The following is a 99,735-nucleotide window of genomic DNA, read 5'->3' on the forward strand; positions in this document are numbered from 1 at the left end:
TGCCGAAGGGCGTCTGGTGCTGGCCGACGGCCTGATTGACGCGTCTGAACAAAATCCGCAGTGGATTGTTGACTGCGCGACCCTGACCGGTGCTGCTAAAACCGCGTTGGGCAATGATTATCACGCGTTGTTCAGTTTTGACGATGCGATGATCGACTCTCTGATGGACAGTGCCCGCCGCGAAGGCGAAGCATTCTGGCGTCTGCCGCTGGAAGAGTTCCATCGCCAGCATTTGCCGTCTAACTTTGCCGAGCTGAACAACGTAGCGGGTGCGGCGCATACCGCGGGTGCCAGTACGGCGGCGGCGTTCCTGTCTCACTTTGTGAAAAACTATCAGCAAGGCTGGCTGCATATTGACTGCTCCGCCACCTACCGCAAGTCGGCGGTAGAACAGTGGTCTGCCGGTGCCACCGGTCTGGGCGTGCGCACACTGGCCGACTTCCTTCTGAATAAAGCGGGTTGAGCCATCTGTTCAGACAGGCAGAGGTGCTAAAACAGGGAACGGACGCTGTTTGTAAGGTTGCAGGCAAACCCTATAAGTGAAAAATGAAGGGTTTTTCTGGCGTCAAAAACTGTGCTGAGGTGAGCGACTTCGCCGGGTGAGCCGCATGGACGCGGCGAAAGCCCGTGCCGCGCTGGGAGCGCGTCACGGGCGGCCCGAACAGCGAAGTCGAACGCCGAAGGCACCGCGTCAGCGGCACAGTTTAGCCACCAGCCAGTGGTCAAGGAGAGGCGGCGTTTGAGCCTCTCCTTGTCGTGCGTGCGATGGAATGGCAAAGAAACTACACCGTTTATCCCGCACGAAACTATTCACTGACCAGACAAAATTCACCGTTCGCAAGACAACACGGCTGTTTGTCTACAGCTTCACTGGGAGCAAATGCTGCCCCAGGTGTGTGCTTACCGCTAACGTTAAGCGTTGAGGAGAGTTATGGAGTTTTCACCCCACAATCGGTTGGAAGAGGTGTTAAAGCTGGCCGCATCGGAACCGGCGCACCGGCCCGAGTTTTTCAGCGAACTGCTGGAGGCCACGGTGTATGTGCTGGGCCACAGCGAAGAAGACCAAACGTTTGGCGAAGGCAGCCTGCAGGCAGGCAGCGGGCTACAGTTGCAGCACTGGGAAAAACCGGACGGCCATTCCGCGATTCCGTTCTTCTCGTCGATGGAGGCGCTGCAATTGGCTGTGACCGACGAGCAGGCATTCCTGGCGCTTCCAGTCAGAACGCTGTTTGATATCACCCGTGGCGCAACACTGTTTCTGAACCCTAAGCTACCGTATGGCAAAGAGTTTCTGCCGCAGGAGATCGAACACCTGTTGTCTGCTGAAGGCAGTGGTCTGGTGCAACAACATATTCTGGATGGTGATACCGAACTAAAAATCGGTATTCCAACTGAGATGCCGACACAGATGATCGATTCTTTGACTCAGCTGTTCAGCAAGCACCGTAACGTCAAACGGGCTTTCTTGGCGCAGATTCAGGAGCCGGACGAAGATCAACCTCATCTGTTGATTGGTCTGGATGCTGATGGCGACGACCTGGACGAGTTGATTCAGGCCGCCGGATCGGTGGCGACCGATACGCAACCGGATGACCGCCCGATTGATATTTGTCTGGTGAATAATGAAGAACCCGGCATCAGTCACTTTTTGATTCGCCATACCACGCCGTTTTACGAGCGGAAGTGGGGCAGTTTCCTGCGCGAGTTCAAGAATGGTGGGCAGGCATAGCTCACGGTTAAAAAAACAAAACGAATCAAAAACGGCACAGGCGATGTTGCGCTGTGCCGTTTTTTTTACTGGAGAATCACCCGGTGACGATGGGGGTGTCGCCCCGTGCTCCCCATTCGCTCCAGGAGCCGTCATAGAGAGAAACCTGTGGTGCATCAAGCACAAACAGCGCCAGCATCACCACCGATGCCGTTACGCCAGAACCGCAACTGGCGACAATGGGGCGTCGGATATCAACACCCGCCTGATGAAAGCGTGCGGCCAGTTCGTCTGCTGGTTTCAGTGCACCGTTTTCAACCAGTACGTTCCACGGAACGTTGAAACTTCCCGGAATATGACCACGGCGCAGCCCCGACCGCGGTTCATCTACCTCGCCGAGAAAACGGGGAGCGGGGCGGGCATCGACAATCTGCTCGTCGCCGGTTTGACACAGAGCCAGCACGTCATCCAGTGAACGAATAGCACCGGCGGCGGGCGTCTGGGCGTGAAACACCTGGGTAGTTGGCGAGACGTCGCCCTGTTCCAGTGGCAGTCCTTGCTGTTTCCAGCCCGCCAGACCGCCACTCAGAATCGAGATGCGGGAAGCGCCTGCCAGCCGCAGCATCCACCAGGCTCGCGGCGCAGAAAACAGATTGCCTTCGTCGTAAATCACCAGGTGCTGCTGCTCGCTTAGCCCGAGCTTGCCTAGGGCGTCGGCAAAGACGGTGATGTCCGGCATCATGTGTGGCAGTGGGCTTTGGTGGTCGGAAAGGAATTCGATATCGAAAAATACAGCACCCGGCAGATGCTCCGCCCGGTATTCGGCGGCGAGATTGCGCGTATCGTTGCCCGGCGGCAACATGCGGGCGTCAATCAGGGCGATATCAGCATCGTGGCGATGGTCGTTCAGCCAGGACGCGCTAACAAACAGTCCGGCGACGGATGTGGACATAAAACCTCCCCGTGTGGGCCGGTTCTTCGGCCCCGAATGAGACAAGATATTGCATTGTCTGGAATTTTTTTGACCCCGGCAAGGCGTCTGACGTTACCGTCGCGTCGGGATCAATCCTGTTATATACGTATGGGTAATCAGGATAAATTTTTTTTACGAAAATGTTATTTTCTCGATAGGAATGTCATGGCGGTGCCTCTATAATCTGCGCCACTTTGCACTGGCTGGTATTATAATTTTATCAAACCGGCTGTTACTGAATGTTGTTGGATGAGGCCAATATGACGGTAGAACGTACCTTCTCTATTATCAAACCGAACGCAGTTGCCAAAAACGCAATCGGCGCGATTTACGCCCGTTTTGAAAGCGCGGGTTTCACCATTATCGCGTCTAAAATGCTGCACTTGAGCCGTGAGCAGGCGGAGGGTTTCTACGCCGAGCATCAGGGCAAACCATTCTTTGACGGTCTGGTGGATTTCATGACCTCCGGTCCGATTATGGTTCAGGTTCTGCAGGCCGAAAACGCGGTACAGCGTAACCGCGATATCATGGGTGCCACCAACCCGGCCAACGCTCTGGCTGGCACGCTGCGTGCGGATTACGCCGACAGCTTCACCGCGAATGCGGTGCACGGGTCTGACTCCATCGAATCCGCTGAGCGTGAAATCGCTTATTTCTTCAGCGCGGACGACGTTTTCCCGCGTACTCGCTAATTCTGGCGAGACACCGCCTTCCCCGGTAAAAAATGCGGCTGAGGTAGCGCAGGTGTTATAAAATTTGTACAATGCTGCGCCCCGGGTGAGCACGCGCTCAGCCGGGGCGTTTCTTTATCCGTTTCCCTTTCGCGCCATAACGTGTAACAACGAGGCCATGAGTCAATTTATGTCTGAGCAAACCGTATCTCCCGTCGTCGCCGTATCTGACGCTATCGCCGTTGCCGCTAACAGCAATGAAAAAATCAACCTGCTGGATTTCAATCGTCAGCAAATGCGCGCTTTTTTCGCCGAATTGGGTGAAAAGCCGTTCCGCGCCGATCAGGTCATGAAATGGATCTATCACTACTGCTGTGATGATTTTAACCAGATGACCGACATTAATAAGGTGCTGCGCGGCAAGCTGCAGACGATTGCGGAAATTCGGGCACCCGAGGTGGTGGACGAACAACGCTCTTCCGATGGCACCATCAAGTGGGCGATTCTGGTTGACGGTCAGCGTGTGGAAACGGTGTACATTCCGGAAGAAGACCGTGCCACGCTGTGCGTCTCCTCGCAGGTCGGTTGTGCGCTGGAGTGCAAATTCTGTTCTACGGCGCAGCAGGGCTTCAACCGTAACCTGCGCGTTTCTGAAATTATCGGGCAGGTATGGCGCGCAGCGAAAATTATCGGTGCGGCTAAAGTGACCGGTCAGCGCCCGATCACCAACGTAGTGATGATGGGGATGGGTGAACCGCTGCTAAACCTGACCAATGTGGTGCCAGCGATGGAGATCATGCTGGATGACTTTGGTTTCGGCCTGTCTAAACGTCGTGTTACGCTGTCGACCTCTGGTGTGGTGCCAGCGCTGGATAAGCTTGGTGATATGATTGATGTGGCGTTGGCGATTTCCCTACATGCGCCGACCGATGAAATTCGTAACGAAATCATGCCAATCAATAAAAAGTATGATATCGAAACCTTCTTGTCTGCCGTGCGTCGCTATCTGGAAAAATCTAATGCCAACCAGGGGCGTGTGACCGTGGAATATGTGATGCTGGATCACATCAACGACGGCACTGAACATGCTCACCAACTGGCTGAATGTCTGAAAGATACACCGTGCAAGATTAACCTGATTCCCTGGAACCCGTTCCCCGGCGCGCCTTACGGTCGCAGTTCCAACAGCCGTGTTGACCGTTTTTCCAAAGTGCTGATGGAATACGGTTTTACCACTATCGTGCGTAAAACTCGTGGTGATGATATTGATGCTGCGTGCGGTCAACTGGCGGGAGAAGTGGTGGATCGCACCAAACGCACGCTTAAGAAAAAGATGCAGCGCGACACGATTGCGGTAAAAACCGTCTGAAAATGATGGCAAATCAACCTGTCTTCTCAGGAAAGCAGGTGATAAATACGTTTTCGGGGCTTATCATACGGTGTGGTCATTGATGACCTGTAACTGCACCGGGTAGGCCGCCATTGGCGACAGGCTGTCACGGATGGCCTATTACGGTAACATGTCACGGATTCGACGAACCAGGATGGTTCGTGAGAGGAGTGTCAGGGATGAAACGGATATTACTGGGTAAAGCCGTGGCATTGGTCGTCGGCATGATGCTGCTGGCCGGATGCGCACAAACGCCATCGCAACAGGTGAGCCCCGCGGCGGCACAGACGCGGTTACAACTGGGGCTGGAGTATCTGGCTCGCAATAATCTGGAGGCCGCGCGCGACAATCTGCAAAAAGCAGAACAACTCGCACCGGACGATTACCGGACCCAGTTGGGAATGGCGTTGTACGAGCAGCGCATCGGTGAGAGTCAAGCCGCCGAGACACGTTATCGTCGCCTGCTACGGCAGGTGCCAGGCAACGGCAGCGTAATGAATAATTACGGTGCGTTTCTCTGTGGTTTAGGGCAGTATGTAGCGGCGCAACAGCAGTTCGCTGCTGCGGCGCAACTCTCTGATTACCATCAGGTTGCTGATGCACTTGAGAATGCGGGTTACTGCTTCCTCAATGCCGGTAAACCGGATGAGGCGAGTCAGTGGCTCAGCCGTGCACTGAGATACGATCCTGCCAGAGGAAACCGGCTTCTGGCGGAAGCGAATAGTCGCTTTACTGCCGGGCGCTATGATCAGGCGCGATTGCTCCTGAATGTATACCAGCCATTGCTTACGGCAAGCGCCGAAAGCCTGTGGCTACAGATTCGTTTCGCCGCGCTGGCGGGTCATCATGACGAGGTAACACGTTATGGCGGATTGCTGGCGCGAAGTTTTCCACAATCCAAACAGTACCAGCAGTTCTTAGCTAATGAATACTGAAGCCACTCAAGATAACACTGCAGCAACGATAATGACCCCTGGCGAACGTTTGCGTGAAGCGCGCGAGCGGTTGGGACTGACGCAACAAGTTGTTGCAGAACGGTTGTGCCTGAAAGTGTCGACCGTTCGGGAAATAGAAGACAACAATACGCCCACAGGCCTTGCCCCCACCTTCCTGCGCGGTTATATCCGCTCTTATGCCCGATTGGTTCACCTCCCTGAAGACGAATTACTGCCGATGCTGGAAAAGCAGGTCGCGCCGAGTCGAGTCTCCAATGTGGCACCGATGCAGAGTCTGGCGTTGGGTAAAAGCCGCAAGAAGCGTGATGGCTGGTTGATGCTGTTTACCTGGTTGATCCTGATTGGTGTACTAGGCCTGACGGTAGCCTGGTGGTGGCAGAACCATCAGGCGCAGCAGCAGGAAATCAATTCGATGGTGGACCACGCCAACGCATCCCAGAATCGCAAAGATGGGCAGACGGTGGAGATGAATAGTGATCCCGAGCCGGTGGATAATGATGACAGTGTTGCTGGTGCCTCTTCTGGTAATGGGCAGCCGATCACACTTAACCCGCCAGCCGATGCACCATCGCAGCCTGCCGTTTCTACGCCAGTGGCTCCGACGGTTAACGCGCCTGCTGCTGCCAGCGTAGCCACTCAGGCTCAGACACAGGTTTCAGAGCAGCCATTGCTGAATCAGTCTGCTACTGCTCCGGCCAGTACTGCTCCTGCAACGGATGCCTCTGGTGAACCGGGTGCAGTCGTAATGCGCTTTACCGCAGATTGCTGGCTGGAAGTGGTAGATGCGACTGGTAAGAAACTGTTTAGCGGCGTGCAGCGTAACGGTAGTGTGTTGAATCTGACTGGCCAGGCACCATACCGATTAAAGATCGGCGCACCGGGTGCGGTACAGGTCGAGTTTCAGGGTAAACCGGTGGATTTAAGCCGGTTTGTCAAAAGCCATCAGGTGGCTCGTATCACGCTGACGGCTCAGTAATCGAGCCGTCGCACTGGCAACTGTGGAGAAGAAGTGATGCATAACCCCACACCCATCAACCGCCGCAAATCAACCCGGATTTACGTCGGCAAAGTGCCTGTTGGTGATGGTGCGCCGATTGCAGTGCAGTCGATGACCAATACCCGCACTACTGATGTTGACGCCACGGTCAGGCAGATCAAATCGCTGGAAAGGGTTGGCGTGGATATCGTGCGCGTTTCAGTGCCGACGATGGACGCCGCCGAAGCATTTCGTCTGATTAAGCAACAGGTGGATGTGCCGCTGGTGGCTGATATCCATTTTGACTACCGTATTGCGCTGAAAGTGGCGGAATACGGGGTCGATTGTCTGCGCATTAACCCCGGTAATATCGGTAGCGAAGAGCGTATCCGTTCGGTGGTGGATTGTGCGCGCGACAAAAATATTCCGATCCGCATTGGCGTGAACGCCGGTTCGCTGGAAAAGGATCTGCAGGAAAAATACGGCGAACCGACGCCGGAAGCGCTGCTGGAATCTGCCATGCGCCACGTGGATATTCTCGACCGCCTCAATTTCCACGCATTTAAGGTTAGCGTCAAAGCGTCGGACGTGTTCCTGGCGGTGCAGTCTTACCGCTTACTGGCGTCCCGTATCGACCAGCCGTTGCATCTGGGTATCACCGAAGCGGGTGGTGCGCGCAGCGGGGCGGTGAAATCCGCTATTGGTCTTGGGTTGCTGCTTTCCGAAGGCATCGGCGATACGCTGCGCGTCTCGCTGGCAGCCGATCCGGTGGAAGAGGTTAAGGTCGGTTTCGATATTCTCAAGTCTCTGCGTATCCGTTCCCGCGGTATCAACTTCATTGCTTGCCCGACCTGCTCTCGTCAGGAGTTCGACGTGATCGGCACGGTGAATGCGCTGGAGCAGCGGCTGGAAGATATCGTCACGCCGATGGATGTGTCGATCATCGGTTGCGTGGTTAACGGTCCGGGCGAAGCACTGGTATCGACACTGGGCGTGACCGGCGGTAACAAGAAGAGTGGTTTTTACGAAGACGGTGTTCGCCAGAAAGAGCGTTTTGACAACGACGATATGATCGATCAACTGGAAGCCAGGATCCGCGCCAAGGCGTCAATGCTGGATGAAAAACAGCGTATCGCCGTCAATCTGGTAGATAAGTGATCCGGTCTGTACGAATGCGATCCGGCACCAATTCCTGAATTGAAGCGCCCGATGGTAGCGGCAACGACATTGAAGATATTGCGTCGTTGCTCCTATAATCGGGTCTATTTTTTAAAAGCGCATTAATTTCTGAAAACGCATAGAGAACTGACGTGGCAAAGAATATTCAAGCCATCCGTGGCATGAACGACTACCTGCCAGCCGAAACGGCATTGTGGCAGTGTATTGAAGACAGCCTGAAACAGGTACTTCGCGGGTACGGTTATAGCGAAATCCGTATGCCGATCGTCGAGCAGACCTCGCTGTTCAAACGTGCGATCGGCGAAGTAACCGATGTGGTTGAAAAGGAAATGTACACTTTTGAGGATCGCAACGGCGACAGCCTGACGTTGCGTCCTGAAGGCACGGCAGGGTGTGTCCGCGCCGGCATCGAACACGGCATTCTGTACAACCAGGAGCAGCGCCTGTGGTATATCGGCCCGATGTTCCGCCACGAGCGCCCGCAGAAAGGGCGTTATCGCCAGTTCCATCAGCTGGGATGTGAAGTGTTTGGTCTGAAAGGACCGGATGTTGATGCGGAATTGATTCTGATGACCGCCCGCTGGTGGCGGGTGTTGGGGATCGATCAGCACGTCAGTCTGGAACTGAACTCGATTGGATCTTTAGATGCTCGCGCTCGCTACCGTGAGGCGCTGATCGCTTTCCTGGAAGCGCACAAAGATCAGTTAGATGAAGACTGCCTACGCCGCATGTACACCAACCCACTGCGTGTACTCGATTCCAAAAATGCTCAGGTACAGGCGTTGCTGGATAACGCGCCGGTGTTGACTGACTATCTGGATGATGATTCTCGCGCGCATTTCGATGAATTGTGTGAACTTTTAACCCAGTCCGGCATCCCATATAAGGTTAATCCGCGGCTGGTTCGTGGGCTGGATTATTACAACCGTACCGTTTTCGAATGGGTGACCAGCAGTCTGGGATCTCAGGGAACGGTGTGTGGCGGTGGCCGTTATGATGGCATGGTCGAGCAGCTTGGTGGCTCCAGTACACCGGCGGTGGGTTTTGCCATGGGGCTGGAGCGTCTGGTGCTGCTGGTGCAGACCGTCAATCCGGCGTTCGCGGCACAGCCTGGCGTAGACGTGTACCTGATTTCATCCGGTGTCGGCACGCAACATGCAGCGATTCAACTGGCGGAAAAAGTGCGTGACGCGCTGCCGCAGTTGAAATTGATGACCAACTACGGCGGCGGTAATTTCAAGAAACAGTTTGCCCGCGCAGACAAGAGCGGGGCGCGGGTTGCGCTGGTGCTGGGTGAAAGCGAAGTGGCTGCCGGGCAGGTCGTGGTGAAAAACCTGACCAGTGGCGAGCAGGAAACCCTGGCTCAGGCGGATGTGGCGGCGCGTCTGGCGGCGTTACTGAATTAAGGAGAAAGGCAGCGTGGAAGTCTATAGCACTGAGAACGAGCAGGTTGAGGCGATTCGCCGCTTCTTTATCGAGAATGGCAAGGCGCTGGCTATCGGTGTCGTGCTGGGTATCGGCGCACTGGTCGGCTGGCGTTTCTGGCAAAACCATCAGGAAAGCAACGCGATGGCGGCTTCTGCTGCCTATCAGCAGGTGACTGAATCTCTGTCCGCCGGTACGCCGGAAGGCATTGCAGGCGCGGAAAAATTTGTTACCAGCGATCATGGTAATTACGGTGCGCTGGCTTCACTGGCGCTGGCACACCAGTTCGTTGAAAAAAATGATATTGCTAAAGCCGAGCAGCAGCTCCGTCAGGCATTGAGCCAGACTAAAGAGGCTGATTTGCAGGCGTTGATTAATCTGCGTCTGGCTCGCGTCCTGTTACAGCAGAAGAAACCTGATGATGCATTGAAAGCACTTGATGCCATCAAGCTGGAAGGCTGGACAGCGATGGTAGCCGATGTTCGCGGCGACGTGCTGGCGAGCAAAGGCGACAATCAAGGGGCGCGTGATGCTTACAACAAAGGCATGGCGGCGAAACCTGCTCAGGGGCTGCAATCCCTGTTACGTCTCAAACTGAACAATCTGCCCAGCTAAGAGGGACTTCATGCAATTGCGTAAAACACTTTTGGTCGGACTGGTTTCCGTTACCCTGCTAAGCGGCTGTTCGCTGTTTGATCGTGAAGAAGACGTGGTAAAAATGTCTCCGCTGCCGCAGGTGACTAACCAGTTTACCCCCACCAAAGTCTGGAGTCGTTCCGTTGGCGACGGTATCGGTGAGTTCTACTCTAACCTGCACCCGACCTGGCAAGACAGCCGTGTCTACGCGGCGGATCGTCACGGTACGGTAAAAGCACTGGATCTGAATAGCGGTGAAGAGAAGTGGCGCGCCGATCTGGCGGAGAAAACTGGCCTGCTGTCCAGCAACCGTCCTGCACTGCTGTCGGGCGGTGTGTCGGTATCGGGTAACCATGTTTATGTTGGTAGTGAACGTGCGCAGCTGTTCGCGCTGAGTGCTGACGATGGGACGGTGCAGTGGCAGACCAAAGTGGCGGGTGAAGTGTTATCCAGCCCGGTGGTCAGCGATGGTGTGGTGATCATTCATACCAGCAATGGCATGTTGCAGGCACTCAGCGAGTCTGACGGTACGATTAAATGGACCGTAAACCTGGATATGCCGTCGCTGTCACTGCGCGGCGAGTCTGCGCCGACGGCGGCGTTTGGCGCGGCGATTGTTGGTGGTGACAACGGGCGCGTCAGCGCGGTGATGATCAATCAGGGGCAGTTGATTTGGCAGCAACGCATCTCCCAGCCGGGTGGCGCGACGGAAATCGCCCGCCTGAACGATGTTGATACCACGCCGGTTGTGGCAGGCAACGTGGTGTATGCATTGGGATATAATGGCAACCTGACCGCACTGGATCTGCGTTCCGGGCAGATTACCTGGAAGCGTGAAATTGGCTCGGTGAACGACTTCATCGTCGATGGCGATCGTATTTATCTGGTCGATCAGGACGATCGCATTACGGCGCTGAACACCAACGGTGGCGTGGTGATCTGGCGGCAGAGCGATCTGCTGCACCGCAACCTGACGGCACCGGCACTGTATAATGGATATCTGGTAGTTGGCGATGCCGAAGGCTATCTGCACTGGGTCAACACGACTGATGGTCGCTTTGTGGTCCAGCAGAAAGTGGATAGCTCTGGTTTGCTGAGCAAACCGGTGGTCGCCAGCGACAAGCTGCTGGTGCAGGCTAAAGGCGGCGAGGTTTACGCCTTTACCCGTTAACCGCTTCGCATGACCGGGACGGGCGGTATATCCGCCATCCCCATAACGGCTCCTGATACTGTCAGGGGCCGTTTCGTCTTTTATCATCAGCAGTCCTTTCTGCTGTAACGAATTGAAATATAAGCAATGAGGTTGTAACAATGATACCTGTCGTCGCGCTGGTCGGGCGCCCGAATGTGGGGAAATCCACGCTGTTTAACCGCTTAACGCGTACTCGTGACGCATTGGTGGCGGATTTCCCTGGGCTGACGCGTGACCGCAAGTATGGTCGTGCTGAGGTGGAGGGAAATGAATTCATTATTATCGATACTGGCGGTATCGATGGTAATGAAGATGGCGTGGAAACGCGCATGGCCGAGCAGTCGCTGCTGGCGATTGAAGAAGCGGACATCGTGCTGTTTCTGGTGGACGCCCGTGATGGACTGATGCCTGCCGATCACGCCATTGCTCAGCATTTGCGTATGCGTGAAAAAGACACGTTTCTGGTTGCCAACAAAGTCGATGGCATCGATATCGATACCGGTATTGCCGATTTCTACTCGCTCGGGCTGGGTGAGGTGTATCCGATTGCGGCATCACACGGGCGTGGCGTAACGTCTCTGCTGGAAAAGGTGCTGCTGCCGTTTGCCGCCGATCCGGCGCAGGAAACGCGTGAACTGACCGAAGAAGAAGCGAACGCGGCCTACTGGGCGGAACAACTTGGCGAAGGCGACAGCGACGGCGAAGAGGCAGACGATGTGCTGGATCTGGAAGGTCTGCCGATTAAACTGGCGATCGTCGGCCGTCCGAACGTCGGCAAGTCAACGTTGACCAACCGTATTCTCGGGGAAGATCGCGTGGTGGTGTACGACATGCCGGGCACCACGCGTGACAGTATTTATATCCCGATGGAGCGTGATGGTCGCGACTACGTGCTGATCGATACCGCTGGGGTACGTAAACGCGGCAAGATTACCGATGCCGTCGAGAAGTTCTCGGTGATCAAGACCTTGCAGGCGATCGAAGACGCTAACGTGGTGCTGCTGGTGATTGACGCCCGCGAAGGGATTTCCGATCAGGATCTGTCGTTGCTGGGCTTTATCCTCAACTCTGGCCGTTCGTTGGTTATTGTGGTGAACAAGTGGGATGGACTGTCGCAGGAGGTCAAGGAGCAGGTGAAAGAAACCCTCGATCTGCGTCTCGGCTTCATCGATTTTGCCCGCATTCACTTTATTTCGGCGCTGCACGGTAGCGGCGTGGGTAACTTGTTTGAATCCGTCAACGAAGCTTACGAGTGCTCCACCCGCCGTGTGGGGACAGCGATGTTGACCCGCATCATGCAGATGGCGGCGGACGACCATCAGCCGCCGTTGGTGCGTGGCCGTCGCGTGAAACTGAAATACGCCCATGCCGGGGGCTATAATCCGCCGATCGTGGTGATCCACGGCAATCAGGTCAAAGATCTGCCGGATTCCTACAAGCGCTACCTGATGAACTACTACCGGCGTTCGCTGGATGTGATGGGAACGCCAATTCGTATTCAGTTCAAGGAAGGGGAAAACCCGTTCGCCGATAAACGCAACACGCTGACGCCGAATCAGCTGCGTAAGCGTAAACGCCTGATGCAGCACATCAAGAAAGGCAAGTAAGCGTAGCGGTGTAAACCCACGGTTATATCGGGGCAGGAGCGATTCTGCCCCGTTTTTCATGTGTGAGCCGGAGAAGGAAGATGGACGCTTATTGTCCCGTGTGTCAGCAACTGATGGTCTGGTGCGGCAATGAACAGTACCGCTGTGAGGCCTGCCAGCGAGATATGTTGCGTTTGGTGTTGTGTCCGCAATGCGAACAGCCGTTGCAGGTATTTCGTGCCTGTGGGGCGGAAAGCTATCTGTGTGCTGGTGGTCACGGGCTAATTTCACGCTCCCGCGTGGTCATTCGTTACCAACCTAAGAACCTATCTCAATAGCTCTATTAGCATAGGCGCTACATCGTTATCGTTATCAGGAGGTTTGATCGTCATCCAGACCGTTGCGCCACAAGACTTCCAGCTCCGATGGTGCATTCTGCTCGGGGATCAATAATACCCAGTCCGTTTGGTGGTTATCCGGCGTATTGCTGTAGTGAATATGGATTCGATAGTAGAACTGATCTCCGCGTCCGGGAGAATTGGGTTGACCGGGTTCCTGTGCTGTCGGCAGAACATGACGCAACATGGCGCAAAGCTTCTCCTTCTTGGCGGCAGGAACCTCGGCCAGCGTGAAGCGGCGCAGGCCAGCCAGCCTGGGGATCCAGGCGAAGCCACCCTCGCGCGCCAGTTCAATGATCACATCGTCTGTCAAATCGGGCAGGTTATTCCTGTTCGTGCTCATTAAGAATTCCCGTATCGACCCCGACCTGATGCCAGGCTCGCAGCACCGCGTCAGCTACCGCTTCATTAAAGCGTTTTTTGGCGTGTTCTACGGTAAATTTGGCAAAGATGGAGAAGTCTGCATTTTGCGGCAATTCTTTGTCGCACAAAGCGTAGTACCAGATTTGACCGGTTTTTTCCCAGGAGTAGCCACCCAGCGCCATCGCCGCCAGATAGAAGGCACGGTTAGGAATTCCGGAATTGAGATGAACGCCGCCATTGTCCTCGCGGGTATTAACGAAGTCTCGCATATGGGCGGGTTGTGGATCAGTGCCGAGCAGCAGGTCATCATAGGCGGTTCCTGGGCGAGACATTGAGCGCAGCCCTTTACCGTCGATGCCGTCGGCCAGCAACCCTTCACCAATAATCCAGTCTGCCTGCTGTACCTTTTGATTGCGATAGTACTGTTTGACCATCGAGCCAAACACATCCGCGAGTGATTCGTTGAGTGCACCGGACTGGCGGAAATACAGCAGGTTGCTTTCACTTTCCACCACGCCATGCGACAGCTCGTGGGCGATCACATCCAGTGCGACAGTGAAACGATTGAAGATTTTGCCGTCGCCATCGCCAAACACCATCTGCTGCCCGTTCCAGAACGCGTTCTGGTAATTCTTGCCGTAGTGAACACTGCCGACAATCGGTAATCCTTTGTTATCCAGCGAGTTACGGCCGAAGATTTTCCAGAAGAAATCATAGGTAATACCCAGATAGGTGTAGGCTTCATCTGCAGCGATATCACCATTTCCCGGTTGACCTTCCGTTCGTACCCGCGTGCCCGGCAACGTCTGCTGGTGCTCTGCGTCGTAAATATTGCGCAGCATTTTACCGGCAGGGTGTTCCTCATGCTCATCGGGATGGATGACCGGAGCCACCATCAGTGACTGCACATGCATCAGGGTTTGCTGCGCGCAACGACGTTCCTCATCCGATCCATTATTGATAATGCGATGCAGAATATAGGGCGGAATGATGTTACGGGCGGATTGCATACTTCATCTCCTTATGCCTTGCAGTATGGTGTGCAACATATTATCAACACTGATCTATCACAGTTATGACACGATAAGTATAGCCTAATCACTAAATATTTTTCGGCTGACGTTTGGCGCGTGGCTTTGTAGATTCTTTTTGTATTTCAGTTATCTGGCTTTCTACCCAGCCATCCTGCAACCGAGTTTTTAATATATCCCCCCTGGTGACCTGAGCGGTACGCTTCATCACCTTGCCATCCGGCGCGGTGGTGACGCTGTAGCCACGGGCCAATGTTGCCAGCGGGCTGACGGCTTCAAGATGGGAACAAGTTTCACCAAATCGTTGTTTTTGCTGATTAAGCTGTTTTCCCAGCGCGTACTGCATACGATAGCGCAACTGTTGCACCTGCTGCTGTGCACGGTGCAGACGGGGCTGTGGCTGGTGCTGTCGTAACCGTTGAGTCATGCGTTCCTGACGGCGTATCTGCTGACGAAGTTGCAACTGAATAGCGTCGTCCAGGCGCTGACGCAGGCGCAGCAATTGCGTCTGCTGGCGAGCCAGACGCAGTTGTGGATGTTGCTGATGCAGCCGATGCTGCAACCGAGCAAATAGCTGCTGGCGCTGTGCCAGATAGTAGTCCATCGCCATTTCCAGCCGCTGACGTTGAGACTGAATTTGCCGCAGCAGCTCCAGTTGGTTACGGCTGACCAGTTCCGCCGCCGCAGACGGCGTCGGTGCACGCAAATCCGCCACGAAATCGGCGATGGTCACGTCGGTTTCGTGACCGACTGCGCTGACAATCGGGATGCGGCTGGCAAAGATAGCCCGTGCTACCCGTTCATCGTTGAAACTCCACAGATCTTCCAGTGAGCCGCCCCCACGGCCGACGATCAGCACATCGCATTCCTGACGCAGGTTGGCTAGCGCAATGGCTCGCACAATTTGGGCTGGCGCATCCACGCCTTGTACCGCAGTTGGGTAGATAACCACCGGCAGCGAAGGGTCGCGACGTTGCAGAATATGCAGGATATCGTGTAAGGCCGCGCCGCTGGCGGAGGTAATGACCCCAACCTGACGCGCTGGTTTGGGCAGCAATTGCTTGTACTGTTGTTCGAATAGCCCTTCCGCCGACAGACGCTGTTTCAACTGTTCGAACTGCTGTTGCAGCAGGCCGTCGCCAGCCGGGTGCATACTTTCCGCCAGCAGTTGGTAGTCGCCGCGTGGTTCGTACAGCGTAATGGTGGCGCGAATCAGCACCTGTTGCCCGTTTTGCGGCCGAAAGGTTACCCGACGGTTGCTGGTGCGAAACATGGCACAACGCACCTGAGCGCGTTCGTCTTTCAGCGTAAAGTACCAGTGGCCGGAGGAAGGCTGGGAGAGGTTGGATATTTCACCGGAGAGCCAGATTTGGCCCATTTCACCTTCCAGCAACTGTTTTACCGTCTGATTCAGTCGGCTGACGGTAAATATGGCGGATGACGGCAATGAGGACATTGTGACCCGGATCAAAGAGTAAAACAGAGAGTTAATCCATCAATACTACCGGTCAGGGGGCGGTTCGCAAGCATTTTTATAAAAAAATACTGGAGGCAATCGATTTCGCCCTGTATAATGCCGCGGCAATATTTTATCTAATTCCCATCCCAATTTCCGGTGAGATATTGCCATGCTACGTATCGCTAAAGAAGCTTTGACCTTCGATGATGTTCTCCTCGTTCCAGCCCATTCTACGGTTCTGCCCAACACGGCCGACCTGAGTACTCAGTTAACTCAACGCATCCGTCTGAACATTCCTATGTTGTCCGCCGCTATGGATACCGTGACTGAGTCTGGGCTGGCTATTGCGCTGGCGCAGGAAGGCGGCATTGGTTTTATTCACAAAAATATGCCGATTGAGCGCCAGGCGGAAGAAGTCAGCCGCGTGAAGCGCCATGAAAGCGGTGTAGTCGTTGACCCACAGACCGTAACCCCGGAAACCACGCTGCGTCAGGTAAAAGAACTCACTGAGCGCAACGGTTTCGCCGGTTACCCTGTTGTCACGAAAGGCAATGAGCTGGTCGGTATCATCACCGGTCGTGACGTGCGTTTCGTTACCGATCTGGACCGCCCGGTCAGCGCGGTTATGACGCCGAAAGAGCGTCTGGTGACGGTAAAAGAGGGTGAAGCCCGCGAGGTGGTGCTGCAGAAAATGCACGAGCGCCGCATCGAAAAAGCGTTAGTCGTGGATGAGCAGTTCCGTCTGGTCGGGATGATCACGGTAAAAGATTTCCAAAAAGCTGAACGTAAGCCGAACGCCTGTAAAGATGAGCATGGCCGTCTGCGCGTCGGTGCAGCAGTTGGTGCCGGTGCCGGTAACGAAGAGCGTATCGACGCGTTGGTCGCTGCCGGTGTGGACGTACTGCTGATCGACTCCTCGCACGGTCACTCCGAAGGGGTGTTGCAGCGTATCCGTGAAACCCGCGCTAAATACCCGGATTTGCAAATTATTGGCGGTAACGTGGCGACGGGAGCCGGTGCGCGTGCCCTGGCTGAAGCCGGTGTGAGCGCGGTGAAAGTGGGCATCGGCCCTGGCTCCATCTGTACGACCCGTATCGTGACCGGCGTGGGTGTACCGCAGATTACGGCGATTGCCGATGCGGTGGACGCGCTGGAAGGCACCGGTATTCCGGTGATTGCCGACGGTGGTATCCGTTTCTCTGGCGATATCGCCAAAGCTATCGCCGCTGGCGCTGCCTGTGTGATGGTGGGGTCTATGCTGGCGGGCACCGAAGAATCGCCGGGCGAGATCGAACTGTATCAGGGCCGTGCGTTTAAATCTTACCGCGGCATGGGCTCGCTGGGTGCGATGTCCAAAGGGTCGTCCGACCGTTACTTCCAGTCAGACAATGCTGCCGACAAACTGGTGCCGGAAGGTATCGAAGGCCGCGTGGCGTATAAAGGCCGCCTGAAAGAGATCGTACACCAGCAGATGGGCGGCTTGCGCTCCTGCATGGGCCTGACTGGTTGCCCGACCATCGACGCGCTGCGCACCAAAGCTGAGTTTGTACGCATCAGCGGTGCCGGTATTCAGGAAAGTCACGTTCATGATGTGACCATCACCAAAGAGTCGCCGAACTATCGTATGGGCTAAGCGCGTTACCGGCTGCTTTACTGTTACGAACCCGGTAAACTTACCGGGTTCAATTTTTCTTTCGCTCCGTAGTGGAATACGCCTCTCATGACAGAAAACATTCATCAACATCGCATTCTTATTCTGGATTTTGGTTCGCAATACACGCAACTGGTGGCACGTCGCGTGCGTGAGCTGGGCGTATACTGCGAACTGTGGGCATGGGATGTCACCGAAGCGCAGATTCGCGAGTTCAACCCGAATGGCATCATCCTTTCCGGCGGCCCGGAAAGCACCACCGAGTTCAATAGCCCGCGCGCGCCGGAATATGTTTTCCAGGCTGGCGTGCCGGTACTGGGTGTTTGCTACGGTATGCAGACCATGGCGATGCAATTGGGCGGCAAGGTAGAAGGCTCCAGTGAGCGTGAATTCGGTTACGCACAGGTGGAAGTCAAAACCAACAGCGCGTTGATCCGCGACATTCAGGATGCCGTTAGCGCCAGCGGTACACCGTTGCTGGATGTATGGATGAGCCACGGCGACAAAGTCACCGCCATCCCGGCCGACTTCGTGACCGTTGCCAGCACCGACACCTGCCCTTACGCCATCATGGCTAACGAAGAAAAACGCTTTTACGGCGTGCAGTTCCACCCGGAAGTGACCCACACCCGTCAGGGCCAGCGTATGCTGGAGCGTTTTGTGCGCGATATCTGCCAGTGTGAGGCGCTGTGGACCCCGGCAAAAATCATCGACGACGCGGTTGAACGTATTCGCGTGCAGGTAGGTAAAGACAAGGTGATTCTCGGCCTGTCCGGCGGTGTTGATTCCTCGGTGACCGCGTTGCTGTTGCACCGCGCCATTGGCGATCGCCTGACTTGCGTGTTCGTAGACAACGGTTTGCTGCGCCTGAACGAAGCCGAGCAGGTGATGGAGATGTTTGGCGATCAGTTCGGCCTGAACATTGTCCATGTAGCGGCGGAAGAGCGTTTCCTGTCCGCACTGGCGGGCATTGACGACCCGGAAGCCAAACGCAAAACCATCGGTCGCGTATTCGTGGACGTGTTCGACGAAGAAGCGGGCAAGCTGACCGACGTGAAATGGCTGGCGCAAGGCACCATCTACCCGGACGTGATCGAATCCGCTGCTTCCGCCACCGGCAAAGCGCACGTCATCAAATCGCACCACAACGTCGGCGGTTTGCCGGACGACATGGCGCTGGGGCTGGTTGAGCCGCTGAAAGAGCTGTTCAAAGACGAAGTGCGCAAGATTGGCCTGGAACTGGGCCTGCCGTACAACATGCTGTATCGTCATCCGTTCCCTGGGCCGGGTCTGGGCGTGCGTGTATTGGGCGAAGTGAAAAAAGAGTACTGCGACCTGCTGCGCCGTGCTGACGCCATCTTCATTGAAGAACTGCACAAAGCGGACCTGTACGACAAGGTCAGTCAGGCGTTCACTGTGTTCCTGCCGGTGCGTTCCGTCGGCGTAATGGGTGACGGCCGCAAATACGACTGGGTCGTTTCACTGCGCGCGGTTGAAACCATCGACTTCATGACCGCGCATTGGGCGCACCTGCCGTACGAATTCCTCGGTCGTGTCTCCAACCGCATCATCAACGAAGTCGACGGGATTTCAAGGGTCGTCTATGACGTGTCCGGCAAGCCACCGGCTACGATTGAGTGGGAATGATCCAAGGTCCTTGCGAGACTATCGCCAACTATCGAAAAATCGCCATAATTTTTTGATTTTTAATTAAATTTATTATGGTGACTATCGGTAGCTATCGCCAGCCAGCGGAACAGGCTGGCGGTAGAAGCGACGGTAAGCGAAAAGACCCGGATTAAGACCCTGCCGTTGATGATTGATTCTTTTTCGGTCATGACGGTAAAAATTCCCTCCCAAAGCTAGACGTGATGCGGCTTTCGGAGCATCTTCAGACTTCCTGACCCCTGACGGTAAAAACCGCCATTGAACAGGAGGAAAAACACGATGCTTACCGACACCGCACTACGTAATCTCAAGCCTAAAGCCAGGCCGTATAAGGTTTACGACCGTGATGGCATGTATGTCATGGTATCGACCGCCGGTACCGTCACCTTCCGCTACGATTACCGCCTTAGCGGGCGCCGCGAAACCCTGACGATTGGTCGTTACGGGCCAGCCGGTATTTCTCTGGCTCTGGCCCGTGAAAAGCTGTTGGACGCCAGGCGTGCTATTAGTGAAGGGCGCTCTCCTGCGCATGAGAAACAGCGTGCAAAACAGAGACTGACGGCAGCCAAAAACTTTGGTGACGTGGCCGATCGCTGGCTGGTTGATGCCCGCATGGCTGATAGCACCCGATCAATGCGTAAGAGCATCTTGTCGCGTGATATCCTGCCGGTTTATCAAAATCGGCTGCTGACTGAAATCAGTGCGGATGATTTACGCCTGCTGTGTAACAGGGTAAAGACTCGTGGTGCGCCGGCAACCGCGGTGCATATCCGCGATATCGTTAAACAGGTTTATAGCTTTGCCATTCTTCATGGGGAGAAAGTCAGTAATCCCGCCGATGAAGTCAAAGCCGCCTCGATTGCCACTTTTGTGCCGAAAGAAAGGGCGCTATCGCCGATCGAGATCCGGTTGGCGTTCCACCAACTTGAATCCGTGGCTTCTTACCCGACCATCCGTCTGGCGCTGCGCCTAATCCTTTTAACGCTGGTACGTAAAAGTGAACTGGTTGAGGCCACCTGGAACGAAATCGATTTCGAGAACGCGACCTGGACCATCCCGAAAGAGCGGATGAAGAGACGCAATCCGCACGTCGTCTACTTGTCCCGGCAAATGCTGGATATTTTTGTAGCGCTGCATACCTGTGCTGCCGGTTCACGGTTTGTGCTGCCGTCCCGCTATGACGGCCATCGCAGCATGTCGCACGCTACGCTCAATCGGGTAACGCAGCTTGTGGTTCGACGTGCTCAGACCAATGGTTTACCGCTGGAATCGTTTACCGTTCACGATCTGCGCCGTACGGGTTCCACATTGCTTAACGAAGTTGGTTTTAACCGCGACTGGATTGAAAAGTGTCTGGCGCATGAAGAAGGGCGCTCTTCGCGTTCGATCTACAACAAGGCCGAGTACGCAGAGCAACGGCGTCACATGCTGCAAGAGTGGTCCAATATGGTTGAGGCCTGGATTGATGGCAGGAACTATGTGCCAACTCTGATGCCGGAGAATATCACTGTTCCAGTATTGAGTGCTTCACTATGAAGCGGCTTGTTATTTTTAGTTGTCATTTGACAACCATAACATTGCAATCCATACTGGAGGTCAATAAATGACCCGTCCTTCACATCCGAAAAAAGAGGTTGAGGAAGCGCTCCGGCATGCTGAAGCACAGGGCTGGCGAGTTGACGTTGGCGGCAGTCATGCCTGGGGGAAGATCTATTGTCCTTACAATAACCAAATGTGCCGCTGTGGAGAGTTCTGCATCACCAGCGTCTGGAGCACGCCGAAGAATTCGGGTAACCATGCGCGAGCGCTGCGCCGGGTGGTTGATAACTGCACATTGCATCGTAAACAACGTGATTCCGACGATGAGGAGTGACAATGGAATACCTCTTTACCTTAAAATACCAGCTTGCCGCTGACGACAGCGAGCTGGAGGCGATCGTAGAACGTCTGGGTGAGGCTGGCTGCGATGATGCACTGGTTGGGATTGGATTACCGGGCCGGCTGGCATTGGAATTTACCCGCGAGGCGGTTAGTGCCGAGGTCGCCATATGCAGTGCGTTAGCAGACGTTCGACGCGCCGTGCCTTCAGCTATGTTGATCGAAGTTGCGCCGGATCTGGTGGGGCTGACAGATGTGGCGCAACTTGTCGGTGTATCGAGGCAAAACATGCGCAAATTAATGCTGGCCTATCCAGGCAGTTTTCCCGCGCCGGTGCATGAAGGCAGCGCCTCGATCTGGCATCTGGCGGATATCTTGTCCTGGTTGCAGAGCAAAGGGAATTACCGCGTGATGCAGGGTATGCTGGAGGTGGCGGCGGTGGCGATGCGGGTCAATGTAGCGAAAGCCATCCGCCGAGTACCGCCTCCGGCAAGCTGGGATTTGGAAGCGTTGGTCGGTTGAGACCACCTGTTGTCATTTTTGAGGCGACCCCGTTCGTACTGGACGGGTTTTGCGTAAACCAACATCAGGTTTTACCGCTTTTGCCGCCATGCCGGTGAGTGTCGCCCGTTGGCGAGCATCTATCCATCTTTCCACTTCATCCAGATCCCACACGACGCAGCGAGGCGTCAGATTGAAACGCCGGGGAAATTCTCCCCGGCGTTCCATTTCGTAAATCGTGGTCTCTGACAATGGCACCATTTGATGCAACTCGCGGCGACGTATGGTACGGCGAAAGGGAAGGGTGGCGTATTGTGGCAATGCTTCACAGGCGGCTATGCCAGGAAAAGGCAGTGTGCTACTGGCAGGCTGTTCAGCTGTATCTGCGGTTGTTACCTTGAGCGGCCGCGTTGAATATTTCATTCTGGTCTCCTTCGCATCGGTAGAACGTGTACGTTGGACAACAGGGTGACGTTTGTTACCTATCGGGGCAACTTGTTGTGGCGTAGCTCAGCGATGTCAGGCGAAGTCGTACTGTGATGGCTGTGCCCACAGAATGTGGGCTAGACAGAAGATCACTGTGGCTGTTGTCCCCTGAAGACATCGGGATGACTTTAACGGGAGGCGGCCTTGCTGTCTCGCCCATCGTACCACGGCGTTCTCGCCTTCAAGGGCGGCGCGCGCGTTGCGCGCTGGCGGCAAAGCCGTCTGCGACCCTGTGACGGCGTGCGCTGCGCCGTGCTGCGTCGGCTCCGGGCAATGTCGCCCGAGCAACCGGAGTACTGTCATGTCACAACCCACGTTCTCTTTGTTGACCGCGCCACTGCTGGTGCGGGATACACACGGGCTTTATCTGCCGGCGACGACTGAGCAAATCTTGCAGGCGGCACGTCAGGCCATAGACTGCAAAATGCCCTTAGGCACGGAGTTCACGTCAGCGAGCCAGACCCAGGCGTACCTGTGCGCCAAGCTGGCCGGGTTTGAGCGCGAAGTGTTCGCGGTGCTGTTTCTCACGACACGACACCGCCTCATTGAGTATGCCGAACTGTTTTACGGCACCCTTACTACCACTGCGGTGTACCCGCGCGAGATCGTCAGGAAAGCGCTGAGCTGCAATGCCGCGGCGGTGATCCTGGCGCACAATCACCCGAGTGGAAATACGGAGCCGAGTCAGGCCGACCTGATGCTGACGCGCCGGGTCAGTGCGGCGCTGGCACTGGTGGACGTGCGGGTTCTAGATCACATCATTGTGGGCGGTAATGACACGTTGTCATTTGCTGAACGGGCATTACTGTGACTGTGGGGGCGTGAGCCCCCTTTTTTGCGGTGGCCTGCCCCTGACTGGATACCCCGTCATTCTGCGCAGCGCTGTGACTCGCCATGATGTGCTGCATCAGGTTGTGTGGCAGTGCATCGTCCCCGACACTGGTGATCGACTGCCGTAAGGTTGAAAAAGCGTGACCGACATACCAGTAGCCTGGTTACGACGTTGCGCCGCGTGGTGATTTTTGCCGTTGCCCGGTGTGGTAAGGCGCTGTCGCCTGTCATGGGAACAGCATAGGCTGACACCGGCGTGGCGAATCGGTAACGCCGTTGTGTCGGTCAGGTGCGTTAGCCATGGTGCCTTTCGGGGGCGGTAGGGCCATACGTCCTTGTGTCGTTGTGAATCCTGACGGTGGCACGGCTACGCCTCGGGCCTGATGGCCGCAACCAGCAAGCACCAGCAATGTCCCCGGCGCCTTCCTCGCGCAGCAAATTCCTGGCGTTTGCTGGTCCTTCACGGTGTTACGGCCGCAGGTGCGGCCAGCCCGGTCCCCGTCTGTCGGCTCACAACAAGGACGCGATGGCGCGACCTTGATGAACCCGAAAGGAGAAATGATCATGGCTAACATCGGCACCTTCACCGCCCAGACAAACGGTTTTACCGGCACGGTTCGCACCCTGACCCTTAACGTCAAGGTGAAGTTTGTTCCCAATGACCGAAGCGGCGACAGCGTCCCCGATTACCGCATCCAGACGGCAGGCGGTTACGACATCGGCGCGGCGTGGAAAAAAATCAGCCAGGCCGAACGGCCTTACCTGTCGGTCACGCTCGATGACCCGTCCCTTCCGGCGACCATTTACGCCCGCCTGATCGAGGACGATGATGGCACCTATAGCCTGATTTGGTCGCGCAGCAAAGCGGCGGTTTAACGGAAACACAGCACCCCGCCGAATGGCGGGGTTGCCGTCGGTAGAGAATGGGCCACACCACCGGCTTTTCCGCTCAACTCCAAGCGGACATGGCAGACCCTGAGCGGGTATTGCGGCATATGTGGGATGTGCTGCGGTCGGCGTTTGCCGAGCGCATAATGCCGACATGTGTAGATTACACGTGTAAATGGTGGTCATATGCCGACTACAAGCGAAACCACAAAAAAACGTCAGCGTCACACTGCGGACCGCCTGGTTGCAGAAGGCCCTAATCCAGCTTCTTTTAAATCAGCATGCTGGCGTGATGTTCGAATGAGTAAGTCTCTGTCTCTGCAACTGAGCGATTCAGTACTATCCCCATGCAATCAGATTGGCGCATGAGTCAGTCTGATGACGCGTTCACCCGACGCTGGGAAGGAATTGAGTACCTGCCGGTGTCTTGCCAGATTACCCCTTCGCATTACGACAACTTCGATCAGACTCACGGCGTTATCGATCTTAATCGGCATTCTGCCATTTGACGCCTGTCCCCCTGACTGGAACGGTCATGATCCCGGGTACAGTTTCGGGTAAGGTCGTAAACGCTGGCGTGACGGGTCATGCCATTAACACCCACTAATGATCTGTATTATCGGCTTCTCTTTTGTCAATGGTCCTTTCAATGCCTGTGGTGATGAACACGGTTTCTGACAGGAGAAAGTATCATGACGTCTCATCTCGCCGGGCATTGCTGCCCTGTTGCCGCTTACCTTTACGTTTTACATCTTGATGGCCCGGCGCTGGCCTGGGAATACCTGCGCCGAAACCCGGATTACTGCTGTGACTGGCAGCACCGCCCGCGTCGGGCCGGTGGAGCCCACCGTTGGGGCCTACGCCTGTGGGAAGATCCGTCCCGGGATGCGCGTGAGGCGCATCCCGTCTGGTATCCCGACCCTGACAGCGTTGTGCTGCTTTACCCGGATGCTGACCCACCGCCCGATGCCCCGGTTTTCGCCTTCTGGCACATGCCCGGCCGTCATGATCTGGTGCATGACAGCCGACGCTTGCTGCTGCTGGCGCGCTGGCCCGGCGGTTGCCTGCGGCTGGTGTGTGTACCGATGCTGGCTGATGGCATGGCGTATGTCTGTGCCATCAGGGGCGGTGTGTTGCTGCATTCCCGTTACCGGCTATTAGCGGCCGCGTTGAGTCACGGAGTGGAAGGGCGCAATGCAGTACCGGATAGGATGGCTTATCCCCGGCCGTCTCCTACCGCATTGCGGGAGTTACATACCCTGCAGGCGCTGGATGCGTCGCTGGCTGGTGCTTCCTTGCGTGACGTAGCTGCCGGTTTAATGGGTGCGGAGGGCCTTGCTGACGCCTGGCACGCGGATAGTGGCCTCCGCTCCCGAGTCCGGCGGCTGGTCTCTCGCGGCAAACGGCTGATGTGGGGCGGGTATCGCTGTCTTGTTTCCCCGTCCGTGGCTGGGAAGGGTCGTTCTGTTTCCGGCGCAAAACGGCCCTGAGCAGGCGAACGTATTTTTTCGAGACTGTCTCCGTTTGGCTGCGCTGGCGTGGCTGACCCTGTTGACTACTGGAGGTTGATCCTATGCGCCCTGTTCCTGTTCGCCCTGATGTTGCTGTTGCGGTTACGCCGCAGCCTGCCCGTTCCCCGCAGCCGCCCCGTTATCTGACCAACGACGAAGCGGCTGCCTATCTGCGATTATCACCGCGCACGCTGGAAAAGCAGCGGGTCATTGGTGGTGGGCCGCGCTTTCGCAAATTTGGCCGCCGTGTCATGTATGCGGTATCGGATCTGGATAGCTGGGCTAATCAGCACAGCTTTGAAACCACGTCCGATCCTGACTATGCCGAGTACCACTCGGCCGACAGCCGTGTACGCTGAACGGCGGCGCGTTGGCCGCACGTCTGATGTCCGGTTCGCTCGACCTGTTCCAGGCATTGCCGGGACGCATGGCACCGCGCGATGCCCGGGATCTGATGGCGTATCCCTTCTTTTCCTTATCGAAATCACGCCGCACGGTGCCGATCGAGTATGGCATCGGTACCGTGAGGATCCGGGTGGAAGGCACTGCCGAACAGGGTATTGCCACTATCTGGGACGCCGACATTCTGATCTGGGCGGCCAGCCAAATCGTCGAAGCCCGCGATGCGGGCATTCCGACGTCACGCCGGATGCGGGCCACGCCCTACGAGATCCTGACTTTTATCGGTCGTGGCACTTCGCAGCGGGACTATCAGCGGCTGAAAGCTGCCCTAGACCGTCTGCAGTCCACTACTGTTGCCACCTCGATTCGAGCCGAAAGCGGACGGCGGTTACACCGTTTCTCCTGGCTCAACGAATGGCACGAGCGAACCGATACCCGGGGCATGTCGCTGGGCATCGAGCTGATCCTGCCGGACTGGTTTTACGCCAGTGTTCTCGATGCGGCGCTGGTCCTGACCATCGATTCGGCTTACTTCCGACTGACCGGTGGGATCGAGCGCTGGTTGTATCGTCTGGTGCGCAAACATGGCGGCCGACAGGCGGCTGGGTGGCGGTTCGATTTTCGCCATTTGTACCGCAAATCCGGCAGCACAGCCCGGTACAGCGATTTCGCCTGCGATCTGCGCACGCTGGTGGCCCGCCAGCCCCTGCCGGGGTATGTCCTCGGTATAGGGCGTTTGCCGGGAGGCGGGGAGCTACTCACGTTCCGGCCGGTGTCATCCGCGGCACGGGGATAACCTGGGAAAAAACGGTGAAGACGGTCGTGCTATCAGGCGCACGAGCTATCGGGCTATCGAGCGCATCCCCCTCGTGCTATCAGGCGCATCGGCGAGCCCGTATCCCGCTGCTGGCGCGGGTTTGGCATCGCGCTAACGGTTCTAACATAAAAAAACTAACGAATTGTTGGGGGTGGCGATACCGGTGGATAACCGGTAAACGGCACGCCCAGACCGCTGGCAGAAAGTCGGGGTTCAACACCCTGAATCCTTACAGGACGGGCGGCAACATCACCGCAAAAGAGCGCGGATGGCAGGAGAACATACCCCGATGAGCATGACACATCACGTTCGATGGGGCGCGCCTTCGCTGTGGCTGGCGGGCCTGTCGTTATCCGGCCTGGTTTCACTGGCTTGGGCAGCGGTGGGGGATGTTACGCCGTATCTGGTCTACAACCCGACGGACAGTATCGCCCCTGGCTGGTATCGCCTTCAGCCGCTTCGCCTGCCATTGCCACCGCTATCCGTTGGCAGCGTGGTACTGGTGTCGCCTCCGGTTGAGGCCGCACTTCTGGCTGCACAGCGTGGTTACCTTCCAGCGGGGGTGCCACTGCTTAAACCGATTGGGGCTATAGCACCCCAACAGGTGTGTGTTATCGCCGACACGGTGCGTATTAACGGCATGGTTGTGGCTCGCGTGCTGCGGGCTGACCGGCTGGGGCGACCGTTATCGGCCTGGCCGGGCTGTCGGCACCTGTATCCAGGCGAGGTGTTCCTGCTGAGCACCACGAACCCGGCATCGTTTGACAGCCGCTATTTTGGGCCGGTACCGATGGCCTCTGTGCGGGGAGCGGCACAACCCCTGCTGACAAGGTAGCGGCTTACGGCTGAACAGCGCGTCGTGGAATAGACGAAGGGCAGGGCAAGATAAAAGGGGGCGACACGCGGTGACGCCGACATGCCGTCTGCACACGGGGTAAGGGCGGCACGCATCCGATGTGCTGGCGTGCTGTGGAACCACTAATTGATTATTAACCATGGCTATTTCCTGTGCTGACAAGTAGCAGGGAGGAAGTGATGAGCCAGAAGCATGATGAGCGTTTTACCCCTCGTCCAGGCAGGCCGAAGCAGCGTGGCGATGCCTTTGTACGTCAGGTGGCCCGCCAGATAAACAAGGCCGGTATCAGGACCGATAAAAATGGGCGACGCCCCGGTGCCCGACTGGGGCGCGGCCAGGTTGCTGCGCGATTTGCCCATGATGCCTATTCACCAGACTGGCGGCGTGTGACGGTAAAGACCCGGCTGGTAAATCTGACGAAAGCCGGTGCCCGTTCAACATCCACACACCTGCGTTATATCGAGCGTGACGGTGTCGGCCGACAGGGGGAACCGGGTCAGGCTTATGGCCCACTGACCGATCACGCCGATTGGGATGCGTTCGAGCTACGCGGACGTGAAGATCGGCATCAGTTTCGCGTTATCGTTTCACCTGAAGACGCGGAGTCTCTCGACGATTTGCGAACCTATACCCGTCAGCTGATGGTGCGTATGGAAGCCGATCTGGGCACCCGGCTGGACTGGGTGGCGGTGGATCACTGGAATACCGATAATCCGCACACCCATATTGTATTGCGGGGCAAAGATGAGACCGGCAGAGATCTGATTATTTCGCGGGATTATATTGCCGAGGGGATGCGGTTGCGGGCCGCGGCATTGGTTACGGAATGGTTGGGGCCGCGCACGGAGCTGGAAATGCAGCACACCCGTCAGCGCGAAGTCGAGCAGGCGCGGTGGACGGGGCTGGATCGCACGCTTCAGCGTCTTGCCGACAATGGCCGGGTGCATACTGCGCAGTTTTCCGCGTCATCCTTGAGATACCAGCGGCAGCTGCTGATTGGCCGACTACAATATTTAGCGCGGATGGGGCTGGCATGTGAGCAGACGCCCGGTGTCTGGGACGTACAGGCAGACGCGGAAAAGACGCTGAGAGCGATGGGTGAGCGTGGCGATATCATCCGGGCCATGCAACGCGCCATGCACGGTCAACCCCGTGAGCTGGCGGTGTTCCAGCACGGTGAATACCCTCATCCACTCATCGGCCGGGTGGCCGGTAAAGGATTGGCTGATGAACTGTATGACAGAGGATATCTGGTGATTGACGGTGTGGACGGCAAGGCTCACTACGTGGTGTTGCCGCCCGGTGCCGATCTAGCGCAGTTTCCTAGTGGTTCGGTGGTGGAGGTGAACGGGGCCGCTATCCGCCAGACTGACCGGAATATAGTCGGTCTGGCGTCCGCGGGTATCTATCGCACCGAACATCACCTGAGGGTGGCGCAGCACCGGGATGACGGTTTCGATCCACATGACGAGGTGGCTTTCCATGTGCGCCGGCTGGAGGCGTTACGCCGGGCAGGGATTGTCGAGCGCGTGACACAAGGTGTCTGGCGTATTCCTGACGATTTGCCTGAGCGTGGCCGTCAGTACGATATACAGCGTCTGGCCGGTGGGGCAGCTGTCTCGCTACAATCGCCCTTGCCGGTTGAACGCCAGATCCGGGCAATCGGGGCGACCTGGCTCGATCAGCAGTTGCTCAGTGGAAACCTATCGCCGGATGTACGTGGCTTTGGGGGCGAGGTACGGGCAGCGCTCCGCCAGCGTGTTGACTTTCTTATCTCGCAAGGGCTGGCGGTACAGGAAGGGCAACGAGTGAGCCTGGTGCGTAACCTGCTGGCGACGTTGCGCCAGCGTGAGCTGGAGAAAACTGCGCAGGATATTGCCCGGGAAACCGGACTGGTATATCGCTCCGCGACTGATGGGCAACGTATCAGCGGTATCTACCGACGCAGTTTGCTACTTGCCAGCGGGCGCTACGCGATGCTGGATGACGGTCTGGGCTTCAGCCTGGTACCGTGGAAACCGGTCATCGAACTACGGCTAGGTCAGTCAATGACGGCGACCATCCGTGGTAACCGCGTGGCCTGGGAGTTCAGTCGGCAGAGGGGACCGGCTATTGGCTGAGGTGTTGTGTCCCGGAGGTGGACAGGTTTAATGGCTTACTGCGGCGTAATCAGCAGCGTCGAGTTAGGGTTGTTTTTCTTGTACCGGTGGTACTGCAAAATCAGTGTTGCCAAATCGTCATCCACGGCATAGAAATAAGCTTCGGGTACATCCAGCACCGCTGCGAACCGGCAAACCAGTTTGAAGTCGGGCGCATGGGTTTCCTTCTCATACTGACTGACTCGCGCGCCTGCCGACTCTTCATCAATCCCGGCCTGCCTTCCGAGCTCTGCCTGAGTTAACCCCACATTGACCCTTGCCAGCCTCAAGCGTTTACCAATCACCGTGTTACCTTGTTTGTTGATCGAACGATGATTGATTATCACGATATCTCGGCTACGCTTCTTGAAAAAATCCTTTAAAAATAAAAGTAATACTTTATTTTGGTGTTTTTTTTGGTCTTAAATAAAGTAATTCTTAGTTATAAGAAGGATTGCTAATGATGACAGCGTTCATGTGGAGAGTGTCGGTTTGGCTTCTGATGTGTGCTTTTCAGTGAGTTGAAGAATGATTCAGGTGCTACAGTAGTCTAAAATATGGGATATCTAATAAATTAGATATCCCATGCTAATCCATTTAATTATTTCGATTTTTTCGGGAGGTAATTGCTTTCGCGATTATGGCTGAGTATGCAATTGCACCATTAACACCCATGACTCCTGAAATGTATAATAATTGACTTCCAATTAATCTTTCATCGAAATTGCTTTTAATTGCTTCTGTTGTTAGTTTGTCAATATCTAATTCACTGCTTTTTATGGTTGGATTTGACTCAATGGGTCTCTTTGATTGAGTACGATAATCTACGGGGATTTCAATTTGTTGCTGCTTTGATAACGAGGAATCTACCCGTTTCGAAAAATTGTTACCTTCCATAGAGCTAGGCTCTGACTTAAATGATTTCAAAGTTGAGGCATTACGACGTTTAAGCAAGAATGATTGATTAAACTTAGATATCATCCATTGATAAAAGTATTGGTACGTGTCAGTGCCATTGCTTCTGAATTCCTCTGATATCGGTTTTATTTCCCCAAATGGTGGAAACACAATTTTTCCATCCTGTATACCAACAAAATCTAGTGGAGAAACAGGAGCGTTCCACTCCGATGCATCGGGGAATGCAAAACTATTACACTCATTACCTTGAGAAAGAGTATATAATCTCTCTGCATCATAAATTAAGTACGATTGATCCTGTAATTCTTGAGGTGGTCTTGTTCCTTCAATATATCCCCTTAACGCCCCAACCATAGTTGCAATTGAGTCAGTGTCTGTACCAAGTTCATTAACAATATCAAGCATTAATGAAGATAAGTTATCTGGGTGTAAATATGATGCAGCCAGTGCTGCAATTGCAGTTAATGTACCACTTCCTCTTGTTCTTTTGTCTTTCAAGTTAAGAACTTTTACTAAGGAACTATATGATGGATTTTCCTCTGCTTTCCACTTTTCGACAATATCAAGAAGGTGCACTAATTCTTGGTATACTTCATCATATGCTTCTTCAAGATTTGTAGATGTTTGGGATTCGAACAAAGGAACCCAGGCAGTATTAAGGTTTATGTCGCTATGGATTTTATTAGGAATTTCATTTATCCATCGGAGAAAAAGCCGAACATCAGATATTGATGGTATATTTTTATTTTTTAAAACTTGGCTCAAGCATAAAGCATGAAATACAGCTCCTGCAATAGCTCTAGGATGCCCATGTGTAGTAAGAGAATTTTTTATTATATCAAGCAGGAAAGAATCTACTATTTCTGGCGTTCGGCTTGCCCAAACATGAGGCTGGATTCGCATAGCTGCACCATTACCTCCAGAGTGCACATAACTTGTTTTCTTTGACTGATAAAAATTGTTATACCAGGTGACGTTTTTTTTTCCGAGAGATTCCGCTGCCAGTTTTGAAGATATGCCGGCACCTAAAGCATAAGAGGACCAAATAGGAAGTTCCACTTTTGAAAATGCATTTATATCAAAATAATTATTCTGATTAATTGCTCGTGACGTCGATAGTCGGAGTTGGGTGTCATCAGAGTAAGCACCAGAAGGTATTGATACTAGAGGCCCATACATTCCACCGACTTGTCTTTTCCATTCAACCAAACCAGACAAATGGTCCCGACCTGTTCTTTTTACCAGCAAACTGCAGTCTGCTAGTTCAGATATGAACCCTAAAGCATCCCCATATGCAGCCCAAAGACTTGAGTTAACAGTGTTTTCAATATTGTTAATTGTCATTCGTATCATCTCTAAACTTGTTGGGACAAACTTCCACATCTAGGACTAAACCTAACACAGCCAATTGAGCCATGATACTAGCTTTATCCTCAAAGTTTGATACATAAACCTTTGCCAGACGCTCTAAAGCAAGTCTTCCGGGGTACAAGACTTCAGCTTGCTCGCAAGTCGTCCACGACGGTAGATGTGATGGTCCTCTGAAAATTTCCCTTTGATACTTACCAACAATAGGATTGCGAAACATCCTTTCGAAGCTTTCAATACCTTCGCCTCGAAGGCAAGACGGGTAAATGTTGTTTGTAGTCGTAAAGCAAACACCTGAGTCTATTATAATTTCTGGTAAAAAAGATAATATTACCCAATAGATGTCAGAATATTGGTGAACACTTCGCGAATGCTCAAAGAACTCAAAGTTTAATTTTGTTATAGATAGGTTAACATAGCTTAACCACTTTGAATCTCTCTCTCTTCTTTTCAATGAATTTTGTTGAAAAATAAACGCTAAAGTATCTTCTTCTGTTAGCTGAGAGTTAGGAAGTACAGCTCCGGTTCTAAGAATGCCTAAAAGACCTTGGTTTGTTGTGAAGTGAAGTATCTCTTTAATGTCTTTAGCCTTTATCAGTGTCTCAAATTCGTTCATAGCACCACCTTCTGGAACGTATTAGTGTCCAAATGATCGATGAAAAATGGTCTCGTGTCGAAGCGATAACCTAGGATAATACTTACCTTAGCTCTCGTAATCCCCATTGAAATAAGTTTGATTATCGATGAATAATCAGAGTCTTGACTATCTGCAAAACTAAAATAAAAATGATTTTCCTCAAGCCCAAGAATAAAAACGTGGTCAAACTCTAGTCCCTTGGCTGAGTGAATCGTCGACAGGGCTATGTTCGTTTCATTCGGTGGCCAAGAGCTTTCTCCCGATATTTCAACGAAGGACAAGTTTTGTTTTCTAAGTGTATCTTTTATTCCGCCTGCACGATCAAACCACCCACCACCTTTAGCATGTAAAAACCCAACAGTTTCATGATCTAAATCTACATTTTTTAATATGTAATCGATCACAAAATCTAACTGTTGATTAAAACGACCTTCCAAGACAAGTGGGAGAGGGCCATGCCTTTTAATTGCATCAAGTCTTGGCAATGTTCCATCATCGTCTATTGAAATGGCTGTGTTTTCGATCAACCTACTTGCAAAAATAGCTATTTCAACTGTATTTCTATAATTGAACTCTAATCGAGCATATCGAGTATTAGCAATGTTAATGCCTGCCTCTTTCCAGGCAAACCCTCGTTTATATATTTTTTGATTGCTGTCAAGGATAATTGTAGTGAAGTTGATGTCAGATAATTGGTTAGTGATTGCTTTAAGTTGGTTAGCTGAGAAATCTTGTGCTTCATCAATAATAGCTATGTGAATGTTGTCTGTTTTATTTTTTATAAACAAAATTGCAATATCGTTCCAATCCAAAAATTTATCAACTTCCTTCGATCTAATATAAGGGTAAACGACCTCATCGAGAATCCTCCTTCGTAGTGGCCTTTCCATTCTTGGCATAGTACCACGACCAGTACGTTCCATCTCAAGATAATCTTCTAAATTTTCCTCATTTAATCTTCCTAAAAGATATTCTACTTCATCTACCAAAAATTGACTGCTTAAGGGGATTAAATGACCAATGTGTCTTATCCTATTTGCTTGGTCTTGCAAACTTAAAACTTTTGGAGAACCATCAATTCTGTTGTACATATATTTGGATAATGTCAACACATCAATGTTTAACCGGTTACGGTTTTCGGGTGTTGATAGCAACGTTTCACTTATTACTAAATCGTTAATGTAGGCCGAAAGTGTTTTATTAAAAGTAAAAATTCTAATGTTAATTTTTTCATTTATTCCAATTCTGGCAAATTCTTCTAAAAAATAGCCGATAGATAGCTTCATCATTAAAATTGAAGTTGTTGTTTTACCGCTACCTGCAGCACCACGAATGATTAATGTGCCAGGTCTGGGTCTGACCATCAACTTCAATTGCTCATCAGTAGGTTTGACAGATTGTAGTGTTTTCATTACCAGTGCATCCTTACGCAACCATACTTTAGTAGATCAATTAAAATTCCATTAGGTTATATAGCTTATTTCCTAACTGGAATCAGTATACCAATTCACATAATCATTTTCTTTGCTCACTAGTTGACCAACAAAATTATGCTTTAACCACATGGGATTTATCCAGTTTACGATGCAGCATAGAAAGTAGAATAAGGTAGTCTGCTGTATCTTCTTCTCCCTACCAAAGGATTTTCAGGTGGGGTTACGGATTGCAGAAATTGCACCTTTGAAGAGCAGAGCAAACTCTTTGTGCTCAGACGTTCGGTTCCAGTTCGTAGAAGATTTATCCAGACTAACGAGGGACTTTCAGCAAAACACTTCTCGATAAACGCAACTCCGTCAAGTAGTAAGCTGGTCATATTACGCGGGCACTGTGCGATACTTTTTGCCTTCTTGATACCGAGGTCACTCATCAATATTTATCTTTTCCCCAATGGCGATAATAGAGATAGGTCAGTGTATCTAGTTTAAAATTGATATAGTTGGCATTGTTATCTTTAACTGGGGGTAATTCACTAAGAATGAATAAATAGAGTGGTTGAGATGGAGTGCTCATCGCTATCTTATCCAGCGCTTCCCTGGATGTTCTTTTATAATCGGATCGTTCAACAAACCTAGAAGGAATAAAAAAGGTTGGTTTGCATTTGAGATCTCCAGCTCGCATTTCATTTGCAAAGCGGACTAGGTAATAGTCTTCTTTTCGATTAATCCAAGCCTTGCCAAAGTAAACTCGTGGTTCATCTGGATATTCACTAATATCCTTGCGATCATCAACTCGGATAAAAAAATCTTTTAAATGAATCATACCATCAATGGTCTCAATAAAGAAATTTTCTTTGGCAATAAATGCATCAGCTAATCCAGATAACCGCTTGCGAGAACGTCGTTTTTGCTGATCTTCACCACTTTCATTTATATCAGTAGACTTAGAACGTTTTGTTGATTCTTTTTTGTCATCAGTCGTGGGAGGAATACGTGTGACATGTTTATTCGACACGGACAAAACAAGCTCAACAACATCATCACGGATAAAAGGTAATGCTTCAGGATCACCTTTCGCATGCTGGGCTCGACGCAATTCATCATCGCTCTGCTCTTCCAGTTTGCATCCGAGAATATGTTCAGAGACAAATTTGAAATATGGGTCACGCTTACGCAAGCGCTTAGGCCGATCAAGGTTGGCACATGTGACTTGCGCATGGCAATGGAGTTCAGGGCATTCGAAAAGGTGCTTTGATGTGACAAGACCTTGAGTGAATAATCTATCAGCTTCCTCCGCCGTTATGTCTCTATCCAACTCTAAACTTCTTGCTTGCTCTAACCTCATCGCCCACTCCTGTTTAAAGGATACGTCAAGAAATATTATATTTTTATTAGCTAATGCACTGATCTTATTATTCTGTCGGCAGTGTTTTTGCCACATCACGAAACCAAGGCAACCCATGCCATACGGTTGGGTCACCAATCACAAAAATATGTCTTTTGGCTCGGGTCAGGGCAACATTTAACAGATTAGGTTTACTTGCCGCCCATTTAGCACCACCATCATTATCCTTGTCGCAACCTAGGACAAGAATAACTATATCATTCTCTTTCCCCTGAAACGTATGCACAGTACCAATGCATTTCTGCTGCCAATCGCTGAGTTCTTGGTGTGATATCAGAGGTGCATGTTGTCGCCACGCCTTTATATTTCGCTGTCTAATTAGCTGCAATATCCCTGCCTTAACTGCTTTAAATGGTGTGATGACATAAATTGAATTAAGTGCCACATTCTCCGCTAGTAGGCGATCGACTAAGGTGAGCAAATCGTTGCCATGGCTGTCACGGTACTGTTTTTCACCTTGACCACCAGAAGAAATCAGCCAGTGATTATCAATCATGTTGTTTATCGACTGACTACTAACCTTGTCAGCACTAAGACCGTGGATCATCCGTTCGTTGTAGGCCATCTTATTCGCCAAACTGAACATTGGTTCAATACAACGTCGATGTACCCATAGGGGAATACCAATCCAAACAGGTATATTCATCACCTCTAATTCACACCCCCATGAGTTAACGCGATCGGCAACCTGCTGTACCGAGAGTAACGCTGGATTCCAGTCCCTGGCACGCTCCTTTAGAACATCTAAACAGAGTCGTTCAACCAAAGATGGTGATGTGGTAAACACCGGCTCGACCTGTAGGGGATCACCCACTACCAATACTCGTTTAGCTCGCCAGATTGCTCCAACAGCTTGCTGTGGCGATGCCTGACCAGCCTCGTCAATCATCAGCCACCCTAATTCTTCGCTTTTCACTCCGTGGAACATACGCCCAATTGAAGCAAAGGTAGTTGACAGTACCGGTACAATCATAAATAGCGTTTGCCACCAACGGATAGGGGATATCTTGGTGTGGGGGTGTGCAAGGAATGAATTAAACCCAAGAACAATAGATCTAAAACGGTTTATTCCTAATGCTTCATAGATCCAAGCTTGATGCAGTTCCATCGCGGCGATAAATAACTCGGAGCGTTGACGGTTTATCTGTGCGTTTTGCCAGAATGCTGTGCGTTGCAATGCTGCATCATAAATGGGCTGGTTGATATTAGGTAATGTGATATCAGAGAATTGATTCCGCAATGTTTGCAACTTGTCCAGATCATTTTTCCGCTGCTGAGTCATTTGGGTAATATCATGCTCTATAGCTCGCTTTTTCTCCTCAAGGTCACCACAATACTTGATCTGTTTAGCTACGTCTTGTGCACATTCGATTTGTAACCTTGTCAGCTTTAGTAGTTCAAGTTGTACTGTACGTAGCTTAGCCTGATACTCATTTACCCGCTTACGGCTTATCAGGCGAGTTAGCCAGCCAGGTGCCGTGCTTTCAACAATTTTTTGCTGTTGTTCTGCATGTCGAACTTGTTTTTCTACGACATCACGTTGTACCTCAGCACGTTTTAGCTTAGCAAGCTGTTCCTCATAGAGGCTTTGGGTTTGAGCCAATTCTAGTGATAAGGTGTCGAGCGAATCGTCAGACTGTTTTTCGAGTAGATGGGCAAAGGCGGCTAATTGCTGTTGTAGTATTTCTATCGCTTTCAAACACTCCAGAAATTTTCTTTTCGATTCTGCAAAAGAGAGTGGTGAATGATAGTGTTTCCAGCGCCACAAGCTGAGAAAATCCTCATCTTCAGGACGAGGATTTTCAGCGGGGGTTTTACGTAAAAAATGCTCGTCAATAAGTAATTTTTGCGCAAACTTAACCCGATTAGATTTTTTACCCAATGCAGCGGAAATCATGCCCCAACATTGCTTATCCTTTTCCAGAGGTTTAAAAAGATGATACTCACGCTCTTTTCCCTCACCATTCTTATCTTTTTTATGTTCACGCTTTGGCAGATATTCTGCCGCTATCTGATTTGCCGTTGGTGCTAAATAATTAAGTGAGCGAAACTCTTTAGCCAGCGATTTCTTTTGCGGTAGATCTTTCGAAATATTTTCCACGGCCGAATTATTGGACGATGCAACAACCATTTCAAAACCGGTGAGCGCTTCTACGATAAAACCATCACTATCCAGAGTGTCATCAACCTTTTTGAAACGAGACAGTGCTTTAGCTCGCTCAACAACATTATGTGCGACCAAATCACGTAGCAACGTTGTTTTTCCCGTTCCCGGTGGACCATTGACGGAAAGCAATCCACCTTCAGCCAGCTCTTTTACCGCTGTATTAATGACAAATTGCTGCATCAACGACATAGCGTGTTCTGGTTCGGTGGGCCAGCGGCCATGAGGCATACATGTTGGATGTAGTTTATCGATGATCGATTCGAGACCATCTTGTGAATACAGATCGGTGTTTCGTGGAGCATTGTCAGAAAGATAAGTTCTGAGAGCTTTACAATCATTATTAAGTTGTAACGCCGCAATAATCTGTTCAATGTCCTCAAAAAAGAAACTGTTTAAGATAGGTAGCGCTAAACTTTTATCACTGTCACTAATTTCTTCTTCAATTTCATCCTCTTCTTCCGAGGACGCTTCTGTACACTCACTTTTCCCTTCAAACCAGTCAATTTGTAAAGCATATTCCCAGTTTGGTTTAAAATCTGCCCACTCCACTAAATGTGTAGCTAATAATGTTAAAATATCATCAGCTTTCATTACGCCAGGACCATTCTCACGTTCTGGTTTTAACGTAGAGCTGAAATTCCTGAGTGTGCTGGCGAGTCTCTGGCACGCTTCAGAAAAAAACTTAGCGTTAAGGGCCTGAAAGCGCTCTTCTTGTAAATGTCCAAGTGCCCAAGGAAGAGAACTTACAGACAGTTTATCCAACGCCGGTACGCCTTCCGAATTCAGTTGAACTTTAGCAAAACAGGTGATCCCTTCCTGATCCAGCCGTTGCTCTTGTTCTTCTGCATCATGCCCTTTATCTGGCCCAAACACACTTTGGGTGATGGTGTTGGCTATCCCTTTATCAAACAGGCCGATATGGATGCAGTATGACACTTTTTTGGGGATACGATGTAACTCACGCAGATCAGCAGAAAGCCAGGGCAAGTAGTTATCACCATTCTGGATGAGCTTGCTAAGTGGTATTCGTAAGCTATTCTTTTTTTCTTCAAGCGTATAAGGTTGGAAAAATTCTATACGCTGCCAGGCTCGGAGAATATTATTTGATAGAGACGTCTTAGCCATCATAGCTCTTTGATTATTATCCATGTAAATCAATCAAAAATAAGGTGTTTTGCGTGACATGCTTTTATGTGTAAATATTTTAATGCTAATTAATGCTTCCTTTTTTGAAGAAGCTGAAAAACTAAACTTACTTGTTGCTGCAGTAATCTTTTGATTTTATTTGATCAGCATTATCTTCCCTCTCGATATGAAATTAAACACCTTTAAACACTTGCCCCCGATGCCATTCCACAAACTGTTCCAGCGGGTAATATTCCCGCTTTTTGGGCATAAAAAGCGGTTTTCCTTCAAAATCCCAGAATAGGCGTTCAACAATCTTGCTGCCGTTAACACCGTCAGAAACCATCAATTTCATTTCGTCAGTAATACCGATAACACCGATATCAAATGCGGAATGGTGTACCGAGCATAAGGCCAGCCCATTGGTTACGGTACAAGGGCCACCGTATTGCTTCCATTTGATGTGTGCGGCTTCCAGACCAACCGGTGTTGTATCGTGGCGTAAATCATAGCCGCATACCGCACAGCGGTATTGATACGCACGTAACACTGCCTGACGAAAATGGGGATCGCGGGATTGTCTGACATCCTCTATCGACAGTTCCAGACGGCTGGCAATCACGGCCTGGACACTTTCAGGAAAATGTTCACTTAAAATCTGTTGGGCCAGTTTCTCAATGAGCCGTGGCTGTTTTTTTAATAGTTGATAGCTGACTTCATCAAAACCACCCATGACATCATGTTGAATAAGCTCACGGTTCGGCGGTTCTTTACTACCTTTCTGTGGTGAGCAACGATCATCATTCTGTAATTCCCAGAAACCATCGCCTCGTAGCCGCCAAAATGGCATCTCCGGGTAATGAGTGCGCCGCTGAGGCCCGAAGCTGTTCAGCAGAGTCAAAAGGTTAGGGCGAATTTCATTGCCGTAATGAAACAGGCGCGGATGCCCTTGTTGATAGGCTGACAGTACGTAAAGCAGCAACAGCGGCTTATGTGGCGCACGCTGGTCGCCTTTACGCCACATAGACATGTGAGTAATTGCTGTTTGAAGGGCTTGAGCGGATGACATCTCTACATGATGGCAGGGAATATTTACTGCGATTTTGCTCGCAAACTCAGCAATATTCAAGGTATTCAGCCAATCCAACCAGAAAAGGACAACGTGCCTGCCTTGGGAAATACATCAGCCAGTAAACGTTTTACAATCAGATTGTTATCACCCGATAGAGACAATACGGGTTATGCGTCCGGCAAAACTGTGCATCAAAATTATTCACCGCCTAATCAGGTTCCCTTCCTCTTTCGTTATTCGACGCCCTGCCACCAACATCGCTGTAAGGATAATGAACAGATGCCCCTCGGCGGAATCCAGCAGGTACTGGTTGTAAGGGTTATGAACCCGTTCTCCGGTTTCCGGGTTGTCATACTCGGAGCCGCCTGCGTCGTTTCCCAACCAGGGCGCATGCTGTATCTTTTTCAGTGCCGTCATCAGAAAAGCTGTGCGCAGCCCATCGATGTATTGCATTCGCAAAAGTTTCCCCGCCCGGCGACATCATGCATAGACTATCTCATCCAACCCGCCGCGCAGGCGTTCTTCCGCTCGGTTAGGTATCAGTACTGGGGTGTCCCTTAGAGGATGCGCGTGAATGGGTAGAGTGTTTTACCGGGTGGTCAACGGTACCGAGGTGAAGATCGTGCGCTGCTGAAAAATCGGGAAGAGGTGTATCAAAAAACAAAAGCGCAACACTCAGAACGCTGGTCAGGCAGGACAAGGAAAGGGTAGCCGACAGACGAGGTCATGCTGAATCCAGAACGGAAAAAAACAGACAGCCTAAATCAACTGGGGCGCTAACTATCTTGACACCTTACCGATACCGAGCAACAGTATTTTAGGTAATGCTCAGGGGGTGGAACTAGTAAAGAGGCAGCTTAACGCCCATGTTCCAGCCAGAAAGCTGCACCAAACACCGCATCAGGATGTACTTTTTTATGATAATGATATTGCAGGATAATTAGTGCCAACTCTTCATCTCTTGCATAGAAGTAAGCTTCGGGGACATCGAGAACCGCAGCAAACTGACAGACCAGACCAAAGTCTGGCTCATTGACTTCCCTTTCATACTGGCTGATACGCGAACTGGCGGTTTCTTCATCCAGACCGGCCCGACATCCAAGCTCAAGCTGCGTTAAGCCTGCGTTGACTCTGGCCAGTTTCAGTCGTTTCCCAATCACGGCGATATCCAATTCATCTAAATGGCATGATGGCATTATCTCTGCCGCTAACGGTTCTTTCTTAAAGATTATTTTTCACAAATAAAGTTAAACTTTATTTTTGGTTGATATTTAATCTTAAAATAAACTATCCTTTATTATGGAAAGTAACTCTTTATCTTGAGAGGTGCAGTGAATGAGCTCTATTCAAAGGCATGGCTTGGCTGACTGGCATTCTGCCGACATTATTGCCGGGCTTCACAAACGGGGAACCACAATGGCTGCTGTGTCGCGGGCGGCGGGGCTGAATTCCTCCACACTGGGTAATGCGCTTAATCGTCCGTGGCCTAAAGGGGAGCAACTGATTGCTGATGCACTGGGGGTGCCAGCCTATGAGATTTGGCCGAGCCGTTATTTTGACGAACAGGGGCGGCTAATCCCACGCGTTCCCCGTTCTCGGCTCCGGTCTGAACAGGAAGAATCCCCCGCGCCCGATAGTTAGCCGTATCTGTGTCCATCAGGGTAAGCAGGGGCAGCTATAAGAATGCCCTGATAATGCCTGAATCGTCTTGTCAGTGTGAGTTCTGTTCAACTTTGTGCTAACGCGCTCTCCTACACTCAGTATTCCGTGGCCCGATGCCGGGCCACCTGTTCGATGATGAGATGTAGGTATCGGGTATGGAGCTTCGCCATCTTCGTTACTTTCGGGCGGTTGCAGAAGAACTGCACTTTGCCCGGGCGGCGGAACGGCTGCATATTGAGCAGTCACCGTTGTCCCGTGCCATCAAGGAACTGGAAGACGAGCTGGGGGTGAAACTGTTTGTGCGCACCACCCGCAGTACCCGGCTGACTCGCACCGGTAAGTTGTTTTTGGACCATGTCGCCCGGGTGTTCGCGGTGTTGCAACAGGCACGCGACAGCGTGCAGTCCGTGGCCAACGGTTACCATGATCAGTTGCGCATTGCGCTGTCAGACGGCATTACCCCTGTGCGCTTGTCAACCTTGCTGGCGCTGTGCCGCCAGGAAGAACCCGAGGTGGATATTCGCCTGTTTGAAATGCCGCTCTTTCAGCAAATTCAGGGATTGCAGGATGAACTGTACGATGTGGGTTTTGCCTTGTCTGATGCAGTGGGCGAGCATATCACTGCTGAGCCGGTCTGGGCCGAACCATTAATGGTGGCCGTTCCTGCCCGACATCCTTTGCTGGCCTATAGCCAGATCCCGTTGGACGAAGTGCTGCGTTACCCGTTGGTGTTGTGTGACCCGAGAATGTGTGAAGGGCATGCTCGTCAGGTGGCGCGGGTTTTGCGTTGTTCTGCGCAGGAGCCGTTGATTGTCGAACAGGTTATCTCGTTCGACCTGATGATGACCCTGGTTTCCGCCGGGTTTGCACTGGGGTTGGCTGATGTTTCTCATATTGCGGCTAGCCGGGCTTTTGGAGTGGTGGCTCGCCCACTAGCTGGGAAAACCCCCATGATGACCACCTATCTGTTGCGCCATGCCGGAGATCCGCCAGAAACGGTGGCTCGCTTTATCGAGCGGCTTGACGCGCTGGCGTGGGCGGACGATAACTCGCCTGATGCCATCACCTGATTCGACGACTATCGGAGGATCCTCATGCGTAATCTTATGTTTTCATTCCGTGTTTTCTTATGCATCGTGCTGTGGTGTATCGGCAGTGGCGCCGTACCGGCAACGGAGACGGTAGAGTCATTACTGGCTAACCCCAAGCGATTAAAGGAACTACGCCAGCAGTGCCATGACGACTGGGAGCGCGTGGGGAATGTGTTGTGCAATCGCGTCGGGCATGCCACCACCAAACAGTTTCTGGGGACGGGAACCCCCTACACGCCACCAAAAACGCCGCCCAAATTCTGAGTCGTCGCCATCATCACAAAAATCACTCCCGGCACCCGCTACGCCCGGTTACGTCATAGCGGGTTGCACTGTGCTCACGTTCTCCCCTGTACGCATTGTGACTTTTTGCTCCCTGATTGAGTCGGTAACGGTCTTTGCACTGGGCTGAACCCGCACCGATGCTCTCTCGCAGGCGGCACAACCGTTGTGCGGTCTTGAGGGCGAGAAGGGGGCGGCAATGCAGGGGCAGGGCATACTGGTAGGGCAGGTTGCGGTGGTGTTCAGTGTCGTTGTCGCCGGTGTGTGGTACGCCACGCAATGGACCGCGGCAGCGCTGGGGTATTCCCCGCGCCTGGGCACCCCGTGGTTCGAGGGCATTGGCGTTCCCGTTTATCCCCCGTGGCGGCTGTTTGAATGGTGGTTTCTGTTTGGCGGGTATGCGCCGCGTATCTTTGATATCGGTGGTGCCATCGCGGGCGGCGGCAGTTTGCTGGCCTCAATGGTGGCGATGACACTGTCGGTGTGGCGCGCCCGCGCGTCCCGGCATGTCACGACCTACGGTTCGGCACGCTGGGCAAGGACACAGGATATTCGTCGGGCGGGGTTGTACCGGCCGTCGGGGCTGTTCCTCGGGCTGCATAACGGGCAATACCTGCGTCATGAGGGGCCTGAGCATGTGCTGGCGTTTGCCCCCACTCGTTCGGGGAAAGGCGTCGGGCTGGTGGTGCCCACACTGCTGAGCTGGTCAGCCTCCGTCGTGGTGCACGATATCAAAGGCGAGAACTGGCAACTGACGGCAGGCTGGCGCGCCCGTTTCAGCCACTGTCTGCTGTTCAACCCGACCGACACCCGCTCGGCGGCTTACAATCCGTTGCTGGAGGTGCGGCGTGGTGCGCATGAAGTGCGCGACGTGCAGAATATCGCCGATATTCTGGTAGACCCAGAAGGGGCGCTGGAGCGGCGCAACCACTGGGAAAAAACCAGCCATGCGCTGCTGGTAGGGGCCATTCTGCATGTGCTTTATGCACAGGAAGACAAGACCCTGCGCGGCGTCGCCAATTTTCTCTCTGATCCAGACTGTCCGTTTGAGATCACGCTGTATCGGATGATGACCACGGCACATCTGGGCGATGCGCCGCACCCGGTGATTGCCTCGGCGGCCCGCGAGGTCCTCAACAAATCCGATAACGAACGCTCCGGCGTCCTGTCCACCGCCATGTCCTTTCTGGGGCTGTACCGCGACCCGACCGTGGCGGCGGTGACCTCGCGGTGTGACTGGCGCATCGCCGACTTGATCGCGGCCCGTCATCCGGTGTCGCTGTATCTGGTGGTGCCACCATCGGATATCAGCCGCACCAAACCGTTGATTCGGCTGATCCTCAACCAGATTGGCCGCCGGTTGACGGAGTCGCTGGAGGACGCTGACGGCATCATCCGGCGGCATACCTTGCTGCTGATGCTGGACGAGTTCCCGGCGCTGGGGCGGCTGGATTTTTTCGAATCGGCGCTGGCGTTTATGGCCGGTTACGGTCTGCGCGCGTTTCTGATTGCCCAGTCGCTTAACCAGATTGACAAGGCCTACGGCCCGAACCACGCGATTCTGGACAACTGCCATGTGCGGGTGGCCTTTGCCACCAACGACGAGCGCACGGCTAAACGCATTTCCGACACGCTGGGCACCGCCACGGAGCTGCGCGCCCAGCGCAACTATGCCGGTCATCGGCTGGCCCCCTGGCTGGGGCACCTGATGATTGCGCGTCAGGAATCGGCCCGGCCATTACTGACACCTGGCGAGGTGATGCAGTTGCCCGCCAGTGACGCCATTGTGATGGTGGGCAGCCAGCCGCCGATCCGCGCCAAAAAGATGCGCTACTTCGCGGATGCCAACTTTCAGTCGCGTGTCCTCCCGCCGCCGTCGCTGACAGACGGTCATTACACCGATGTGCCTGAACCCAGATCGGATGACTGGCGCGATCTGCGCCTTCCGGCGGTGCCGGTGCCACCTGGGATGACCGGACTGGCTGACCCTGACGATGACGGGGAAGGGCACCCGTCAGCCGGACAAGGCGACATCACTGTCCCCATGCCGGCGTCGGTGGCACCGGCCAGCGATCTGTCGTGGCTGGCGGATGACACGGTGAACCGGTTCCCTACACGGTCCGCGCCGGTTCCGGATAGGGGAGAAGCACCATGAGTCAGTATCGCCTGAATCTATTTATCCCACCTGAACACGCCCGGCGGCTGGACGAGCTGGCGACCCGAAAAGGGGTCTCGAAATCCTCCATTGTCGCGGCTGCTCTGGCCACCTGGCTGTCGCCGGATGCGGGAGGGCAACGGGACATCCTCCTGAGCCGGCGACTGGATCAGCTGTCACGCCAGTTTGGGCGGCTGGAGCGCGATCAAACCATTCAGATTGAAACGCTGGCGTTGTTTATCCGCTACTACCTGACCGTCAGCCCGCCAGTGGCTGACGCCCATCAAGATGCCGCCAACGCACAAGGCCGTGCGCGTTTCGGGCAGTTTGTTGAGCAACTGGGCCGCCACTTGCTGCGCGGACACAGTCTGGTGCAAGACGTCTGTCGGGAACTTCAGCCCGACACGGCAGACGAGACGACGCAGGAGATGCCATGAGCAACATATCTGCGGACGATACGATGTGTGCATCCCGTACGCGCCACCGACATATGCTGTACAGCGCACTGGGGCCACTGATTGCGGCAGCACTGGACGATCCCGATGTGGTGGAGATCATGCTTAATCCAGACTGCACCTTGTGGGTGGATCGGTTGTCCACCGGCCTTGCTCCGCTGGAGAGGGGGATGTCTGCTGCCGAGGGGGAACGCATCATCCGACTGGTGGCGGCCCATGTCGGTACCGAGGTGCATCGCCACCGGCCGCTGCTGACGGCGGAATTGCCGGAGACCGGTGAACGCTTTGAAGGCATACTGCCGCCGGCAGCGCCTGGACCGGCGTTTGCCTTGCGTAAGCGCGCCGTCGGCGTGATCCCGCTGGCGCGCTATGTCGCCGACGGGATGATGACCGCCGCGCAGGCCGGGGTGCTGCGTCAGGCGGTACGTGAGCGACAAAACATTCTGATTGCCGGGGGCACCAGTACCGGGAAAACCACACTTGCCAACGCTCTGCTGGCCGAGATTGCCGAGACCGGCGATCGGGTGCTAGTGCTGGAAGACACCGTGGAGTTGCAATGTGTGGCACGCGATCAGGTGCCCCTGCGTACCCGGCCGGGTGTGGTGAGCATGGCCGAACTGGTGCGTACCACGCTGCGGTTGCGCCCTGATCGCGTCATCGTCGGTGAAGTCCGTGGCGGCGAGGCGCTGGACCTGCTCAAGGTCTGGGGAACCGGTCACCCCGGCGGGATAGCCACCCTGCATGCGGGGTCTGCGCTGGGGGCATTGTTGCGGCTGGAACAACTGATCCTCGAAGTGGCGATCACCCCGCCCCGGGCGCTGATCGCTGACACCATCCACCTGATCGTACACCTGACCGGGCGTGGGCAGGCACGCCGTATCGCCTCGCTGGTCCGGGTGACCGGCTTTGACGGCACGCACTACCAGCTCAGTAACCTTAGTTCTCCCGGTCCTGTGATATCGACACCCTCACCCGGAGGCTCATCATGATGCTCCCGTTTACTCTTCGCTTTTCCGACTGCTGGCTCGTTCGACGTAGTCTGCCCGGAGCCGCACTGGCCGTCAGCCTGTTGTGGGGGCTGACGGCCTACGCCAGTGGCTCAAGTATGCCATGGGAGTCGCCGCTGCAGTCGATCCTGGAATCCATACAGGGGCCGGTGGCGCGCATTATCGCGGTCATCATCATTATCACCACCGGGCTGGCGCTGGCCTTTGGCGATACCTCGGGCGGATTTCGCAAGTTGATCCAGATCGTGTTTGGGCTGTCGATTGCCTTTGCCGCCTCATCGTTCTTTTTGTCGTTTTTCAGCTTTGCCGGCGGGGCGGTGGTATGAGTGACGAATACACGATGTTACCCGGTTTTGACGTACCGCTGCACCGCTCGCTGACCGAGCCGATCCTACTGGGGGGCGCACCGCGCACGGTGGCGATTGCCAATGGCACGCTGGCCGCCGCCGTCGGGCTGGGGTTACAGCTGTGGCTGCCGGGGCTGGTGCTGTGGGTGGTTGGGCATACGCTGGCAGTATGGGGCGCGCGGGAGGATCCGCAGTTCATGACGGTGTTTGCCCGGCATATCCGCCACCCGTCGCTGCTGGATGTCTGAGTGGCGTACCATGCTGAACCTTGCCGAATACCGTCAGCGCCCAGCCTTACTGGCCGACTGGCTGCCGTGGGCTGGGCTGGTGGCACCCGGTGTAGTGCTGAACAAGGATGGGTCGTTTCAGCGCACCGCCCGGTTTCGTGGGCCGGATCTGGACAGTGCCACCCCCGGCGAACTGATCGCCACAGCTGCCCGCCTGAATAACGCCTTGCGCCGTCTCGGCAGCAACTGGGCGTTGTTTACCGACGCCGAACGGCGACCTGCCGCCGCGTATCCGCATTCCCGCTTCCCCGAGGCGCTCTCTTGGCTGGTGGACGAAGAGCGGCGTGCTGCGTTTCAGGTGGAGGGGGGCCATTTTGACAGCCTGTACCACCTCACCCTGTGGTATCTGCCGCCGGAGGACGCGCAGTCACGTACGGTGGCCTGGTTATACGAGAACACCCCGTCGGGGCGTGTGGACTGGCGGGAACGGCTCACGGCCTTTGTGGCGGAGACCGATCGCCTGTCTGACCTGATGACCGGCGTCATGCCAGAGCTCATCTGGCTGGATGACAGTCAGACGCTGACCTACCTGCATGGCACGGTATCGACTCGGCATTACCGGCTTAGCGTGCCGGCGGTGCCGTTCCATCTGGATGCCTTGCTGGCCGACAGCCCGATGACGGGCGGAGTAGCCCCGATGCTGGGCGACCAACACCTGCGGACGATCACGGTGCGGGGATTTCCGTCTTCCACTTGGCCGGGCATGTTGGACGACCTGAACCGGCTGGGGTTTTCCTACCGCTGGTCGGTGCGTTTTCTGTTCATGGACAAGGCGGAGGCGGAGAAAGCGCTGGCCCGCCTGCGCCGACAGTGGTTTGTGAAACGGAAAAACGTGGCGACGCTGCTGCGCGAAACCGTGTTCCAGCAGGAAAGTCCACTAGTGGATAACGATGCCGGCAACAAGGCGGCCGATGCCGATGCAGCGTTACAGGCGCTGGGCAGCGATCAGGCGGCGTTTGGTTACGTCACCACCACCGTGACCGTATTGGCCGATGAGGCGGAGGACGCGGAGGAAAAACGGCGCCAGACCGAGCAGGTGATTCAGGGGCGGGGCTTCGTGACCTGTCCGGAGCGGCTGAACGCAGTGGACGCCTGGTTGTCGTCGGTGCCCGGCCAGGTGTATGCCAATGTGCGTCAGCCGATCATTTCCACCCTCAATCTGGCGCACCTGATCCCGCTGTCGGCGGTCTGGGCTGGGCCGGAGAACAATGCTCACCTTGACGGGCCGCCACTTATCGTGACCCGGACCGATGGCGCCACGCCGTTTCGGCTGGTGACGCACATTGGCGACGTGGGGCATACGCTGGTGGTGGGGCCCACCGGGATGGGCAAATCGGTGCTGCTGGCCATGCTGGCGATGCAGTTTCGCCGCTATCCCGGCTCGCGTGTATTTCTTTTTGATGTTGGCCGCTCGTTGCGGGCCACTACGCTGGGGCTGGGGGGCGAGCATTATGATTTGGGGGCTGACGGGGCGATTGCGTTTCAGCCGCTGGCCCGGATCGATCAGGCGGGCTGGCGGCGCTGGGCGGCAGAATGGGTAGTGGGGCGCATCCGGCAGGAGGGCGTGAACGTGGGGCCGGAGGAGAAGGCCGCCATTTGGTCGGCGCTGGACAGCCTGGCAGGTGCACCGGTTGAACAGCGTACCCTGACCGGCCTGTCGGTCCTGTTGCAGTCGCTGGCGTTGCGTCAGGCACTGGCACCGTATGTGCTGGGTGGGGCATACGGCAACCTGCTGGATGCCGATCAGGAGCGGCTGGGAGACGCTGATGTGCAGTGCTTTGAAATGGAGGCGCTGATGCCCAGCAAGGCAGCGGTACTGGCGGTGCTTGAATACCTGTTCGTCCGGCTGGAAACCCGTTTTGACGGCGCGCCGACGCTGTTGATCCTGGATGAATCCTGGCTGTTTCTTGATGAACCGGTTTTTGCGGCGCGTATCCGGCAGTGGCTCAAGACACTGCGCAAGAAAAACGTCAGTGTGATATTCGCCACCCAATCGCTGGCGGATATCCAACGCTCTGCCCTGGCACCGGCCATCATCGAAAGTTGCCTCAGCCGGATTTTCCTGCCCAATCCACAGGCCAGCGAACCCCAGATCCGGGTCATCTATGAAGGGTTTGGTCTTAACGCCCGGCAGATAGCTATGCTGGCTGCCGCAGAGCCCAAACGGGATTACTACTACCAGTCCCGACAGGGCAACCGCCGGTTCGATCTCGATCTGGGGCCGGTGGCTCTGGCGTTTGCCGCGGCGGCCTCACCACAGAGTCAGCGCGATATAGAGCGCCTGCTGGCACAGGACCCTCGTCCAGATTTCACCAGCGCCTGGTTGCGTCACCAGGGGCTGGCGTGGGCGGCCGACCTGCTGCCGGGGTTTACTCCAGCGGCGCAGCCGATTTCCTCTCCACCGTGCAGGGGGACACCGTGATGAAAACTGTGTGGCTTGTCATCCTGCTGGCGTTGCTGCCGCTGCGTCCAGCGCAGGCACTGACGGTATTTGATCCTGCCAACTATGCGCAGAACACGCTGAGCGCTGCCCGGGCATTGGATCAGATCAACAATCAGGTCATCCAGTTGCAGAACGAGGCGCAGATGCTGATTTATCAGGCCCGCAACCTGACTCGTCTGCCATTCACGGTAACCGATCAACTGCGCACCACGCTGGCGGGCACAGACCGGTTGATTGCCCAGGCGCGTGGCCTGGCCTATGAGGTGCAGCGCATGGACTCGGATTTTGCGCGGCTGTACCCCGAACAGTATGCCACCACGGTGGGCCACGATCGCCTGTATCAGGATGCCCGTACGCGCTGGGTCAACACGCTGGCAGGCTTGCATACCGCTTTGCAGATGCAGGCACAGATGGTGCAGAGCCTGTCGGCGGACGAAAGCACGCTGTCCGCGCTGGTCGGGCAGAGTCAGGCGGCCACCGGTGCCCTGCAGGCCATGCAGGCGACAAACCAGTTGCTGGCGTTGCAGGCGAAACAAACGATGCAAGGCCAGCAGCTCCAGTTGACGCAGAACCGTGCGGTCGCGCTGGAGTTGGCGCGACAGGCTGCGGCGGTTGAACGCGGCCGGGAAATCACGCGACGTTTTCTGGGTACGGGAACCCCTTACACGCCGCAGCCAGTGAACTTTTACGGTAAGGACGGCGGTGAGTGATGGACGATGTGTCGGTGATTGACCGCTTCCTCGATACCTTTTCGACCTACATCGACTCTGGGTTTGGGCTGGTGCGCGGTGAAGTCTCCTTTCTGACCGCCACGCTGGTGGCGATCGACATGACGCTGGCGGGGTTGTACTGGGCGCTGTCACAGGCGGGCGGGCAGGGGGAAGACGTGATGGCACGGCTGATCCGCAAGGTGCTCTATGTCGGCGCGTTTGCTTACATACTCAACAACTTCAACGGGCTGTCGGGCATAGTGTTTCGCTCATTTGCCGGGTTGGGCCTGCAGGCCGGTGGCGCGGCGCTGAGTCTGGCTACGTTTCTGCAGCCCGGGCGGTTAGCTAAAACCGGTATAGATACGGCTGCCCCTCTGCTGCATCAAATCGACCGCCTGAGTGGTTTCCCAGATGTGTTCATCAATATTGTGCCCGTCACCGTCATGCTGCTGGCCTGGTTGGTGGTGGTACTGAGTTTCTTCGCGCTGGCGATACAACTGTTCGTCACGTTGGTGGAGTTCCGGCTGACCACACTGGCGGGGTTTGTGCTGGTGCCGTTCGCACTGTGGAACAAGACGGCGTTTCTGGCAGAGAAAGTGCTGGGCAATGTGGTGGCTTCCGGTGTGAAGGTGCTGGTACTGGCAGTGATCGTGGGGATCGGCACTGGTCTGTTCGGTTCGCTGACCCTGAACCCGGATGACCCTTCGTTGGATCAGGCGCTGGTCGCCATGCTGGCGTCGCTCGCACTGTTGGCACTGGGGATTTTCGGACCTGGCATTGCTACCGGGTTGGTGAGCGGTGCGCCGCAATTGGGAGCCGGAACGCTGGCTGGAACGGCGTTGGGAGTGGCCGGCGTCGCGGCGGGAACCAGCGCGCTGGCGGGGCGGATAGGCAGTGTGGTGGGTGCCGGGGCACGTCTGCTGCCGATGGCGTTACGCGGGCCACAAGCCAATACGACCCCGTCTGCTACCGGACAACCGGGGCGGGAGGCCGGTTCATCCGGTTCGTCAGCCACGGCACAGCCGGACTGGGCGAAGCGGCTGTATCGCCGTCAGCAACTGGCGCAAGCGGCGGGCACGGTGGCGCATACGTTGCGCAGTTCAGAGCACGGTGGCAGCAGCGGCGGCCCGACTCTGCGTGAGTCCGACCGGGAAGGGGGCTGACCATGCGTTTTCGGCGACCGCAGGTGCACTATGGCGAAACACCATCCCCCGCCACACCGTATCAGGCAGCCGCCGAGGTGTGGGATACCCGCATCGGCACTGCTCGGGTGCAAGCCAGGAACTGGCGACTGATGGCCTTTGGCTGTCTGCTGCTGGCGTTGCTGATGGCGGTCGGTCTGATCTGGCGGGCGATGCAATCGGCCCTCGTCCCCTATGTGGTGGAGGTGGAGAAATCCGGCGAGGTGCGGGCGGTGGCCCCGGCGGTGACGACGTACCAGCCCAGCGAGGCACAAATCGCCTACCATCTGGCGCGTTTTATCACGCTGGTGCGTTCACTCTCGCTTGACCCGGTTGTGGTGCGGCAGAACTGGCTGGAGGCGTATGCCTATACCACCGATCAGGGTGCTGCGGTGCTCAACGCCTATGCCCGCGCCCAGGATCCCTTTAGCCGCATTGGTAACGAGTCTGTCACGGTGCAGATTGCCAGTGTGGTGCGCTCCAGCGATCGATCGTTTGAAGTGCGCTGGAGCGAACAACACTTTATCCACGGCACTCCGTCGGAGAGCGAACGCTGGACTGCCATGCTGACCGTTGTGCAGCACACGCCGCGTACCGAGCAGCAGTTACGGTTAAACCCGTTGGGCATTTATATCAACGGGTTGTCGTGGAGCCGGGAACTGGCGATGCCGGAAGGCGGTCAGCCATGAGAACGTGGTGGTATTACGGTTCTGCCTGTTACTTGATACTGGTGCTGACAGGGTGTCACGGTATGGGAAACCGGCCACCGGTTATCGATCTGGATGAGCCTGTTCCGATGCCACCGGCCTCTATAGTGGTGGGGAAGGGGGAGAACGGAGCGCCCGGACGAATGGGGAGCGAACTGTCGGGTAGTAATAACTGGCGCGTTGCAGATAACAGCGACCTGTCGTCCTGGCGTTATACCGAGGGGACGATGTATCGGCTTTATACGGCACCGGAGCGCGTCACTGTGATTGCCCTGCAACCGGGTGAAACACTGACAAATGTGGCGGCCGGTGATACGGCTCGCTGGATTGTCGGTGATACCACCAGCGGCTCGGGCAGCGAACAGCGCGTCAATATCATGGTCAAGCCGGTGCGGGCCGGGCTGAAAACCAACCTGGTGATCACCACCAGCCGGCGGGTTTACCTGCTGCTGATGACCTCCGGCGGGACGCGCTGGATGGCGACGGTGTCATGGCAGTACCCAGCCGATCCGGCGTCGATACCTTCACCAGCCACATCGCTCCGGTCACCGGAAAGCGCGCTGGCACCTGGCAGGCTCCACTTTCGTTACGTTATCAGCGGTGATCGCCCGCCGTGGTGCCCCCGACAGGTGTTTGATGACGGGGAAAAGGTCTATATCCGGTTTCCGGCCGGTATCGCGCAGGGTGAACTGCCACCGCTGTTCGTCATCGGTCCACAGGGGGACGGACAACTGGTGAATTACCGGTTCCAGCCGCCGTACTACGTGGTGGACCGGTTGTTCGGGGCGGCCGAGCTGCGACTGGGCAATGGCAGTGCCCAGGTGGTGCGCATTACGCGTACCGATGGACGGAGCCCGTGAATATGCAACCGGAATCACAGGCGGATAGCACGCCAGCACCGTCAGAGAAAGTGGCCCCCGAGACACTGGCGCTGCGCAGCAGGCCACGCCCGGTGACCCGGCTGAATCGGCGATCGCTGTTCATCCTGACCGGCGGTTTGGCGCTGGCGGTGCTGGCAGCGACGCTGTGGGCATTACAGCGCCCGAGGCCGCATGATAACGGTGAACTGGCTGAACGTTATAACGTCGAGCGGGTGGCGAAAACCGAAGCACTAAGCCGGCTACCGGCGGATTACACCCGGTTGCCGACGAAACCTGCGGAGGTGGCACCTGTATTGGGGCCGCCGCTGCCGGGGGATATGGGACCGCCCATGATCCGCGCCGCTAAGGCGGCCACACCATCCGGGCCAGATGCCTATGAATCGGCGAGTCAGGCACACCTGAAAGAAGCTGAAGACGCTGCTGCCTCGCCGGTGTTCTTTCGTCGTGGCAGCCAGCCGGTACCACCGCCGGCGTCCACCAGCCCACCTCCAGCCCCGATTGCGGCTGACCCAATGGCCGAGCAGGGAGCGGTTTCCGGTATCCGGCAGGATCAGAAAGAGGCGTTCCTGCTCGGTGACATGACTGATACCCGAAATCACGGCGATCTGCGGCTACCGGCTTCGCCTTATCAGGTGATGGCCGGAACAGTGATTGCAGGGGCGCTGGTGACCGGTATTCGTTCCGACCTGCCGGGGCCGGTGATCGCCACCGTCACCGAACCGGTCTACGACAGCGCGACCGGACATTATCTGCTAATCCCGCAAGGCTCGCGCTTGCTGGGTAAATACAACAGCCAGGTCAGCTATGGGCAAAGCCGGGTTCAGGTGGTCTGGAACCGCGTTATCCTGCCGGATACATCGTCGCTGACGCTGGATAATCTGGCTGGTGCCGACCCGGCCGGTTACGTCGGGCTGGAAGATCAGGTGGACTGGCATTGGGATCGTGTGATTGCCGGCGCGGCGATGACCACACTACTGGGGGTGGGAGCCGAACTGGCTGCCCCGGAGAACCGACAGCATGGCGATCGCATTATTCTTGCCGGACGTGACAGTTTGCAGGATTCGGTCAGTCAGGCGGGACAAGAGCTCACCCGGCGTAACCTCGATATTCAGCCGACACTAACCGAACGGCCAGGTCTGCCGGTTCGTATCATCGTCAACAGGGATTTGGTGTTAAGGCCGTATCAACCGCTGTTTTTTAATCAGGGAAGTGCACGCTGAATGGGGTATGGACGAGAAGGAACGAAGCAGGGGCCCTGAATGGGCGTTTATCTGGAACGGTAGCGTGCCGACACATCCCGGGCGGTATGCAATAGCCGTAAGATATGTACGTCGCCGCTGTGGCGTTTCAGCGCATAGACCAAAATAAACGGCAGCCGGGCCAGCACCAGTTTACGCCGTTCTCCCGACTTCCCTATGCTGACACCGGCTTCCGGGGTGGTTTCCAGCAACGCCACTGCGGCGGCGAATTTGTCATCGGTGGCATTGGCGACCTCCAGTCCCGCGTTCTGGTACAGGTAACGGTAAATGTCTTCGCGGTCAGCGATAGCTTGCCTTTCCCAGCGAACCGTTGCCGTCACAGTTCCCCCTGGGCGGCTTGCGCTTTCAGCACCGCCATACGTTGACTGGCCTCATCATTGCTGATGAACTGGACCTCACCGGCATCGTAACGGGCGAAGGCTTCCTGAATTTTCGCTTCCAACCATTCATCACCGGTATGGCGCTGGTACTGTCGCTCTTCCTCGGCCAGTTCTTCCGCACGCTGGCGCATCAGTTCGGTAAGACTGACCTGCTGACGCTCAGCAGCCTTCATAGCCAGACGTTTGGTTTCCTCGTCAATTCTGAAGTGTATTGTCCCCATGACCGCCTCCGATAGATTGCATGTGTTGTCACTTGTGGTGTCATTTTATCCAATCTCGTCAGTTTTTGCTGCTTTTTTGAAGGGGAGAATCTGCTTACCGTGTAACGCTGTTCTCAGGATACAGTGGCGGTTCTGTTGTAGAAGCTAGCATCTAACATAATGTATATTAGCTCAGACCTGAACTGGCACTGTTTAATGCGCAGAACTAAACTTAAGCTGACAGGCAGCTTTGTGCCAGAAGCGGAATTGGCTAGCATTAGCTTGTTCACTGACGGGCCGCACAAGTCACCTGTATAAATTTAGTAGGCCTCAAACTAATGATTTAGTGAAAATTTTTTGAAATATAAATGCATGAGAGTTAGGTTGGTATGAGTTAACATCATGAAAGCAGGTAAAAAATGTCCTATTTGTCGACATATGCCTTGCGAGATGCATTATTGGAAATGAAAGGTTGGCAATGAGAATAAAACCATCATCTTTTTTTAAATTTGTGGCATTTGAACGAAAAGATATTTTGAAAAATGGGCGAATTAGATTTTCACCAATTGGTCAATTTAATGATCCGTTTGAGCTAGAGCCAGTAATTACCCCTCTATCTCGTACCTTTTTGGAATTCATCTCACGTCTTTCGGAAGAAGAGATTGATAATATTAAGTATTCTGAGGAGGATATGGTTTTTGCATCAGAAAGAGAACGTCGGTTAGATGAGTATCAAAAGATATATAAAGAAAAAATAAGTCGTTATGGTGTCCTTAGTTTGACTTCAAATGATAATATAAATCCATTCCTGTCAGTTTCGGTTCCGGAAAAAAAAGATCCAAGAACAAATATATTAATGTGGTCTCATTATGCAAAATCTCATAGTGGGTTTGTTATCGAGTTTGATGCGGAATTTATACCCAGCTTAGAAATTGTAAAGGTAGAGTATAGTAACAATAGAGATTATTTAACTTTTGAAGATATTGATGATAGTAACTTTCAAAGGATCTTCTACAGAAAATCTAAGGAATGGGGGTATGAGCAAGAGTACAGAGCAGTATTACCATTGAGCGAGGCATCAAAGGTAATAGATGAGAAAATTCATTTGTTCGACTTTAATAAAAAAAACATTCGATCAATAACGTTTGGCTGCATGATGGATGAGGAAAAAAAGCAAGAGATCATAGACTTAATAGAATGTGATGATGAGTTTGGGGTGGTCGATTTCAATCATGCTTTATTAAATGATGAAGATTTTTGCCTGCAGTTTTATGATACTTCCGGCAGTTGGACCAATCATCCTTCACCATTCGGTTTTAAAATAGTTAGAACTATACCTCAGCAGAAGAAACTATAACAAGGATGTTTATTATCCAAGGATTTTTTATCGTAATAATATTTAGTCGTAATAGGTTAAATGAAGATATCTTATCGATATGTCACTGTCAGCATACCTCTTCTCTAAATAGTTTCGCCAAATAGTAGATCACTTGAAGGGAACTCAGTCCGAGTTGAGCGATCTGATCAATCGCCAAACATCACAAATCACCAACCGGACTGAGCGATGCCGATCATAGCAGCAATCCCTGATGAAGAACGACAACTGATGTGCAAAGAAGCCCAACAAACACGCGATAAAAATTATGCCAGACGACTCATTGCCATGTTGATGTTGCATCGGGGAATTACCGTCACCGAGGTTGCCAGATTGCTCTGTGCTGCGCGTTCATCCGTCGGAAGATGGATAAACTGGTTTACTTTACAGGGTGTTGAAGGACTCAAGAGCCTCAGGCCCGGTCGTGCTCCTTGCTGGCCGGTCACGCCCTGAGACATTCGACAAGGTTTTTATTCTTTCAGCAAAGACTCGCCTCAACGAGTTTTTTTGTATTTCTTTATCGTTGGGTAGATCAAGGCTGCTTAGTGAGCCGATGGTATTGGTGCTGCAGATATAGAGGGAGTACATCTATTTAATCAGATGTTATTGTTGGCCAACCTTGTACTATTTTTCCACCGTGAGCACATCCATCGCCCATTCTTACAACTGGCTTGCCTTCAATAGTAAAGAGAGATGACCCCGAAACCAGTCCATCCTGCATGCCTACCCCAGTACACAACGCTTTTCCCCCGACAACGGCAACGGGGGTTCCATTGATAGTGACAACTGACTGTCCTGCATCAATAATTGGCCCACCTACATGCGGTACTGGGCCGGGCTCGACTTTTGGACAGACATGCATGTGACCGAGTATTGCGACGGGTTTTCCCATGGGTATTTCTCCTATAGTAGATAAGGCCTTCTGCGCTTTTCTGCCGACGCATCCGCCTGACTAAGATTCACTCTTATGCGGCCATTAAAATCCCCGCCATTCAGCCAGGAAAACAGGCAGGCATCAGTACGCTGAATAAACGGATTAAGTTCGATCAACATTGTGTCGTATTGTCCGTTCTGATGGGTAATTGCGATATCTGCAACAACACTATCCATATGTAGTAACGGTATCAATTTTCGCAGAAACTGAATGATTTGTTGGCGTATTTCATCGGCATGTTCGGTTAAGAAAGGAAAATATTCCAAGCAATGATATTGGGATACACCGACGACGTTACCATCCTTAATAAAGCATCTGAATTCGCCCCATCGTGGAATATCATGCCATCCCCGCAAAAATAGCCAGGCTGGCGTTGATGATTGCAGACAATCCCAAAGATAGGATGCCACTCGATGACTGGAAACAGACAATTGCCTGATCACGTCATCCACGTTGTTGGTCCGCGGAATGGTTGCCTCATGATAACTGACTCCACCAAATCTCACGAAAACCGGCGTAGTAAATTTCGACAATATATACTCAATATCATCGCGTAATTGTTCAGAAAATGGTGGTTTTTCCAGTAATCGTTTCGCATCCATGAACTCGCTAGTACAAGCACCGATCGCTATAACGTCCCGTTCATGAAGCTCAATGCCTTCGCTCTGGAAAGAAAGCGTCAAAAGCGTTTCCGGCCAGTTTTCGATAAAAGTCTGTTTGTGCTCAGTGTACATACCAGATAAGCCTTGACGTTATAATGTTATTGCGCCTGTGTACCAAAATTACAACTTATCTTCTGACGTTGGTGTGTGTAAAAAATCTTTTAATGAATGAGCGACTAAACCTAGCCCATCTCCAACAACTAAGTTGTCCTGATAATATCTCCAATGAAAGACATGTTGATATGTCAGGGAGTTTTCTCTTATATCATAGACAAGGTAAGCATCAGCGATATCATCGTAATCGCAACCAATAACAATCAAGCCATTGGATAAAAGAGTCCGGTTTTCATATATTGACTCTTGTAATAATTTTGTAGAATCGATCACATCCTCAGTCGGGAAAAGTACTGACATTAATACCTGAATGGTTTTTCCATTGTATTTTGCCAGGAAGTAACCACAATCCTCCTGCGGCCAAGATGTTTGATCGCCGACAAGAATGAGATAATCTTTATATTCATCAGGTAGTTTGACGGATAAATTCTGTTCAACCTTATTTATAACATCGTGAATTTTTTGAACATCGACTGTAATGCCAGGCTCATTGTTTTCCCATTTAATTAAATCTTGTTTTTCAATGCTCATTTAAAAATCCTCGCTACGCCACATAGAATCCCCCCCTGCATGAGGAGTGCCTCCATTTGCCCTACCTAATTCTTTATCATCAAATGCAGTATGAACTTTTTTGTCAACCAACGTCATGGTAACGCCATCTGGTTCGTGATGCCATGTACCAACACGTTCGTATTCCATATTAAATTTTTCGCCGTATTTTTCGCCGTATGCAGATCTGGACGCAGCAAAATCACGCGTTCTTACACCACTCATGTCTATTTCTACCTGATAGGGTTTTCCTCCATCACCGATGGGTTTGCCATCTTTTAATGGTGGGAAACCTGAAAAATCGGGGTGCCCATCTTTGAAAGGCACACCTTCTTTACCGTGACGCTGAACTGCTTCATAGAGGCTTTTGTTTTTCTCTGGATCGGGCTTGTACATACCCGTACCGGGTGGGCAGGGTTTACCGTCAGGTCCCACCCAACTCCCTTTTTCGGAGGAGGGGAGGCGTCCTGGATCCATTGATTTATCTTTCTCAAATTTTTCTTTGGCCAGTTTTTTACATTCTTCTGTTGTGCATTTCCCCAGCTCTTTATCCAGTTTTTCCTGCTTTCTTTTTGCTATTAGCTCTTTCCAGTATTTCTTGGCGTTTTCCCGTGTTGTCGCAAATACCTTCGTATTTAGTGCCGCTTTGGCTTTCGACAGCGCAGCGGTGACTTTTTCCACTTTTGCCGCGATTTTTCCAGCTTTAGCTCCATCACCCAGTATCGGGATAAACCCTAAAGCATCAAGAGCGGCTCCGCCCCAGTCACCTTTAAATAATGAACGTCCTAACGATACGACATCCGCTGCCGTACCAAACGGCGGTGGCGCAGCACCTGCCGCTGCCAGACCGCTATCCACGATCAGGTCGTTATATTGTGACTCCATATCCATCACTTTTTTGCGATCGGCTTCGATCTCCGGGCTTTCGCTTCGCGATCTGATATTCGCCATGGCTTTCTCCTTTGATGGTCTAACCGGTTCACTCCGGAAACCAGTAATTCGGATGACTCTTCATAACGGCATCTGCACCTTGATCTTCGCTGACGTCGGTGAAGAGTGCCTCCAGCCGCTCATCTTCACTCCGCGCTGTATCCGTAAGGATTTGCTTAAAGCCATCAAATTCAAAGAAGTTCGATCCGATACCCCACATGAAATACAGGAATTTCGCCTGGTTAGTCGGCTTGTGAATATTGAATTTTTTAGCGATTTCCCTGCCATTCAGCGTCATCGTATACAGCGTTTCCGGCGTATGCCCTTGCTTGTGTTCCGGCAGCGATGCTTCCATCACCTCGTCGACAAACCATCGGGAGAAGTCTTTATCGCTCATCAAATGCGATTCCATTTGCAGGTCGTCAAAGTGCCACATGCGTTGGGCTCTCCTTATGTGATGGTGTGACAGGCAAGACCAGTTGCGCCACATGCAATTTATTCGTGTCATGGGTGTAATACATCAATCGCTCTGGCTCATCCGTGGTTTCCGCATATACCGCATAAAGTGGGGCAAAGAATGCCGCCAACTGTTCCTGCGTCAGGCGTGGAATAAACTGGTTAAACGTCTTAGGCTGATAGAAACGGAAAAAGTAGGTTTTTCCACCATTAGTCACTTTGGTGAATTTTTTGAAATGCCTGACCAGTGGTATCAGTGACAAGGAGCTGCGCACGATGATTCCCCACTGCCGCATATAGCCGTCTGCCAGCCACCAGTCCAGCACATCGCTGTGCGCATCAACCTGCACTAGGTAAGGTGCGACATGGCCGAGATTATCCAGAACGGACACATCGAATAACGAGCGGTAGATCGGTGCAAAACCCTCCAGGCAGACAGCAATGTCTGGACTGGCTGCTGCATTCAGTAACAGATAGGTGTGTAACGTTTTTTCCTGGTCATCTTCATGGATCATTGCAGGCGTGAATACCGTTGTTTTCAGGCTATCACTCACCGCGTCATACGGATTTTCCAGCATGGTTAGCTCCCTGCTTATTTCTTTTTGTACGGGCATTCTTCCGAGAATGGTTTATCACTGCTCAGTGCTGCGGCTTGTTCTGCCGCTCCACCGGACATATCAATTGATGAGGCTTTCATCTTGATTGTCTTCGCCTTGATGGTGATACCGCTGTCATCAATAGTGATCGAACCCCCTGGACCACCGATGACGACTTTCTCTTTGGCATACAGCGTATGTTTCAATGTCCGGGAGAAAATAGAGCCTTTGGTTTCGATGTCATATTTATCGCCAACCAACAGTTTCAATACCTGACCGACGGACAGTGTCTGGGTGTGGCCCACCAGCGTATTTTTATAAAGCCCGACCTGTTCGGTACTGGCAATTCCTGTTGTATCCGAACGAAACTTTTCGACTACCGTATTAAAAATACCAGAGCCCGGCATCAGGCTGGAAAGTAGCCCGGCCAGAGATGTGCCTTTCGATACCATATCCACGCCAGCGTTGGACCTGAAGCCGCCTGCATCAGTAAATGATTTTCCTGCTGTCAATGACAGGGTTTCTGCGGCTGCACCGACTTTATTGATGTCATCCGCAAACTGTTCCACACCCGGCTCACCAACCTTGGCCGATTCTTTCTTCATAAACTTGCCGCTATTGGATATCAGGCTGAACAATCCCCCTAACAGTCCGAGCCCTTGTCCTCCTACCGTCAGATTCATATTACCGCCGACACGGTGCTGGTGATGCTTACCGATTTCTGTACTTCGGTTTTCTCCAATGCTTTCCACCGCACTGGAATCCACCCGTGTCGTCATGTCGTGCAATATCTTCACTGACATATCCTTCTGGGCATGAATATGAATATTCTCCTGCCCTGACTCATCCTCAAAAGAGAGCTCGTTGTATCCGCTCCCACGGTGGGAGTCTGAGCGAATAACCGTTTTGGTTTTATGTTCCGGCAGGGTATACGGAGACGGGTTGGTGGCGTGAAAAGTGCGCCCGGTGACGATGGGCTGGTCCGGGTCGCCTTCCAGAAAGCTCACCACCACCTCATGACCGATGCGCGGAATGGCAATCAGGCCGTACTGGCCACCGGCCCAGCCCTGACTGACCCGCACCCAGCACGAACTCTGGTCGTCGCTGGCACCGTAGCGGTCCCACGGGAACTGCAGCTTCACCCGGCCAAACTCGTCGCAGTAAATCTCTTCGCCCGCCGGGCCGACCACGGTGGCAATCTGCGGGCCGTCCACCATCGGCTTGTACGGCATAGCCGCACGCCAGGTGGTGGTGGCCTTCACCACCTCGAAACTGTTGCTGAGGGTGGTCGGCTCGCCGCCGCTCTCTTCCTCCAGCGCCTGCGGCTGCTGGCCACTGTGGGTCACCGCCACCACCTGCCAGGCCAGGTTGAATGCCGGGTTCGGGTGCTCGGTGAGGGTAAAGGTGCTGCCCGGCCTCAGTTCGGCGGCGTTGGATTCACCCGCCCCGGTCATCGCCCCGGCACGCAGCGCATCCAGCCGGTAGCCGGTAAACGCCTTGCCGCTCGGGTCCTGCTTGAAGCGGCCGGGGTAATCAAAGTGCTGGTAGGATTCGCGCTGGTGGTCCAGCTCGCTGCTCATCCTGTTATGCAGCAGCCCGTAGGCCGGGGTCTTGAAGCTGTAATCCTTCAGCGCCACCTCAGCGGTACTGACTGCTTCGGCATAACGGAAACGGCGCACATACGCCCCTTCGCTCAGCCCCTGCGTGGCGAGATTGAAGAACAGCTCCGGGCCTTTGGTCAGCGCACCGGCGTCATCGGCAAACACCACCCGGTGCTTGCCGGCTTCGAATTCGTGGAAGTAGAACAGCCCTTCTTCTGCTGCCAGCCGGTTGATGAACGCCAGGTCGCTTTCGCGGTACTGCACGCAGTACTCGCGCACCGCGTGGTCGTGGCGCAGGGCAAAGGCAAAATCGCTGATACCGGCTTCCTGCAACAGTTCGGTGATGATCTCATCCGGTTTTTTGGTCTGGAAGATGCGGGCGTTGGTGCGCAGACCGAGCCGCCACAGCGCCGGGCGTACCTCGGCCTGGTAGCGGGTGCGGCGAAAACCGGTGTCGCCCTGGGCAAAGCGGCTGACGATACCGCTGACCCGGCGCTGCAGTTCGCCTTCGTACCACACCAGCAGCTCGCACGGCTGGTCCAGCACCGCGCCAAAGTCGATATCCGCCTGACTGCTGGCAAGGCTCAGCGACAGCGCAAACGGCTGGTTCAGCGCCTCGCTCAGCTCAAAATCCACCACCGCGAAGGTGGTGTCCGCCAATGCGCCGATTTTCACGGTAAACTGCAATCCTGTACTGTTGGCCACCCTGTTTCCTCCTTTCCCCGGCTCCATAGCTACCGCACACCCGGTCTGTGCCGAGTGTCAGTGCACTATCACAATGAATGCGCCTGCACTCAGCGATAGGCACACCATCGCTCAGCACAGACAAAAACAGAAAAACCCGGACCGGGGTCCGGGTTGATGGCAATTACGCTTCGATCGGCGCGCGCCAGTCGTCAGAGCCGGAAGTCCCGGCCACGGTGTGTTCCCAGTCGATCTTGCGGTACGCCAGCGACACTTCGATCAGCTGGGTGTAATCCTGCTTGGACGGGTCCTGGCAATGCGGCATCTGGTTGTTGATGTCGACAATGGTGGCGTCGGTCAGTTTGGTGGTGAAGAAGTGCTCCTGCTTGCCTTCGACAGAGGTGCGGTACCACTTCAGGGTCACGGTCGGCAGCATTTCGCCGGAGGCCAGCGCGTTATACAGCAGCGGGACGGCTTTGTTCAGCGCGACGGTGAACTTGAACGGCTTGTGTACGCGCTGACCGGCAGGCTGGCCGGACTGCGGGTCGGTCGGGACGGTGACGATGTGTTTGAATTCCTGCACCAGCATCTCGTCTTCGTGACCCTGCACGTAGATGTTACCGACGGAGTCGGAAGTAAAGGCACCGGCGGTGATATTGCCCTGAGTTTTACCTTCGATGCTGATATAACATGGGGTTGGCATAGTCTTGCTCCTTGTTGTTGAACGATTAGATGTGACTTCACTGTTCATAAAGCAATGACTATGCCAACTTTTATTGCATTGTTTTTAAAGGGAAAAATAATATCGTCATTTTCCCTAAGTCAAATTTGAGCAAAAAATTGCGCAGACCTCCCGAAAAAACGGCATCCATTGCGCAAACAGGGATTTATGCTGGAAAGTGAGCAAGAAGTTGCGCAGATTTTGTATTTATTCTGTTGGTGGTTGTTTTGTGAGCGTTAGATGCCTATTTTTATGTGACAACTATCACGTAATGTGTTCTGTGCGACCGCGGCGCTCTGACGGAGGGATAGGCTTGGGGCGAGGCAGGCAGGATGAAAAGTGAACTACAGACCAATGGTCCCCAATGCTGCGGCAGGGTGTTAACCACACCCGAGATTTTCAACTGCCATGGCGAAATCATGGCGCGAAATGCTCGTAACGGTGAGGCGGTAAAATTGCAGACGTGAAAAATGAAACTGCGTGGTATCTTTCTGAAAACCGTCCATGACCTAAATTCGGCAATCCGCTATAATGAAATCTGATTGACAATTAGCCTGAAAACGTCGACGCCCCGCAAATTGCTCCATCTTCCGCGTCAGCCAAAGATGTATGCGTTTGACGGTAAAAGCGACGGTATCGGCCCCAGATCAATCACCATCAAACCCTTTAAACATGCGGGTTGCGAAGTCTGTTGATAATCGAGTGGGAATAAGTTTTTAGCATCCACTGAGTTCCACTAACGTCTAAAATCGCCAGTAAAGTCATGTGCTTTCTGGCGATTTTTGTTTTCTGACGTCTATCAAAAGCTACGCAATTCCAGCCATTTTTACGGTGGTTGTTCACGGTAAAAAAGAATCGGCAGAGGAAGGGGCGGTATGTTAGCGGAGATGAAGAACTGGGGTTAAAATGACTACCGTGACAGCTTTACCATCGGCTCGCTTATGAATGTGGTGAATAGCACTATCCAATCGGTGCAAAAGCAAGGGCTGTCGCTAAGGGATTTCACCATCCATGATCTGCGCTGCACCGCCGCCTCCACATATCTACAATGAAGCCGGATCTAATACGGACTAGATTGAAAAAGCCTTGCCCACGAATAGCGCGGCGTTCGGGCGGTTTACAACAAGGCGGAGTACATCGAGCAACGCCGGAAAATATTGCAGGATTGGGCGGATATGGTTGATGGGTGGATTGTGAACGAAAAGTAAGTATGTGATGACCGAGTCTATTTGGGGTGTAATTTGAGGTAGCATTTCAGAGAAAAAATTATTTATTCTTTAAAATCAGATCAGTAGTTAAGTTATACAACTATTGATCTGATTTCTATATTAATTCATAGAGGTTATTAGCGAAAACTGCTTTTTTTTCGTTGTTCAGCAGCATATGAGTGGAAGGTCGGGTGAATTTGCCAAGAATATTGTTGTAATTCATTAAACTTGGCCATGTCAACAAGTTTAGGGTAATCATTATAGTTGAAATGGGTATATTCGTCCAATGAGTCTAATCTAGGATTGATAAAACATGCCATATGAAGCAATCGAAGCAATTCTATAGCAAATTCATTTGTGGGTTGCATTGCAATTCCATCAATTTGCGTTGCTCTTCTGCTTGGTGTTTTTTTTAGCAATTCAATAACCTCCTTAAATGAATATGTATTTTTTTCTGTTAAATCGTCAATGGTTTCTTTAATTTGTGGACAAATTTGACCGTATTCGTCAACAATATTATCTATTCTTTGTGCCCCATATTCGTAAAGAATTGCATGGGCTTGAGAGTCTCCTATAACATTACTTCCTGAAGATTTTGCTTCAGAAATTAACATTTGGACAGCTTTAACTAAATCTCGTGGACGATGGCGAGATAGTTTCGCAAGCCATTGATCCCAGTTTCTACGCTCACCTTTCAATCCAGGTAGAGTAATGTTTTTTTGTTGAAAAAAAGTCTTTTGGCCTTGTTGTGAGTTTGCATCTTGAGCAGCAAGATCGACTCTACGATTGAAGATTTTACGTAGTTCCTCTTCACTAAATTTTAACTCATTAATTTGTCCAATTTTATCTTTACGCTCGGTTCCATGTTTATGTGTTTTGGTCATTAAATGCCAAATATCAGTTCTTACTGAAATAACGCATTTGAGAGCACTAATATCTTCAGATAACTCAATTATTGCAGCAATGATAGCCCAACATGCGCCATAATCGAAGAGCCCTTTTGAATTTTTTGCTCCAGCTTCGTCAATATCGTCTATAAATAGCCATAAAGTTTTATTTCTTTCTAATAGGTATTTGTTGACTATATTCGTTAAATTGTTTTTACCTAGCTCTCTTCCTTGAGCATCAAGAAGTGCTTTTGCTACTTTTCCACCATATGGGGTAACTTCAGATAATAGTTTTGAGAATTTAGATATTAAATCTGGTTTCGAAAAGCCTTCATTAATAGCAAGTTTTTGTAGGGCAACAACATCTGAATTAATTGCAATTTCATTTTCATTAGAGAACTTGCCAATTATTCCAGAAATTGAACGCAATATCTGCCCATATGCAATGCTTTTTCTATCTGCAAGAGTTTTTTTGTCTAAAATAGGATCGCACTCTAGATCATTAGGTGTAATGAGTAAAGATAATTCATTGTTTTCTAAATATGCTTCATGTAAAACACTAACGAATATAGACTTACCAACCCCCTTATTTCCTAGAAGAATTACACTTGAGTGGAAATCGAAGCTCATCAGAGAATCCATATTGGCTGGAGGAACAAAAACTTCTCCCCGTATGTCTTTTTCCGATTCTGCGCTTCCGCCTTTAAAATATTTAATTAGATTGGGTAAATATGGCATAGTAATTTTACCTCTTTATATTAAAGGTTTTTAGAGATTAAATAAAAATTTTAATTCGATTCCCAACCCGTCAGCAATAACCCCAATCACTTCCAGCGTCGGATTTCTAACCCCTCGCTCAATCCCACTGATATAGGTGCGATCTAAACCGCACTTGTCAGCGAAAGCCTCTTGGGAGAGTCCAGCCTGTAAGCGAAGTGTTTTTACGCGTTGTCCAAAACGGACGGTGATGTTTTTTGCATTCTCCATGCAGATAAGCATTATCTCTCGTTGCTTATCAGACCACGGACGATGAGTCACATATGTGCTATTTCGTTGACTTAATCGATTAGGCTCAAAAATCAGGCTGGATCGTGGAATGCAAACAGCGTGGGTAGATCGGTATGTAATCCGGTTGCAAGGATATAAAGCACTTCCAGTGTTGGGTTTCTCATCCCTCGCTCAATGCCGCTGATATAAGTACGATCCAGCCCACACTTTTCCGCAAAGGCTTCCTGAGATAGCCCCGCCTGCAATCTGAGCGCCTTAACGCGTTGTCCTAACAGGACTTTGATCGAATCGGATGTTTTCATGTGACAAGCATTCGATTTTGATGCTTATCAGTCCACGGACTATTAGTCACAATTAACGGTTTTTGTGTTAGGATGTGACTTATAGTCAACAGTGAAGGAGGTCGTATGGAGCAACATGACTGGCATCCTGCGGATATCATTGCAGGTTTAAGGAAGAGGGGAACAACGCTGGCGGCGGTTTCGAGAGAAGCGGGGCTAGCCTCGTCTACGTTGGCAAATACGCTGGTGCGGCATTGGCCTAAAGGCGAGCGTTTGATCGCCAACGCGTTGAATAAACGTCCCGAAGAAATCTGGCCTTCAAGGTATCATTACCCCAAGCGCGCACCGAGTGGGGAAGGTCAGTCAGAGTGAAGGCGACTTGCTAGATAAAATTTACACAGATTTTTATGCCGTAATGAGAGGCTTTCCAGGCTCCTGAGCGAATTTTTATAGAACGGAAATCGCTCAGGAGCCAGCAAGCGCAATGCGTTAGCCTCTTGATACCCGAAGGCTATCGCCGAGTCAGTGCATTGTGTCTTTCTCACTCTGCTGAGGTAAGCCGCATCCACGTTACCACGGCCAAAGGTAACTGTGTTCTTAACGTTTGTGAGGTCGCCCAGTGCGATTTGCAATCTGATAGGTGCTTTCTGCGCTAATGATCATCCATTAACGAGAATTAAGGTAACGACCATGTAGTCTCCCAGACCGTATATAGCCTTTATTCAGGATATTCCTGCGCTTTACATACTGCCTGATGTAAGCCTGGTGTAGAGTTACACATTGATAAACTCACGGCTTTCCTTCAATGAGTCAACTTTATGGCTACCTTATTTTCAGCGGAATCCTTGCGGGGGATTACCAACTTTGTGATTGCGGCACAGTCCCGTAGCTTTACTGAAGCTGCCGAACACCTGGGCATTACCAAATCTGCGGTAGGAAAAAGTATCGCCCGGCTTGAAGAAAGACTGGGGACTCAGCTTTTCCACCGTTCCACGCGCAAGCTGAGCCTGACGAGTGACGGAGAGGCTTATCTGAAAAGTTGCCTGTCGGCACTGGATATTCTGGACTCAGCTGAACACGCGCTGTGCAGAAAGCAGGAAGTACCGGCGGGTTCGGTGCGTATAGACATGCCAGCCTCATTTGGCCGAAATCTGATGATGCCGGTGCTGCTGGATGTTCTGGCCCGCTATCCAGCTCTGCGGCTCATTCTTACTTTTAACGATCGGCTGATTGACCCGGTAGAGGAGGGGATTGACCTGATTCTGCGCCTGGGCGAACTGCAAAGTACCGATGAACTGGTTGCCCGGCGTCTCAGTAGACAGCGGCTCATTTTGTGCGCCGCGCCTGCCTACCTTGAACGTTACGGGGAGCCTGCCGATGTGGCGTCTCTGAAAAAGCATCATTGTATTATGGGATATCGGCGGGGCGCGCCGTTAGCCTGGCGTTTCAGAGGGGAAGACCAGCGGGAAATTCGTTTTGTGTCAGCCACGGCCCATGAGATCAGCGACGGGGATGCGAAACTTCAGGCCTGTCTGGCTGGCGCGGGGATAGCTCAGTTCCCGGAGGCGATGGTTATCCAAGCTCTTGAGCGGGGCCTTCTTGTTCCCCTTTTGGCTGAATACACTCCCGAGCCTGTCGAACTGAATATCGTCTGGCCCAGAACAAAACACCTCTTTCCAAAAATACGGCTTATCGTCGATGAGCTACTGAAACACGCGGAAGGTGGACACTTCGGATCGCTAAGGTAGAAATTATATCTACGCTCAGGCGATTTTGAGGGTGTTTATCGCCTTTACATAAACTTCTACTCTGTATTTCCGTTTCTGCTTGCACCGATACGCAGGTTTACCGGTATGTCCCCCTGCGTGCCGGTGCAGGCAGTTTTTTTCTGAACAGGATATGTGTTATGCCATTAGCGCTTCTGGCGCTGGCGATAGGTGCATTCGGTATTGGAACCACCGAATTCATTATTGCTGGCCTTCTCCCCGTTATCGCCAACGAATTTAGCGTCAGTATTCCCGTTGCGGGCAATCTGGCAACCGCTTATGCGTTGGGGGTGTTTGTTTTCGCCCCGGCGCTGATTGTTTTGGGAGCTAACGTCCCGCGAAAAGCCATGCTCGTTTTTCTGATGTTGCTGTTTGTCACGGGTAACCTCATCACCGCCTTTGCCCCTTCCATGAGCATGGCGATTCTGGGCCGAATCATCACCTCTATGACGCACGGTGCCTTCTTTGGTATTGGCTCCATCATCGCCGCAGACATGGTTGCGCCCTCTAAACGTGTCAGGGCCATCGCATTTATGTTTATGGGGCTGACGCTGGCTAACCTGATAGGCGTACCTGCCGGGACGTGGATTGGGCAGCACATTTCATGGCGTGATTCCTTTATGGTTATTGCTGTTATCGGGGTCATCACGGCGATCAGCGTGATGATGCTGATTCCGCATCAGCCCCGGCCGGAGAATCAGAACTTTGCTCAGGAGTTTTATGCCTTTCGTAACGTCAACGTACTGCTGGCAATGGGGATCACCATTTTCGGACCGGGTGCTTTTTTCACCTCGATAACCTACATCGCGCCGATGATGACCGAGCTGGCCGGATACCGTGAAAGCAACCTGGCCTGGCTGATGCTGCTTTTCGGTTTGGGGCTGTTTGTCGGCAACCAACTGGGCGGGCGATATGCCGATCGCGCCTTGATGCCCATGCTTTATGTCACGCTGGCGGCGCAGGCGGTGGTGCTGGCGATTTTTAATTTCAGCGTTCACAGCCAGGTAATCTCTGCTGTCTGTATCTTTCTGATGGCGGCTTTCGGGTTCGCGACCGTTTCACCTATCCAGAAACTGGTTATGGATAAAGCCCGAGCGGCCGGTGCACCGACGCTCGCCTCCGCCGTCAATATTGGGCTTTTCAACCTTGGGAACGCCGTTGGTGCGTGGCTTGGCGGAGCCGTTATCACCGCCGGTTTTGGTTTGCAGTCGCCGAACTGGGCCGGTGCGGTGCTGTCTGCCATCGCGCTTATCCTGGCCGTTTTATCCGGCCTGACGGATAAAACAGGCCATACAGCCGAGCAGTACTGAAAACGCTGACTCTGGCGCGGATTGACGAATATTGGCGCGCATTGCATGTCACCTGGCGCGGATGGCGAGTGTCCTGGCGCGTATGACAGGAGAGAATGTCCTCAGCGTTTGCTGACTGACACGCGGCCATCTGGCGCTGCATCAAACTATGAGGAATGCATCATGCTCGACATTGATAAAACCAAGCCCGTTCTGGTGACTGGCGCAACGGGCTATGTCGCGGGCTGGCTTGTTAAACGCCTGTTGGAAGAAGGCGTCACCGTTCACGCCGCCGTGCGAGATCCGAACGATGTCAGGAAGACTGGACATCTGAATGATATGGCGACAGGTCAGCCGGGTACGCTTCGCTTCTTCAAGGCGGACTTGCTTGAGCCGGGGTCGTATGCGCAAGCCATGAAGGGGTGCGGTATCGTGTTTCATACCGCATCCCCGTTTAAGCTCGATATTCATAATCCCCAGAAAGAGCTGGTTGATCCGGCACGGCTTGGGACGCGAAACGTGCTGGAAACCGTCAACAAGGTTGAGTCAGTCAGGCGTGTTGTGCTGACCAGCAGTTGTGCGGCGATTTACGGCGATAATGCCGATATCGAAAAGACGCCGAATCACATTCTGACGGAGGATATCTGGAATACCAGTTCGTCGCTGCAACATGTTCCCTATTCTTATTCAAAGACCGTTGCAGAGCGTGATGCCTGGGATATCGCCACAAAACAGTTGCGCTGGGATTTGGTTGCCATCAATCCCAGCCTGGTTATCGGTCCGGGAACCAATCCACATGGCACCTCGGAGAGCTTCAATGTGGTGCGGCAGTTAGGGAACGGGCGAATGAAAGCCGGTATTCCCGATATCGGCTGTGGTGTGGTGGATGTGCGGGATCTGGCCGAGGCGCACCTGCGGGCGGCTTACCTGCCCGATGCCAAAGGGCGGTTCATCGTTTCCGGGCACAATACTTCGCTTCCTGACATTGCCCGCGCGCTGTTGCCGAAGTATCAGGCGTACCCCATTCCGCGCCGTATCCTGCCTAAATGGCTGGTCTGGCTGGTTGCTCCGTTAGCTGACAAGAGCACCACGCGTAAGTTCGTGTCTCGCAACGTTGGATATTCATGGCGGGCGGATAATCAGAAAAGTGTTCGCGAGCTGATGATGGTTTACCGGCCATTACAGATATCGATTCAGGATATGTTTCAGCAGATGATCGATAGCCACCAGATTACTGAGTAGTAGTATCTGCGGTTTGGAGAGAGCAGAGATGAAACGCGCTACGCACTTTTACGTTCAGCCCGGCTGGCGATTACTGATGTGTGATATGGGATTCAATCCCGATCACGTGCTGCGTCTGGCCGGTCTTCCGGCGGATTTGTTTGCCCGTAAAGAGGCAAGCATCACCGCCGCACAATATTTTCAGTTGTGGCAAGCCCTTGAGGATTCCGCTGGGGATGTTGCGTTGCCGTTTCGGGTTGGGCAGGCGATTTCCGTCGAAGCGTTCGATCCTCCGATTTTTGCGAGCCTGTGCAGCCCCAATCTCAACGTCGCCATGCAACGCCTTTCAGCGTTCAAGAGACTTGTCGGCCCGTTGATCCTGACGGTCGATATCAGCCCTGTGCAGACCTCTGTAACACTGGAGTGCTACGGGAACGAGGGCCAGATGCCGAAAAGCCTGGCGCTCGGCGAGCTGGTCTTCATCACGCAACTGGTGAGGCTTGGCACGCGTCATCGGGTGGTGCCGCGAGAGGTGATTTTACCGGCTATACCGGAGCACCTTGATGACTATGCCGATTATTTCGGGGTATTGCCGCGTAAAGGGGCGGCGATCCGCGTTGCTTTTTCGAGTCAGGATGGCGTCCGGCCGTTTCTTACCGAGAATGAACCAATGTGGACGTATTTCGAACCCGGCTTACGTAAGCGGCTGTCGTCGCTGGACACGATGGCGACAATGTGCGACCGCGTTAAGGCGATGCTGCTTGAAGGGTTGCCTGCCGGGGAGTACTCACTCGACGTCGTGGCGAAACGTTTGGCGGTGAGTCGGCGCTCGTTACAGCGACAACTGAGTGAAGAATCGACCAGTTTCACCGAGGTTCTGAACCTCACCCGTCAGCAGCTGGCGCAACACTACCTCGGCCACCTTAGTATTTCGCAAGGTGAAATTGCTTTTCTGCTTGGATTTCAGGATGCCAATTCGTTTATCCGCGCCTTCAAGGTGTGGACGGGCGTGTCTCCGGGGGAGTTTCGGTATCGCGTGGCCGTTGGCGCGGCGAAGAATGCTGGATAACAGCCCGGTTGCACCGCGGCAACCGGGTTTATACCTTGTCTGACGAGGGCGACGGCGTTATTACACCACGCGTCGCCCCGATGTAGACTGTTCGGTATCGGTTATTTTTCAATCAGGCTGGGGATAAGGACGTTTGGATTGACATCCTCAGCGTAATCTACCCCGTCAATGTTAAAACCAAACAACCGCAGGAATTCCTCTTTATAACCGGCAAAGTCGGTGACCTGATAAAGATTCTCAGCCGTTACATTGTGCCAGTGTTGGTTGACGTAAGCCTGAATGTCCGAGGCTAATTCTTTATAGTCGGTACGCAGGCGGCCTTCGTCATCAATAACCGGAGAGGTGTTGTACAGTGAATCACTGAACAGCCCGTAAATCTGTTCGATACAGCCTTCATGTGTTCCCTTTTCTTTCATCACTTTGAAAAGTAATGACAAGTACAGCGGCATGATGGGGATCGCCGAGCTGGCCTGGGTAACGACGGCTTTCAATACGGAGACGTAGGCTTCTCCTCCGATATCCGCTAAGGTTTCGCGGATATTTAATACTTTTTTATCCAGGTCTTTTTTAGCCGCACCGATTGAACCATTCCAGTAAATGGCATGAGTGATGTCAGCGCCAAGATAGGTGAACGCCGTTGTTTTGGCTCCCTGAGCCAATACACCGGCATCATTGAGCGCATCGATCCACATTTGCCAGTCTTCGCCCCCCATGACCGCAACCGTATTTTCGATCTCTTCCGGCGTTGCGGCTTCGAGCGCGAACTCTTTCACCAGTTCTTTATCGGTATCAATGCCCGGTAAACGAATGTCGGCACCGATCGGTTTTAACACGGATGAATAGACCTGACCGGTTTTCGGGTGGGTACGTCTGGGCGCGGCGAGGCTGTAAATCACCAGGTCGACCTGGCCGAGGTCACGTTTAATGGTGTCGATGGTTAAGGCTTTTATCTCATCAGAAAACGCATCGCCATTGATGGTTTTGGCATAACGCCCTTTCTCGTGGGCAAACTTTTCAAACGCGGCGGTGTTATACCATCCAGCGGTTCCTGGTTTACTGTCGCTTCCTGGGCGTTCAAATGCGATGCCAAGGGTGTCTGCATCGGCACCAAACGCGGCGGTGATACGTGCTGCCAGGCCATATCCGGTCGAGGCACCGATAACCAGCACTTTTTTGGGGCCATTCGAGACAGGCTTATTGGCGGTAACATAATCGATTTGCTGTTTAACGTTGGCTTCACATCCCGCTGGATGGGCAGTAATGCAGATGAAACCTTTAATCCGTGGTTTGATAACCATAGACGTTCTCCTGATTAATGTAGATATTGTCTTATCACTCAAAAAGAAACCGATAGACGTCATGCTGACAGCATGGCGATAAATAGGGGTTCTTTATTTTTGTAATGAGAATAACGGGTTAATTTATAAATGCTCACTGTGCGCGGGGCCTTGTCTGTCTTGATGGAGCAGAAACCATCGGCCAGGAATAGGTTACGCGCGTCCGCCAGCGTGGGTCGCATTTTAGAACGCCGCCGCCGTGATTGGCTCGTGTATCAACGTCATGTCGAGTTGTTGCATTGCTTTGCATACCAGGGGTTCCCATCGGCGCTCTCAGCGCGTTGAACACGGATAATTGGTCACGGAGTTGCTGGATCGTACCGTGCCGTTTCGTTCGATTCAATGCTCGCCGTGCCATCACGAGGCGTGGAGGCGATGCCATCCTTTGCTGTTGTGATTAGACAGGGCGGCACGGCAGGCTTAATCTGCTGTAATTTCCCTACGTTTCATGGATAAACGTCATCAATGCACTACCTCAAAGTTGTGGGCTTCGTTTTTCTCGGCGTGTTGATCCTGTCGCTTGGGCAAAGCCTGATTCAGGCTACCCGGAGCGAAGATCGATTATCAGGGAAAAGCATCTGGGCGTCGCGGCGCGATTCGGCAGGTGTAGCGCCGGACCCGGCGGCTTTACGCGATACCGCGATCGTACAGGTTTATACCGCGCCCACTTATGGCTGGCGAGGGCTGGTGGCGGTTCACCCCTGGATCATCGTTAAAAAAGCCGGAGAAGCCCGCTACCAGCGTTACGAGGTGATCGGCTGGGGCAGCGATGATGTAGTCCGCCGTAATTATACCGTCCCCGACGGGTTTTGGTTCGGTGCAACGCCGCGGTTGCTGGTTGAGCACCGCGGAGCGAGCGCGGCCGCGATGATCCCGAAAATAGAGGCAGCGATCAAAAGCTACCCCTGGCCGCACACCTATCACGCCTGGCCCGGTCCCAACAGTAATACCTTTATGGCGCATATCGGCCGGGAAGTGCCGGAACTGAAGCTGGATTTGCCCGCCAACGCCATCGGTAAGGATTTTCGGGCGTTAACGCATCCCATCGGGTTGCCGCCCTCGGGCAGAGGTGTACAGGTGTCGCTGTTGGGCGTATTGGGCCTGACGCTGGGTGTGGAGGAGGGGGTTGAGGTCAACATTCTGGGAGCCAATATCGGGGTGGACTTCAATCCACCTGCGCTACGCTTGCCGTTTATCGGCCGTCTTGGATATGACAAGACTACAACGCACGAAGGGTGACAACTATCTTGACGATTACCGGTCATGCCTGATCCCGAATGTATCCATTGCGCATATGTATCAGGAGGCTTTTTTAAGGTGGGCTACCGCAGTACCTCGCGCAATAGCGCTCATAAAAAATCACTTTAAATGAATACTTAAGCATTAACTTATAGATCTGGATCATCTTTTCCTGCTGACAACGCGATTATGTTGGTCATTCCGCCTCGTCGGACGTGATGTAAATCGGGGTGGAAAATCACAGAGTTCAATCGCCAAAGGGAGGGAACATGCTGGATCACTTGAGTATTCCGGTGTCGGATCTGCGTCGTAGTCGGCGGTTTTATGAGCAGGCATTAAAGCCATTAGGGTATGAGCAGGTCAAAGACATGAAATTCGCCGTTAGCTTCGGCGTGTTGATGGGGTACGGTCAGTCTTCCGATCCTGGCGGTGAGTTCTGGATTTTTCAGGGCGAGGTAACGTCGCGTCCGCCGGTGCATTTTGCTTTCAGTGCAGAATCCAGAGCGGAGGTGGATGCGTTTTTCGCCGCAGCGGTGGCGGCGGGCGGCGAGGATAACGGCCAGCCCGGTGTGCGAGCCAAATACCATCCCGATTACTACGCCGCGTTTGTGCGCGACCCAGACGGTTACAACATCGAAGTGCGATTCCCAGCCACCGGTGGTGACCAGCAACATGGCGTGTTTACCTCGCATTGATCCCTCCCCGTAGCGATCTCCCCAGCATGTTTTCGAATGCTCCCCAACGCCATAGGCCAAACCGTAGGCGTATACCCGGTCGATCGAGCCTTTATGGCGAGTCAACCATTCTGCTGCCGGTACTGAGCCAGTTACATACCCGGCTGGCGATTCTGGAAACGTCGCCGTAAACAGCAACACGGCCTGTGTTTTCACCATCAGCGGCAGATAGGTCGCTACAGTGGCAAGACACATCATAAGCCTTGTCCTGAAGAGGCAACGCAGTACGAATTATTTTGGGCATGAAATCACACTTCTCGCTATAAAAATGAGTTAATTAAAATTTTAATTATTGCTTAATTTGTTTAAGTGATTGTTTTTCATTAAGTAATGATGCTGATTTTTCATGATGATATCAGGCTAAATATAAGTTCATTTTTATTGAACTTATATTCAAGTCAGCATCATTGTCGGTATTTATTTTTAAATGGATAGTAAATAAAAACAGGAGGGAATATGGATTCAAATCTCGATCTCTACATAGAAAAATCAACAGGTCTATCAACGCCAGAATTATCAGATGCGTTAGATTATTTTTCACTGCCTGGTTCATTACTGGGTATCAAGCATATTGCTGGAAATAAAAGGATCGTCGGGACGGCATGGACGGTAAGATATATAGCTGTTGACCCCGATAATATCGGGACGGTTGGCGATTATATCGATGACGTACAATCCGGCGATGTCGTGGTGATTGATAATGCCGGTCGGCTGGATTGTACCGTCTGGGGAGGGATTTTAAGCCAGGTGGCTGCCAGTAAGAACATAGCCGGTACGGTTATTAATGGTGTAAGCCGAGATACTGATGAAGCGAATCAAAGCCAATATCCCATTTACGCCTGCGGCCATTATATGAGAACGGGAAAAGATCGTGTCCAGGTTGCGGCAGTGTGTGAGCCTGTTTGTATTAGTGGTGTCACCATTAAAAATGGGGATGTCATTATCGCGGATATTGATGGGGTAGTGGTTATTGGTCGTCATCATGTAGAGAAAGTTATTGATCGTGCATTACAGATGCAAGCGATTGAAAAAAATATTCTTCAGGATGCACTTTCCGGTATGCGTATTTCAGACGCACGTAAAAAACACCATTACCACTTACTGCAACGAAATCCCAATAAACCTTAATTAAGGGTTGATTCATAATGAATGACAATACGAGTGAAATACTAACAGCGCTGGGTTCGGCGACCATTTATGAGGCGCAGGGTGCTATCGGAGCCTTGGATGCAGGTATTAAGCCATTAGCACGCGGTATGAAAATGGCCGGACCGGCATTCACTGTGGACATGCGACCGGGTGATAATCTGATGATTCACTATGCGCTGTTACAGGCCAAAAAAGGCGACGTACTGATTATTAACTGCCACGGTTTTATTGAGGCGGGAGTATGGGGAGATGTATTAACGACACAGGCACAGTTTATCGGTCTGGCTGGTTTGGTCGTTAATGGCGCAGTACGAGACAGCGATGCCATTATTGACGCCGGTTTTCCTGTCTTCTCACGAGGTATATCTATTAAAGGCACCGGTAAGCACCAGCCTGGAAAAGTGAATGAAGCCATAGTGATAGGGGACTGCATTATTCATCCTGGTGATATGGTTGTTGGCGATTCAGATGGTCTGGTTGTTATTGATAAAGACTGTGTTGCTGACGTTATTCATCTGGCGAAAGCCAGAGAGGAAAAAGAAAATAATTATAAAGAAAAAATAAGTAATGGAGCGACCACTGCAGAGTTGATGGGACTGAGTTCCATATTTCATGATTTAAATTTAGTATGAGGTAATTTATGAGTCTTAGTGTTGAACAGGTTAATGCGAGGAACAAACCAACCCACCACCGGTGGTGGGTTGCGGCACTGTTCTTTCTCATTTATACCGTTGCTGCAGCAGACCGGGCGAATTTAGGCGTAGCGCTACCGTTTATTCGTAAAGAATTTACCATGACGAATGCGCAAGCTGGTGCGTTAGTGAGCCTTTTCCTGATCGCGTATGCGTTCATCCAGTTACCTTCGGCCTGGTTGATAGCCCGCTTCGGCGTCAGAAAGGTGTTCACCACCTCGATGGTTCTCACCTCGATAGCGACTGCAATGACGGGGTTGGTCGGCTCGATTTTGCAACTGAAATTATGCCGTGTACTGTTGGGGATTGCTGAAGGCCCATTGCCAATAGGTGTTACATCAACAATTAATAACTGGTTTCCTTCTCGTGAAAAAGGCATCGCGTCTGGGATTTTTCTCTCATCGATCAAACTAGGTCCGGTGATTACGCCAATCCTTGGTTCGATGATCATCACGCACTGGGGCTGGAAGGAAATATTTCTGTTCTTTGCGCTACCAGGATTATTGTTACCCGTACTGTGGTTTTGTTTTGTGAAAGATAAACCTGCTGAGTCAGGCTTCGTTAATCAGCAGGAACTGGACCTGATTAATGAGAAGCAGCGTGGTAATGCTGCGGCTGTGAATAATGAAACCTATAAAAGAATACCTTACCTCGATACCTTCATTCGTGTCAGAAATATCAAAGAAATAACAACGGAGAAAGCGATTTATTCATCCTGGAATGTGCTGGGGTGTAGTTTCGGCTATTGCTGCCAATTGGGGATCTCCAGTTTGCTGTTGGCCTGGATCCCGACTTATCTGCTGACAGAAAAAAATCTGTCGGTGATGGGAATGGGGTTTGTGGCTGCCGCGCCTTGGGTAGGGGCTGTGCTGGGCAACCTGCTAGGTGGAGTGCTTTCGGATAAGGTGTTGGGCAAACGCAGAAAACCCGGTATGTTGATATCCGCGTTGTCAACATCACTGATGATGCTTTGCCTGGTCGCTGTACCGGCCAGCCCGGTGATATGTGCAGTGCTGCTTTTTATGACGGGATTACTGTTGAGCATCGGTTTTTCCGCTTATATGGTCTACCCCATGTCTTTTATCGCCAAAGATAAGTTTCCGGTAGCGAATGCGCTGGTAAATATGGGCGGTCAATTGGGCGGCGCTGCCACACCGTTTATTGGCGGGCTTATTCTTGATTTCTATGGTTGGAACAGTGTGTTCCTGTTTATGTCGGCGATATCCATCTTCACATTCCTGGTTGTACTGACTATTGACGAACCCATGAAGGTGGCATAACCACGATCTCTGGCAGTTTTTTTCGATGCTCTTCCTGTCTTATTTTTTCAATGCTAACCCGCGTTGACTTTTAAAATAAGAGAGCTAATCGGGAATGGTGTCATGTTGTTAGTCACCAGTGCAATTCCATAGCCGGTTATGACATTAACCGGCTATTTTTTTCATGGTTTCAATAAAGGAGTGAATGTTCGGGTTTTTGTTCTTGGGGTGGTAAATAGCATAAATATAACTCGATATTTTAAAGTCTTCGATGGGAAGGAAAATAATATCCTGTCTATTATTGGGTATGGTGGTTTTCCCCACCAGTGTTACCCCCAGCCCTGCACCGACTAATGCCAGTGCGGTATGAATTTCGATTGCTCGGTGTGAGATGGCCGGTACACAGTGGTGTTTCTTGAACATGTCAAAGATGCGAACCGAAAAACCACTCTTTTGGTCGCTCGGGAAAATGATAAACGGTGAATTGCAGAAGTCTCTCAACGTAATAAATTTCTTTCTTGAAAGATAGTGATTTTTCGGGATAGCTGCGACCAGTGGGTCAACCATAATAAGTTCATGGCATAATTCGCTGCTGACGAAGTTATCATTATCCATTTCACGAGTGATGCCGATATCAATAGCCTGATTGCCGAGCATCTCAGGTTGGTATTCCGAGAGTACTTCCTTGAGGTGAAGATTGATATGACCGTAACTGTCTGCGAAGTGTTTAATCGTTTCTGGCAGCAGGTTAAACATGACTGAGCGAACAAAACCGAGTGTGAGTGACGTTGATTCGCTATTCATGTATTGATAAGCATCGGTTTCTAGTTTTTCAAAGTTAAATATCAGTTCCTGAGCCCGCTGATATAAAAATTCCCCGAGTCGGGTTAATGTCATGGGTCTTGAGCTGCGGTTAAATAACTCTCCATTTAGCTCTTTTTCCAATGCGGATATCTGCATACTTATCGCGGTAGGGGCGAGAAAAAGTTGTTTTGCGGCCTGGCTGGCGCTGCCGGTTTCGACCACCTTGCAGAAATACTGAAGCTGCTTAATATTCATGCTTGCTCTCCGGCTGACTCTGGCATGTTTTATCGTCATCTCAGTATATCAATACTGGGGTTATAGCGGCACTATTACTGTAATTTTCAGGAGATAGAATACTGCATCTGTAATGTCATATTGGTTTGGATAGTCCTGTTCTTGAAATAACGGGCGATGCTGTTACAGCAATTGACTATTCAGCAAAGGCCATAGACGCCGTGAATACAATCAAATATTAATGTGGTTTTAAATCGAAATGTCATTGCACCCGTGTCTGGTTTTGTTGAATAAATCTGACGTTTATACCCAAAATAATTCGAGTTGCAGGACAAAACGTATTGTGTTGTTGAACAACGCGAAGCGTTGGCCTTTAGAGCAAGGCTCATTTGAGCCTTGTAACGCGGCAAGTGAACGACAAATTCGTTGGGGACGAATTTGACCAGCCAACGGCCGGCCTCCGGTGAGAGACAGGATGTCTCTCATTTAATCCCGATGGCAAAGCAAAAGCATAACCTCACTAACTGGCCTGCATACAACAAGACGCTCAGGTAATACGATTCGCTGGCGGTATAGCTTGATGAGCCTGCTTGCGCTTTATGGCGTTGATCACGATATTTGAACGTTGTGGCTGACCGCTTGCCGGAGCGCTCCATCAAAATGAGCTGCCGAAACCATCGTAGTGGCCTCGGCAGAGAAAATAAACGCGGCTTTGCTGTTGTTATTGGTAAGTGATGACTTATCAATACGCGGGGACTTGAGGATGATACGGATCCAGCGTGGGCAACACGACTGGAGAACCGTAGCATTCGCATCATCAAAGCCTGAGGTTGAACATGACGTTAGAGTTTCAGTACCTTTAATTCATACTCCTGTGGGTCGGCAATATTGATCAATTTACCGACCTGAGATAAATCCCCTTTAGAAACCACACTACTAATATTGGTATCTGGAAAGCGCAGATTTTTCACCAAATGCACTACTGTAGGTCGGCCTTTGTTATCAATGTCGAGGATCCAGCCAAGGAATCCTGCTGAGAATTTGGCCAGACTGCCGATGGGATAAGGGCCATAAATCTGGATATATCTTACGAGCTGTGATTTGTCGTAGGCGTCAAGTGCATCGTGAATTTTACGATATGCCTCTAATGGTGTTCGCGGAGAAACGCCGTTACGCGCATGACGTAATCTGTTAACGGCTTTGATCACGGAAACCAATCTGATGAGAGGCGAGAGTTGGGTTCCCTGTTTACCCGCCGGATAGCCGCTACCGTCAAGACGTTCATTGGCATTCTCTATCACTTCACGGCAAACTGGGCTCATTTCCCAGCCGAGTTCACTCAATTTTTGGCACAGTTCAGCAACATGGCCGCGCAGTATTGTTTTCTGGGCCGGGTTCATGTTGACCTTCAAAGAAGGAAGATGCGCATTGATGAGCAGGGGTTTGCCCATCGTATGCAGCAGCGCACCCAGTACGGCTTCGCGTATTTGTGGATCGTGTTGATCGTGAAGCAACAGCATATCAGCCAACGTGCCGGAGACTTGTACTGCATGTCGAACCCAGTCGGCTTCGTCACGCAGGAACGATAAAGCATATAAGAGTGCCTTACGATCCTTCTTGACCAGATATAACAAGGTATCAACACAGTCGTAAAAAATATCCAGCGGTAACTGGTTACGCGTTTTTACATACATTAGCCCAATTTGGATATGGTGAGCGACTTCTAATACACCGCGCTCCGCAGGGGTTTGGCGTGTGCGCTTCTCGCGCTCCTGATGTTCCCGTAACAGAATACTTTTCTCCCTGGCACTTGGTGTGAACAGTGAGGATGGATAGATCATACTGCCAGTAATACCGGTACGAAAGGCGGCTTCTCTTTCAACTTCATTGGTACACTGGAACAGTGCTTCAGATTGCGATGAAGATAAATTAATGAATTGGACACCAATAACGGCATAGCCGTTATTGCCAAAGGGGCGCATATGGCGAATTTTTCCTTCAGCAAAGAGTGTGGTTCCATTTGGAAACTCTATAGTTATCCCTGGGATTTCATGGTTGACTTCCACCGAGATACTCTCGACAAGATCAATCTCTACTAAACAGCCACCCCTTGAGAGATTACGTAATTTTCCCGCTATCGTAAGTACATGACGATAGATTTCAATATGAACACGAGCTTGCATTCCGAGAATAAAAGGTATGCGAATCCCTCCCCGATTTTCATGAATGAATACTGAATCGGGAAGTTGACACTCCAACCGGTATAACAGACTGTCAACTTTAAATAATTTGGTTGGTATATTGGTCAAACTATAAGTTTCTCTCTCGTTGTTTTCTACTCCCTTTAGTGCTTCAAGATCAAAGTTCAAACCACCCTCATCAAGGTAGTGTTCAATATCAGCGCCACTGTATTCAACCTCTAATATCATGCTACTGGTATCCAGGCTGAGCTCTCTGACATCGGCTTTTAGAGGATACGGCATACTTTTGGCATAAATTGACATTGCATGAGGATGTTGAATTAGCGAGCGAATGACATTATTCGGCGGGGGGGCGTAATGCTCCGTCATACGATATCCCTCTTTGTATAGGTAGACCCTGGTGTTTTAGTCGGTTTTTTGTTTTTACTGAATTACAAGAAAATTATTGATGAATGGAAACCATAATGTTCAAAAAAAGTCATGATTCATTTATTAAAGGTAAACATCAATGCTGCATATAAGAAAATAAATTCAGCATTTCCTTCATCCTAACAAGGTTTATACATGCTTACAATGGCTGTACCTTTACGCGAAAGTGGTATGATCTCAGATGAAAATCATGAAAAATCATAATATTCCGATAAAAATAAGTTTTTTATATTGATTTAATCAAAAGCTACATAATTTATCACTTTTTGTATATAGTTTTAAACGATCGTTAATTTGTTCATGATAGTCTTTACCTATTGGATTGGTGTTATTGATCATTTAAAACAATTTTCAAATACTTAGCCTAAATGTATAAAATTTATGAGGGGATATTTTAAGCGCCAAATTCGCTTGGAGAAGGAGCAAAACAGCAAGATGAACACGACGATGCTATATGTGAATGGGCGGCGGATTTGGCTAAAAGCAGAGTATCAACCCATCATCCACTTACCTGAAAATAGAATATTCAGATATGAGACACTTGCTCGATTTTACCGTTCAAATGGCGAATTGCTTCCTACACAACAGATGATAGAAGAGATTGAATCCTGTGGGCTGATTAATGAAGTTACAGATTTCATCTTTGATGTTGTTTGCCGAGTAATAAGGTTTAAGAAAACATTATTGATATCTTTTAATTTTTCTCCTTACATATTTAACAATATTGAGTACCTGGATAAGTTGCATGAAATATGCGTGAATTATGGTGTTAATCCACGGAGTATCGAAATTGAATTCAGTGAAAAAATCACACTGAAGCAGTTTATAGAGGGAGAGGCATTTTTAAGAAAGGCCAAAGAGTATGGATTTATGATCTCGCTAGACGATTTTGGTGCTGGGTGCTTGAAGATAGACAATCTTGCTTTGTTTAATTTCGATACAATTAAGATTGATCGCTCCATTGTGGATGGAATTGGTACGGATTTCACTAAATTAGAAAAAATGCAAAATTTATTGCATAAATTAATTCCTTTGGGTGCCAATATCATCTATGAGGGTGTTGAAAAGGCTGCTGATTTAAATAAGTTAAAACGCTATTTACCCATTTTTATTCAAGGATACATTTTCTATCGTCCTTTGACATTTCAGCAGCTAAAACTGCTTGAGAATTTTTAGATTTTTCGATAGCTGGTCGAGCTTAGCTTTTACTTAAACAGATTAGCATGGTGAACGTATCAAGCCGTTTGATGACTCGGCTACTTCTCAGCCCTGCTGCATTCCGCGCTGGCGAAATTAACCAATATGTTTACGGTGAGGGGATGACGTGTCGCTACCGCTATCTTTTTCCCACCATTGACCTTTTTAGCCAATCTTTCCAATAATGGCGTTCGTTGACTCGGGGTGCCGCTTTTCTGTCATGGAAAACGGCTGAGATATACCCGTATTACCTGATCTGGATTATGCCAGCGTAGGGAAGTCACGGTATCTCACCGGTGCCGCCTTCTTTCACGCCGGTTGGGAGGTTTATGAACGCTCGACCTGTACTTTTCCCTGCCGCGTCCGTCGCGGATTCCCTTGATGCTTTCCGTTTGCACGCACCGCTGGTGCACTGCCTCACCAATGAGGTGGTGCAGGGGTTTACTGCGAATGTGTTGCTGGCGCTGGGTGCTTCGCCCGCGATGGTGGTGGACGCGAGTGAGGCCGTACAGTTTGGCGCGCTGGCGGACGGGTTACTCATCAATCTGGGCACGCTGGAAGCCGACCGCGCACAAGCGATGCGCGCGGCGGTCGCGAGTGCCATCGAGGTTGGTACACCCTGGGTGCTAGACCCGGTCGCGGTAGGTGGCCTGCGTTTTCGCACCGAGTTTGCTTTTGAATTGTTGGCGATGAAACCGACAGCGATCCGTGGCAACGCTTCCGAGATCATGGCGCTGGCTGGCGAACGGTCGGCCGGGCGCGGGGTGGACAGCGGTAACGATGTGCTGGCGGCACTGCCTTCAGCCATTGCGTTGGCGCGCCGCTGGGCCACCTGTGTGGCGGTAACCGGCGAAGTGGATTACGTGACCGACGGCGATCGGGTACTGGCTATCCCCGGTGGCGACCCGCTGATGACGCGGGTGGTCGGCACCGGGTGTGCGCTGTCGGCGGCGGTGGCTGGTTTCTGCGCTTTGGAGGGGGACCGGCTCAGTCATGTTGCCGCCGCCTGTGCGGTGATGTCGCGTTGCGGGCAGCAGGCTGCGGCGCAGGCACGTGGGCCGGGGAGTTTCATCCCCGCGTTTCTGGATGCGCTCTATACCCTAAATCGGGAGGCGCTGGCATGAAACGCATCAACGCGCTGACTATCGCGGGCACCGATCCGAGCGGCGGTGCCGGTATTCAGGCTGACCTGAAAACATTCTCGGCATTGGGCGCTTACGGCACCAGTGTGATTACTGCCTTGGTGGCACAGAATACGCGAGGCGTACAGTCGGTCTACCGCATTGAACCGGCGTTTGTCGCAGCCCAACTGGACTCGGTACTGAGCGATGTCCGTATCGATAGCGCTAAAATTGGCATGTTGGCGCAGACGGATATTGTGGAAGCGGTGGCGGACCGGCTGCAACGCTACCCGGTGCCGTATGTGGTGCTGGATACGGTGATGCTGGCGAAAAGTGGCGATCCGTTGCTGGCACCGGAAGCGGTGGCAGCGGTACGTCAGCTACTGTTGCCGCGGGTGTCGCTGATAACCCCCAATTTGCCCGAGGCGGCGGCGCTGTTACAGTGTGAACCTGCCAACGATGAACGGGGTATGCGCAGGCAAGGGGATGCGCTGCTGGCGATGGGGTGCCAGGCGGTGCTGATGAAAGGGGGTCATCTGAGCGACAGTGAAAGCCCAGACTGGCTGTTTATGCCGGATGCGGAGCCGGTGCGGCTGAGCGCGCCGCGCGTCAACACCCGGCATACCCACGGCACCGGCTGCACGCTGTCGGCAGCGCTGGCGGCGTTGCGCCCGCGTTATGACAACTGGCCGGATACCCTGGCCGCCGCGCGGGCGTATCTGCAAGGCGCGCTGGAGCAGGCGGATTCGCTGGAAGTCGGCCACGGCATCGGCCCGGTACACCATTTTCACCGCTGGTGGTAAATGCCCCCTCTCGACACCAGCTATACCCAACAGGACAAGGCTCATTTGAGCCTTGTCACGCCGCCAGCACACCTGCAACGTGAAATATGACCGGTATATAAGAAAATCAGATAAATAGTAAAAAATATTGCATAGACAGCCTGTTCATGACCCGGTAATTTTGTGATCTGGATCAGGTTATTGCCTGCGGGCCGGGCTATCGAATGCCGGATTTGGGGTGATGTTTTTTCTGAGCGATCGTTCTCTCTGAATGGTCGTTTTTCTCTGAATGAGATTGTTGAGGAGATACTCATGGCGGGTTCAGCGCGAGCGGTCCTGATTGCCAAAGGGTTGCAGACCATACTCAATTTTGGCCTGTTGGTGCTGGCGGTGATTCTGGTCGTCTTTCTGGGTAAGGAAACCTGGCATCTGGCTACGGTACTGCTGGTCAGCAATGAGAAAGAGTCGTCTTACATGCTGATCGAAAGCCTGGTGATTTATTTTCTCTACTTCGAATTTCTGGCGCTGATCGTGAAGTATTTCCTGTCCGGTTATCACTTCCCGCTGCGTTATTTCATCTACATCGGCATTACTGCCATCGTGCGGTTGATCATCGTCGACCATAAAAACCCGGCGGACACCTTCACCTACGCCGGGGCGATTCTGATACTGGTGATCACGCTCTATCTGGTTAACAGCCCGCGCCTGAAGCGGGAGTAGCCAGAAAAGAAAAAGCCAGCTCAAGGGAGATTGAGCTGGCCAAGGAGGTGGTTCCTAGTAGCTTAACTACGCTTATTTTTCGTTTTGTATTTTCTCAGCGCTGCAATAGTAACCAGTTAGCCAGACCATTGATGTGATCAGATTCTAAAAAATGTCACAATTGGCACCATACTGTCACTTTTTTGTTATTTTGCGTGCGGATTGCGGGTGCTCGTACCCGGCAGATTACGCAGCAACAACGCAAACTCCAGCGCGATGTCGTCCGGCACCGGCAGATACACCGTATGACCATCGCCTGGTGCAACATCGATCGGCTGACCTTTCTTGTTAAGCAGGGTGTCGATAGTGAACTGGACGTTGCCGCCCGGCGTCATCATTTCCACGCTGTCGCCGCGGGAGAACTTGTTCTTGACCGCCACTTCCGCCAGCCCATCGCGTCGCTCGCCGGTAAACTCCCCGACAAACTGCTGCTGGTCTGATACCGAGTAACCGTAGTCGTAATTCTGGTAATCCTCGTGGACGTGACGACGCAGGAAGCCTTCGGTGTAACCGCGGTGCGCCAGCCCTTCCAGCGTTTGCAACAGCGTTGGGTCGAACGGTTTGCCCGCGGCGGCATCGTCAATGGCGCGGCGATACACCTGCGCGGTGCGGGCGCAGTAGTAGAACGATTTGGTGCGCCCTTCGATTTTCAGTGAGGCGACCTGCATGTTGGTCAGGCGTTCCACGTGCTGAATGGCGCGCAAGTCGCGCGAGTTCATGATGTAGGTGCCGTGTTCGTCTTCAAACGCGCTCATGTATTCGCCCGGACGCTGCTTCTCTTCCAGCATGAATACCTTGTCGGTGGGCGCGCCGATACCCAGCGTTGGCTCCACCGTAACGGCGTCGAGCTGTGTGACGGCAATCGGCTCGTGGATATGCACGATGTTGCCTACCGTGTCTTCTTTGCCTTCCTGCACGTTGTATTCCCAGCGGCAGGCGTTGGTGCAGGTGCCCTGATTCGGGTCGCGCTTATTGATATAACCGGACAGCAGGCAGCGGCCGGAATAAGCCATGCACAGCGCGCCGTGGACGAAGATTTCCAGTTCCATGTCTGGCACCTGGGTACGGATTTCCTCAATCTCTTCCAGCGACAGCTCGCGCGATAGGATCACTCGGCTCAACCCCATCTGCTGCCAGAATTTCACCGTCGCCCAGTTTACCGCGTTGGCCTGTACCGACAGGTGGATTGGCATCTGCGGGAAGTTTTCCCGCACCAGCATGATCAAGCCGGGGTCGGACATGATCAGCGCATCCGGGTTCATTTCGACAACCGGTTGCAGGTCGCGCAGGAAGGTTTTCAGTTTGGCGTTATGGGGCGCGATGTTAACCACCACGTAGAATTTTTTACCCAGCGCGTGGGCTTCGCTAATGGCTTGCGCCAGCGTTTGGTGGTTGAACTCGTTGTTGCGCACACGCAGGCTGTAGCGGGGCTGGCCGGCATAAATTGCATCAGCGCCATAGGCAAAGGCGTAACGCATATTCTTCAGCGTACCGGCCGGAGAGAGTAATTCCGGTTTGAACATGGTGTTTTCTCAAGTCTGATCACAGGTCAGGCTGTTCCCGGACGGGAACAGTAAAGGCGGCAGATTCTAACGCCAACGGCGGGAAAAATCAGTAGTCAGCTTACAAAAAGTAAGTCTATTGGCGTACAGGGCTGTAAACGGCCGGACAACCGCCCGGCCGTTACGGCGTCAGGCAGTACGAATACCGGCAGAGGGGCCGACCAGCTCGCGCTGGTGCGGGCGGTCAAAGTCCACCAGCGGCCCTTTCGCGATGATAGCGGTAGGGTTGAGCCAGCGAATGCTGTAATAACCGTTTTTGATGTGGTCCAGCTTGACCGTTTCTTTGACCCCCGGCCACTGATACAACTCGCGCAGGTAACCAGAGAGGTGCGGGTAATCCTCCAAACGGCGGATGTTGCATTTGAACGCGCCGTGGTAGGCGGCGTCAAAACGCACCAGCGTCACGAACAGCCGCCAGTCGGCCTCGGTCAGCGTGTCGCCTGCCAGATAGCGGTGGTGGGCCAGGTGGGCTTCTACCGTATCCAGTGAGGCAAACAGGTTGGTTACCGCCTGGTCGTAATGCGCCTGAGTTTTGGCGAAACCGGTTTTGTACACGCCGTTGTTGATGTTGTCGTAAATCAGGCTATTCCAGCGGTCGATTTCCGGTTGCAACGCTGTCGGGTAAAAGTCCAGCCGGTTACCGGTCAGATCATTGAAGGCGTGGTTGAGCAGGCGAATGATTTCTGATGACTCGTTATTCACGATGCGGCCTTCTTTGCGGTCCCACAGCACCGGCACCGAGACTTTGCCGGTGTAGTGCGCATCGCTGGCGGTGTAGAGCTGGTGAAGATGACGCACCGGCGCTACTTTGTCACCAGCATCCTGCGGGGTGCTGAATTCCCATCCCTGCTCGCCGATGCAGGGTTCCGCCACCGACAGCTGAATGACATCCTGCAACGCTTTCAGGTTCCGGTAGATAATCGTGCGGGATGCCCACGGGCAAAGGTACGAGACGAACAGTTGATACCGCCCGGCTTCCGGCACGAGAGCCGTTGCACGGAATAAGGTTTCCTGACGGTGAAACGCACCGCCTTTGATTTCTTCGGCCGCGACATCACCATCGACCCATTTACCATCCACTAATCCCGACATGCTTACCCTCATCATGATTATTATGTTCAATGATTATGCTAGCAGCCGGACACCAGGAGGAAATTGCAAATTTTTAACCGAGTCGAACAGTTTCTTTGACGGCTTGCTCGTATGTAACGGTAAATCCACCTACATTTCCTGGCTGGCGGCGGCTTCCCAGCGGTAACCAATGCCGTACACCGTGCGGATAAATGACGTTTCCTGGTCAAATACTTCCAGTTTGCGGCGCAGGTTCTTGATGTGGCTGTCGATGGTGCGGTCGGTCACTACCCGGTAGTCGTCGTACAGATGGTCGAGCAATTGTTCGCGCGAAAAGACCCGTCCTGGTTCGGCGGAGAGGGTTTTCAGCAGCCGAAATTCGGCGGGCGTCAACTCCAGATGGCGGCCAAGGTAGCTGGCCTGATAGCGGTTTTGGTCGATCAGCAGCGCGGGCAGCACATCACCCGGCAGCGGCTCATGTTGCCAGCGGCAGCGGCGCAGCAGGGTTTTCACTCTGGCGACCACTTCGCGCGGGCTATAGGGTTTGCAGATGTAATCGTCGGCACCGATTTCCAGCCCCAGCAGCCGGTCGATTTCATCGGAGCGGGCGGTAACCATGATGATCGGCACGTTGGAAAACCCACGGATGGCGCGGCAGAGCGTCAGGCCGTCACGGCCCGGCAGCATCAAATCCAGCAAAATGAGCTGGCAGTGATGTTCCCGCACCCAGGGTTCAACCTCGTCGCCCTGTGTTAGCCAATGGGTACGGTAACCCGCCGACTGCAGGTAATCCACCAGCAATTGGGCCAGTTTGGGCTCATCTTCAACGATCAGCACCGGCAGGTTTTCATCACCAGCCGCTGCAGGAGACGATGCTGTCATGTCGGTTACCTGTCTTATCAGGATAGGTGCAACGGAAGCTCGACGGTGATTTGCACGCCACCGAGCGCTGAATGTTCAGCATACAGGCGTCCATCGTGCGCCTCAACGATATTGGCGCAAATCGATAACCCCAGACCCGAACCGCCGCTGGCGCGGTTACGCGAGCTTTCCGCGCGGTAGAAACGTTCGAAGATCAGCGCCAGCTGTTCATCACTAATGCCGGGAGCACTGTCGCGCCAGTGAATAATCAGCCGTTGCTGGCGCAGTTCGGTTTCCACCTCCAGTTGGCCCTCGTTGTCCGTATAACGCAGGCTGTTTTCCATCAGGTTGTTGAACAGTTGGTTCAGGCGGTCCGGGTCGCCAAACACCACGGCCTCGGGGTGAAGGCGGGTAGTCAGTTGGATGCCTTTTTGCTGAAAACGCTCCCGGAATGCGGCCACGGACACCTGCAACAAGGCGCTGGCGTTGACAGCGGCCTTGCGATAAGCCAGCGCACCCAGGTCGGACAGCGACAGCTGATGCAGGTCATCTACCAGTTTGGTCAGCAACACGACCTCAGACTGTAACGAGCTGAACGCGGCGGCGTCCGGCCGACGCACGTCGTCCTGCAATGCTTCCAGTTCGCCGCGCAACACCGCCAATGGGGTACGTAGTTCGTGGGAAATATCTGCCATAAACGCACGGCGCGACTGCTCATTTTTCTCCAGCGCCGAGGCCAATTGGTTAAAATCTTGCGCCAGCCGGTCCAGTTCATCACGTTTCCCGGCGGTGACTCGGGTGCTGAAATCGCCACCGGCCAGTTGGTGGATGCCGTTGACCAGCCGCTTGACGGGGGCCAGCAGGCCGCGTGACATCATCCAGGTTACGACGGCGGCCAGCAAGGTGGTGAAGGCGACAATCAGCCAACTGGTGCGCTGTTGCTGGCGATCGAAATTGATATCGGCGCTGCGGGTCAACCCTTCTACCGGTGCGGCCACCAGCCAGCCGACGACGTGATTATTCACGGTCAGTGGCTGCCAACTGCTGCCAGCGGGCATCGAGATCGGTGGGCCGATCAGGCGACGGCGGTTTTCATCCATGATCCAAAATCGGGTTCGCCAGCCCTGCATCGCTTCGTCGTTGTTCTGCTCCATCGACCGCAGCATGGGAAAAATACCGCGTTCGTTATTGTGCAGAAAATCCCAGTTGCCGTACTGCTGGTATTGTTCTTCCAGCCAGCCGCGAATTTGCACCACCCGCTGCTCGTTACCGTGGCGAATATAGTCGATAAACCCTTTCTCGAAACTGAGCCGGACGCCAAAGTGCATGATAACCAGCACCAGCATACAGGTGGAGAAAATCGCCAGAAATAGCCGGGCGGTAATGCCAAATCTCATCATTCACCTCATGAAGAACGCGTCAGCGTCGACTGTTGAACGGTATCGGGCGGCACCCGGTTAAAAATCAGCGCTGGGAACGCCATCACCACTACCATACAGAGGTAGGTGTAAAGGAAAACGGTGTGGGTTTCCGGTGCGCCGCTCACCAGATGCTGATTGGCGAAAATACCCAGTAACAGACCGGCGATGGTCACCCCCATACTGGTGGATAACTGCATCGACATCGACAGCAGGCTGTTGCCACCGCTAGCCAGAGAGTCGGGTAGGTCTTTGAGCGTCAAGGTATTCATGGTGGAAAAGCGAATACCGTTTACCATGCCCACCAACAGCAGCACGACCGGCATCATCCAGTACCAGCTCATGAGTGCCACCAGCGCAAACAGCAGGGTGGCGAGCGCCAGCGTCAGGGTGGAGGCGATCAGTACTGCGCGGTAGCCGAACCGGTTAACGATAATCACTACCAGCCGCTTCATTCCCATGTTACCCAGAACCAGCGGAATCATCATCATACCGGCGTGAAACGGTGTGTACCCCAGCCCGATTTGCAGAAAGACCGGGGTCATGAATGGCAGCATACCGCTGCCGATGCGCGCCAGCCAACCGCCAAACAGCCCGATGGTAAAGCTGCGGGTATCGAACAGGCGCAGGTTGAACAGTGACTGCTCATTGCCTTTGGCGTGCAGCCAATACCCCAGCAGCGCCAGTAAGCCAGTCAGCACCAGTGCGCTTAGGGCGGGTGCCGACAAACCGAGGCTTTTTTGCCCATCCAGCGCCAGTGTCAGTGTGCCCATCGCGATGACCAGACAGACAAAACCGCGCAGGTCGAAACGGCGCGGCGGCATGGTGAAATTCGGCATCAGCCACCAGGTGGCGAGGGCACCAATCAGGCCTACCGGAATATTGATCAGGAAAATCCAGTGCCAACTGGCGTACTGCACCAGAAAGCCGCCGAGCGTCGGCCCCATTAGCGGGCCGATTTGTCCTGGCAGCGTGACGAAGGTCATCGCCGCCATGTACTGATCGCGCGGCACCAGCTTCATCACCGTTAGCCGACCGATCGGCACCATCATCGCGCCACCGATGCCCTGAAGCACGCGGGAAAGTAGCAATTCGTCCAGGGTACTGGAGCGGGCGCATAACAGCGAGCCGAAGCTGAACAGCACGATGGCGGAAAAGAAGACGTTCCGCACGCCTAACCGGTCCGCCAGCCAGCCGCTGGCGGGCAGCATCATCGCCACCGTCAGCACATAGGCGACGATCACGGAATGCATACGCAACGGGCTTTCATTGAGGCTGATAGCCATGGAGGGCAGGGCGGTGTTGACGATGGTGGTGTCCAGCGCTTGCATAAAAAAGCCGAAGGCCACAATCCACAATTGCCAGCGAACAGAGGCGGGCTGATTGTTCATGCGTGGTGCTACTCCTGGGAATATCCTGTCCCTTGCAGGTGCCGGGGCGAACCCCGGCGAGTTGTTACAGTTACGGCTGGTGCGGCATCAGACCGACGGTTCGGTATGCGCGGTGGTGTCAGTGCGTTTGCGGCGTCGCCATTGCAGGCTGTCAAAGAACAGGTACACCACCGGCGTGGTGTACAGCGTCAGTAACTGGCTCATCACCAACCCGCCGACGATGGTGATACCGAGCGGCTGACGCAACTCTGAACCGTCGCCGCTGCTCAATACCAGCGGCAGTGCACCGAACAGCGCCGCCATCGTGGTCATCATGATCGGGCGGAAACGCAGCATACAAGCGCGGAAAATGGCTTCGCGCGCCGACAGTCTCCCTTCACGCTGCGCCACCAGCGCAAAGTCCACCATCATGATGGCGTTTTTTTTCACGATACCGATCAACAGCAGAATGCCGATCAGCGCGATCAGGCTAAATGGCTTGCCAAACAACTCCAGCGCCAGCAGCGCACCAACACCGGCAGACGGCAGGGTCGAGAGAATAGTTAGCGGATGCGCGACATTCTCATACAGTATCCCCAGCACGATATAAACCGTCAGGATCGCCGCGATGATCAGCACCACCTGCGAATGCTGTGATTGCTGAAACGCCAGCGCGGTGCCAGCAAACTGGCCCCGCACCGTGGGCGGCACGCCCAGCGCGGTCATGGTACGTTCGATGGCGGTGGTGGCGTCCGACAGGCTGGCACCTTCTGGTAAGTTGAACGAGATCGTGGCGGCAGCCGACAGCCCCTGATGGTTCACCGCCAGTGGTGCGTTGGCCGGTTGCCAGCGGGTGAAGAACGACAGCGGGATTGGCTTGCCGTCGTTGTTGATCACAAACATCTTATCCAGTGAGCCTGGGTCCTGGGTGTAGGCTGAGTCCACTTCCATCACCACTTTGTACTGGTTCATCGGTTGGTAGATGGTGGAGATCTGGCGCTGTCCGAAGGCGTTGTTCAGCAGTGAGTTAACGCTGGAAACGTTGATACCGAGGCGCGCCATCGCGTCGCGGTCGTACACCATCATCAGCTCGGCACCTTTGTCCTGCTGATCGGAGCTGACGTCCGCCAGTTGTGGCAGCTTGCTCAGGGCATCGCGGATTTTCGGTTCCCAGGTTCTCAGCACCGACAGGTCATCCGACAGCAGTGAGAACTGGTAACCAGCATTGGCCTCACGCCCGCCGATGCGCACATCCTGTACCGCCATCAGGTACAGATTGGCACCCGGTTCTTTTGCCAGTTTGGCGCGTAGCCGGGTAATCACCTGTTGGGCGCTGACATCACGCTGGGCCAGTGGTTTCAGGCTGATGAACATCGAGCCGCTGTTGGTACGCATACCGCCGGTGAAGCCCGTAACGTTATCCACTGCCGGGTCTGCGCGCACGATGGTCATGAAATCCTGTAATTTACGCTTCATCGCCTGGAAGGAGATACTTTGGTCGGCCTGGATAAACCCCATCAACCGGCCAGTATCTTGCTCGGGGAAGAAGGTTTTAGGAATGCTGATGTATAACCAGACACTCAGGCTGATAGTACCCAGCAGCACCATCATTACCCAGCGCGAATGGTTCAGCACCCAGCGCAGGCTGCGGCCGTAACCTTGCTGTAGCCCAAGCAGCAGCCGGTTGAAGCCACGGGCACGCGGCTGGCTACGGGGTGCATGGGGGCGCAGCAGCCGGGCGCACATCATCGGTGTCAGGGTGACGGACACCAGCAATGAAATCAGGATTGCTACCGACAGCGTAATCGAGAACTCACGGAACAAACGCCCCGGCAGACCATCCATGAACAGCAGCGGAATAAACACCGCGATCAGCGACAGGCTCATCGACACCACGGTGAAACCGACCTCCCGTACCCCTTGCAATGAGGCTTGCAGCGGTTTCATACCCGCTTCGATATGGCGGGAAATGTTCTCCAGCACCACGATAGCGTCATCCACCACGAAACCGGTGGCGACGGTCAATGCCATCAGCGACAGGTTGTTCAGACTGAAACCGCACAGGTACATGGCGGAGAAGGTGCCAATCAGCGACACCGGCACCGCAATGGCGGGAATCAGCGTGGCGCGCCCGGAGCGCAGGAACAGAAACACCACCAGAATCACCAGCGACACAGCGATAGTCAGCGAGCGCTCTACATCGCGCAGCGAGGCGCGAATAGTGGGCGAACGATCCTGCGCGACATTCAGGGTGATTGACGCGGGCAGCAGGGCTTGCAGTTCCGGCATCGAAGCGCGGATGGCATCGACGGTGGAAATGATATTGGCGTCCGGTGCGCGGCGGATCATCACCAGCACGGCCGGTTTGGCGTTGGTCATCCCGGCGTTAAGCACATTTTGCACGGAGTCTTTTACTGTTGCCACGTCGCTCAGGCGCACCGGTGCACCATTGTTGTAGTGGACGATAAGCGAGCGATAGGCGTCGGCGGTTTTCAGTTCGTCGTTGGTCTGAATCTGGTAATGCGTGCTACCGCTGTCGACGCTGCCGAGCGGCTGACGCACGTTGGACTGGGCGATCGACTGGCGCACCGCGTCCAGTGACACTCCCTGATTGAACAGCGCCTGCGGGTTGAGCGCGACCCGTACTGCTGGCAATGAGCTGCCGCCGATGGTGACGTCGCCGACACCGTCAATCTGCGAGACGCGCTGGGCAATCTGGGTGGAGGCGTAGTCGTACAACTGGCCGGGACCGTAAGTGTCCGATGTCAGCGTCATGATCATGATCGGCGCATCGGACGGGTTCACTTTTCGGTAATAAGGGCGGCTTGGCATACTGCTCGGCAATAGGCTCTGAGCCGCGTTGATCGCTGCCTGTACGTCACGAGCCGCACCGTTGATATCGCGATCCAGCGTAAACTGCAGGATGATGCGGGTATTACCCAGCGAGCTCATCGACGTCATTTCATTCACACCGGCGATGCGGCCCAGTGAGCGCTCCAGCGGCGTCGCCACCGACGACGCCATGGTTTCCGGCGACGCGCCGGGCAAGGTGGCGGTGACCGAAATCACCGGATAATCCACCTGTGGCAGCGGTGACACCGGCAGCAACTGATAGCCAAGCAGGCCGCACAGCGCTATCGCCAGCGCCAGCAACGTGGTGGCGACCGGGCGATGGATAAACAGCGCGAAAAACTTCACTGTGCTTCCCCTTCCTGCGGCTGGCGGCGACGCAGGCGATGCGCCAGGCGGTCAAACAGCAGGTAAATCACCGGCGTGGTGAACAGCGTCAGCACCTGACTCATCACCAGACCGCCAACCATACAGATACCAAGCGGGCGGCGCAGCTCCGCGCCGACACCGGTGCTGAACATCAGCGGTACGGCACTGAGCAGCGCCGCCATCGTCGTCATCAGGATCGGGCGAAAACGCAGCAGACAGGCCTGATAGATGGCTTGATACGGCGTCATACCCTGTTCGCGTTCAGCGGCCAGCGCAAAGTCGATCATCATGATGGCATTCTTCTTCACGATACCGATCAGCAAAATGATGCCGATGATGGCGATGATGTTCAGATCGCTACCAGCGAACATCAGCGCCAGCAGTGCGCCGACCCCGGCGGTCGGCAGGGTGGACAGAATGGTGACCGGGTGGATAAAACTTTCATACAGCACACCCAGCACGATATACATCGCCACGACCGCAGCCACTACCAGCCAGATGGTGCTGGTCAGCGCTGACTGGAACGCCAGCGTGCTGCCCTGAAAGCGGGTAATGATGTCGCTGGGCAACTGCATCTGCTGCTGCGTTTGCTGAATGACCTTCACCGCATCCCCCAGCGCGTAGCCGGGTGCCACATTGAACGAAATGGTGGTAGAGGGGAACTGATCGATGTGGTTGACTGACAGCGGTCCCTGACGCTCTTCCACCGAGGCGATGCTACTGAGCGGCACCACGCCGCCGCTGCTGTTGATAAGCCTGATATCGTTCAGCGCTGCCAGTCCGTTGCTGCTGTCATGGTGCTGTTCCAGCACCACCCGGTATTGATTGGATTGGGTATAAATGGTGGAGATCAGTCGCTGGCCGAAGGCGTTGTACAGCGCGCTGTCCACCTGCGACATGGTGATGCCGAGGCGGCTGGCGCTGTCGCGGTTGACCTTGAGGTAGGCTACCGCGCCGCCGTCCTGCCAGTCGCTGCTGACATCCTGCAACTGCGGCAGTTTCTGTAGCTCGGCGGTTAGCTTCGGCACCCAGATGCTGAGTTCATCCAGTGACATGGTTTGCAGGGTGAACTGATACTGGGTGCGGCTGACCTGGGTATCGATGGTCAGGTCCTGCACCGGTTGCAGATAAAGCTGAACGCCGGGCAGAGCGGACGTTTGTTGTTGCAGTCGCTCAATTACGCCCTGAATACGGTCGCGGCGTTCATCCAGTGGCTTGAGATTGATCTGCAATCTGCCGCTGTTGAGCGATGGGTTGGTGCCGTCGACGCCGATAAATGACGAGACGCTTTCCACCGCCGGGTCCTTCATGATCAGTGCGGTGACCTGCTGCTGTTTGTCCACCATGCCAGAAAACGAGATGGTCTGCGACGCCTGGACCGTGCCCTGAATGATGCCGTTGTCCTGTATCGGAAAGAAACCTTTGGGGATCACGATATACAGCAAAATGGTCAGCACCAGCGTGCTCAGTGCAACGCCGAGGGTAATCCACGGGTGACTAAGCACCCGCGTCAGCCCGCGACCGTACCACGCTATAACCGTGTCAAAGAAGCGCTCGCTGGCGCGGGTAAAACGATTCTGGCGGCTCAGCGACTGGTGGCTGAGCAGGCGAGCACACATCATAGGCGTCAGCGTCAGCGACACCACGGCGGAGATCAGGATCGACACCGCGAGCGTAACGGCGAATTCGCGGAACAGACGGCCGATGATATCGCCCATGAACAGCAGCGGAATTAGCACTGCGATCAACGAAAAGGTCAGCGAGATAATGGTAAAGCCGATTTCCCCTGCGCCTTTCAGCGCCGCTTGTAGCGGTTTTTCACCTTTCTCGATATAGCGGGCGATGTTTTCGATCACCACGATGGCGTCATCCACCACAAAGCCGGTGGCGATGGTCAGCGCCATCAGCGTCAGGTTGTTGATCGAGAAGCCGAGAAAATACATGGCGGCGAAGGTGCCCACCAGCGACAGCGGCACCGCGATACTGGGGATCAGCGTCGCCACCGCGTTACGCAGAAACAGGTAAATCACCATGACCACCAGCGCGATAGCCAGAATCAGCTCGAACTGCACATCGTCTACCGATGCGCGGATGGTGGTGGTGCGGTCGGTGAGCAGAGCAACATCCACCGACTTGGGTAAACTGGCTTTCAGCGTTGGTAGCAGGCTACGGATATGGTCGGCGGTGGCGATCACATTGGCCCCCGGCTGACGCTGAATGTTGAGGACAATCGCCTGATTCTGATTGGCCCACGCCGCCAGGTGGGTGTTTTCCGCCGCTTGTTCTACCGTGGCGACATCTTGCAACCGCACTGGCGCGTTGTTTTTCCAGGTAATGATCAACTGGCGGTAGTCGTTGAGCGAACGCATCTGGTCGTTGGCGGATAGCGTGACCGCGCGTGCCGGGCCGTCAAAACTGCCTTTGGGCGTGTTGACGTTGGCAGCGGTGATGGCGGTGCGTACTGTTTCGCTGCTCAATCCGTAGGCGGCAAGTGCACCCGGATTCAGTTTGACCCGCACCGACGGCCGTTGTCCTCCGGCCAGGGTGACCAGCCCAACGCCTTCCACCTGGGATATTTTCTGTGCAATGCGTGTTTCGATCATATCCTGCACCTGCGTCAGCGGCAGGGCGGTGGAGGTGACCGCCAGCGTCATGATCGGCGGGTCTGCCGGGTTGACCTTGCTGTAGGTGGGTGGAAACGGTAGATCGGTAGGCAACAGATTAGTCGCGGCATTAATGGCTGCCTGTACATCCTGTTCTGCGACGTCCAGCGATAGTGATAATTGGAACTGTAACGTGATCACCGACGAGCCGCCGGAGCTTTGGCTCGACATCTGTTTGAGGCCGGACATGCTGCCAAACTGGTGTTCCAGCGGCGCGGTAACCGCCGAGGTCATGACGTCCGGGCTAGCACCGGGATACAGCGTAACCACCTGAATCGTCGGGTAATCCACCTCCGGTAGCGCGGAAACCGGCAAGGCACGATAGCCGACGATCCCGGCCAACAGGATGGCGATCATCAGCAGCGTGGTGGCGATTGGCCGGAGAATAAACAGGCGCGACGGCCCACCGCCGTCAAGCGGTGCGGCGTCCTGTAACGGCGTCGTCTCCTGCATCAGGATTTCTCCGCTTTATGCTGACGTTTTTCCGTGCCGGCGGTGGATTTGGTATCTACCGCCGCAGGCGCCAGCACTTCAACGCGCGCGCCTTCAGTCAGGCGATCGATCCCGTCGGTGACGACTCGCTCGCCAGCGTTCAACCCGGTCGAAACCACGGTTTGCTGGCCGTACTGAATACCGGTGGTGACGAGGTGTTTACTGACCTGATCCTGGTCATTCAGTACCCAGACAAAGTGCCCGTCGTTACCCATCTGGACCGCAGCTGACGGGGCTACCACCACATTTTGCAGGGTATCCACTTTCATCTTGATGTTGACGAATTGGTTAGGGAACAGCGCATCGTCGGTGTTATCGAAGCGGGCTTTCAGTTTGATAGTGCCGGTGGTGGTGTCGATCTGGTTATCCATGCTCAACAGCCGCCCCTGAGAGAGAATGTGCTGATTGGCACGATCCCAGGCTTCGACCAGTACCGGCTGACCGGATTTCTGTGCTTTCAGTACGGTGGCGATATCGCTTTCCGGTACGGTGAAAACGGCATCGATCGGGTGTGTTTGCGTCAACACCAGCAGATTATCGGTGCTGGTGATGTAGTTGCCGATATCAATCTGGCGCAGACCAACGCGGCCGCTAAACGGCGCGGTGATGCGGCTGTAATCCAACTGCAATTGCGCGCTGGCGACCGAGCCCTGATCCGATTTCACCGTCGCTTCATACTGGCGCACCAGTGATTCCTGGGTGTCCAGTTGTTGGCCGGAAACCAGACTGGTTTTGGACAGCTGCCGGTAGCGGGCTAAATCCTGACGGGCATTGACCAGCAGCGCCTGATCTTTGGCCAATTGCCCTTGCGCCTGCGTCAATGCGACGTCGAACGGGCGAGGGTCGATTTCTGCCAGCAAGTCACCTTCCTTGACCTGCTGGCCTTCCTGAAAGTGGATCGCCATCAATTGGCCGCTGACCCGACTATGCACCGTGACGGTATTGGCGGCGGTAACCGTACCCAGACCCGACAGATAATAAGGTACAGAGGACGAAGAGGAGAGCGCCGCCTGGACTGGCGGTGGCGCGCTGGAGCCGCCGCGACG

Annotated in this window: 93 protein-coding genes, 2 pseudogenes and 1 riboswitch (1 of these 96 running past the window's edge); of the genes and pseudogenes, 55 read left to right on the forward strand and 40 right to left on the reverse strand. The window is 53.2% G+C overall.

Annotated features, from left to right (window positions below):
* Both pepB and sseB read left to right on the forward strand, forming a co-directional pair.
* Positions 1–463 carry the 3' end of an aminopeptidase PepB gene (pepB, locus tag OB87_RS11605; protein WP_033569590.1) on the forward strand. 833 nt of this gene lie to the left of the window's left edge, so 463 of the gene's 1,296 nt are visible here — the last part of the coding sequence; its start codon lies off the left edge, out of view; it ends in the stop codon at positions 461–463.
* A gap of 468 nt (positions 464–931) precedes the next feature.
* Entirely contained in the window at positions 932–1,729 is a 798-nt protein-coding gene (gene sseB, locus OB87_RS11610) for an enhanced serine sensitivity protein SseB (protein WP_033569591.1), read from the forward strand.
* 76 nt (positions 1,730–1,805) lie between these two features.
* Here the strand turns inward: sseB and sseA are convergent, their stop codons facing one another.
* Positions 1,806–2,660, reverse strand: coding sequence for a 3-mercaptopyruvate sulfurtransferase (sseA, locus tag OB87_RS11615; protein WP_033569592.1), 855 nt, complete (start codon positions 2,658–2,660; stop codon positions 1,806–1,808).
* 281 nt (positions 2,661–2,941) lie between these two features.
* Here sseA and ndk point away from each other — a divergent pair, with 281 nt between their 5' ends.
* From ndk to OB87_RS11665, 10 genes are all read left to right on the forward strand, one after another.
* Complete coding sequence (gene ndk, locus OB87_RS11620) at positions 2,942–3,373, forward strand: nucleoside-diphosphate kinase (protein ID WP_033569667.1); 432 nt, start codon at positions 2,942–2,944, stop codon at positions 3,371–3,373.
* Positions 3,374–3,542: 169 nt separating this feature from the next.
* Positions 3,543–4,721, forward strand: a complete 1,179-nt coding sequence (locus tag OB87_RS11625; RefSeq protein WP_033569593.1) for a bifunctional tRNA (adenosine(37)-C2)-methyltransferase TrmG/ribosomal RNA large subunit methyltransferase RlmN — start codon at positions 3,543–3,545, stop codon at positions 4,719–4,721.
* Between the two features lie 200 nt (positions 4,722–4,921).
* Complete coding sequence (gene pilW, locus OB87_RS11630) at positions 4,922–5,677, forward strand: type IV pilus biogenesis/stability protein PilW (protein WP_050515697.1); 756 nt, start codon at positions 4,922–4,924, stop codon at positions 5,675–5,677.
* Entirely contained in the window at positions 5,667–6,674 is a 1,008-nt protein-coding gene (gene rodZ / locus OB87_RS11635) for a cytoskeleton protein RodZ (protein ID WP_033569594.1), read from the forward strand. Before pilW ends, rodZ begins: the two co-directional genes overlap by 11 nt.
* A 36-nt stretch (positions 6,675–6,710) precedes the next feature.
* The gene (gene ispG, locus OB87_RS11640) at positions 6,711–7,832 is read left to right on the forward strand and encodes a flavodoxin-dependent (E)-4-hydroxy-3-methylbut-2-enyl-diphosphate synthase (RefSeq protein ID WP_033569595.1); all 1,122 of its coding nucleotides are present in this window, start codon (positions 6,711–6,713) and stop codon (positions 7,830–7,832) included.
* 152 nt (positions 7,833–7,984) lie between these two features.
* Positions 7,985–9,259, forward strand: coding sequence for a histidine--tRNA ligase (hisS, locus tag OB87_RS11645; protein ID WP_033569596.1), 1,275 nt, complete (start codon positions 7,985–7,987; stop codon positions 9,257–9,259).
* A gap of 13 nt (positions 9,260–9,272) precedes the next feature.
* The gene (locus OB87_RS11650; RefSeq protein WP_033569597.1) at positions 9,273–9,893 is read left to right on the forward strand and encodes a YfgM family protein; all 621 of its coding nucleotides are present in this window, start codon (positions 9,273–9,275) and stop codon (positions 9,891–9,893) included.
* 10 nt (positions 9,894–9,903) lie between these two features.
* Entirely contained in the window at positions 9,904–11,085 is a 1,182-nt protein-coding gene (gene bamB, locus OB87_RS11655; RefSeq protein ID WP_033569598.1) for an outer membrane protein assembly factor BamB, read from the forward strand.
* 140 nt (positions 11,086–11,225) lie between these two features.
* The gene (der, locus tag OB87_RS11660) at positions 11,226–12,713 is read left to right on the forward strand and encodes a ribosome biogenesis GTPase Der (RefSeq protein WP_033569599.1); all 1,488 of its coding nucleotides are present in this window, start codon (positions 11,226–11,228) and stop codon (positions 12,711–12,713) included.
* An 80-nt stretch (positions 12,714–12,793) separates the two neighbouring features.
* Positions 12,794–13,030 carry a zinc ribbon domain-containing protein gene (locus OB87_RS11665; RefSeq protein ID WP_033569600.1) on the forward strand — a complete coding sequence of 79 codons (237 nt, stop codon included), beginning with the start codon at positions 12,794–12,796 and terminating at the stop codon, positions 13,028–13,030.
* 34 nt (positions 13,031–13,064) lie between these two features.
* Here the strand turns inward: OB87_RS11665 and OB87_RS11670 are convergent, their stop codons facing one another.
* From OB87_RS11670 to xseA, 3 genes are all read right to left on the reverse strand, one after another.
* Positions 13,065–13,433: a protealysin inhibitor emfourin gene (locus tag OB87_RS11670; protein ID WP_033569601.1), complete on the reverse strand. Its 369-nt coding sequence runs from the start codon at positions 13,431–13,433 to the stop codon at positions 13,065–13,067.
* Positions 13,414–14,463 (reverse strand): M4 family metallopeptidase, encoded by a 1,050-nt coding sequence (locus tag OB87_RS11675; RefSeq protein WP_033569602.1) that lies wholly within the window; start codon positions 14,461–14,463, stop codon positions 13,414–13,416. Before OB87_RS11675 ends, OB87_RS11670 begins: the two co-directional genes overlap by 20 nt.
* A 91-nt stretch (positions 14,464–14,554) precedes the next feature.
* Entirely contained in the window at positions 14,555–15,940 is a 1,386-nt protein-coding gene (gene xseA, locus OB87_RS11680; protein WP_033569603.1) for an exodeoxyribonuclease VII large subunit, read from the reverse strand.
* Between the two features lie 172 nt (positions 15,941–16,112).
* Here xseA and guaB point away from each other — a divergent pair, with 172 nt between their 5' ends.
* Positions 16,113–17,576: an IMP dehydrogenase gene (gene guaB, locus OB87_RS11685; RefSeq protein ID WP_033569604.1), complete on the forward strand. Its 1,464-nt coding sequence runs from the start codon at positions 16,113–16,115 to the stop codon at positions 17,574–17,576.
* 87 nt (positions 17,577–17,663) lie between these two features.
* Positions 17,664–19,241 carry a glutamine-hydrolyzing GMP synthase gene (gene guaA, locus OB87_RS11690; RefSeq protein WP_033569605.1) on the forward strand — a complete coding sequence of 526 codons (1,578 nt, stop codon included), beginning with the start codon at positions 17,664–17,666 and terminating at the stop codon, positions 19,239–19,241.
* Positions 19,242–19,300: 59 nt separating this feature from the next.
* Here the strand turns inward: guaA and OB87_RS21090 are convergent, their stop codons facing one another.
* Positions 19,301–19,432 carry a hypothetical protein gene (locus tag OB87_RS21090; RefSeq protein ID WP_012768879.1) on the reverse strand — a complete coding sequence of 44 codons (132 nt, stop codon included), beginning with the start codon at positions 19,430–19,432 and terminating at the stop codon, positions 19,301–19,303.
* 109 nt (positions 19,433–19,541) lie between these two features.
* Between OB87_RS21090 and OB87_RS11695 the strand changes: the two genes are divergently transcribed.
* The 3 genes from OB87_RS11695 (at position 19,542) to OB87_RS11705 (ending at position 21,662) form a co-directional block, all read left to right on the forward strand.
* A complete protein-coding gene (locus OB87_RS11695) occupies positions 19,542–20,798 on the forward strand; it encodes a tyrosine-type recombinase/integrase (RefSeq protein WP_033569606.1) in 1,257 nt (418 codons plus the stop codon).
* Positions 20,799–20,865: 67 nt separating this feature from the next.
* On the forward strand, positions 20,866–21,135 hold the full coding sequence (locus OB87_RS11700) for a hypothetical protein (RefSeq protein WP_012768881.1): 270 nt from the start codon (positions 20,866–20,868) through the stop codon (positions 21,133–21,135).
* Positions 21,136–21,137: 2 nt separating this feature from the next.
* Positions 21,138–21,662 carry a helix-turn-helix transcriptional regulator gene (locus OB87_RS11705; RefSeq protein WP_012768882.1) on the forward strand — a complete coding sequence of 175 codons (525 nt, stop codon included), beginning with the start codon at positions 21,138–21,140 and terminating at the stop codon, positions 21,660–21,662.
* Positions 21,663–21,674: 12 nt separating this feature from the next.
* Here OB87_RS11705 and OB87_RS21110 read toward each other — a convergent pair whose 3' ends face one another.
* Positions 21,675–22,064 carry a helix-turn-helix transcriptional regulator gene (locus tag OB87_RS21110; protein ID WP_012768883.1) on the reverse strand — a complete coding sequence of 130 codons (390 nt, stop codon included), beginning with the start codon at positions 22,062–22,064 and terminating at the stop codon, positions 21,675–21,677.
* A gap of 364 nt (positions 22,065–22,428) precedes the next feature.
* On the opposite strand from OB87_RS21110, the gene radC reads away from it, so the two are divergent.
* The 8 genes from radC (at position 22,429) to OB87_RS11745 (ending at position 29,552) form a co-directional block, all read left to right on the forward strand.
* On the forward strand, positions 22,429–22,938 hold the full coding sequence (radC, locus tag OB87_RS11715) for a RadC family protein (RefSeq protein ID WP_033569607.1): 510 nt from the start codon (positions 22,429–22,431) through the stop codon (positions 22,936–22,938).
* A 584-nt stretch (positions 22,939–23,522) separates the two neighbouring features.
* On the forward strand, positions 23,523–23,834 hold the full coding sequence (locus OB87_RS11720) for a DUF736 domain-containing protein (RefSeq protein WP_033569669.1): 312 nt from the start codon (positions 23,523–23,525) through the stop codon (positions 23,832–23,834).
* A 377-nt stretch (positions 23,835–24,211) separates the two neighbouring features.
* Complete coding sequence (locus OB87_RS20840) at positions 24,212–24,355, forward strand: hypothetical protein (protein ID WP_161132947.1); 144 nt, start codon at positions 24,212–24,214, stop codon at positions 24,353–24,355.
* Between the two features lie 183 nt (positions 24,356–24,538).
* Positions 24,539–25,336, forward strand: a complete 798-nt coding sequence (locus tag OB87_RS11725) for a DUF2285 domain-containing protein (protein WP_033569608.1) — start codon at positions 24,539–24,541, stop codon at positions 25,334–25,336.
* 83 nt (positions 25,337–25,419) lie between these two features.
* A complete protein-coding gene (locus OB87_RS11730) occupies positions 25,420–25,716 on the forward strand; it encodes a helix-turn-helix domain-containing protein (protein ID WP_012768890.1) in 297 nt (98 codons plus the stop codon).
* Between the two features lie 11 nt (positions 25,717–25,727).
* Positions 25,728–26,555: a replication initiator protein A gene (locus OB87_RS11735; protein WP_033569609.1), complete on the forward strand. Its 828-nt coding sequence runs from the start codon at positions 25,728–25,730 to the stop codon at positions 26,553–26,555.
* A gap of 310 nt (positions 26,556–26,865) precedes the next feature.
* Positions 26,866–27,411 carry a S26 family signal peptidase gene (locus tag OB87_RS11740; RefSeq protein ID WP_050515698.1) on the forward strand — a complete coding sequence of 182 codons (546 nt, stop codon included), beginning with the start codon at positions 26,866–26,868 and terminating at the stop codon, positions 27,409–27,411.
* 200 nt (positions 27,412–27,611) lie between these two features.
* Positions 27,612–29,552 (forward strand): relaxase/mobilization nuclease and DUF3363 domain-containing protein, encoded by a 1,941-nt coding sequence (locus tag OB87_RS11745; RefSeq protein WP_033569610.1) that lies wholly within the window; start codon positions 27,612–27,614, stop codon positions 29,550–29,552.
* 35 nt (positions 29,553–29,587) lie between these two features.
* Here the strand turns inward: OB87_RS11745 and OB87_RS11750 are convergent, their stop codons facing one another.
* The 9 genes from OB87_RS11750 to OB87_RS11785 all read right to left on the reverse strand — a co-directional run bounded on the left by OB87_RS11750 (position 29,588) and on the right by OB87_RS11785 (position 40,894).
* Positions 29,588–29,920 (reverse strand): helix-turn-helix domain-containing protein, encoded by a 333-nt coding sequence (locus OB87_RS11750; RefSeq protein WP_235425270.1) that lies wholly within the window; start codon positions 29,918–29,920, stop codon positions 29,588–29,590.
* 247 nt (positions 29,921–30,167) lie between these two features.
* Positions 30,168–31,832, reverse strand: coding sequence for an ADP-ribosylglycohydrolase family protein (locus tag OB87_RS19870; protein ID WP_235425264.1), 1,665 nt, complete (start codon positions 31,830–31,832; stop codon positions 30,168–30,170).
* On the reverse strand, positions 31,822–32,472 hold the full coding sequence (locus OB87_RS11755; RefSeq protein WP_033569611.1) for a DarT ssDNA thymidine ADP-ribosyltransferase family protein: 651 nt from the start codon (positions 32,470–32,472) through the stop codon (positions 31,822–31,824). The genes OB87_RS19870 and OB87_RS11755 overlap by 11 nt, the downstream gene beginning before the upstream one ends.
* A complete protein-coding gene (locus tag OB87_RS11760) occupies positions 32,469–33,905 on the reverse strand; it encodes a 3'-5' exonuclease (RefSeq protein ID WP_033569612.1) in 1,437 nt (478 codons plus the stop codon). Before OB87_RS11760 ends, OB87_RS11755 begins: the two co-directional genes overlap by 4 nt.
* Positions 33,906–34,359: 454 nt before the next feature.
* The gene (locus OB87_RS11765; RefSeq protein WP_033569613.1) at positions 34,360–35,274 is read right to left on the reverse strand and encodes a hypothetical protein; all 915 of its coding nucleotides are present in this window, start codon (positions 35,272–35,274) and stop codon (positions 34,360–34,362) included.
* A 67-nt stretch (positions 35,275–35,341) separates the two neighbouring features.
* Positions 35,342–38,626, reverse strand: coding sequence for a DEAD/DEAH box helicase (locus OB87_RS11770; RefSeq protein WP_033569671.1), 3,285 nt, complete (start codon positions 38,624–38,626; stop codon positions 35,342–35,344).
* 193 nt (positions 38,627–38,819) lie between these two features.
* Positions 38,820–39,695 carry a phosphorothioated DNA-binding restriction endonuclease gene (locus tag OB87_RS11775; RefSeq protein ID WP_033569672.1) on the reverse strand — a complete coding sequence of 292 codons (876 nt, stop codon included), beginning with the start codon at positions 39,693–39,695 and terminating at the stop codon, positions 38,820–38,822.
* A 204-nt stretch (positions 39,696–39,899) separates the two neighbouring features.
* On the reverse strand, positions 39,900–40,151 hold the full coding sequence (locus OB87_RS11780; RefSeq protein WP_033569614.1) for a hypothetical protein: 252 nt from the start codon (positions 40,149–40,151) through the stop codon (positions 39,900–39,902).
* Positions 40,152–40,555: 404 nt separating this feature from the next.
* Complete coding sequence (locus OB87_RS11785) at positions 40,556–40,894, reverse strand: helix-turn-helix domain-containing protein (protein WP_050515699.1); 339 nt, start codon at positions 40,892–40,894, stop codon at positions 40,556–40,558.
* 139 nt (positions 40,895–41,033) lie between these two features.
* Between OB87_RS11785 and OB87_RS11790 the strand changes: the two genes are divergently transcribed.
* From OB87_RS11790 to OB87_RS11850, 14 genes are all read left to right on the forward strand, one after another.
* Positions 41,034–41,339 carry a helix-turn-helix domain-containing protein gene (locus tag OB87_RS11790; RefSeq protein ID WP_033569615.1) on the forward strand — a complete coding sequence of 102 codons (306 nt, stop codon included), beginning with the start codon at positions 41,034–41,036 and terminating at the stop codon, positions 41,337–41,339.
* Positions 41,340–41,515: 176 nt separating this feature from the next.
* Positions 41,516–42,430 carry a LysR family transcriptional regulator gene (locus tag OB87_RS11795; RefSeq protein ID WP_033569616.1) on the forward strand — a complete coding sequence of 305 codons (915 nt, stop codon included), beginning with the start codon at positions 41,516–41,518 and terminating at the stop codon, positions 42,428–42,430.
* Between the two features lie 24 nt (positions 42,431–42,454).
* The gene (locus OB87_RS19875; protein ID WP_235425266.1) at positions 42,455–42,715 is read left to right on the forward strand and encodes an entry exclusion lipoprotein TrbK; all 261 of its coding nucleotides are present in this window, start codon (positions 42,455–42,457) and stop codon (positions 42,713–42,715) included.
* A 217-nt stretch (positions 42,716–42,932) separates the two neighbouring features.
* The gene (locus tag OB87_RS11800) at positions 42,933–44,888 is read left to right on the forward strand and encodes a conjugal transfer protein TraG (protein WP_033569617.1); all 1,956 of its coding nucleotides are present in this window, start codon (positions 42,933–42,935) and stop codon (positions 44,886–44,888) included.
* A complete protein-coding gene (locus OB87_RS11805; protein WP_033569618.1) occupies positions 44,885–45,325 on the forward strand; it encodes a CopG family transcriptional regulator in 441 nt (146 codons plus the stop codon). Before OB87_RS11800 ends, OB87_RS11805 begins: the two co-directional genes overlap by 4 nt.
* Positions 45,322–46,332: a P-type conjugative transfer ATPase TrbB gene (gene trbB, locus OB87_RS11810; RefSeq protein WP_033569619.1), complete on the forward strand. Its 1,011-nt coding sequence runs from the start codon at positions 45,322–45,324 to the stop codon at positions 46,330–46,332. Before OB87_RS11805 ends, trbB begins: the two co-directional genes overlap by 4 nt.
* Positions 46,329–46,676 carry a TrbC/VirB2 family protein gene (locus tag OB87_RS11815; protein ID WP_081977386.1) on the forward strand — a complete coding sequence of 116 codons (348 nt, stop codon included), beginning with the start codon at positions 46,329–46,331 and terminating at the stop codon, positions 46,674–46,676. Before trbB ends, OB87_RS11815 begins: the two co-directional genes overlap by 4 nt.
* Positions 46,673–46,945, forward strand: coding sequence for a VirB3 family type IV secretion system protein (locus OB87_RS11820; RefSeq protein WP_027711224.1), 273 nt, complete (start codon positions 46,673–46,675; stop codon positions 46,943–46,945). Before OB87_RS11815 ends, OB87_RS11820 begins: the two co-directional genes overlap by 4 nt.
* 10 nt (positions 46,946–46,955) lie before the next feature.
* Positions 46,956–49,406, forward strand: a complete 2,451-nt coding sequence (gene trbE / locus OB87_RS11825; RefSeq protein WP_033569675.1) for a conjugal transfer protein TrbE — start codon at positions 46,956–46,958, stop codon at positions 49,404–49,406.
* Complete coding sequence (trbJ, locus tag OB87_RS11830) at positions 49,406–50,137, forward strand: P-type conjugative transfer protein TrbJ (RefSeq protein ID WP_033569620.1); 732 nt, start codon at positions 49,406–49,408, stop codon at positions 50,135–50,137. Before trbE ends, trbJ begins: the two co-directional genes overlap by 1 nt.
* A complete protein-coding gene (gene trbL / locus OB87_RS11835) occupies positions 50,137–51,300 on the forward strand; it encodes a P-type conjugative transfer protein TrbL (protein ID WP_033569621.1) in 1,164 nt (387 codons plus the stop codon). Before trbJ ends, trbL begins: the two co-directional genes overlap by 1 nt.
* A 2-nt stretch (positions 51,301–51,302) precedes the next feature.
* Complete coding sequence (gene trbF, locus OB87_RS11840) at positions 51,303–52,007, forward strand: conjugal transfer protein TrbF (RefSeq protein WP_033569622.1); 705 nt, start codon at positions 51,303–51,305, stop codon at positions 52,005–52,007.
* Positions 52,004–52,885, forward strand: coding sequence for a P-type conjugative transfer protein TrbG (gene trbG / locus OB87_RS11845; RefSeq protein ID WP_033569623.1), 882 nt, complete (start codon positions 52,004–52,006; stop codon positions 52,883–52,885). Before trbF ends, trbG begins: the two co-directional genes overlap by 4 nt.
* Before the next feature lie 2 nt (positions 52,886–52,887).
* A complete protein-coding gene (locus OB87_RS11850) occupies positions 52,888–54,126 on the forward strand; it encodes a TrbI/VirB10 family protein (RefSeq protein ID WP_033569624.1) in 1,239 nt (412 codons plus the stop codon).
* Positions 54,127–54,173: 47 nt separating this feature from the next.
* On the opposite strand, the gene OB87_RS11855 is transcribed toward OB87_RS11850, so the two are convergent.
* Positions 54,174–54,485: a type II toxin-antitoxin system RelE/ParE family toxin gene (locus tag OB87_RS11855; protein WP_033569625.1), complete on the reverse strand. Its 312-nt coding sequence runs from the start codon at positions 54,483–54,485 to the stop codon at positions 54,174–54,176.
* Positions 54,482–54,766, reverse strand: a complete 285-nt coding sequence (locus tag OB87_RS11860; protein WP_033569626.1) for a damage-inducible protein J — start codon at positions 54,764–54,766, stop codon at positions 54,482–54,484. Before OB87_RS11860 ends, OB87_RS11855 begins: the two co-directional genes overlap by 4 nt.
* 457 nt (positions 54,767–55,223) lie before the next feature.
* On the opposite strand from OB87_RS11860, the gene OB87_RS11865 reads away from it, so the two are divergent.
* Both OB87_RS11865 and OB87_RS19880 read left to right on the forward strand, forming a co-directional pair.
* Complete coding sequence (locus OB87_RS11865; protein WP_033569627.1) at positions 55,224–56,102, forward strand: DUF2971 domain-containing protein; 879 nt, start codon at positions 55,224–55,226, stop codon at positions 56,100–56,102.
* 207 nt (positions 56,103–56,309) lie between these two features.
* Positions 56,310–56,561: pseudogene (locus tag OB87_RS19880) on the forward strand (helix-turn-helix domain-containing protein); the annotation flags it as partial.
* Positions 56,562–56,712: 151 nt separating this feature from the next.
* Here OB87_RS19880 and OB87_RS19885 read toward each other — a convergent pair.
* The 11 genes from OB87_RS19885 to OB87_RS11915 all read right to left on the reverse strand — a co-directional run bounded on the left by OB87_RS19885 (position 56,713) and on the right by OB87_RS11915 (position 66,772).
* Positions 56,713–57,012, reverse strand: a complete 300-nt coding sequence (locus OB87_RS19885) for a PAAR domain-containing protein (protein ID WP_071604502.1) — start codon at positions 57,010–57,012, stop codon at positions 56,713–56,715.
* 11 nt (positions 57,013–57,023) lie between these two features.
* A complete protein-coding gene (locus tag OB87_RS11870; protein ID WP_033569628.1) occupies positions 57,024–57,788 on the reverse strand; it encodes a cell division cycle protein 123 family protein in 765 nt (254 codons plus the stop codon).
* Between the two features lie 48 nt (positions 57,789–57,836).
* Positions 57,837–58,361, reverse strand: coding sequence for an SMI1/KNR4 family protein (locus OB87_RS11875; protein WP_033569629.1), 525 nt, complete (start codon positions 58,359–58,361; stop codon positions 57,837–57,839).
* Positions 58,362–59,330, reverse strand: a complete 969-nt coding sequence (locus OB87_RS11880) for an HNH endonuclease (RefSeq protein ID WP_033569630.1) — start codon at positions 59,328–59,330, stop codon at positions 58,362–58,364.
* A 28-nt stretch (positions 59,331–59,358) separates the two neighbouring features.
* Positions 59,359–59,745: a hypothetical protein gene (locus OB87_RS11885; RefSeq protein ID WP_033569631.1), complete on the reverse strand. Its 387-nt coding sequence runs from the start codon at positions 59,743–59,745 to the stop codon at positions 59,359–59,361.
* Positions 59,732–60,343, reverse strand: a complete 612-nt coding sequence (locus tag OB87_RS11890) for a DUF4123 domain-containing protein (RefSeq protein ID WP_033569632.1) — start codon at positions 60,341–60,343, stop codon at positions 59,732–59,734. Before OB87_RS11890 ends, OB87_RS11885 begins: the two co-directional genes overlap by 14 nt.
* 14 nt (positions 60,344–60,357) lie before the next feature.
* Entirely contained in the window at positions 60,358–62,667 is a 2,310-nt protein-coding gene (locus OB87_RS11895) for a type VI secretion system Vgr family protein (protein WP_033569633.1), read from the reverse strand.
* A gap of 163 nt (positions 62,668–62,830) precedes the next feature.
* Complete coding sequence (locus OB87_RS11900; RefSeq protein WP_012883992.1) at positions 62,831–63,349, reverse strand: Hcp family type VI secretion system effector; 519 nt, start codon at positions 63,347–63,349, stop codon at positions 62,831–62,833.
* A 1,363-nt stretch (positions 63,350–64,712) separates the two neighbouring features.
* A complete protein-coding gene (locus OB87_RS11905) occupies positions 64,713–66,200 on the reverse strand; it encodes a P-loop ATPase, Sll1717 family (RefSeq protein ID WP_050515700.1) in 1,488 nt (495 codons plus the stop codon).
* Between the two features lie 30 nt (positions 66,201–66,230).
* Positions 66,231–66,449: a helix-turn-helix domain-containing protein gene (locus tag OB87_RS11910; protein WP_033569677.1), complete on the reverse strand. Its 219-nt coding sequence runs from the start codon at positions 66,447–66,449 to the stop codon at positions 66,231–66,233.
* A gap of 92 nt (positions 66,450–66,541) precedes the next feature.
* Positions 66,542–66,772 (reverse strand): helix-turn-helix domain-containing protein, encoded by a 231-nt coding sequence (locus OB87_RS11915; protein WP_033569634.1) that lies wholly within the window; start codon positions 66,770–66,772, stop codon positions 66,542–66,544.
* A gap of 105 nt (positions 66,773–66,877) precedes the next feature.
* Here OB87_RS11915 and OB87_RS11920 point away from each other — a divergent pair, with 105 nt between their 5' ends.
* The 5 genes from OB87_RS11920 (at position 66,878) to OB87_RS11940 (ending at position 72,096) form a co-directional block, all read left to right on the forward strand.
* Complete coding sequence (locus tag OB87_RS11920; RefSeq protein ID WP_033569635.1) at positions 66,878–67,123, forward strand: helix-turn-helix domain-containing protein; 246 nt, start codon at positions 66,878–66,880, stop codon at positions 67,121–67,123.
* A 446-nt stretch (positions 67,124–67,569) separates the two neighbouring features.
* Positions 67,570–68,499, forward strand: a complete 930-nt coding sequence (locus OB87_RS11925; protein ID WP_033569636.1) for a LysR family transcriptional regulator — start codon at positions 67,570–67,572, stop codon at positions 68,497–68,499.
* Positions 68,500–68,657: 158 nt separating this feature from the next.
* A complete protein-coding gene (locus tag OB87_RS11930) occupies positions 68,658–69,827 on the forward strand; it encodes an MFS transporter (RefSeq protein WP_033569637.1) in 1,170 nt (389 codons plus the stop codon).
* A gap of 162 nt (positions 69,828–69,989) precedes the next feature.
* Positions 69,990–71,048 (forward strand): NAD-dependent epimerase/dehydratase family protein, encoded by a 1,059-nt coding sequence (locus tag OB87_RS11935; protein ID WP_033569638.1) that lies wholly within the window; start codon positions 69,990–69,992, stop codon positions 71,046–71,048.
* Positions 71,049–71,076: 28 nt separating this feature from the next.
* Entirely contained in the window at positions 71,077–72,096 is a 1,020-nt protein-coding gene (locus OB87_RS11940) for an AraC family transcriptional regulator (RefSeq protein WP_033569639.1), read from the forward strand.
* A 101-nt stretch (positions 72,097–72,197) separates the two neighbouring features.
* Here OB87_RS11940 and fabV read toward each other — a convergent pair whose 3' ends face one another.
* On the reverse strand, positions 72,198–73,394 hold the full coding sequence (fabV, locus tag OB87_RS11945; protein WP_033569640.1) for an enoyl-ACP reductase FabV: 1,197 nt from the start codon (positions 73,392–73,394) through the stop codon (positions 72,198–72,200).
* A gap of 504 nt (positions 73,395–73,898) precedes the next feature.
* Between fabV and OB87_RS11950 the strand changes: the two genes are divergently transcribed.
* The gene (locus OB87_RS11950) at positions 73,899–74,672 is read left to right on the forward strand and encodes a DUF3750 domain-containing protein (protein ID WP_033569641.1); all 774 of its coding nucleotides are present in this window, start codon (positions 73,899–73,901) and stop codon (positions 74,670–74,672) included.
* Between the two features lie 269 nt (positions 74,673–74,941).
* Positions 74,942–75,367 carry a VOC family protein gene (locus OB87_RS11955; RefSeq protein ID WP_050515701.1) on the forward strand — a complete coding sequence of 142 codons (426 nt, stop codon included), beginning with the start codon at positions 74,942–74,944 and terminating at the stop codon, positions 75,365–75,367.
* Here OB87_RS11955 and OB87_RS19890 read toward each other — a convergent pair.
* Positions 75,308–75,460, reverse strand: a pseudogene (locus tag OB87_RS19890) (NAD(P)H-dependent oxidoreductase); the annotation flags it as partial. The gene OB87_RS11955 and the pseudogene OB87_RS19890 overlap by 60 nt on opposite strands.
* 402 nt (positions 75,461–75,862) lie before the next feature.
* On the opposite strand from OB87_RS19890, the gene OB87_RS11960 reads away from it, so the two are divergent.
* Genes OB87_RS11960 through OB87_RS11970 form a run of 3 tightly spaced genes read left to right on the forward strand, consistent with a single transcriptional unit; the run spans position 75,863 to position 78,527 of the window.
* Positions 75,863–76,534: an RraA family protein gene (locus OB87_RS11960; RefSeq protein ID WP_033569642.1), complete on the forward strand. Its 672-nt coding sequence runs from the start codon at positions 75,863–75,865 to the stop codon at positions 76,532–76,534.
* A gap of 17 nt (positions 76,535–76,551) precedes the next feature.
* Positions 76,552–77,187 carry a 4-carboxy-4-hydroxy-2-oxoadipate aldolase/oxaloacetate decarboxylase gene (locus OB87_RS11965; RefSeq protein WP_033569643.1) on the forward strand — a complete coding sequence of 212 codons (636 nt, stop codon included), beginning with the start codon at positions 76,552–76,554 and terminating at the stop codon, positions 77,185–77,187.
* Positions 77,188–77,195: 8 nt separating this feature from the next.
* Positions 77,196–78,527, forward strand: coding sequence for an MFS transporter (locus OB87_RS11970; protein ID WP_033569644.1), 1,332 nt, complete (start codon positions 77,196–77,198; stop codon positions 78,525–78,527).
* Between the two features lie 144 nt (positions 78,528–78,671).
* Here OB87_RS11970 and OB87_RS11975 read toward each other — a convergent pair whose 3' ends face one another.
* Positions 78,672–79,565: a LysR family transcriptional regulator gene (locus tag OB87_RS11975; RefSeq protein WP_050515702.1), complete on the reverse strand. Its 894-nt coding sequence runs from the start codon at positions 79,563–79,565 to the stop codon at positions 78,672–78,674.
* An 821-nt stretch (positions 79,566–80,386) separates the two neighbouring features.
* The gene (locus OB87_RS11980; protein WP_033569645.1) at positions 80,387–82,114 is read right to left on the reverse strand and encodes an HD domain-containing phosphohydrolase; all 1,728 of its coding nucleotides are present in this window, start codon (positions 82,112–82,114) and stop codon (positions 80,387–80,389) included.
* A gap of 495 nt (positions 82,115–82,609) precedes the next feature.
* On the opposite strand from OB87_RS11980, the gene OB87_RS11985 reads away from it, so the two are divergent.
* The 4 genes from OB87_RS11985 to psiE all read left to right on the forward strand — a co-directional run bounded on the left by OB87_RS11985 (position 82,610) and on the right by psiE (position 85,994).
* Entirely contained in the window at positions 82,610–83,350 is a 741-nt protein-coding gene (locus tag OB87_RS11985; protein ID WP_033569680.1) for an EAL domain-containing protein, read from the forward strand.
* 211 nt (positions 83,351–83,561) lie between these two features.
* A riboswitch (TPP riboswitch) is annotated at positions 83,562–83,666 on the forward strand.
* 34 nt (positions 83,667–83,700) lie between these two features.
* The gene (gene thiM, locus OB87_RS11990) at positions 83,701–84,495 is read left to right on the forward strand and encodes a hydroxyethylthiazole kinase (RefSeq protein WP_033569646.1); all 795 of its coding nucleotides are present in this window, start codon (positions 83,701–83,703) and stop codon (positions 84,493–84,495) included.
* Positions 84,492–85,295 (forward strand): bifunctional hydroxymethylpyrimidine kinase/phosphomethylpyrimidine kinase, encoded by an 804-nt coding sequence (gene thiD / locus OB87_RS11995; protein ID WP_033569647.1) that lies wholly within the window; start codon positions 84,492–84,494, stop codon positions 85,293–85,295. Before thiM ends, thiD begins: the two co-directional genes overlap by 4 nt.
* A 291-nt stretch (positions 85,296–85,586) precedes the next feature.
* Complete coding sequence (psiE, locus tag OB87_RS12000) at positions 85,587–85,994, forward strand: phosphate-starvation-inducible protein PsiE (RefSeq protein WP_033569648.1); 408 nt, start codon at positions 85,587–85,589, stop codon at positions 85,992–85,994.
* A gap of 185 nt (positions 85,995–86,179) precedes the next feature.
* Here the strand turns inward: psiE and trhP are convergent, their stop codons facing one another.
* The 8 genes from trhP to OB87_RS12040 all read right to left on the reverse strand — a co-directional run.
* Positions 86,180–87,556, reverse strand: coding sequence for a prephenate-dependent tRNA uridine(34) hydroxylase TrhP (gene trhP, locus OB87_RS12005; protein ID WP_033569649.1), 1,377 nt, complete (start codon positions 87,554–87,556; stop codon positions 86,180–86,182).
* A 168-nt stretch (positions 87,557–87,724) separates the two neighbouring features.
* Positions 87,725–88,687, reverse strand: coding sequence for a glutathione S-transferase family protein (locus OB87_RS12010; protein WP_033569650.1), 963 nt, complete (start codon positions 88,685–88,687; stop codon positions 87,725–87,727).
* A 129-nt stretch (positions 88,688–88,816) separates the two neighbouring features.
* Entirely contained in the window at positions 88,817–89,548 is a 732-nt protein-coding gene (gene baeR / locus OB87_RS12015) for an envelope stress response regulator BaeR (protein ID WP_033569651.1), read from the reverse strand.
* Between the two features lie 17 nt (positions 89,549–89,565).
* On the reverse strand, positions 89,566–90,924 hold the full coding sequence (gene baeS / locus OB87_RS12020) for an envelope stress sensor histidine kinase BaeS (RefSeq protein ID WP_033569652.1): 1,359 nt from the start codon (positions 90,922–90,924) through the stop codon (positions 89,566–89,568).
* 8 nt (positions 90,925–90,932) lie between these two features.
* Positions 90,933–92,336, reverse strand: coding sequence for a multidrug transporter subunit MdtD (mdtD, locus tag OB87_RS12025; RefSeq protein WP_033569653.1), 1,404 nt, complete (start codon positions 92,334–92,336; stop codon positions 90,933–90,935).
* 87 nt (positions 92,337–92,423) lie between these two features.
* Positions 92,424–95,513, reverse strand: coding sequence for a multidrug efflux RND transporter permease subunit MdtC (gene mdtC, locus OB87_RS12030; RefSeq protein ID WP_033569654.1), 3,090 nt, complete (start codon positions 95,511–95,513; stop codon positions 92,424–92,426).
* Positions 95,510–98,650, reverse strand: coding sequence for an MdtB/MuxB family multidrug efflux RND transporter permease subunit (locus OB87_RS12035; RefSeq protein ID WP_033569655.1), 3,141 nt, complete (start codon positions 98,648–98,650; stop codon positions 95,510–95,512). Before OB87_RS12035 ends, mdtC begins: the two co-directional genes overlap by 4 nt.
* Positions 98,650–99,735, reverse strand: a 1,086-nt coding sequence (locus OB87_RS12040) for an MdtA/MuxA family multidrug efflux RND transporter periplasmic adaptor subunit (protein WP_033569656.1), incomplete at its 5' end; no start/stop codon positions are given. The genes OB87_RS12040 and OB87_RS12035, both read right to left, overlap by 1 nt.

The sequence above is a fragment of the Dickeya undicola genome (genome assembly GCF_000784735.1).
Lineage (GTDB): Bacteria > Pseudomonadota > Gammaproteobacteria > Enterobacterales > Enterobacteriaceae > Dickeya > Dickeya undicola.

Coding starts and splice junctions, on each gene's coding strand:
- sseB (WP_033569591.1), top strand. CDS start 932: ATGGAGTTTTCACCCCACAATCGGTTGGAAGAGGTGTTAAAGCTGGCC.
- sseA (WP_033569592.1), bottom strand. CDS start 2,660: ATGTCCACATCCGTCGCCGGACTGTTTGTTAGCGCGTCCTGGCTGAAC.
- ndk (WP_033569667.1), top strand. CDS start 2,942: ATGACGGTAGAACGTACCTTCTCTATTATCAAACCGAACGCAGTTGCC.
- OB87_RS11625 (WP_033569593.1), top strand. CDS start 3,543: ATGTCTGAGCAAACCGTATCTCCCGTCGTCGCCGTATCTGACGCTATC.
- pilW (WP_050515697.1), top strand. CDS start 4,922: ATGAAACGGATATTACTGGGTAAAGCCGTGGCATTGGTCGTCGGCATG.
- rodZ (WP_033569594.1), top strand. CDS start 5,667: ATGAATACTGAAGCCACTCAAGATAACACTGCAGCAACGATAATGACC.
- ispG (WP_033569595.1), top strand. CDS start 6,711: ATGCATAACCCCACACCCATCAACCGCCGCAAATCAACCCGGATTTAC.
- bamB (WP_033569598.1), top strand. CDS start 9,904: ATGCAATTGCGTAAAACACTTTTGGTCGGACTGGTTTCCGTTACCCTG.
- der (WP_033569599.1), top strand. CDS start 11,226: ATGATACCTGTCGTCGCGCTGGTCGGGCGCCCGAATGTGGGGAAATCC.
- OB87_RS11665 (WP_033569600.1), top strand. CDS start 12,794: ATGGACGCTTATTGTCCCGTGTGTCAGCAACTGATGGTCTGGTGCGGC.
- OB87_RS11670 (WP_033569601.1), bottom strand. CDS start 13,433: ATGAGCACGAACAGGAATAACCTGCCCGATTTGACAGACGATGTGATC.
- OB87_RS11675 (WP_033569602.1), bottom strand. CDS start 14,463: ATGCAATCCGCCCGTAACATCATTCCGCCCTATATTCTGCATCGCATT.
- xseA (WP_033569603.1), bottom strand. CDS start 15,940: ATGTCCTCATTGCCGTCATCCGCCATATTTACCGTCAGCCGACTGAAT.
- guaB (WP_033569604.1), top strand. CDS start 16,113: ATGCTACGTATCGCTAAAGAAGCTTTGACCTTCGATGATGTTCTCCTC.
- guaA (WP_033569605.1), top strand. CDS start 17,664: ATGACAGAAAACATTCATCAACATCGCATTCTTATTCTGGATTTTGGT.
- OB87_RS21090 (WP_012768879.1), bottom strand. CDS start 19,432: ATGACCGAAAAAGAATCAATCATCAACGGCAGGGTCTTAATCCGGGTC.
- OB87_RS11695 (WP_033569606.1), top strand. CDS start 19,542: ATGCTTACCGACACCGCACTACGTAATCTCAAGCCTAAAGCCAGGCCG.
- OB87_RS11700 (WP_012768881.1), top strand. CDS start 20,866: ATGACCCGTCCTTCACATCCGAAAAAAGAGGTTGAGGAAGCGCTCCGG.
- OB87_RS11705 (WP_012768882.1), top strand. CDS start 21,138: ATGGAATACCTCTTTACCTTAAAATACCAGCTTGCCGCTGACGACAGC.
- OB87_RS21110 (WP_012768883.1), bottom strand. CDS start 22,064: ATGAAATATTCAACGCGGCCGCTCAAGGTAACAACCGCAGATACAGCT.
- radC (WP_033569607.1), top strand. CDS start 22,429: ATGTCACAACCCACGTTCTCTTTGTTGACCGCGCCACTGCTGGTGCGG.
- OB87_RS11720 (WP_033569669.1), top strand. CDS start 23,523: ATGGCTAACATCGGCACCTTCACCGCCCAGACAAACGGTTTTACCGGC.
- OB87_RS20840 (WP_161132947.1), top strand. CDS start 24,212: ATGAGTCAGTCTGATGACGCGTTCACCCGACGCTGGGAAGGAATTGAG.
- OB87_RS11725 (WP_033569608.1), top strand. CDS start 24,539: ATGACGTCTCATCTCGCCGGGCATTGCTGCCCTGTTGCCGCTTACCTT.
- OB87_RS11730 (WP_012768890.1), top strand. CDS start 25,420: ATGCGCCCTGTTCCTGTTCGCCCTGATGTTGCTGTTGCGGTTACGCCG.
- OB87_RS11740 (WP_050515698.1), top strand. CDS start 26,866: ATGAGCATGACACATCACGTTCGATGGGGCGCGCCTTCGCTGTGGCTG.
- OB87_RS11745 (WP_033569610.1), top strand. CDS start 27,612: ATGAGCCAGAAGCATGATGAGCGTTTTACCCCTCGTCCAGGCAGGCCG.
- OB87_RS19870 (WP_235425264.1), bottom strand. CDS start 31,832: ATGACAATTAACAATATTGAAAACACTGTTAACTCAAGTCTTTGGGCT.
- OB87_RS11755 (WP_033569611.1), bottom strand. CDS start 32,472: ATGAACGAATTTGAGACACTGATAAAGGCTAAAGACATTAAAGAGATA.
- OB87_RS11760 (WP_033569612.1), bottom strand. CDS start 33,905: ATGAAAACACTACAATCTGTCAAACCTACTGATGAGCAATTGAAGTTG.
- OB87_RS11765 (WP_033569613.1), bottom strand. CDS start 35,274: ATGAGGTTAGAGCAAGCAAGAAGTTTAGAGTTGGATAGAGACATAACG.
- OB87_RS11770 (WP_033569671.1), bottom strand. CDS start 38,626: ATGGCTAAGACGTCTCTATCAAATAATATTCTCCGAGCCTGGCAGCGT.
- OB87_RS11775 (WP_033569672.1), bottom strand. CDS start 39,695: ATGTCATCCGCTCAAGCCCTTCAAACAGCAATTACTCACATGTCTATG.
- OB87_RS11780 (WP_033569614.1), bottom strand. CDS start 40,151: ATGCAATACATCGATGGGCTGCGCACAGCTTTTCTGATGACGGCACTG.
- OB87_RS11785 (WP_050515699.1), bottom strand. CDS start 40,894: ATGCCATCATGCCATTTAGATGAATTGGATATCGCCGTGATTGGGAAA.
- OB87_RS11790 (WP_033569615.1), top strand. CDS start 41,034: ATGAGCTCTATTCAAAGGCATGGCTTGGCTGACTGGCATTCTGCCGAC.
- OB87_RS11795 (WP_033569616.1), top strand. CDS start 41,516: ATGGAGCTTCGCCATCTTCGTTACTTTCGGGCGGTTGCAGAAGAACTG.
- OB87_RS19875 (WP_235425266.1), top strand. CDS start 42,455: ATGCGTAATCTTATGTTTTCATTCCGTGTTTTCTTATGCATCGTGCTG.
- OB87_RS11800 (WP_033569617.1), top strand. CDS start 42,933: ATGCAGGGGCAGGGCATACTGGTAGGGCAGGTTGCGGTGGTGTTCAGT.
- OB87_RS11805 (WP_033569618.1), top strand. CDS start 44,885: ATGAGTCAGTATCGCCTGAATCTATTTATCCCACCTGAACACGCCCGG.
- trbB (WP_033569619.1), top strand. CDS start 45,322: ATGAGCAACATATCTGCGGACGATACGATGTGTGCATCCCGTACGCGC.
- OB87_RS11815 (WP_081977386.1), top strand. CDS start 46,329: ATGATGCTCCCGTTTACTCTTCGCTTTTCCGACTGCTGGCTCGTTCGA.
- OB87_RS11820 (WP_027711224.1), top strand. CDS start 46,673: ATGAGTGACGAATACACGATGTTACCCGGTTTTGACGTACCGCTGCAC.
- trbE (WP_033569675.1), top strand. CDS start 46,956: ATGCTGAACCTTGCCGAATACCGTCAGCGCCCAGCCTTACTGGCCGAC.
- trbJ (WP_033569620.1), top strand. CDS start 49,406: ATGAAAACTGTGTGGCTTGTCATCCTGCTGGCGTTGCTGCCGCTGCGT.
- trbL (WP_033569621.1), top strand. CDS start 50,137: ATGGACGATGTGTCGGTGATTGACCGCTTCCTCGATACCTTTTCGACC.
- trbF (WP_033569622.1), top strand. CDS start 51,303: ATGCGTTTTCGGCGACCGCAGGTGCACTATGGCGAAACACCATCCCCC.
- trbG (WP_033569623.1), top strand. CDS start 52,004: ATGAGAACGTGGTGGTATTACGGTTCTGCCTGTTACTTGATACTGGTG.
- OB87_RS11850 (WP_033569624.1), top strand. CDS start 52,888: ATGCAACCGGAATCACAGGCGGATAGCACGCCAGCACCGTCAGAGAAA.
- OB87_RS11860 (WP_033569626.1), bottom strand. CDS start 54,766: ATGGGGACAATACACTTCAGAATTGACGAGGAAACCAAACGTCTGGCT.
- OB87_RS11865 (WP_033569627.1), top strand. CDS start 55,224: ATGAGAATAAAACCATCATCTTTTTTTAAATTTGTGGCATTTGAACGA.
- OB87_RS19885 (WP_071604502.1), bottom strand. CDS start 57,012: ATGGGAAAACCCGTCGCAATACTCGGTCACATGCATGTCTGTCCAAAA.
- OB87_RS11870 (WP_033569628.1), bottom strand. CDS start 57,788: ATGTACACTGAGCACAAACAGACTTTTATCGAAAACTGGCCGGAAACG.
- OB87_RS11875 (WP_033569629.1), bottom strand. CDS start 58,361: ATGAGCATTGAAAAACAAGATTTAATTAAATGGGAAAACAATGAGCCT.
- OB87_RS11880 (WP_033569630.1), bottom strand. CDS start 59,330: ATGGCGAATATCAGATCGCGAAGCGAAAGCCCGGAGATCGAAGCCGAT.
- OB87_RS11885 (WP_033569631.1), bottom strand. CDS start 59,745: ATGTGGCACTTTGACGACCTGCAAATGGAATCGCATTTGATGAGCGAT.
- OB87_RS11890 (WP_033569632.1), bottom strand. CDS start 60,343: ATGCTGGAAAATCCGTATGACGCGGTGAGTGATAGCCTGAAAACAACG.
- OB87_RS11900 (WP_012883992.1), bottom strand. CDS start 63,349: ATGCCAACCCCATGTTATATCAGCATCGAAGGTAAAACTCAGGGCAAT.
- OB87_RS11905 (WP_050515700.1), bottom strand. CDS start 66,200: ATGCCATATTTACCCAATCTAATTAAATATTTTAAAGGCGGAAGCGCA.
- OB87_RS11910 (WP_033569677.1), bottom strand. CDS start 66,449: ATGGAGAATGCAAAAAACATCACCGTCCGTTTTGGACAACGCGTAAAA.
- OB87_RS11915 (WP_033569634.1), bottom strand. CDS start 66,772: ATGAAAACATCCGATTCGATCAAAGTCCTGTTAGGACAACGCGTTAAG.
- OB87_RS11920 (WP_033569635.1), top strand. CDS start 66,878: ATGGAGCAACATGACTGGCATCCTGCGGATATCATTGCAGGTTTAAGG.
- OB87_RS11925 (WP_033569636.1), top strand. CDS start 67,570: ATGGCTACCTTATTTTCAGCGGAATCCTTGCGGGGGATTACCAACTTT.
- OB87_RS11930 (WP_033569637.1), top strand. CDS start 68,658: ATGCCATTAGCGCTTCTGGCGCTGGCGATAGGTGCATTCGGTATTGGA.
- OB87_RS11935 (WP_033569638.1), top strand. CDS start 69,990: ATGCTCGACATTGATAAAACCAAGCCCGTTCTGGTGACTGGCGCAACG.
- OB87_RS11940 (WP_033569639.1), top strand. CDS start 71,077: ATGAAACGCGCTACGCACTTTTACGTTCAGCCCGGCTGGCGATTACTG.
- fabV (WP_033569640.1), bottom strand. CDS start 73,394: ATGGTTATCAAACCACGGATTAAAGGTTTCATCTGCATTACTGCCCAT.
- OB87_RS11950 (WP_033569641.1), top strand. CDS start 73,899: ATGCACTACCTCAAAGTTGTGGGCTTCGTTTTTCTCGGCGTGTTGATC.
- OB87_RS11955 (WP_050515701.1), top strand. CDS start 74,942: ATGCTGGATCACTTGAGTATTCCGGTGTCGGATCTGCGTCGTAGTCGG.
- OB87_RS11960 (WP_033569642.1), top strand. CDS start 75,863: ATGGATTCAAATCTCGATCTCTACATAGAAAAATCAACAGGTCTATCA.
- OB87_RS11965 (WP_033569643.1), top strand. CDS start 76,552: ATGAATGACAATACGAGTGAAATACTAACAGCGCTGGGTTCGGCGACC.
- OB87_RS11970 (WP_033569644.1), top strand. CDS start 77,196: ATGAGTCTTAGTGTTGAACAGGTTAATGCGAGGAACAAACCAACCCAC.
- OB87_RS11975 (WP_050515702.1), bottom strand. CDS start 79,565: ATGAATATTAAGCAGCTTCAGTATTTCTGCAAGGTGGTCGAAACCGGC.
- OB87_RS11980 (WP_033569645.1), bottom strand. CDS start 82,114: ATGACGGAGCATTACGCCCCCCCGCCGAATAATGTCATTCGCTCGCTA.
- OB87_RS11985 (WP_033569680.1), top strand. CDS start 82,610: ATGAACACGACGATGCTATATGTGAATGGGCGGCGGATTTGGCTAAAA.
- thiM (WP_033569646.1), top strand. CDS start 83,701: ATGAACGCTCGACCTGTACTTTTCCCTGCCGCGTCCGTCGCGGATTCC.
- thiD (WP_033569647.1), top strand. CDS start 84,492: ATGAAACGCATCAACGCGCTGACTATCGCGGGCACCGATCCGAGCGGC.
- psiE (WP_033569648.1), top strand. CDS start 85,587: ATGGCGGGTTCAGCGCGAGCGGTCCTGATTGCCAAAGGGTTGCAGACC.
- trhP (WP_033569649.1), bottom strand. CDS start 87,556: ATGTTCAAACCGGAATTACTCTCTCCGGCCGGTACGCTGAAGAATATG.
- OB87_RS12010 (WP_033569650.1), bottom strand. CDS start 88,687: ATGTCGGGATTAGTGGATGGTAAATGGGTCGATGGTGATGTCGCGGCC.
- baeR (WP_033569651.1), bottom strand. CDS start 89,548: ATGACAGCATCGTCTCCTGCAGCGGCTGGTGATGAAAACCTGCCGGTG.
- baeS (WP_033569652.1), bottom strand. CDS start 90,924: ATGAGATTTGGCATTACCGCCCGGCTATTTCTGGCGATTTTCTCCACC.
- mdtD (WP_033569653.1), bottom strand. CDS start 92,336: ATGAACAATCAGCCCGCCTCTGTTCGCTGGCAATTGTGGATTGTGGCC.
- OB87_RS12035 (WP_033569655.1), bottom strand. CDS start 98,650: ATGCAGGAGACGACGCCGTTACAGGACGCCGCACCGCTTGACGGCGGT.